Here is a 115343-nt window from a genome sequence, read left to right on the forward strand (position 1 = left end):
TCTTGACTGCAAGCTTTGCTCAATCACAAGAAATATCGGATGCAATGCGCTATTCTCAGGATAATTTAACTGGAACAGCTCGTTTTAGAGCGATGGGAGGCGCTTTTGGAGCACTTGGAGGCGATATGTCCTCCTTAAATGTAAACCCAGCGGGTTCTGCCGTTTTTTCTAATAACCAAATGGCCGTGACTCTAAGTAACTATGACACTAAAAATAATTCAAACTACTTTGGTTCGACGGCCTCAGAAAAGAATAATACTTTTGATTTAAATCAAGCCGGAGCAGTTTTTGTATTTAACAACAGAAGCACAAATAGTAATTGGAGAAAGATCTCGTTAGGTGTTAATTATGAAAACACTAATAATTTTGATAATGGACAATTTTCTGCAGGAACCAATCCAAACAATTCAATAGCGAATTATTTTTTGGATTATGCCAATGGAATTCCATTAAATGTATTGGAAAACTCAAATTATGAAAACTTAGACAATGGAGCACAACAAGCCTATCTGGGATACCAAGGATTCGTAATTAATCCAGTGAGCAATGACCCAAATAATACTCAATATACTTCTAATGTTCCTGCAGGTGGCAACTATTACCAAGAAAACGCAGTATACAGTACCGGATATAATGGAAAATTATCTTTTAATGCCGCCACCTCCTATAAAGAAACCCTATATATTGGATTAAATTTAAACTCTCATTTTACTGATTACCAAAGATCTTCTAGTTTTTATGAAGACAACAACAATCCATTAGACTCCAATTATAAAATAAATCGATTACAGTTTGATAATAATCTAAACACTTACGGAACCGGGTTCTCCTTTCAAGTGGGTGCAATAGCAAAGGTAACTAATGAAGTTAGACTGGGTCTCGCTTATGAATCTTCGACTTGGTACACTTTAAATGATGAGTTTTCTCAAAAATTAGTTACTGTTAGTAGTAATACTGGAGAGGAATTACCTTCGGATGTCGTTGACCCAAGAGTGACTAACATTTATGAACCTTATAAATTACAAACCCCAAGTAAACTAACAGGAAGCTTTGCTTATGTTTTTGGAAAATCAGGATTAATCAGTATTGATTATGCCGTAAAGGATTATAGTAATACTAAATTCAAACCCGAAAATGATTCTTATTTTAATGGTTTAAATAATGATATGAATTCTTTGCTTGATACGACTGGTGAATTAAGAATTGGCGCTGAATATAAAATTGAAGCTTTGAGTTTAAGAGCAGGATACCGTTACGAACAAAGCCCTTATAAAAATGGAATCACTGTAGGCGATTTAACTGGATATTCAGCAGGATTAGGGTATAGCTTTGGTTCTACAAAAGTAGATTTAGCCTATTCCTATGCCAAAAGAATTTCTCAACAGGGATTTTTCAACCAAGGATTTACAGATGGAGCAAGTATAAATGCCATTAACAACAATGTGTCATTAACGCTAGCATTTGAATTGTAATTTCACAAAAACAAAGTTTGGAATCCGTTTCACAATCCTGAAACGGATTTTTTTTTAGCCCTGATGGCAGTGAAAATCCTCCCGATTTTTTTTGGGAGATTGTAACGCACAGCAGGAATAGCTCCTAAAGAAGATTGATAGGAAGCCAAAACAATCCCAAAAAGTATCGGGACAGTTTGAATAAAAAATTGTAATTTTGCAAAATTCCCAAATTATCGGGATTATACTGTTATGAGAACTAAGTCTTTAAAGAAAAATAAAATTAACGTAATCACTCTCGGGTGTTCGAAAAATGTGTATGATAGTGAAGTACTTATGGGCCAGCTCCGTGCTAGTGGTAAAGACGTTACCCATGAAGCACCGGAGGCCGAAGAAGGAAACATTATTGTTATAAATACATGTGGGTTTATTGATAACGCAAAGGCGGAGTCCGTAAATATGATTTTGGAATATGCTGATAAAAAAGAAAGAGGACTGGTAGATAAGGTATTCGTTACCGGATGTTTATCTGAACGATACCGACCTGATTTAGAAAAAGAAATACCTAATGTGGATCAATTTTTTGGCACAACTGAATTACCACAATTATTAAAAGCCCTAGGAGCCGATTATAAACATGAATTATTGGGAGAACGACTCACTACTACCCCAAAAAATTATGCCTATTTAAAGATTTCAGAAGGCTGTGATAGACCCTGCAGTTTTTGTGCAATACCATTGATGCGAGGAAAAAATGTTTCACAAACCATTGAAAAATTGGTAAAAGAAGCTGAAGGTTTGGCTAAAAATGGGGTAAAAGAATTGATTTTGATTGCTCAGGATTTGACTTATTACGGACTGGATCTTTACAAAAAGAGAAATCTTGGTGAATTATTAGAAGCTTTAGTAAAAGTAGAAGGAATTGAATGGATTCGTTTGCATTACGCCTTCCCTACTGGTTTCCCGATGGAAGTGTTGGAAATCATGAAACGTGAACCTAAAATTTGTAATTATATAGATATTCCTTTGCAACACATCTCCGATTCTATTTTGAAATCAATGCGTCGCGGAACCACACAGCAGAAAACCACAAAATTATTAAAAGACTTTCGTGAAGCAGTTCCCGGAATGGCCATACGTACCACTCTTATTGTAGGATACCCAGGAGAAACTCAGGAAGATTTCAATATTTTAAAAGATTTTGTTCAGGAAATGAAATTTGACAGAATGGGATGCTTTGCTTATTCTCATGAAGAAAACACACACGCTTATTTATTAGAAGATGATGTTCCTGATGCAGTAAAACAAGAACGTGCAAATGAAATCATGGAATTACAATCTCAAATTTCCTGGGATTTAAACCAAGAAAAAGTTGGACAAACATTCAAATGTATCATCGATAGAAAAGAAGGAGCACATTTTGTAGGACGTACAGAATTTGACAGTCCTGATGTGGATAACGAAGTACTAATAGACGCATCTAAGCATTATGTAAAAACTGGTGAGTTTGTCCTGATAAAGATTATAGAAGCCACAGAATTTGACTTATACGGAGAACCAATATAATTTTCTTAAGACGATTTTAATTTCATTTTAAAACACTACACATGAGACTATTTCAATCTATGTTCTTTTTTGCATTTATATTATTATCCTCAAATACTATTTCTGCACAATACGGGAATGGAGGATATAACAATGGCTATGGCAATAATTACGGTAGCAATCGCCGGATGAATAGTGCAATGGACCAAACCAGAACACCGGAAAAACCGAAAGAAATCCCTGTAGAAGTTACTGTTTCAAAAATACTAGAGCGAATTAAACCTGAACTAATTCTAGATGAACTACAGGTAATTGCCATCTCTAATATCTTAGGTGAAAGTATAAGAACACAAGGGATGCTTATAAAAGCAGAAGTCAGCCAAGAAGATAAAATAGCAAATATTAAAGCTCTTTCAGAAGTCACTGATAGAAAAATAATGGAATTATTAAACAAAGAGCAAAAAGTAAAATTCATTGCTCTTAATGAAGAGGCAAAAAATCCAAAAAAATCCAAAAAAAAATCTAAATAATTGATTGCAGTACTTTATTAAATAAACCTTCATGAGAAAAATTTTTTATTCCTTCATTTTTACTTGTATCATCACTTCTTGTTCCACAAATCCTTACAAAAAGAGCGAGAAAATATATGATAGTAAACTAAAAACGCTAAAAGAAACTATTTCTAGCAAGGAATCACAACCTTTGCCGGTTGTACCTCATGTAACCTTAAACATTGACACATTATATACTATGCAACTGCATACTTATAAAGATACCATTTCCAGAATGGGTTCTACTTCCTTAGAAAATGGTATTAAAACAGAATGGATAGGAACAGTTAATTTTAATTTAAGAAAACCTAATTTCATTATTATTCATCATACTGCGCAAGATTCTTTACAACAAACTTTAAAAACATTTACAAGAACTGAAGCACAAGTGAGTTCTCATTATGTGATCTCTGAAAACGGGAAAGTAGTACAAATGTTAAATGACTATTTAAGAGCATGGCATGCTGGAAATGGTTCTTGGGGCAAAAACACTGATATCAATTCCACTTCAATAGGTATTGAACTGGATAACAATGGATCAGAACTGTTTTCTGAATTACAAATCAATAGTCTGCTGGCTCTTTTGACTAAGCTTAAAAAAGACTACAATATTCCTACGCAAAACATTATAGGTCACGCTGATATTGCACCTACACGAAAAAAAGACCCAAGTGCTTTATTTCCATGGAAAATATTAGCGGAGAAAGGTTTCGGAATTTGGCCTGATGAATTTTTAGAAACAGCTCCCACAGATTTCAATATAGAACAAGGATTGCGAATTATAGGATACGACACTACTAATTTATCCGCAGCAATTATTGCTTTCAAACTTCATTTTATTCAAACTGAAGTTAATGACCTTTTAGATGATAAAACAACAAATACTATTTATTCTATCTATAAAAAACAATAATTAATAACCATGCCCTTTTATGATAACTCTGTAAACTACACATCTGTAGATACTTACACAATACGCTACAAGAATCATGTAAAATCATAATAAAAAACTGCCAAAACACTTCACAGTATCTTGGCAGCAAAAAAAAAAATTATTAAAGAGTTAGAATGAATATGTTGTTGCTAGTAAAGCATAAGCTGTAACCCCTTTTGGCACTGCATCACTATTTGTAAAAATATCTTCAGATGCTGTATCTACACGAAATTCTGGAATAATTGTTAAATTCCCTACCTTATAATTTAAGGATAATGTATTGCCTATAACACTTGTTCCTGATAATACACCAAGTCCCGCTGTAGCTTTATTAGCATCTAAGTATTCCAATCTATAAGCTAAACTCAAAGATTCCTTCAATGCTAAATTTGCATATCCCACCAAAGAAAACCACTCTCCATCCATGGAAGGATCAAAATCGTTATTTGTCATTGCATACGTTCCATTAAAACCTAACGAAAAAGCATTACTAAGTTTTTTTGTGCCCACAAAGTCAAATTGTGTTTTATTTTCGTCCGAGGACGGGTTGCTGCTTCCGGAAGTTACATTAAAGTAAGCACTTCCTGTATCCCCTAGAAAGGCAACTTGTCCAATAAATGTTTTTTGGGAAGAACCAGCTTCAATAGTAGTTTTGAAATCGGTTGGGTTTGAAACTCCGGCCATAATACTAAACTTTCCTGAAGTATATTGTGCTTTTACCCCAGTATTAAAGAAAGGTCCATAAGTAAATGCATAAGACATACTGTAATTTTTGTTATCTACTGCATCTACTAACTCATATCCTATATGTGTTCCAAAACTACCTGCAATTACTTTAAATTTATCTGTAAATTCATAGGTAAAATTCAATTGTTTAATCATAAATGTTTCAGCACCATCATTGTATGTAAATTGAGCCGCTCTGTTTCCGAAACCTAAGTCAACAAAGACGGATGCTTTACCCATTTTGTGTGATGCTTCAATAGAAGCCATCCCCAATTCGAATGAGTTATGAGAATTTGTAAAACTCGTCAAACTATTATCAATTCCAGAAAAATCATATTTATAATAGGCATCTGCAGATCCCGCAAAAGTGGTGGCAGGTACCGTTTTTATTTCTTGTGCAAATGTCAATGTTGTAGTTAGCAATAGTGCAATAACAGCTAATTGGTTTTTCATTTTTAATTGTTTTTAATTAGTAATGTAGTTTGGTGATTCTTTGGTCTTGGTTAATAAATTTTAGAAAAAAGGCTTTATTAATCTATAAAAGATTATTTTTTCTATCTTTTATAGGAAGAAATTATCTTTCTAATAAAGCGAATTTATTAACTTTTATTTCACTTGAATTACTATTTACAACTTTTCTGCCTTGATTTGAGAAGAATTATCAATAACGAAAAAAGAACAAAAAAAAATGATTTTTCTGTATTTATGCAGAATTATTTTAGAAATTCAATAATTAAAAATAAAGAGAATACCCCTAATATTTAGCGACAAACATTTAAAAAAATATAAAAAAGACGTAAAAAATCTAAAAAAAATAAAAATTTAAAAAACAACCCCTTTTTTTTAAACCCAATTGACAAATAATTATAAATATGTTTTAATATTTTACTCCTGTATGTGTTAGAAAAATACAAATAAATTAATCTTCCTTTTACAGAACTCATGTTTTATTTATACGGGTTTAAACAAACACAAACCGTTTTTATTTTTCTTTTTATGAAAATTTTAATACTGTATAATTTCATTTTTATTATATTTAAAATATGATTCAATTATTAATTAAATTTTATTTTTCACTATTATTTTTCATTTTTTTCTGTGTTTGGATGAGTGAAAAAATTTAATTATTTTTAATAATCACAGGTGCATGCATTTTACACGAGCAAAACAATAAAAATTCTGAAGAAAATAATTTCGAGAGTAAATTAGAAACACTTTTTATAAATTCAATGGAAAGTATCACTTCTTTAGAGCACTACGCTTTAGGAAACAAAAAAAATTTCTTTTTATTCATTCAATGTTAAAGAGTTTGTACTAATATATCGTACGACGCCTCCAGAAATAGTTTAATTCCTAATTTTAAATAAAAATTATTAACATATTTATTTATGCCCTTATTAAAAAAACAAGGTCATACCTATTTACTACTATCTAAAAACATGAGAAATATATTCCTAACGTTGCTGATTTTATTTACCAATTCATTAATGGCGCAAACCCATCAAATTATTAAACATGATGGAGGAATAATCGATATAAACTTTATTAAAACAGAAGCTAGTTTAGTACATTATACTTTAGCCAAAAGCACTGAAGAAAAGACAATGAGTCAATATGCAGTGGCCCAATTAAAGGAAAGATCACAAAGTTATACTCAAATGATAACTGAAAAAATTCAGCTGAAAGGTAAACTAGATTATACAAAAATCATTATACTAAAAAAGAATCAGACAAATGGCTTGAAGGAATCTGGGATAATAACTAGTTTTTATGGAGGGACCAAAGGAGAAACTCCGCTATCGTTTTCTGAAAATGGTGAAAAAAGATTAAAACAAAAGGCCGCACTTAAAGGACATCCATTTATCGTAATTCTTTCTAATACTCCAAAAAATTTAAAAGCAATTACGTTCACCTATTAGTAAGATGTAAAACAATTAATTATTTCCAAAATTGACACCTTTATAAGCAGAGATAGATTAAATAAAAAATCGAGAACAGATTTGTTTCAAAAACAACTCCAATTCTCGATTTTTTTATTGAAATCCATATCAAATACAGTTATTCGATAACTAATGATTTCATGTTCATAAATTCTTTGATTCCTATGGTGCCGAGTTCTCTACCATATCCTGATTTTTTAATTCCACCAAAAGGAACTCTGGAATCAGAACGAACTAGTGAATTCACAAAAACGTTTCCTGCTTCAAGTTTTCTTGCGAGCTTATAGGCATGCTCGCGATCTTCTGTCCAAATTGCAGATGCCAATCCGTACCGGTGATTATTTGCTATCATAATGGCATCATTTTCATCTTTAGCTCTAATAATAGTTGCCAAAGGTCCAAAGGTTTCTTCCTGAAATGCAATATTGTCAGAATTCACAAAATCAATTAAAGTGGGTTCAAAATTACAATGCTCACGACCACCTCCTACTATTAGTTTTGCTCCTTGCTGTAATGATTTTTCCAACTGGCTGGCTAATTTATCTGCAAAATCCAAGCGAGCCAAAGGCCCCATTTGAATTTCTTTTTGCAAAGGATTTCCTTGTTGCAGCGATTGAATTTTTTGAGCAAAAAGCGCTGCAAATTCGTCAGCTACTTTTTCAGTAACGATAAAACGTTTGGCACAAATACATGCCTGTCCTGCGTTTAACATTCGAGATTGAGTGGCTATTGTAGTTGCTTTCTCAAGATTTGCATCATTTAAAACTATAAAAGCATCTGAGCCACCTAATTCCATTACTGACTTTTTAATATGTTTACCTGCTAATGCTGCAACAGAAGAACCTGCCATCTCACTTCCTGTTAGGGTAACGCCACAAACAATATTCGAAGCAATTACACTCTCGACTTGAGATATATTAATGCTTATTTGTTGAAAAACACCTTCCGGAAATCCTGCTTCTAGAAACACATTTTCAATGGCTTTAGCACAGCCAATAACATTTGATGCATGTTTTAAAAGTGTCACATTCCCCGCCATAATTGTTGGAACAGCATAACGAAGTACTTGCCAAAAAGGATAATTCCAAGGCATAATTGCAAAAACAGCACCCATCGGGTCGTAAACAGACATACTCTTGAAAGGAGTGTCATAATAAACTTCTTTAAGCATTTGCTCCGCATGCTCTGCATAAAAATCACAATTTTCTGCAGATTTTTCTACTTCAGCAAAGCTCTCAGATAAAATTTTGCCCATTTCACTTGTAATCAGAAGGGCTAATTTTTCCTTACTGGCTCTTAAAACAAAAGCTAGCTTTCTCATCTTATCGGCTCTTTCTTGAAAGGAAGTAACACTCCATTTTTTAAAAGCACCTTCAGATAATTCAATTTTTTTTTGGAGTCCTGCATTCGTTAGCACTTCATATTCCGCTATAATTTCTTTTGTGTATGGATTTATCGATTTAAACAACATTGCCTTTATAAGTTTATATTTTTGTAAATGTAGTTTCAAAAATCCAAGATTAATATTCAAATAATATAAAATTGAATTATTCAATATGAAAAAATCAAATAAAAAAGAATATTGATTTTGAACAACATACAAATTGAAAAATTAAACTTAATACCGTTCCTTGTCTGCTATCCCTTTATAAAAAAATTTAGCAGACAAGGAACGGTATTAAATTTACCTTTTTTTTTATGAATTGATTTCCATCAAAACAGCATCTAACAATTCGAATATTTTTTCTTTATCAATTGGTTTTGTAATGTAGTCAATAAAACCGAATTGCATAATTTTATCTCTGTCTTCTATGGAAGAATAAGCAGTCTGAGCAACAATTGGAAGTTCCGGTTTAACTAATTTTATTTGTTCAAACGCTTCGAATCCGTTTAAAACAGGCATTTTTATATCCATAAAAACCAAACTGATGTCCGGATTTTCAGTACAAATAGTTACCGCTTCCTGACCATTAAAAGCACGTAAAACAGTGTATTTTTTTGATTCAATAATTTTCTTTAAGAGCAAAAAATTTATAGTATCATCTTCCGCAATTAAAATAATTTCATTCTCATAATTTCCTGAAAAGGGGATCCTCTTCCTTGGGGTAATCTTTTCAACAGTTTGATCATACAATAATGGTAATCTAACTGTAAATACCGATCCAGATCCAATAGTTGATTTTACTTCAATTTCTCCGCCCAACAATTCTACATACGCTTTCGTAATTGACAAACCCAATCCTAACCCAGTACTATCAATAGCAGCACTTCCTTCAATTCTTCTGAAACGATCAAAAATAACTTTCAAATAATCGTCACTAATTCCTATTCCAGAGTCTGCTATGGTGAACTCTAAAATTCCTTTTTCTTTATTAATTATATAGCCAAAGGATACAAATCCTTTCTCGGTAAATTTTATTGAATTTGTAATTAGATTTACAATAATCTGTTTTAATTTGGTTTCATCTGTAATTATATTCTTTAGGTATTTATCGTTGTTTTCAACAATATAAAATTCAATATGTTTATCTTTTGGGATCGTAATCTTGATTGAATTGTACACGTCTTCAATACATTTATCTAAATCTATCTTCTTGTAATTGGGTGCTATTTGTTTCGCATCAATCTTAGACATCTCAATTAAATCCTCAATAATTAAAACTAAGTTATTCCCACTATTTTTAATGATGTTAAGATATTCCAGACGCTCTGTTTCTGTGCGATTATTATCCATGAGTAAATCACTAAATCCAACAATAGCATTCATGGGAGTTCTAATTTCATGTGATAAATTAGCTAAAAAAGAGGATTTTAAGGTATCGCTTTCTTCTGCTTTTTGTTTTGAAATTTCTAACTGCTTGCGCTGATTACTATTGTCTTCAAAAAGATTTCCAATGTAACCAAACTCACCTTTGAATTTTCTCAAATTAATTATTGAATGAGCATCACCATTTTCCAAAATATTTTTAACTAATCTCAAGGGATTACAAACCCATTTTTTTGTACAATAGATAAAAATTAAAATATTAATCAAGGAGGCAATTACAACTATCAAGAGGATTTCTTTCGTTTTGCTGTAATTTAAATTGAAAGGCCTTTTAAAAAGTACTTTTCCCACCACTTTATTTTTCCAATCTTTCAAATCAAGTCCAACAGTTATAAAATCTTCTTCAGTATTGACTGTATAATCAATTGAAGCCAAATTTACTTTTGAACTACTGATAATACCTAAAGAAGTAAAAAAAGATTCGTCTAAAAGTCTGGCCATAAAAAAATAGCCGGATGGTTTTGTTTTATTTTTTTTAGGATCATTTGACGGATGAATTGTTGCTCCAAAAACCTCAACAATCCCCTCGGGTAATTTAATATAAAACTTTTTTAATTTAGACTTATAAAGTGCTGACATCATCTCTTTTGAGATAAAATCAAAATTTTTAATCTTATTCGAATTGGTATTATTTATAATTTTCTGGTCTAAACTATAGATTCCAATGTAATCTACATCATAGGAATCAAATTCACTTAGTATATATTTCTCATACCATTTTTCATCTTTATGCCCCGTATAACTTACCAGATCGTCCCAAAACGTAACATCAATAAGTGTTGCGGTATGTGTTTTAGAGTTGAGTCTGAAGAGCGATTTTACCTCATTATTGTATTGATCATAGGTAGTTTTATAAAAGTGCTGTTCTTCCTGAACAGTATAAAGAAATAATGAAATATAGAGAATAAAAAAAAGAACAGTTGAAGAAACTATCAATAATAATAACTTTAAATATGTATTTAAATTAAATAATTTCTTCATAAAATAGGGCAAATAAAAATAGAAAAATAAAACATCTTACCTGTTGTTTTGTAAGAAATAAAACTGCTTTTTGTAGGCGAAGTTAGTTTTTTTTTACCGTAAAAAAAAATGCTCTCCTTTAAACAAATGAAATGTTTAGTTATAACATTTTATTAATCAACAATATACTTTTTAACAGGATGTGCTTTCTGAAACATAATTTTTCCTATTTTTCTACTTGTACTCTTACTCTAATATGAGCAAATTTTATAATGAAATACCTTTTACGAACCACTTAAATCATTTAATTCTCTATTTTATTTTCCCTAATGAGCAACTTCCGCTGGCGTTATATTATACGGACACATTCTCAATTTACTCTAATTCAGCACTATAAAAAATTAAATTCTGCAAACTGTCTATATTATTATTCAATTGGCTAACAGAATTGGCGGCAATTAAAACCGAAGTAATTCGGTTATCTTTTAACAGCCAAGCCAAAGCCATTTGAGCCAAAGGAAAAAAAGCAATACAGCCCACCTTTTTCATCCAGAACATCTAACAAACCTGCTTCTAACTCTCTAACAAACATCGAATATTTAGCCTGATGAATCAAGCAAGGCGATCCAAATCGTTTCAAGATTTCAGTAGCGTCCCAAGTTTGTTCCACATTATAATTCTAAATTCCCGCATATAATGCTTTCCCGCTTCGTACGGCATAATCCAAAGCCATCATGGTTTCTTCCAAAGAGGCTTCCGGATCAAAACGATGTGAATAAAAAATATCCACATAATCCAGATTCATACGTTTCAAACTCTGATGTAAACTTGTTAATAAATATTTTCGGGAACCCCAGTCGCCATAAGGGCCTTCCCACATCGTCTAACCGGCTTTAGTCGAAACTACAATCTAAGTTTTTTCAGTCAGTTGCGGAAGATACTAAAATTTGAAAAGGCACTAAAAAACATCTACTGGTTTTTTAACTTTAAATACAAAAACTTAAATTAACACAAAAAACCACCTTCATCAGGTGGTTTTTCAATTTCTATAAATTACTACAAAGGAATATTTCCATGTTTTCTATTAGGTGTTACGCTTACTTTATTTTCGAGCATACTAAAGGCTTTTATTAATTTGCGTCTAGTATCCTGAGGTAAGATAACCTCATCCACAAAACCACGTTGGGCTGCTGTATAGGGATTGGCAAACAAATCAGCATATTCGGCTTCTTTTTCCAAAAGTTTTGCCTCGTGGTCTTCGGCTTCATTGATTTCTTTCTTGAAGATAATTTCTGAGGCTCCCTTAGCTCCCATTACGGCAATTTCAGCAGTTGGCCAGGCAAAATTCATGTCGGCACCAATGTGTTTCGAGTTCATCACATCATATGCGCCACCATACGCTTTGCGGGTAATCACGGTTACTCTCGGTACGGTTGCTTCACTTAAAGCATACAGTAATTTAGCTCCATGAACAATTATTCCGCTCCACTCCTGATCCGTTCCCGGCAAAAACCCCGGGACATCTACCAATACCAATAACGGAATATTAAAACAATCGCAAAAACGGGTGAATCGCGCTGCTTTTTTCGAACTGTTCACATCCAGACAACCGGCTAAAATCATTGGTTGGTTGGCTATAATTCCAATGCTTTTTCCTCCCAATCGGGCAAAGCCTACCAGAATATTTTCGGCATAATTTTTATGAATTTCAAAAAATGATTCTTCGTCGATAATCCCACCAATCACCTCGTGCATATCGTACGGTTTGTTTGGATTGTCCGGAATAATAGTCGCTAATTTAGTACGGATCTCGTCATTCAGTACATAAGGTAAGTTTTGAGGTTTCTCTTTGTTACTTTGTGGCAAATAACTCAATAAGCGTTTGAGATCTTCTAGACATTCTACATCATTCGCCGATGTGCAGTGTGCGACACCAGATTTAGTAGAATGCGTGCTAGCGCCTCCCAATTCTTCCGAAGTTACCGTTTCATTGGTTACGGTTTTTACCACATTTGGCCCTGTGACAAACATATAACTGGTGTCTTCGACCATCATGGTAAAATCAGTCATTGCGGGAGAATATACCGCTCCACCGGCGCAGGGTCCCATGATAGCCGAAATTTGTGGAATCACACCACTGGCTTGTACGTTTCTGTAAAAAATATCGGCATATCCGCCTAAAGAACGAACACCTTCTTGAATACGCGCTCCACCGGAATCGTTGAGTCCAATCATAGGTGCTCCCATTTTAACAGCCATATCCATGACTTTACAAATTTTTTCGGCATGCGTTTCAGATAGAGATCCGCCAAAAACCGTGAAATCCTGAGCAAAAATATAAACCAATCTTCCATTTATAGTTCCGTATCCTGTAATGACTCCATCACCATAATACAGTTCTTTTTCCATTCCAAAATCAGATGTTCGGTGCGTGACCAACATCCCGATTTCTTCAAAAGAATCTTCGTCCATCAAATACTCGACGCGCTCTCTCGCCGTTAGTTTTTTATTTGAATGTTGTTTTTCAATGCGTTTTTTACCTCCACCCAAATGAGCTTCGGCAATTTTATCATTTAATATTTTTATTTTAGATTCCATACTTTATTGAATTGGTAAGCGAACGATTTTCTGATCTTCAAAATATTGTTTCAACGCCACCAAAGCAGCGATTTCAGCTTCTTGTGCCATTTTGTTTTTCAATACATCGGCGTTGTAATAGTTCTTTACGAAATGCGTGTCAAAGTTCCCGGAACGAAAGGCCTCGTGTTCAAAAACAAATTTCCCAAATGGTAACGTCGTTTGAACGCCCTCTATATGATAGTCTTCAATAGCTTTGAGCATAATTTGAATCGCTTCTTCTCGAGTTTCTCCATAAGTAATTAATTTGGCCAACATCGGATCGTAATAAATGGGAATATCCATCCCTTGTTCAAACCCGTTATCCACACGAACACCTTCGCCAACTGGTAATTGATATACATCTAAATGACCTACGCTTGGTAGAAAATCATTCATCGGATCTTCGGCATACACCCGCAATTCCATTGCGTGTCCTTTTATTTTTAAATCTTCCTGTTTGATTGCTAATGCTTCTCCTCTTGCCACTCTGATTTGCAGTTCTACTAAATCAGTTCCGGTAATCCATTCCGTAACAGGATGTTCCACCTGCAAACGCGTATTCATCTCCAGAAAATAGAAATTATTATTTTCGTCTAATAAAAATTCGACTGTTCCTGCTCCTAAATAATCACAGGATTTGGCAACTAAAACAGCCGCTTCCCCCATTTTTTTACGCAATTCCGGCGTTAAAACCGAAGAAGGCGCTTCTTCAATTACTTTTTGATGGCGACGTTGTATGCTGCATTCCCTTTCGAATAAATACAGAACATTCCCATGACTATCCGCCATAATTTGAATTTCAATATGTCTTGGCGAACCTACATATTTTTCTATAAAAACCGAACCATCGCCAAAAGCAGCAACTGCTTCACTAATGGCACGATCCATTTGGGATTCAAAATCAGCTTCACCTTCTACCACACGCATTCCTTTACCACCGCCACCTGCAGAGGCTTTAATCAAAATAGGAAAACCAATTTCCTTGGCTACTACTTTTGCTTTTTCAACATCCGTAATGGCTTGGTCAAAACCGGGAACCATTGGGATATTGTATTGCTTAACGGCTTCCTTAGCCGCTAATTTACTTCCCATAATTTTTATTGCTTTTGACTTAGGACCAATAAAAATGATATTATTTTTTTCGGCTTCTTCGGCAAAATCAGCATTTTCACTCAGAAATCCATAACCGGGATGAATGGCATCTACGCTTAAGGCTTTGGCAACCTCTATAATTTTACTTCCTAATAAATAGGATTGACTCGAAGGGGCTTCTCCAATCCAAACGGCTTCATCGGCAAATTTTACGTGAGGCGCATTCCTGTCAGCTGTTGAATAAACTGCTACGGTTTTAATGCCCATTTTTTGTGCGGTTTTCATCACTCTGATGGCAATTTCCCCTCTATTGGCAACTAATAATTTTTTCATATTTTAAATAGATAAAAGAAGTCAGACCGCTTCGCTGATAGAATCAAGATAAATTATCTCTAACTATTTTCTTGGTTCTTTCTTCTTGCTTCTTACTTTTTTCTCGTTACTCGAATTCAATTAACAACTGACCTTTATCTACAGCATCTCCCATCAGTACTGATATGGTTTTGATCACGCCATCACGTGGAGAAAGAAAACTGTTTTCCATTTTCATAGCACCCAAAATAATTAGGTTATCATTCTCTTTTACAGTCTGTCCAACCACAACACTGATTTCTAAGATTAATCCGGGCATTGGAGCTTTGATAAAATTGACTTGTTTAATAAGCCCCGTTTCAAACCCCATTTCTTTGATAAGAATATCCAAAGGATTTGAAATGGCAACGGTGTAGGTGTTGTTGTTAACCTTTACAGTATATTTTTTTTGAAGAAAATCAGAAGTAATAATTTCCGTTTGATAAGGAGTGTTTTCGTGTAAAACATGGAACTTATTCGTTTCCACACTCACTGCATCCAGTTGTGAAACACTTTCCTTTTCCAAATCAAAATGAAAAGTGTCGTTTACATTAACTTTATAACCAATACTCATTTGTTTCTATTTTAGAAACGTAAAAATAGGTAAAAGAAAACGTTTTCGTAAAGCAAAAAAGAAAGTTTTATGCTAATTTAATATAGTCTCGCAAAACAATAATTACAAAACTAACAACCCAAATCCTCTAAGGGTTTTAACTGGTTTTGAATACCAAAACAATTCAAAGTCTTCCAATTGTATTTCGAAATCAGTTTTAACTTCTTGAAACGTATGGATTTTAGCATTCGAAACCGAGATTTTTTGTAGTATTTCTACTAGCCAATCTCCTTCGTTTTTATTGGTTTGAATACTGAAACTTTCCTTTTTATCATGAAAAGTTAAGGTCATCAGTTCCCAAGAATTCCCTTTTTTGGATTTGGTAAAATGTTCTGTAAACGGCTTCCCGCCTAACCAAACGATTTTGGCTGTAGGTTTACTATTGAAATCCTCTTCTTCGTGTAAAGCGTCAAAAATAAAATCAGGTGAAATTTTAGTCTTTGGAATTTTAAAATCAAACCAATCCTGCAGTTCATAATCAAAACAGATTCCATGCATGAAATTGAACAAAGATTTCTTGAGTCCAAAACTAAATTTATCATGATCGATTCCTGTTGCATCTGTATAATTAATATCATTATTAGCAAAAGTTCCTACAATTTCGGTTTCTTTTACCACGCCAAATTTCTCCGGATATAAGCCCACGGGACTGTGCGCAGTCATCGCAAATTGATGCCAAAATCCAGATTGTAATACCCCAACTTCAAATAATTGCCGAACCATTTCGAGACTGTCTACGGTTTCCTGAATGGTTTGCGTCGGATAACCATACATTAAATAGGCATGCACCATTACGCCAGCTTCGGTGAAATTTCGGGTTACTTTCGCCACTTGTTCGACAGTTACGCCTTTGTCAATCAATTTCAATAATCGATCCGAAGCCACTTCAAGACCACCGGAAACAGCGATACAACCAGACGCCTTTAACAGCAAACACAAATCTTTAGTAAAACTTTTTTCGAATCGAATGTTGGTCCACCAGGTAACAGCTAATTTCCTGCGAAGGATTTCGAGCGCTAAAGACCGCATCAATGCCGGAGGTGCAGCTTCGTCTACAAAATGAAACCCATTCTCCCCGGTTTGCACAATCATTTCTTCCATTCGGTCGCACAACAAGTTGGCAGCAACAGGTTCATACACTTTGATATAGTCTAAAGAAATATCACAAAACGTACATTTCCCCCAATAACAACCGTGCGCCATGGTGAGTTTATTCCATCTCCCATCACTCCACATACGGTGCATGGGGTTCACAATTTCGATAACCGAAATGTATTTATCCAAAAGCAAATCCGAATAATCGGGAGTTCCCACTTGGGATTGTTTGTAATCGTGTTTTAGGGAATTATTTTTGTAAATGACTTTTCCGTCTTCCAACAGAAAGGTTCGTTTGTAGGAATTGTAATCCAGATTTTCAATATTAAAAATTAATTCTTCAATGGGTGTTTCACCATCATCCAACGTAATAAAATCAAAGAATTCAAACACACGAGCATCCGAAAGGGAACGCAATTCCGTATTTGGGAAACCGCCACCCATAGAAATCTTGATATTCGGATACTGCTTTTTGACCCATTGTGCCGAACGAAAAGCACTGTATAAATTCCCAGGAAAAGGAACCGAAATCAGGAATAATGTAGGTTGAATGGTTTCAATTCGTTCTTTTAAAATCGAAAGGAGTAGGTTGTCAATATATGTTGGCTTCTGTTGTAAAGCTTCGTACAATTCATCAAAAGAATTGGCGCTTCGCCCCAAACGTTCGGCATAGCGACTGAAACCAAAATTGGCATCGACACATTCTACAATAAAATCAGAAATATCTTCGAGATACAAAGTCGCCAAGTGTTTCGCTTTGTCCTGCGTTCCCATAGTCCCAAAAGCCCAATCCAGTTCTTCTAATTGTGCAAATCGCGAGGCTTCTGGCAAGAAATCTTCCTGACAGATTTGAAGTGCCAAGGTTGGATTTTTTCCTTGAAGGAAAGCAATTACGGGATCAATCGTTTTTAGATATTCATCTTGTAAAGCGAAAATACGTTTCAAATTGTCAGAGATCTCTCCATTTTTGAACTTTAAACTTCCAACAGTAAATAAATTTTCTAACCCAGCCTTCGAAAATAATTTCAAAATTACTTCGATACCCAAATCTGCTTGAACAGATTCAATATTTTTGGTATTCAGAAACCCTTTGATGTAAGCGGTTGCCGGATACGGTGTATTCAGTTGGGTAAACGGAGGCGTGATTAAGAATAATTTGGTTTTCAAAAGAAATAAGTTTTGTGCAAAAATAAAGGTTAAAAATGGATTCCTAGCAATTTAAAAATAGACATTTCCTAAACATATCTTAAACCAAAAAAACATAACTTTACTTTTTCTTACTTTAGCCTCAAATTTAGAAACTCATAATATGCCAACCGACTGTATCAGCTATCAGAATTCCGGATATTTTTCTTCTTTGATGAATGATTATTTAGACTCGAATAAAAATTTACAAACTTTATATAACAGATTTCCAACACTTGAGAACTTTGAAGGACAAATACTGGAAAAGCAAGCTAATTTTAATGATAGATCCAGAGCTACTTTGGTATCTGTTTTAGAAAAACAATACGCTACAATTGAAACTTTTGTTTTGACCAAACAAAACATTCAATCTCTAAACAGTCCAAATACATTTACGGTTACTACAGGCCACCAATTGAATTTATTCAGTGGTCCTTTATATTTCTTGTACAAAATCATTTCGACTATTAATTTAACAACTGAGTTAAAAGCGAAATATCCAACGTATAACTTTGTTCCCATCTATTGGATGGCAACCGAGGATCATGATTTTGAAGAAATCAATTATTTTAATTTTAAAGGTAAAAAATTCCGTTGGAACAAAGAAAGCACAGGTCCCGTTGGACGATTGTCCAGCGAAGGCTTAGCTGATTTTCTTAAAGTATATGCGCTCGAATTAGGTTCCAGCACCAATGCAAATACACTCAAAAAACTGTTTGAAGATTCCTATCTTAATCATGATAATTTAGCCGATGCCACGAGGTTTTTGGCAAATGCACTTTTTGGAGCGTATGGCTTAGTCATTTTGGACGCGGATAATGCCGATTTAAAACGCAACTTCATTCCTTATGTAAAAGAAGAATTACTTCACCAGTCCTCCCATAAATTGGTGTTGGAAACTGTTGAAAAATTAAAAGACTACACGGTTCAAGTGAATCCCCGTGAAATCAATTTGTTTTACATAGAAGATGATTTACGCGAACGCATCCTCTTTGAAAACGGGACCTACAAAGTAAATCATACAAAAATTGAGTTTTCTGAAAGTGAGATTTTATCACTTTTAGAAAATCATCCTGAAAAATTTAGTCCTAATGTGATAATGCGTCCGTTATATCAGGAAGTAATTTTGCCCAATCTATGCTACATTGGCGGAGGTGGAGAAATTGCCTATTGGCTAGAACTAAAATCTTTTTTTGCTGCAGCAAAAATAACTTTCCCTATACTTTTGCTAAGAAATTCTGTACTCCTTGCAACTGAAAAGCAAGCAAAAAAAGCCGATAAATTAGATTTGACCTGGGCAGCTTTATTTAGCAAACAAGTAGATCTAATCAATGACAAAGTAAAAGTGCTCTCAGAATTCCCTATTGATTTAACCATCCAAAAAGAACATTTAAAAAATCAATTTCATTATTTACACTCATTAGTGCATCAAACCGACAAATCCTTTACCGGAGCTGTAAAAGCACAGGAAGCGAAACAACTAAAAGGATTGGAAAATCTGGAAAGAAGGTTATTAAAAGCCCAAAAACGCAAATATACAGAACAATTACAACGCATTACCGACTTGCAAAACGAGTTATTCCCGAACCAAAGTTTACAGGAACGACAAACTAATTTTTCGGAATTTTATTTGGAATACGGCGAAAACCTAATTTCGACAGTCGTCAAACAACTCAAACCATTGGACAACAATTTTGATATTATTATAATTTAATCAGATAACCTTTATTTGAGTACCGAATTTGTAAAAATAATCAATAAAAAAATACTATTTTTGCACAAAATTTAAAAAACAAAAAGATGGCTACTAATAGAACATTTACAATGATTAAGCCTGATGCTGTTGCTAACGGACACATCGGAAACATACTTGCTATGATAACTACTGCAGGTTTCAAAATTATTTCTTTGAAATTAACGCAATTAACTGTAGCTGATGCGCAAGCATTTTATGAAGTGCATGCTGCAAGACCATTTTATGGTGAATTAGTAGAATTCATGTCAAGAGGACCAATTGTTGCTGCTATTTTAGAAAAAGAAAATGCTATTGAAGATTTCAGAACTTTAATTGGTGCTACAAATCCAGCTGAAGCTGCCGAAGGAACTATCCGTAAAGCATACGCTACTTCTATTGGAGAAAATGCAGTTCACGGATCTGATAGTGATGAAAATGCAGCTATCGAAGGTGTGTTCCATTTTGCTGGAAGAGAGCAGTTCTAGTATTCCGTTTTCAGTCACAGTTGACAATTACGAATTATAATAAAATAAAAATCCCGTTTCAAAACGGGATTTTTTTATGAACCGAAAAACCAAAACAGATCACTAAAAACTGAATAATGAGCACTTCTACACTATCTCAAAACCACATCCTTCACTACATCGCGCCTTAATTCCTCATTAATCATAGCCACAATTTTTGATTTTCCGTGACTCAATTCCTCTCTTAATACGGATGAAGTTAGCTCCACATACAACGTGCTTCCTTTTAAAACCACATTATTCGTATAACTGTTCACACCGTTCCCCATGAGATTTTTCCAAGCGTCTTTAACGTCAATCTGGTCCATTCCGGGTTGCAGTTTGTTTACTTGGATAATTTGTTTCAAAACATCCCCTACTGTACTTTGATTATTTAACCTTTTTGCCATCTCCCAGTAAATTTATTGGTCCCGTTTTCTTGTAATGATATGCTGTTTTTTCTGCATTTAGCAACACTAATTCATGATCTGTTAAAGTGATTAACTCCTCACTCCATTTCGTAAAAGGAGTCGAATAATCAATATAAATTTTGTCGTATCTGAATCGTACCGTCACGTTTTCATAAGCATCATTCACCAAAAAAGTTCCGTCTAATTGCGGCATTACCTTCTTCCGAATTCCTTTATTATTTATATCTATTTCAAAGTAATCATAGCTTTCATTGATACTATAATCCTTATCTTTTAAAGTATCAAAAGCAACCATTTCAATTTCCCAATACCCATTTAATTTCTCAACATCGGCTGGCTTTATCTTTTGCTGACATCCCACAAAAAAGAGTGCTATAAAAAGAAGGCTGAATGTGTTTTTCATATTTAATTTATTTTTTAGGAGCTATTTCCTGCTTTTTACTCCAATCTTTTTACCCGCTGCAAAAGCAGTTAAAAAGGATTTACGTTACAATCAGGGCTAAGGCATTCGAATTAAAAAGAAGCATAATTCTAAGGACAAAGTTAAACTTAATAAACTCAAACAAAAACAAAAAACTCAACACCCATTAAACTATTTTCTATATTTTTGATCTTACACTACAAATAGCCAGAACATGTCTAAAACAATCTACAGTCTGCTTTTCGCATTTTTGTGCATGAGTTGCAGCTCTGAATCTGCCGACACATCTCCCATTCCTACACCAACAGAAACACTCTACTTTCCACCGTTAACAGGTACAACTTGGGAAACAAAATCAATTACAAGTTTGGGTTGGAAACAAACAGCTGTTCTGCCACTTTTAGATTATTTAGAACTGAAACACTCTAAAAGTTTCATCATTCTAATCAATGGCCGAATTGTAATGGAAAATTATTTTAACGGACATGCAGCAACAACCAATTGGTATTGGGCAAGCGCTGGAAAAACATTGACAGCAACACTTACGGGTATAGCCCAACAGGAAGGATTTTTGAATATCAATACAAAAGTTTCACAATACATTGGAACAGACTGGACGAGCGAAACATTAGCGAAAGAAAATCTAATTACGTGCAAAAACTTACTCACCATGACTTCTGGTATCGATGACATCGCTAATGGTGATAATATTTCTCCTGTAAGTTTACTATATAAAGCCGATGCAGGAACGCGATGGGCCTATCATAATGTATATGTAAAATTACAAGATGTTATTGCGCAGGCTTCCGGTCAAACTTGGAGTAATTATTTCAATGCAAAATTAAGAAACAAAATAGGAATGGACGGTACTTGGTTCCAGTCTGGCAATAATTCTGTTTATGGAAGCACCACTAGAAGTATGGCGCGTTTTGGGCTATTGATGTATAACAAAGGAAAATGGGATAACACCGTAATTTTGGATGAAAACTACTTTATCGAAGCAACAACGACTTCTCAAAATATTAATTTAGGATATGGCTATTTATGGTGGCTGAATGGAAAAAGCAGTTACCATTTACCTCAATCCCAACTTACAATTCCTGGAAGTATTATACCATCTGCCCCAAACGATATGTTTATGGCATTAGGTAAAGATGATCAGAAAATCTATGTTATTCCAAGCAAGAAAATGGTAGTAATTAGAATGGGTGACGCTGCTGACAATGCCAATCTGGCCCTGTCTGATTTTGACGATGTTTTATGGCAAAAAATAAATGCTTTATATCAGTAATTTATTTCGTTTTCAATCGTTTGATAAAACCTAAAATAAAGAAAACCAAGCCGATTACCAACAAAAAATAATAGAAACCAATACTTTTATCTCGGATAAGATTTGCCACTATGAAGGAAATAATACTTACAAAGTAAAAATAAATAGGGTTAGTATTTTTGATAGATGAAAAATTCATTGCCACAATATTATTTAAAAAAACTGTCTACAAATTCATATTTATTAAAAACCTGAAGATCCTCGATTCCTTCTCCAACTCCTATGTATTTAACCGGGATCTGAAATTGATCTGAGATTCCTATTACAACACCACCTTTTGCAGTTCCGTCTAGCTTTGTAACCGCTAAACAAGTAACCTCTGTTGCAGCAGTAAATTGTTTAGCTTGCTCAAAAGCATTTTGTCCCGTAGAACCATCCAAAACTAATAACACATCGTGTGGTGCATCACCAACAACTTTTTGCATCACTCGTTTTACTTTGGTCAATTCGTTCATTAAATTAATTTTATTATGCAAACGTCCTGCTGTGTCAATAATAACAATATCGGCTTTTTGTGCTACCGCTGATTGCAAAGTATCAAAAGCTACCGAAGCCGGATCACTGCCCATATCTTGGCGAACAATTGGTACACCTACTCGATCCGCCCATATCTGCAATTGATCAATAGCTGCAGCACGAAACGTATCAGCAGCACCAAGAACAACATTATAGCCTTGTTTTTTAAATTGGTACGCTAGCTTCCCTATAGTAGTCGTTTTCCCAACTCCATTTACTCCAACCACCATTAGAACGTAAGGTTTAGTCTGTGTAGGAATTATAAATTCGGTTGCTTCACCAGAGTTAGTCTCTGATAACAATGCAGCAATTTCTTCTCTGAGGATTTGATTAAGTTCGTCTATGCCCAGATATTTATCTGAGGATACGCGACTTTCTATTCTGGTAATAATCTTTAAAGTTGTATTTACACCAACATCTGAGGCAACAAGGATTTCCTCTAAATTATCCAGAACTTCATCATCAACTTTTGACTTTCCAGCTACCGCTTTGGTTAATTTGGAAAAGAAATTCGTTTTTGACTTTTCAAGACCTTTGTCTAATGTTTCTTTTTTCTCTGACGAAAATATTCTTTTGAAAAAACTCATTGTATAAATAGTATTAAGAATGAAGTATTTAGATCAAAGGAACTAATACGCTTTTCTAAGGGTAAATATAGAAAATAAAAAAGCTACTTCCGAATGAAAGTAGCTTTTCTATATAATGCTAATTGAATATTATTTCTTTTTCAAGAACTCATCAACTGATTCTGGAGTCATAATAGATTCTACGAATGTATATGCACCTGTTTTCGGAGATTTCACCATTTTGATGGCTTTTGATAATCTCTTAGAAGCTGTCTGTAAGGTTGCTACTGTTTTCTTTGCCATGACTAATTATTATTTAATTTCTTTATGAACAGTTACACGTTTCAAGATTGGATTAAATTTTTTAATCTCTAATCTGTCTGGAGTATTTTTTTTGTTCTTTGTTGTTATGTATCTTGAAGTTCCTGCAACACCTGAAGTCTTGTGCTCAGTACATTCTAAAATTACCTGGATTCTATTACCTTTCTTTGCCATCTTGCTATTTTTTTATTTTGGAAGGGATTATTTAATAAATCCTTCTGACTGTGCTTTTTTCAAAACTGCAGCGATTCCATTTTTATTAATTGTTTTTATCGTAGATGCAGCTACTCTTAGAGTAATCCATCTATCTTCTTCTGGAAGATAAAAACGCTTTTTAACTAAGTTTACAGAAAATTTTCTCTTAGTTTTGTTCATAGCGTGAGAAACGTTATTTCCTACCATCGCTCTTTTACCTGTAAGGTCACAAACTCTTGACATTATACTTATCTTTTATCGTTATTCAAAATCAGGGTGCAAAGAAAAGAAAAATAAACCTATTAACCAACAATATTACCGTACATTTTTTAAAATTTCTTTCTGTAATAGTTCTAAACTTTTAATTACCGCTCTATCTATCACTTTTTCACGGGGTTGGCCAAAATTAAATTCTTCAACAATTATTTCATTTGGCGTAGCCAATGCAATAAAAACAGTTCCTAAATCCGCATTTGAGTCTCCTTTTGTCGGCCCTGAATTTCCTGTGGTCGCAATTGCATAATCTGTTTTCATCATCTTTTGCACACTCTGAGCCATCGCTGAAACAACCTCTCGACTCACTACTGAATGTTGGTTTATAAGATTTTCAGAAATCCCTAAAACATCAATTTTCACATCCGTTCCGTACGAAACTACACCGCCCTTAAAATAACTTGAAGCTCCGGAAACAGTCGTCAAAACCTGTGCTATTTTTCCTCCAGTACAACTTTCAGCGGTGGAAATGGTTTTATTTTGCTTTGTCAGCATTTTCCCTACGACGACCTCTAGGGTTTCATCATCATCAAAACCAACGATAATATCATGGATTATAGCATCCAGCGAGTTTACATTTTCCTCGAGAGCAGCTTCTAATTTTTCTTTATCTGTACCACGAGCAGAAAGACGCAAACGAACTCTTCCAGGTGCAGGCAAATAAGCTAATTTAATAAACACCGGCAGGTTATTTTCCCAATCTTCTATTCGTTCCGCCACCATACTTTCTCCTTGTCCGTACGTCAGAATTGTTTTATGAATAATATAAGGACGTTCATACTCCCGAACTACTTTTGGAATAATTTCATGCTCCATTAAATACTTCATTTCATAAGGAACTCCGGGAAGCGAAATAAAAACGGTATTTCCCTTTTTCATCCACATTCCTGGTGCAGTGCCTACCTGATTATGAAGCACTGTACATTTTGAAGGAACGAGCGCCTGATCTTTATTGATTTGGGTAATAGTACGCTTGTAAAAACCTTCTATAAGTTGCGTGACATGAGCCAGCACTTTTTGATCAATAACCAATTCATCTTCAAAATAATCACAAAATGTTTTCTTAGTAACATCATCTTTTGTTGGTCCTAAACCTCCGGTGATAATTACTAGATCAACTTTGTTTTGAAGTGCGACAAACGTATCTAAAATGTGCTTTTTATCATCACTAATCGAAATCATTTCGGTGATTTCAACACCAATTTTATCTAACGACTTAGCTATAAAACCAGAATTCGTATCGACAATCTGACCTATTAAAATTTCGTCACCTATGGTAACTATAGTTGCTTTCATTTTAAATTAGAATTTGAAATTTAATTTTTACCTAAAAAATTAACACTTAATACTTGCTAACTTTAGGATTTGTATAATCACATTCCGCAGGGATTTGTAAGAATTTTTTAATTTTTACAAATTGCAATAATTTATAAATAAACTCATAATGTTTTTCATCATAGGTTAAGGAGAAAATTTCTTTTGCAATCCCATTGGGTCTATTTTTACTGGTTACAGTAAAATCAAAAATACTTGAAAACATCAGTAAAGGCAGATGGAATTCTGTATTATTCTCTACTATATAATGTGAAGTTCCACGATTATACTTTCTCGCTTCTTTAATCTTATTATACTTCATCGCATAATTTTTATAAGAAACACCATCAATTAGAGTATCCTTTTCATTCACAAAATCATACCTAGTAGAATCATACTTATTTTTCTCATTTTGATAAGAAACACTTTCACAAGTCAACGATATAGTTTCTGCTTTAAAAAAATCACTTTTACCAATTCTCGAAATACTACGAATGCCTTTTTCATCTTTAAAATCCATTCTGAAATTTAAATTATCCTCTTCGTTAACATATACACTATAACTATCGTCTTGAGAATTAGTTAAAAGGTATCGCTTCTCAATTTTTGAGGTTTCATTTTTCTGGAAATTATATTCAATAATGTAATCAAAAGAATACGTTTTTTGAGCGTAGCTATTATAAAAACATAACAACAAAAGCAGTAGTATTATTTTGTATTTCATATTTGTCTTTTATACCAAAAACAATTCTATGGTAGTTTTTAAAATACGCAATAGTTAAATGATAGTGTTCATTTGTAGTTTGCGTGAGGGATAAAAGTGAAAATCCTCCCGTTTTTTAGGAAGATTATAACGGATAGCCCGACCCGTTTTTTCAGCGGGTCGGGCCCCAATATTACAAATCGAAATCTTTTTTTATTTCTTTGATAGCGTCATTAACTTGATTTTTTACGCTCTTAAAAGTCTCTTTAATATCTTTCTTTTTACCTTCGGCTTTGGTCCAGGCTTCAATTTGAAGAATCTCTTCAAAAGCCACGTTTAAACCCATTAAATCAAGCGTAGGCTTAATCTTGTGCGCATAAGCATAAGCATGCTTATGGTCTTTCTTTTTTATTCCTTCTTTGATTTGTAGTAAATCATCCGGCACTTCGGTAACGAATAAAGTTAGAATTTCATTTACAAATTCCGCATCGTTATCTGAAAGTGCGTACACTTTTGAGAGGTTGTAATTTATAGCCATTATTTCACTTGTATTCTAAATAGTTGTTGTCCTTCTAAAAATCCTTCTAAAACATCATCAGGTTTTACGGCAGCGACCCCTTCTGGAGTTCCTGTAAAAATAATATCCCCAATTTTTAACGTAAAAAACTGAGAAACATACGAAATGAGTTCATCAATTTTCCATAGCATAAAACTAGAATTACTTATTTGTACCGTTTTATTATTATTGGTTAATTCAAAAGTAATATTTTCTAACGAACTAAATTGAATTTTTGGTAAAAATTCTCCTATAACTGCCGATCCATCAAACGCTTTTGCTTTTTCCCAAGGCAATCCTTTTGCTTTTAATTTATCCTGTAAATCCCGAGCCGTAAAATCGATCCCAACACTAATTTCGTCATAATATTTATGAGCAAACTTAGGCTCAATGTATTTCCCCACTTTACTTATCTTAACAATGATCTCAATTTCATGGTGTACATCCTCTGAGAATTCCGGAATTACAAACGGATGCTGTTTTAACAAAATAGCCGAATCGGGTTTCATAAAGACTACAGGTTCTGTAGGTCTCTCGTTATGCAATTCAGCTATGTGATTGGTATAATTTCTACCGATACAGATTATTTTCATTTGGTTTTAATTAAAAATTTAATTATTGAAAAGTTCCAAATTAACTTAATTTATTGTTCAATTTTCTAAGTTTGATTGCGGTTAAAACTTTCTTAGTATACAAAGGAAAATCCGCGTTTTGAATCCAACTGAAATATCCGGGTTCTGTTTCTAGAATTTTATCGACTTTGACACCTTTATGTTTTCCAAAAGTAAAAATTTCCTCATTATCTTTATCAAAAGCAATCATACCTGCAAAGTCCGCTATTTTCTTTCGTGTAGTAAATTCCGATAACGATTTCATGTCGTTCTCTAATTCCGGATAACGATCCAATTGCGCCTTTAATATTTCATATGTAGCCATCGTATCCGCTTCTGCTGAATGCGCATTTTCTAACGTTTTTCCACAATAAAACTTGTGAGCCGCCCCCAATGTGCGTTCTTCCATTTTATGAAAAAGAGTTTGTACATCTACCGAAACCCTGTTTTTCATGTCAAAATCTACTCCGGCACGAAGCATTTCTTCTGCCAATAACGGAATATCAAAACGATCTGAATTAAACCCAGCCAAATCACTGTCTTTAATCATCGCGTAAACTTGCGATGCCAATTCATTAAAAGTAGGCTCATTAGCTACTTTTTCATCAGTTATTCCATGAACAGCTGTTGTTTGAGGTGGAATTGGAATCGTGGGATTGACTAACCATGTTTTACCCTCTTTATTTCCGTTAGGAAAAACTTTGAATATTGAAATTTCTACAATTCTGTCTTTACCGATATCTATCCCTGTGGTTTCAAGATCGAAAAAGCAAATTGGTTTATTGAGTTTAAGTTCCATTTTTAATTTTTGCTTGATTACAAATATAGAAATTTGGGTTTAATTTCATTTAAAGTTCAACGTTTAAAGTTCCTTAAACTATCAAAAAAAATAAAACCCGATTGATTTTTAAAAATCAATCGGGTTTTATTACAATTATACTTTTTTAAACATCTCTGTTTACATCAAAAGCTTCTAAATACTCAGCAACTCTTTTTACAAAACTACCTCCTAATGCTCCATCTACAACTCTGTGGTCATAACTGTGTGACAAGAACATTTTTTGGCGAATCCCAATGAAATCACCTTCTGGAGTTTCAATTACTGCAGGCATTTTTCGAATGGCTCCAAGCGCTAAAATCCCTACTTGTGGCTGATTCAATATTGGCGTACCAAAAACACTTCCAAAAGTTCCAACATTTGTAACCGTATAGGTTCCGCCTTGCGTATCGTCTGGTTTTAGTTTTCCAGCTTTGGCACGACCTCCTAAATCGTTTACCGCTTTTGCCATTCCAACTAAGTTCAATTGATCTGCATTTTTAATAACCGGAACAATTAAGTTGCCATTTGGCAATGAAGCTGCCATTCCAAGGTTTATATTTTTCTTTTTTATAATGTAATCCCCATCAACAGAAATATTCATTCCAGGAAAATCTTTGAGTGCTTTCGCCACTGCTTCCATAAAAATTGGCGTGTACGTCAATTTTTCGCCTTCTCTCTTTTCAAACGCATTTTTATTTTTCTCTCTCCATTTCACAATATTTGTCACATCAACTTCGATGAACGATTGTACGTGAGCTGACGTTTGTACCGAAGCGACCATATAACCCGCAATTAGCTTGCGCATTCTGTCCATTTCTATAATTTCATCACCACCACTTACAGATACCGGCGCTGCTTTTTGAGCCACTGGAACTACTTCTGGTTTTTGAACCGCAGCAACAGGAGCCAATACTATTGGTTGGTTTTTTCTATTTTTTACGTAGTCTAAAATATCATTTTTAGTTACTCTTCCTTCTTTTCCTGTTCCGGAAATTGAGGCTAATTCCGCAACCGAAACCCCTTCTTCTTTGGCTATATTTTTCACCAATGGCGATAAGAATTTTTCAGATTCTGAATAGTCAGCAGACACATCTGAAGAGATTGCAACCATTTCTTTCGCAGCTGTATCAGTTTTTGCTACTTCAGCAACAACCTCAGCGGCTGCAGCTTCTTTAACAATTGGCACGAGCTCTCCCCCTTCGGTTTCAATTATTGCTATAGTTTGACCTACTTGAACTAGATCATCTTTTCCAAACAATTGTTCTACCAAAATTCCCGAAACTTCGCTTGGCACTTCACTGTCTACTTTATCAGTAGCAATTTCCAGTACCGCTTCATCGGCTTCAATTTTGTCTCCAACTTCTTTCAACCAATTTGTAATGGTCGCTTCTGCAACGCTTTCTCCCATTTTAGGAAGTTTCAATTCAAATCTTGCCATATTATTAACCTAAAAGGTGATATTGATTTTCAGTTTGCGAAATTACTAAATATTTCAAATATAAATTACATTAAATGTAATTTTTTACTCTATTTTAATAATCTCACCTCTCTCATAACTATTATTACTTCCTATTAAAAAATTAGCATTTTTTGGTAATATTTTAAAAGTATACCCTCTATTTCTTAAAGATTCAAGAATTGAGATCGTATCTTTAAAAGAAACAAATTCGTTATCTATAATAATTTCAGTTGCTTTTTTAGTTTTAACAAAAGACGAAATTACCATTTTTTCTGTTTTTAAACCGTGAAACTGCACTTTATTTTGCAAAACTAGAACCAGTTTATCCATCAATTTTTCCTCTGATGAATACAATAAATAGGATTTAGAAAGATTTTTTACACCAAGGTTTCGGGAGGTTTTTCCTTGAAACCTTTTTATAAAAGAGAAAAAAACAATCCCCATTTGCATAAAAATCGAAAAGAATAAAGAAACTTTAAAATGCTTTTTATAAAAAAAATTCATAGCTTTTTGAAAACGTTTCATATATCTTTCATCCTTAAAGGTACTTTCTCCCTTGTAGTGAATTACGGTAGTTTCATGGAAATAAAAATTGGCTTTTTCTTTTTGCGAAACGCGATAAGACAAATCAATATCATCCGAATACATGAAACAATTTTCATCAAAACCTCCCATTTCAAGATACAAATCCCTTTTCATAAACATAAAGGCACCTACGAGAATATCAACTTTCCCTGTTTCATTTTCGTTTAAATGTTGTGCGTAATAATCCCCAAATGTTTTTGATTTAGGAAACAATTTGTACAAACCTGTAATTTTTGTAAAAGCAACCCAAGGAGTTGGGATACCACGTTTACTTTCGGGCAAAAAATTCCCCGAACCATCGATTAGTTTGCAGCCTATAATCCCTAAATTAGATTGTTTTTGGGCGAAAGCCAAGATTTTTATAAACGTATCTTCAGCGACAACAGTATCAGGATTAAGAATGCAAATATACTTTCCTTTAGCTTGAGCAACACCTATGTTGTTACCCTTTGGAAAACCTATATTTTCATAATTCATAATGAGTTTTACGCTTGGAAAACGCTGCTTTATCATTTCACAACTGTCATCAGGAGAATTATTATCAATTACAATAATTTCGCTATCAATGGTTTCTAACGCTTTTTGAACGCTCAAAACACATAATTCGAGAAAATAACGCACGTTGTAATTGAGAATAATGACGGATATCTGCATTTTTCAAAGATATCTTTTAAGATGTAAAAAGACAAAGGTTAAAAGTTTTTAAAAATAGCAAAATATGATTCGACACCAGTACTTCTATTTACTTTAAAATCTATAATGATCGAAAATACTTTTATTTATCTGCCAAAGTCATCCTGCAAACGAACAATATCATCTTCATCCGAAGGGTTTTCTGGATCTGTATGCTGCCAAATTTCGGCAACTATCCCCCAAGAATCAAGGCCTATCAAGCGATGGCGTTCCCCTTTGTCCATTTGAATAAAAGTACCTGGTGCTAACTTCTGAATGTCCCCCTCTTCATCGGTCAAACTCGTTTTTACCCCGACCTCTCCGGAGAGTATTTTCCATATTTCGGCTCTGCGATGGTGAAATTGCCATGACAATCTTTTATGCGGAGCAACAACCAAAATTTTCGGACTCAACTTATTTGTAATTTTAATCACATCCATTTCAAGATGTGGAAAAAATTGAGCTGCAAAAGCAGCTGCCTGACTTTCATCAATTACAAAAAAACCTCCCCAAGGTCGGGTTTCATCTTGCTTTATTATGGTGAAATTTTCTTTTTTTAATGCTGTTGCAATTTGTTCAAAAACAGCACTTTTTTCTAGTGTATCAAATATGTTAAGGTTCATTTTTTTGTTTTAAAAAAGTAAAAATATTCCATTAATAGTATTTAAGCAAATTCTAGTGGCTATAAATGATAAATTCATTCGATCTTAATTTTGAGTTTCCCATTAGAATTTGTGCTCCCTTTGGAACACTCACTTTCGTCTCTTTACCAAAATTTACAAGTACCGTGATTTGATCTCCTTCCAAAGAACGGGTAAACAAAATTTGATTGTTATGATGTTCTAGTCTTTCGTATTTCCCATATTGCAAAACTTTTTCATTATTTCGCAGCGTAATCAACTTTTTGTAGCCGTTAAGAATGGACTTTTTTTTGTTCATTAAACGCTGAACATTGGTTTTTTTGTAATCCGGATTAATTTTTATCCAGGTTTTCTGTGTTGAAAAACCTGCGAAAGGAGTCCCATTCCATTGCATAGGACTTCGGGATTTGTCCCGGTTGTGCTCATTTCCTTCAACAAGTGCGTCATTCGATTTTTTACCTTTGGCCAGAGCCAATTCATAATGAGTCCTTCCTTGAATATCGACCATTTCGCCTAAATTTTCTGCGATGATGTTATGCATCCCGATTTCTTCTCCATAATAAACAAAAGGAACCCCTTTGGCGGTAAGCATCAATGCCGCTAATGCCAACGCTTTATCAGGATTACCATTGGCTAATCGGTCTAGCATTCGAGGCATATCATGGCTTCCAAAAAACAAAGTTGGATAATTACTCATGTTTTTTTCCATACTTTGCATCTCGTCAAAAATACGTTGCGAAGAAAATGTTTTAATGCTTCCAAAGTTGAAATTAAAAACCACATCCAACAAATCCTGTGACTGGTATTGTTTTAAAACCTCAATTTTATCGCTTCCTATTTCTCCTACTATAAAACGATTATCATATTCGCTTACAGTCGATTTTATGATTCGCATGGCATTTTTCACACCTGCCTGATCAATGTCGTTGGTGTGCTGTTGTAGCCCGTCTTTTACCGGGTTATTCGCCGTAATTCCATCGGTGGTTAAGAAATTGATCACATCCAATCGAAATCCATCGACACCGCTATCCAGCCAAAAGCGTAGTACTTTTTGAACCTCAGCCACAACTTTAGGATTCGACCAGTTGAGATCTGCCATTTTTTTATCAAACTTATGATAGTAATATTGATGGGTTACCGTGTCTTTCTCCCAAGCGGTTCCACCAAAAAAAGATTCCCAATTGTTGGGTTTGTCTTTCCAAATGTAATAATCCCGATATGGATTGTCAACTGATTTTCGAGATTCCTGAAACCAATTGCACTCCGTTGAAGTATGATTCAGCACCATATCCATAATCACTTTAATTTCGCTTTTATGCGCTTCTTTCAAAAAAGTATCAAAATCTGCTTTGCTACCATAAGTAGGATCCACCTCATAATAATTAGCAATGTCATAACCGTTATCTACCTTTGGCGAAGTGAGAAATGGAGTCAGCCAAATACCTTTTATGCCCAACCCCTTCAAATAATCCAACTTTTTGGTCATCCCTTTAAAATCGCCATATCCATCGCCATTACTGTCCGCATAACTAGGCATATAGATTTGGTAAAATACCGATTCTTTCCACCATTTTTCTGAATTTTCATGCTGTTGTCCGGCAACGGAGCTACCAGCAAACAGCAACAAATAAAATAATGTGCTGATTGTATATTTCATATCAAAAAGTTTGTTTTTTCTGTTGAAAATTATAATCTACCACAACACCGTCTACTAACATTTTAGAACCTTCATACGTTACTTTGCCGCCAGAAGGAACAGAAATAAGTACCGCAGCACTTTCTGGAGCAATCTTTATTTTAACCGAAGAAGAAACGTTACGCGCAACAAAACGCCCCGAAACAGTATTGTACAAATCGACTTTTTTTCCTTGCTCTGTAGCTACTGAAACTTTTTTATTCGTAGTATAAGGGTTATAATATAAAAAAGAAGGATAGGCTTTATCACTATAAAAATCAGTAGCCAGTAGATTCAATTGTAGAATTCCAGTCACATTCGTTGGACGGATAATGCTTCCGAAGATCCCCACGTGTCCGCTGCCATAAACACTGAATTGCGATTCTTCGGGATTTTGACCCGGTACCCAAAGTGGCCCGTCACCTTGTGCCACAGGTCCTTTTAAGTTTTCATAGGCTTTATAACTGGACTGACGAATCATCCCTTCATACCCAATTACTCCTTTGCTAACCTCAGCTAGATGCGGAATCGTTTCGTGCTCATCCGGCATGTACTGCGGATAAAAAAAACGCGAAGCATTAGCGGCGTTCAACATCCATTTCCCAATTGCCGTAGCATACGATTGATTGTAGCGAACCATTGGAACCATTGGCCAAGCCATATCATAGGTATTCATCAAAAAGCCATAACCACCATGATCCACGGTACTACCAACGGTTCCTGAAATGTCAATTCCGTTCCAGTTGCCCACCAAAACACCCCAGCCTTCCCTACAAATTGCGGTTCCATCGAAGGTCCAGCCCAACATTTTATTCGTGTCGTATTGCGCTGCTCCTTCTTCTGCGTTTATTCTTGCCGCTAAATAAGCCCCAAAAGGCATTAGCAATTCATACGTTGGATTTATAGGTTGCGATTGTAGTGCAGCCAATGCACTTTTGGCTCCTTTTAAATACCTTGGATCTCCAAATTTTTTATACGCGGCATACAAAACCCACGCATGACCTGCTGCGGCATCAGGTTGCGCACAGATATTGTTTTTCATCGGTTTCATTTTGCCATAGTCAAAATAGGAATAATCATAATTCCCATTCAAAATAGAATCGGCCTTGAAGAATTTTTCGGCTATACTTTTAGCGATTACATCAAAACCCGGTTCATTAGGGTATTTGTCATAAACGGCATAAAACAAGAGATTCGGATATACATCATACCACCAATCCCGTCCATAACCACCACCCAATAAAGCCACTTCCGGAGCCGTATTGTTCATCATAATGTCCCAACCTGTTTCACTATTGAAATAATTTTTTAGCATACCAACATAATTTAAATTTGGTTGTTTGCTTTTGTCTATCCCCACTAAACTGGCGCCTAATGTGGCTCCCATTGTAGCGAGTGCTTCATGAAACATCCCTTTATTATTGGTTCCTTGCCTCACATCAGCCACTGCGGTATAGATACCAACAACGTTTTGAGAAAAATTCTTTTTGGTACTGTCTATCCATACCATCGGCCAAAACTTACCTTTGGCATTAAAATCATATACAATACTATCAAAACGCACCGCCATTTTTTTATAATCGATGATTTGAAATGGTTTGGGCAAGTTTGGCATTTGGTCCACACGTGCTATCCTTTGTTGTTTAACTTGGGCAGTTCCATTGAATCCGAAAAGGATAATAAACAAACCAGCGCAAGTAATTTTGAAAATAATATTCATTTCTTATTTTGATTTAATTATAATTCTATTTTAGAAATTGATCGGTATTACAGCATTTTTTCGGCCACTTCATTCCGTACTTTGCTATCAATTACTGGTTCATCCGGAGAAAGCAATTTCCCTTCTGCTATAATTTTCTTGGCGACAAAAATAGAACTCAACTGCAATATCGCAACGATAACAATAGCATAGCGCAACGCAATTTCAGTAGAGATAGCATAGGCCAAAACGAGAAAGGTTCCCGCTCCTAAAAATCTCCCTGCAAATAATCCCGCCTCGTGGTTCAAAATATAGGCAAATTCGCCTCTTTTTTCAATTTTAGAAACAATATCGATTACTTTAAATTGAATTGGGAAATACGCTAAATCCATCAGGGGTTTTGCTATCAACAACAATAAAATAAACATAATCACACCCGTTTGATTAAATAACAACCCATTGACTATTGCTCCTAAAGCAAATAAAACAAGTCCCGCAGTAAAAATTTTTATTCGATCCGAAGGTTTTGAGATCCTTCCTAAAACATACATAATTACTGCAGCAATTATGGCTCCTATGGATTGTGCAGTTCCTAATGCCCCTTCTTTCCCTATCAATAACATGATTAGCATGGCTGGTGCTGTTACCAGAAAACCCTGTACCAAGCCTTTCAATACTGACAATGACAACAACTTATACCATAATTGGTGAAATTTAAAAAAAACGTATTTTTTTTGTTCCGGGTTTTTGAATGTCCCCCTGAAACAAACTATAGAGGCTGCTACAGTCACTAAAAATACGATTCCGGTAATAATTAGATAGGCCGTGTGAATTTGTGCTTCGTCTCCGCTTGATTCGATAAACCAACCGATAGTAATCGGAATGACTACGGCTATAATCGTGTAGAAAAAGGTTTCCAAACCATAATAATAATTTCGATTCGTATCATTGGTAATGGCTAATGCCAAATAATCTCTGTTGGACCAATAAAAGCCAAAAGACAATCCCATCGTAATACCTGCAAATCCTATTCCCACTAAATCTAATGTCTTTAATGACATCATAATCATCATGGAAACACCGCTAAGCATCATTCCTGCCGAATATAATTTCCTGATATTAAAATGTTTCAGCAAAAAGCCATTCAATAAAAAAGTAAGCGGAATTCCGGTATAAATAGTAAGCTGATAAATCACAACTTTTACCGGATCATTGGAACTTCGCATCACATAAGCAGCTACAAAAATATCGATCACCGGCAAAACGATGGCATAGACCAGATTAGTAAGTACTAATATTTGAAAATTGTGGGTCTGGCTTTTAAAATGGCTAATTTCGGTTTGTAGTTTCTTGAACATTAGTTAAATTTTAAAAGTGAATAAATCGCTTTGATAGAAAACTCCGCGCCACAAACAAACTCATCCGAAGCACCGTAATAGATGGTAACCGTATCGCCATCAGGCTGAACAACATGTCCGTTAGTAAATACTACATTCCCAAAAAAACCAGTCAACTCATAGGTTGCGGTAGGAACCATTATAGGTTCTTCAGTACGTGCAATTACTTTTGTAGGATCTTCTAAATCCATTAAAAAAGCCCCTAAACAATATTGATGTGCCGCATTGGCTCCATGATAAATAGCTAGCCATCCTTTTTCAGTTTTTATGGGAGCAGCTCCGGCACCCACTCTTTTGCTATCCCATAGTCCAGCCCTTGTTTTTATAATACAATGGTGATTTCCCCAATGTAGCCCATCCGGAGAGGAAGTGATCCAAATATAATTTCCTCCAATATCAACGCTGCTTGGGCGGTGTAAAGCATAAAACATCCCATTTATTTTTTCATCAAAGATGGCGCAATCCTTATTGTGTGGTGGCAACATCATTCCATGGGATTGAAAATTTTTCCAATCGGTTGTGGTGCGTAAACCTACTCCTACTCCATTATCAGAAACTGCTGTATAGGTCAGGTAATATTTATTTTCGAGCAAAGTAACCCGGCAATCTTCTATACCAAATGTTTCCAACAATCCCTCACCAACTAAAGGTGGATAATTCTCTGGCTCATAAAAATGATGTCCATCGGTACTGCATAATAATCTCAAATGTGATAAAGTAGTCAAATAATCTACTCCTTTATAATTGATCACTCTGGCATCGCTGGCGTCTAATTCCGGATCGTCTGTAGGAATTTCTATAATTTTAATTGCTCCAGTTTCCGTTAAAATAGGAAACGAAATACTATTCTCTTTTTGTTCCGGTCTTTCGGCAACACGAACAATCAACCATGTTTTCCCTTCAAATTGAAATACCCCTGGATTAAGAAGACAGGTAATTTGCAAGCCTTCTCTACTGGCTGGTAAATCTGCTGGGGATAATAATGGGTTTTGTGTAAAACGTTTTGCAATATCTTTCATGCTATTCTATTTTAGTTTTTTTAGTTTTATTTTTCTGTCTTAATTGTTTTGCGAAATACGCAATTGGTATTTTTGAAAAAGCTGTTTAATGGTAAATTTATTCATTTTACCATTACAACTTTCATCAGAATTAGTTTATGTACTGATCTCACCAATAAGTCCAAAATATAAATAATTTACAGCAGAGCAAAATCCCTTCTTAAACGCAACTAAGGCTATTTTTAAATGTTCTTTTCAGGAAGCAATTCCAACAAAGCACTCGATTCCTAAATCATTTTCAGCACAAAATACTGTTTTTGACATAATAAGTTGAATTTTAATTCTGACAAAGGAGATTAATTCGCTCATAAAAACACTACCGTTGAAAAGTCACTGGATTTTATACTCCAAAATGCGACCGTCTTTGTTGCCTACCCAAAGCAAATCATCAGAGTCTTAAAAATAGCATTAAGAAAACTGTTTAAAAGTCTTAATGTATTGTCTAACAATTTTGATATTATTTTAATTCTAAAGCTCTTGAAGAATCAAAAAAACCTTAGATTAAATCATTTAAAAAAATACTATTTATATAAACTGAACTTTATGAATGTTTATTCAACTTCAAATATATAAAAAGTAATCAAAAAACAGGTGAGGTTGTTACACATTGCAATCTGTAGTTCAAATTCTTACCTTAATTCTATAACTTTCAAGAGGTCTGTTATGCTTAAATTATATTGAAAAATAGTCTTCATTATTATTTAACCCAAAATAGTTCTCCAAAAAAAAGAACAATCTGAAATAATAATTGTTAATGAAAACTTAGATTCAACTAAACAATTGGCAAATCGATATTTAATAGCTTACTTTTGCAAAAAATTTAGCCTTGTGAATTATCTATCAGTTGAAAATATCTCGAAATCTTTTGGAGAAAGAACTCTTTTTGAAAACATTTCCTTTGGAATTAATAAAGACCAAAAAATTGCCTTCATAGCCAAAAATGGCTCTGGAAAAACGACGATCATGAGTATTATTAATGGCTTAGAAGAGTCAGATACGGGACAAGTCGTTTTAAGAAAAGGCATAAAAATGGCTTTTCTTTCACAAAATAACAATTTGCAAGACGAATTGACCATTGAGGAAAGCATTTTTGCTTCGGATAATGAGACTTTAAAAGTGATTGAAGCGTATGAAAAAGCATTAGAAAATCCTGAGGATGAGGAAGCGTACCAAAAAGCTTTTGACGGAATGGATCAGCACAATGCCTGGGATTTTGAAACGCAGTACAAGCAAATTTTGTTCAAACTGAAGTTGGAAGATTTCAAACTGAAAGTAAAAAATCTTTCGGGTGGCCAGAAAAAAAGGTTATCACTGGCTATTATTTTGATCAATCGTCCTGATTTATTGATTTTGGATGAACCTACGAATCACTTGGATTTAGAGATGATTGAATGGCTAGAAAGCTATTTTGCCAAAGAAAATATCACACTGTTTATGGTAACGCACGACCGTTTCTTTTTGGAACGTGTTTGTAATGAAATCATCGAATTAGACAACGGAAAATTATACCAATACAAAGGAAATTACTCCTATTATTTAGAGAAAAAAGAAGAACGCATCGCATCTGAGAATTCTAGTGTGGATAAAGCGCAAAATCTTTTTGTAAAAGAACTGGAATGGATGCGCCGTCAACCAAAAGCGAGAACGACAAAATCGAAATCGCGTCAGGATGATTTTTATGACATTAAGGAAAAAGCGCAAAGTCGCCGTCGTGAAAATAAAGTAGAACTCGAAATCAACATGGAACGCATGGGAAGCAAGATTATCGAGCTTCACAAAATCTCCAAGAAATTCAAGGATCATGTGATTTTGAATAATTTCAGTTTTGATTTTCAACGTGGCGAACGTATTGGAATTATTGGGAAAAACGGAACCGGAAAATCGACTTTCTTGAATCTTTTAACCGGAACTTTGCCGCTTGATGGTGGAAAAGTGGTGGTTGGCGAAACGATAAAAATAGGATATTATACCCAAAGCGGAATCAATCCAAAACCGGGACAGCGCGTTATTGATGTGATTAAGGAATACGGAGAATTTATTCCGTTGATGAAAGGAAAATTGATTTCGGCTTCACAATTATTGGAGCGTTTCCTTTTTGATGCTAAAAAACAATACGATTTTGTAGATCGATTGAGTGGGGGCGAATTAAAACGATTGTACTTGTGTACAGTTTTGATTCAGAATCCAAACTTCTTGATTCTGGATGAGCCTACCAATGATTTGGATATTGTGACGCTAAATGTCTTGGAAAGTTTCCTTTTGGATTATCCTGGATGTTTAGTTGTAGTTTCTCACGACAGGTATTTCATGGATAAAATTGTGGATCACTTATTCATTTTTAGAGGTGATGGTGTTGTGGAAGATTTTCCTGGAAACTATTCTGATTTTAGAGCCTATGAAGACAGTGCCGATGTGGCCCAAAAAGAGGAAAACAAAGCCGACAAAAAAGACTGGAAACAAAACAATCCGACTGGAAACCTTACGTTCAACGAGCAGAAAGAGTTTCAGAAAACGGAACGAGAAATCAAAGATTTAGAGATTCAGAAAATAACTATGGAGCAATTGTTCTCAGATGGAAAAATTGCCGAAGCTGACATTGAAAAGAAAGCAAATGAATTGAAAAACATCATCAATAAAATTGAGGAGAAAGAGGAACGCTGGTTTGAGCTGAGTGCTAAGATAGAAGGATAATACTTTATTTATACTATTTACAACCCCAACACTTTTAGCGGTAACGCTGGGAATGTTGGGGTTTGTTTTTTAGGAAAAGAAAAGGCGGTTGCAAATGAGTAATAAAAATTCCATTTGACAATTTATAGTTTTTTTTATATATTTTTGAGATAATTAAAGCTTTACGTTTGTCAGACCATGCTAACTAATTTTAGGTAGATTGCAATTATTTTTTCCGCCTATAAACAAGTTAACAGTAATTTAAAAAAACTCAGTTTATGAATAAAGTTCTTTTTTACATATTACCCCTTTTTATTTTTTTTATAGGTTGTAAAAATGATTCTAATCTAGAAATAAAAGAAAACAAAAAACTAATAATACATGCGGGGTTTAGTGATAAAGAATCGGAAGATTTTAAATATTATTCAGATTCCACATATACTTTTTATTTGAAAGAAATTAAACATAGATATGAAAAGGTTGAAAAATTTAGTGCTTCTTGTTATCTTAAAAATGACACTTTATATTTCACTCCAAATGAATTTAAACCTACAAAAAGTGAAAAAGCGATTCTTAAAAATAATTTTATAGAATTTATCGGAAAATATTCTTCTTACCGTTTAGAAATAAAGAAAAACAACACCCGAATAAAAAGTAAACTTAACTTTAAAAATCTAAAAGATTTTGCTGTTTTTACTTATTATCCTGAATCCGAAAAATTAAATTATAAACCATATGATTTAAATCAATCAGAATTGGAAAAAGCTAATACAATTTTAGAAAAATGTTTTAATGAAAATAAATCAAAACTTAGAAATTCAAAGGAATATGTAAAGCAATGTATTGCCGTTAAGAATTCAAATAATGAAATTGAAGTTTGGATAAGATGCTATTGTAGAAATTCTTTTAACAAAAATGGATTTAAATTTTATCTAATAGAAATGAATGATGGGGGAAAGTGCAATTTTTCAATTAAAATCAATATTACAAAAGAATCATATTTAGATCTTGAAATCGCAGGATTAGCTTAAATTAAACTACTGCCAACATCGCTACAAATAAAAACATAAAACAAATGAATCTAAAAATCACTCTATCTAAATATTCTGAGAAGCCTAACTCTTTATTTAAGAAAATCTTCGTGACGTTTTCATTTGCTTATTTACCTTTTATATTACTTTTTGTAATCTTAGTTAATTTTGGTCTTATACCTGTAAATTTTAACGGCGAAGATATTTATGGTTTTAAAGGAGTAGTCGTTTTAGTTTGCTTTGCCCCTATTTTTGTTTTCATGTTCAGTGCTTTTGCTTACTTATGGTTTCGATTTGGAAATTTTGTTTTACGATTATTTGTTGCACTTTTACCTGACAACAAACAATAACTACAACATTAACAAACTAGTTTAAGACTTAAAATAAAAAACATAATTATGAGATGGACAATTATATTATCAACACTACTACTATTTGCATGCAATAAGAAGGAAACTCAAAGCAACTCTGTTTTGAATGACACTTTAATGAACATTCCGGAAACGACTAAAATAGTGAAGGCTGTAAAGCCAGAAAATCTACTGCCAAAACAATTTTCTAATGAACGTTTCAAAGAAGTAATTGTGGAACGAATAGGCGAAAATAAATTCAGAGTGCGCGGAAAAGGGCAAATCTTTGAGGCAAACTTTAACTGGATTGTTGAAGACGGACACGAAGAGTTAAATACTGGCTTTCAGACGACTGATGCGGGGGCTCCAGAGTGGGGTAACTTTGACTTTACAATTACCGTTCAAAAAAAACGAGTGAATTCTAAATTGACCCTCGTTTTATTTGAATCAAGCGCTAAAGATGGCAGCCGTCAACATGAACTGCCAATTGTTCTATTTTAATTGCTAAGTATTAAAAAACTAAGCTAATGGTTGTTTTGCTTTAACACAAGTAATACTCCCAAAAAACTCGCTATTCAAAGTTTATAATAGTTCTTGGTTTCACTACGCAAATGTCTCTGACTTCGCGCCCCAATAGTTAACCACACAATAGAGCAAACAGGAATTCGAATAGTCAAAATTCCATTAAATGAATTATTTTGCGTATTTTTGAATTATACTATTTAAAACATGAATGCAATACAAAGCTATAGCGAGGATATAACAACATTATGCAAAACACACAATGTTAAGACATTGTATGCATTTGGCTCCGTTTTAACTGAAAAATTTAATAGCGAAAGTGACATTGACCTAATCGTTGAATTTCAACCATTAGATGTTTTAGATTATGCTGATAATTATTATGATTTAAAATTCTCATTAGAAACCATATTAAAAAGACAAATTGATTTGCTTGAAGAAAAAGCTATTAAAAATCCTTATTTCAGAAAAACTATAAATCAAAACAAACAACTGATTTATGGACAATAATATTAAAACTTGGCTATATGATATTTTAAGTTCAATTAATGAAATCGAAAGTTATTTTATTGATCTACCAAAAGAATTTAAAGTTTATGAAAATGATTTAAGAACGAAAAGAGCCGTCGAAAGGAATATTGAAATCATTGGTGAAGCAATGAACCGAATTTTAAAAGAAGATAGTGAAATAATTATTTCAAACTCCAGAAAAATAGTTGATGTTAGAAATAGAATAATTCACGGTTATGATTCCGTTTCTGACGACGTAGTTTGGGGAATTGTAATTCGACATTTACCCATTTTACAAAAAGAAGTCGAAAAAATGCTGGAAGAATAGTAAACAATATTGACATTAATACATAAAAAAACCACAACATAATCTAATTCTGTTGTGGTTTTTCACTTTATAAACATACTATTTCTACCACGGAATCGGATTGTAATCTTTCAAGAATTTTCCGCACCAGTGTTTTCCTGTATTAATTCCGTCAAATAGTGGATCCATCACTCGGGCTGCACCATCAACAATGTCTAATGGTGGTTGAAAATCTTCTTCTTCCTGTTTTCTTTTGGCTAATTCGGCAGGATCTTCGTCGGTTACCCAACCCGTATCCACCGCGTTCATAAAAATCCCGTCTTTTGCCAACGTTCCTGAGGAGGTGTGCGTCAGCATATTCAATGCGGCTTTGGCCATATTAGTATGTGGATGGCGGTCCTCCTTAAAAAAGCGATGAAACTTTCCTTCCATTGCCGAAACATTGATGATGTGCTTTTTTCCGGTGTTGTCTTTCTTCATGACTTCCGAAAGACGGTTGCACAATACAAAAGGCGCTACGGAATTTACCAGCTGTACTTCAATCATCTCCGTTGTTTCTATTTGTCCCAATCGCAAGCGCCAGCTGTTGGTTTTTCTCAAATCTACTTGCTGCAAATCGGCATCGAGTTCTCCTTCCGGAAAAACTTCATTTGCCACGAGCGAATTATCAAACGAATACGGAATCTGAGATAATTTGGCGGAAGCCCGTAACCCAATTCCAGGTTCTGGTCCGTGCCAAGTTACCGGCATGTTTTGATTTGGAGAAATTCCTGATGTCAATACTTTTAATTCATCCAAACAATTGGTATGATCCAATAATAAAGTTTGTACTTGTTTTGGCAATGAAGCTATAGAAAGGGCTTCATTTTCCATTAGATGTGTATAAAATCCGGCAGGGCGCCGCACCGTTTGCGCCGCATTATTAATTAAAATGTCCAATCGCTCGTATTTTTGTTCTATAAAATTGCAAAAAATCTCCACACTGGGAATGTGTCGCAAATCCAGTCCGTGAATTTTCAAGCGATGTTCCCAATCCATGAAATCAAGTTCTTTAGAAAAGCGTAAGGCCGAATCCACCGGAAAACGAGTCGTTGCAATTACTGTGGCTCCACCACGCAACAACATCAACGTAATGTGATACCCAATTTTTAGACGAGAACCTGTAATAACGGCAACTTGTCCGTTTACGTCAGCGGTTTGAAACCGTTTAGCATAATTAAAATCGCCACAATCAGTACACATCGTATCATAAAAGTGGTGCATTTTAGTAAATTCCGTTTTACAAACGTAGCAATTTCTGGGAGTTTCCAGTTCCAATTGTTCTTTGAGTGCAAGATCATTGTAAGCCAATAGTTTTGGTGCCACAAAAACACTTGCTTCACGGGCGTGACGGATTCCGGTTTCCTTTCGGGCAGTTCGGTCCCGTTTTTCCATTTTGCGCTTCGCAGCCACTTTACCATCTTTTTTTCGTCGGGAAAGCTCATCACGATCTGGTCTGGAGAACATTCCTGCTGCTTTAATTAAAGCTGTTCGTTGTTCTTTTGGGATCTCAAATATTTGATCTGTATCCGTATTCAATTGTGCCAAAATAGCGATGCATCGGTCAATTTCTTCCGAGCTTATGGCAGTCTTATTTTCTATTGCTGATGTTGTCATTATATAAAACAGGCATTTTTATTAGCAAAATACCAAGGGTGCAAATATAGTCTTTATAGTCTTAAAGTTAGTCCAGAACTTAGTGCGTCATTTCTTCTCTCTCGCTTCTTGTATCTTGCCTCTCTCTTCCCTCCTTTTTTGTATCTTCGCCCCTACTTTGCAAACGCCTTTATGCTATTCCAAATAAAATCGTACTTACAATTCCTTTGGCACTCAAAAAATGAGCATGCGGTACATTCGCCTTTTGTGTTTACTTTATTGACAAAATGTTTGTATGATAAAAGACCCAAATCTGAGTATGCCATTTTAAGGAAGTACCGAAAATCACTTTTACATAACGACAATACAATTAAAGTTACTGATTTTGGTGCAGGTTCCAAAGTTTTTAAATCCAATAATAGAGCCATTGCTAAAATTGCTGCAACGGCTGGAATCTCTCCCAAGCGAGCCCAATTATTATTTAGAATAACAAATTATTTTCAACCCAATAGTATTTTAGAAATTGGAACTTCATTGGGATTGGCGACTTCGGCCCTAGCTTTAGGAAATTTAAAAGCCAAAATAACCACTTTAGAAGGTTGCCCTGAAACCGCGAAACAAGCTCAAAACCAATTTAAACAATTTGGTTTAACCAATGTAAATACCGAAATAACTGAATTCAATACTTATTTGAATAAACTTCAAGCTTTAAACTTTAAACTCATTTATTTTGACGGGAACCACTCCAAGAAAGCAACTTTGGATTATTTTGAAGTATTATTGCCAACCATTACTAACGAAACTGTTTGGATATTTGATGACATTCATTGGTCACAGGAAATGGGAGAAGCTTGGGAAATTATAAAAAAACATCCAAAAGTTACCGTAACGATAGATACTTTTCAATGGGGATTGGTGTTTTTTAGAAGAGAACAGTCCAAAGAACATTTTGTGATACGGGTATAAAAAAATGACAGTCATTACTGACTGTCATCTCAACATGAATTAAGTAATCCTTATTCTTTTGCTCTTTTCATTTCTCCTGATTTAGCTCCCATTCGGTTCAAGGTATACATTGGACCAAATTTCGCTTTTAAACCCGCAATTTTTCTGTTATCTTCAGAGGTAAGTCCTTCTTTCTCCACAGTATTTTTTCTACTGTCAAGCGCTTCGTACATTACTTTAATTTCATCCCAGTCTTCACGAGAATATTTATCTTTGTTGTCTTCAACTGTATGCACAAATTGTTGGTAAACATTATGAATATTCGATGCATTTACCCAATTAAAATTCATATCCTCACCCATTTTTCCTTCACCAAATAAGGCGTTTCTCATTTGTTGTTTACTGTTCGGTGCTGCCGCTGCTACAGCTACTTCTGCCTCCGCTTTTTGAGCTTCATATTTGGCTCTCAAAGCTTCATACTTGGCTCTGCTTGCATCAAGACGTGCTTGCGCCTCCACATTATCCTTCATGTTTGCGATAGCTGCTTCAGCTTCTCCGCTTCTTATTAGGTAAGCCGCTTCTATTCCTTCCCAGTTACTTTTAGCGTCTTCAGCAGTAACATTACCTAATGAATCTACATACATTACATAGGTGTCAACTTTTTTCTCTGCTTGTTCCGCTTTTTCATCTTTGCAAGATGTAAATCCAATAGCGATTACCGCTAATCCTAGTGCTAGTTTAGTATTTTTCATAATTTTTGATTTGATTAATTATTCTTAAACAAATGTAAATAACTTTGTACTATATTCAATAAATAACAAAAAATTATGTAACTAATTAAAATAATTGTGAAATAAAAAACACATACGTGTGAATTATATAAATTAAGCGTTAAATTATATAAAATGTTAAACTCCTATTTTATGTATCAAAAAATTAAAAATTAGTACGTGATGATTTATAAAAACATTAGGTTTGAAATTCAATGCTGATAAATTGTAACAAATTAAAAAATTCACTACTTATTAATAACACAAAAGTTTTTGTACTTTTAAAATCTAATTTAATAGCATCCTGAGCACAGTCGAAGGTCAAAAATCAAACATTCTAATGGCAAACCCGCTAATAAAAATAACCAACATCAAAAGAAATTTTGTACTGGGAAATGAAATTGTTTATGTGCTCAAAGGCATTGATTTAGAAATAAACAAAGGAGAATATGTAGCATTAATGGGTCCTTCTGGATCTGGAAAATCTACATTAATGAATTTATTGGGATGCTTAGACACACCAACTTCCGGAACTTATATTTTGAATGGTAAAGATGTAAGCCAAATGAAAGATGATGAATTAGCCGAAATTCGAAACAAAGAAATAGGATTTGTTTTCCAGACTTTCAACCTTTTGCCCAGAACAACCGCACTAGACAATGTGGCACTACCCATGATTTATGCCGGCTTTTCAAAATCAGATCGAAGAGCAAGAGCCACTGAAGTATTAGAACAAGTAAACCTTGCTGACAGAATGGATCACCAACCCAACCAACTTTCAGGAGGCCAACGCCAGCGTGTAGCAATTGCACGTGCCTTGGTCAACAAACCATCCATCATTTTGGCTGATGAACCTACAGGAAATTTAGACAGTAAAACCTCCCTTGAAATCATGAAACTTTTTGGAGACATCCACAATAACGGTAATACCGTAATCCTTGTAACACATGAAGAAGAAATTGCTGCGTATGCGCATCGAATCATCCGTTTGCGTGACGGACTTATTGAAAGCGACACAACCAAATAATCTTTTTTAGGAGCTTTTTCCGGCTATTTGCTTGTATCTCTTTCTTTTCAAAAAGAAACAGGATACCGCTTCTATCCGGGCTAAAAATTTCACAAACAAATGCTTTTTAACACCTAATAACACCCACTGCCTAAGATGAATATCGCCCTACTAACCTGCGAAAAACTTCCTGATTTAAATCCTGAAGATCAAAAAATAATCCCTGCACTAGCCAAACATAATATTAAAGCCAAAGCGGTGATTTGGAGCGATACAACTATCAATTGGACTGATTTTGACTACCTTATTTTTCGGAATACTTGGGATTATTTCGAAAAAGAAACCGAATTTAATATTTGGCTCCGCCAAATAGAAATGTTAGGCGTCAAAACACTCAACCCGATTAAAATAATCAAACAAAACATACACAAGTTTTATTTGCGTGAGATGGAAAAACAAGGAATCACAATCCTTCCAACCGTATTCATTGACAAAACAAACACTCTAAATCTAGCGGAACATTTACCTTCCCATTGGGATAAAGCAGTTATAAAACCCGCATTTTCCGCAGGATCATATCTCACTGAAGTTTTTGAAGCATCAAATATTCAAGAAATAAATAAAAAATACGCAACTATCGCCTCAGATAAAGACTTGCTTTTACAAGAATTCATGCCAGAGATTCAAACTTTAGGCGAAACTTCATTTATCTTTTTCAATAAAAAATTCTCTCATGCGGTCAATAAAAAACCGGTAGATGGAGATTTTAGAGTACAATCCCTTTTTGGTGGCATATACAATTTAGTGCATCCAAGCACCGAATTGATTGAAAAAGCACAAAAAGTTGTAGGGACTTTTAAAGAGGACTTATTGTACGCCAGAGTAGATGGAATACTGATTGAAAATAAACTTTATTTGATGGAAATTGAATGTATTGAACCCGATTTGTATTTCAATTTAAGTGAAGGTTCACTGGAACGATTTGTTACTGCAATAGTGGAATTAATACAGTAAATTTGTTTTTTTTCAAAGCAACAAATAGCAAATTAACATAAACATTGAATGAAAGTATATACTAAGACTGGTGATAAAGGAACCACGGCACTTTTTGGCGGAACCAGAGTCCCAAAAGATCACGCACGAATAGAAAGTTATGGTACGGTAGACGAATTGAATTCTCACATTGGACTAATCCGCGATCAGGAAATGAATTCCCATTACAAAGAAATCCTAATCGAGATTCAGGATCGTTTGTTTACAGTAGGTGCTATATTGGCCACCCCTCCAGAAAAAGAAGTGCTTAAAAACGGTGAACTTCGGTTAAAAAAACTTGGAATAATTGAATCTGACATTGAACTGTTGGAAAATGAAATTGATGGCATGGAAGAAGCCTTACCACCCATGACTCATTTTGTGCTTCCTGGCGGACATACTACTGTGTCATATTGTCATATAGCACGTTGCGTATGCCGCAGAGCGGAGCGTTTAGCAGTTCATTTAAGCCATAATGAACCCGTTGCTGAAATTGCAATTAAGTACCTGAACCGACTTTCTGACTACCTTTTTGTGTTGGCACGAAAGTTGTCTCATGATTTGAAAGCTGCGGAAGTTCAATGGATTCCTAGAAAATAATTTTTAGCATTTTAGTTCCTTTTCAGTTGCATTTATGGTAAAAAAAGGCACCCTTTTTAACCACAAAATTTAGATCAAAAAAAACGTTCTTAACTTTTTATTAAAATAAATGATTTTTTACTTGTCTTTTTCAGTAAAAAATTTATTTTTGCACAAAACTAAACAGACAACAAGATGTATTGGACATTAGAATTAGCATCCTATCTAAGTGATGCACCGTGGCCTGCTAACAAAGACGAACTTATTGACTACGCTATTAGAGCAGGAGCTCCATTAGAAGTAGTAGAAAACCTTCAATCTATAGAAGACGAAGGCGAGATATATGAATCAATGGAAGAAATTTGGCCAGATTATCCTACAGACGAAGATTATCTTTGGAATGAGGATGAATATTAAAAAGTAAACCAAGAAAAAGTCTCTAAAGAGGCTTTTTTTTTGTTTAAATTTACAGAATTACACAAACAGAAATAAAAACATATTATGAGTTTTATAAATAGTATTATTAAAGTCTTTGTTGGGGATAAATCTCAAAAAGATGTGAAAGCTTTACAGCCGTATCTTAACAAAATCAAAACTTTTGAAACTCCTCTAATGGCATTATCTAATGATGAGCTTAGAGCGCGTACTGCATTTTTCAAAGAAAAAATAAAACAAGACCGCTCTGAAAAAGATGCTAAAATTAGCGCTCTGAAACTAGAAGTTGAAAGTATTGAAGATATCGACAAAAGAGAAGACATTTACGTCGCTATTGATGCGCTGGAAAAAGAGGCTTACGACATATCCGAAAAAACATTGTTAGAAATTCTTCCGGAAGCTTTTGCTGTAGTCAAAGAAACGGCTAGACGTTTCAAAGACAGTACGCAGGTAGTTGTTACTGCTACCGCAAAAGACCGTGAACTTTCGGCAACAAAAAGCTATATTACTTTAGATGGTGACAAAGCCGTTTGGGCAAATTCATGGAGTGCTGCAGGTAAAGAAATTACTTGGGACATGATTCACTATGACGTACAATTAATTGGCGGAATGGTTTTACATGAAGGAAAAGTAGCTGAAATGCAAACAGGAGAAGGAAAAACATTGGTAGCAACATTACCGCTTTACTTAAATGCCTTAACTGGAAACGGTGTACATCTAGTAACTGTGAATGATTATTTGGCAAAAAGAGATAGTACTTGGAAAGCGCCATTATTCGAATTCCACGGGATGACGGTAGAATGTATCGACAATTACCAACCAAGCTCAGAGGGAAGAAAAAAGGCCTATGACGCAGATATCACGTACGGAACCAATAATGAATTTGGTTTTGACTACTTGAGAGATAATATGGCGCATTCGCCAGAAGATCTGGTTCAAAGAAAACACAATTATGCGATTGTCGATGAGGTCGATTCTGTTTTGATTGATGATGCCAGAACACCATTGATTATCTCAGGTCCAGTACCTCAAGGAGACCGTCATGAGTTTAATGAATTGAAACCAAAAATTGAAAACTTAGTTAGTTTACAACGCCAATTAGCTAACGGTTTCTTATCTGAAGCTAAAAAATTAATAAAAGAAGGAAATACTAAAGAAGGTGGATTCCAATTGTTAAGAGCCTACAGAGCGTTACCAAAAAACAAAGCATTGATCAAGTTTTTAAGTGAAGAAGGAATCAAACAGTTGCTTCAAAAAACTGAGAATCAATACATGCAGGATAACAAACGAGAAATGCACAAGATTGATGAGGCATTATATTTTGTTATTGAAGAAAAAAACAATCAAGTTGAATTGAGCGATAACGGAATTAAATACCTCTCAGGAGATACTGATTCTGACTTTTTCGTACTTCCAGACATTGGAACAGAAATTGCCGCTATCGAAAAAAGAAAACTGGATAAAGATGCAGAAGCGGAAGAGAAGGAAAAATTATTTCAAGATTTTGGAATTAAAAGTGAGCGCATCCACACCCTGACACAACTTTTGAAAGCGTACGCTTTATTCGAAAAAGATGTTGAATATGTAATCATGGATAATAAAATCATGATTGTTGATGAGCAAACAGGACGTATCATGGACGGCCGTCGTTATTCTGACGGTTTACACCAAGCCATTGAAGCGAAAGAAAACGTGAAAATTGAAGCAGCAACACAAACATTTGCAACAGTAACGTTACAGAATTACTTCAGAATGTATAACAAACTGGGAGGAATGACTGGAACTGCAGTAACAGAAGCGGGTGAGTTGTGGCAAATATACAAGCTGGACGTTGTAGAAATTCCTACAAACAGAGGAATGGCCCGAAAAGATAAAGAAGATTTTATTTATAAAACCACTCGTGAGAAATTCAATGCCGTTATCGAAGACGTAACTGAATTATCTAAAGCAGGAAGACCAGTTCTTATTGGTACGACTTCTGTAGAAATTTCGGAATTATTAAGTCGAATGTTGAAAATGAGAGGCGTTGCACACAATGTCTTGAATGCAAAAATGCACAAACAAGAAGCTCAAATTGTTGAAGAAGCCGGAAAACCTGGTGTGGTAACTATAGCTACTAACATGGCTGGTCGTGGTACCGATATTAAATTATCTGCCGAAGTAAAAGCCGCAGGTGGATTAGCGATTGTAGGAACAGAACGTCATGACTCTCGTCGTGTTGACCGTCAGTTACGTGGTCGTGCAGGACGTCAAGGTGATCCGGGAAGTTCTCAGTTTTATGTTTCTCTTGAAGACAACCTGATGCGTTTGTTTGGTTCTGAAAGAGTGGCTAAAGTGATGGACAGAATGGGATTAGAAGAAGGCGAAGTGATTCAGCATTCTATGATGACTAAATCTATCGAACGTGCCCAGAAAAAAGTGGAAGAAAACAACTTTGGTGTTCGTAAACGTTTATTGGAATATGATGATGTGATGAATGCGCAACGTGAAGTAGTGTACAAACGTCGTCGTCATGCTTTGTTTGGAGAGCGATTGAAATTAGATATTGCAAACATGCTTTACGATACTTGTGAATTGATCGTTGACCAAAACAAAGTATCTAATAATTTCAAAAACTTTGAATTCGAATTAATTCGTTATTTCTCTATCACATCACCAGTTACCGAAAGTGAATTCAGCAAATTGACGGAGATGGAACTTACCGGTAAAATATACAAAGCAACGCTAGAATATTATACAGAGAAAACAGAAAGAAGTGCTAGAGAAGCATTCCCAATCATAAAAAGTGTTTACGAAGACAAGAACAATCAATTTGAACGTATTGTTGTTCCTTTTACGGATGGAATAAAATCGTTGAATGTGGTTACTGATTTGAAAAAAGCCTACGAAACTGAGGGTGCTCAACTTGTTGCTGATTTCGAAAAAAATATTACTTTGTCAATTGTAGATGAAGCTTGGAAGAAACACTTACGTAAAATGGATGAGTTGAAACAATCGGTTCAACTTGCGGTTCACGAACAAAAAGATCCGTTGCTTATTTACAAACTGGAAGCGTTCAATTTGTTTAGAGCAATGATTGACAATGTCAATAAAGAAGTGATTTCATTCTTGTTCAAAGGTGATTTACCGGCTCAAGAAAACCAACAAATTCAAGAAGCAAAAGAAGTTCGTCAACAAGAAGAGTATCAATTAAGTAAAGACGAAATTCCAAATAGTGAAAGTGCCAATCGTGAAGCGGGAGAAACGCAACAACGTCAAGTAACGGAAACGATCGTGAGAGATATGCCAAAGATTAATCGAAATGACAACGTTACAATTCAAAACGTGGCAAACGGTCAAACACAAGAAATGAAATACAAAAAAGCTGAAAGCTTAATCGCTTCAGGACAATGGGTTATCGTTAGCTAATAATCGTTTTGATTCCTTACAATTAAATTCCCCAATTACGAAAGTAGTTGGGGAATTTTTTTTATCCTGAATTCATTTCAGGATCTTTTTTTAAACTTTTCTAGGATTTATCCTGAATTTATTTCAGGAGCAGTTCCCGCCCTGCGCTCTAAGCTATTTGGTTTCAAACCCTTTTTCTAGCCGCTGTCAGGAGCTTCCTTTGGTCGCTCTGCCACCACCAGAAAAAAGTAATTTTCAACCGGCATAGGCTTTCCGCTGCTGTCGGGGCTAAGGATTTTGCAATAAACAATTCTGTTTACGGTTTTCCGTAATTATCCTATAATCAAAGAATATATCTTTGAGAATAAATAATTACTAATTCCTATTTATAAGATTTTTCAGTGATTTATTTATATATTTGAAAATAAATAAAGCCTGACGTTTATCAGACCTATATACTAGTTAGCAGTAATGTTGCTTCAGACGACTCGAAATTAACACAGTATTTTTAATGACCAATTTGTTATAAATGATACTTGAACACTCTTCATTTCTTAAACCTACAAATCAAAATCAACAAATCTGGCGATATGTAGATTTTACAAAATTTATTGATTTACTCAATTCGGAATCTATTTATTTTACAAGAACCGACAAATTTGAAGATGTTTTTGAAGGTTCAATCTCACTTAAAACTGCTGAATTTAGAAAAAGTAGAACAAGCCTTGAAATCGGCGGAATTAAAATGTGTGACTACGAATCTTTTTCAGAGTCTTCAAAAAAAAGCAGAGAAAATTTCGGTGTTAATTGTTGGCATATGAATGACTATGAATCTGCAGCAATGTGGAAACTCTACTTAAAATCTAACGAGGGAATAGCAATTCAATCTAGTTATAAACGCCTAAATAAAGTGTTGAAAAAATCCAAAAACCAATTCTTTATTGGAACAGTTAATTATATAGATTATGAGAAAGATAATGTAAAATTTGAGAACTCATTTCTACCATTTGTTCATAAACGAAAAAGTTTCTCTCATGAAAATGAACTTCGAGCAATAATCCCGATAGAAGCACCAAGAAATGAAAAAATAAATTTGCAAAATGGAGGTTGTAAAATCAAAGTAGATTTAAATGAATTAATAGAGAATATATTTGTATCCCCCGACTCACCTATATGGTTTTTAGAATTAGTTAGTGATACATGTATAAAATTTGGTTTTAACTTCAATGTCATAAATTCGAATTTGAATAATAGACCAATATACTAATTAAAAAACAATACTGCTAACACACGCTACAAGCAATTTGGGTATTATGCTTAAATTGAAATTGGTTTTGTATTTGGGATGATTTGGCAAATCCTAATAATGGGCTTAATTTAATCCCAAAACCCGTTGTAATAGCGAGACGTTAGCGATCATTTTTAGGATTGTCGGAAAGTCAAAATTTATTTTTATATTTGTCAATGCTAAATGATTTAAAAAATGAACTACACAATATCGTTTCAGGAAAGAGCCAAATTAGGACTGGAACAATTATCCAAACAATTGCCTGTTACCTTAACGATGGCGAGAAAACAAGCACAACTTCTTCAGACGAAAAGCATTTCAAAAAACAAGAAGCAAAGAAGTTAGAAGAATATATTACAGAGAAAAATCTTTGGATTAACAACATAGATTTTTCACAATATGTCAGTGAAGGGGCTGAACAAAAAGTCTATCTCAAAGACAGCGAACATGTTTTAAAGCTAAATGACGCTATTTATTATAACTCTTGGAAAGATTATTTATACAATTTATTACTTCATAATTATTTCTTTTCCGACACAGCATATGATTTGTTGGGTTTTACTAAAAACGATGAAATTTTATATGCAGTAGTTCAGCAAAATTACGTTTCAATTACTTCTAACACAGATTTGAAACAAGTCAAAAAATTTTTAACATTGAACGGTTTTGAAAACAATCGTAACAATGATTATCATAACCTGGAATTAGGAATTATTTTAGAAGATTTACATGACGAAAATGTCTTGACAAGAAATGAAATCTTATACTTCATTGATACCGTTTTTTATCTGACCGAAAACTTTTGGAAAAACAGAAACGAACATTAACAGCTAGTCTTTAGTTACTTGCTTAGCATGAACAATGAAAACCCGATAGCGCAGATTTGCAATCCTTGCCCACAACGATAAGCACTTAATCAAAAGAAAATACTAAATGTGATTGCTTCGTTCCTCGCAATGAATCAACAAATCGTTAAAATCTAATTTAAGAGTTTGTCTAAACTATCTTAGATTTTCCTCAAAATACCGTTCTTCAATTCTTTTAATGTCTTTTATGGAATTTTTGGCCCAAGCCAAACGTTTTTCCAAAATTTCATTTTCAGATAAATGCCAGTCAATATTTGAATTGCGCAATCGATTCGTCAAGTTTTGAATGATGATGGCCGCCGAAACCGAGATATTCAAACTTTCCGTAAAACCTACCATCGGAATTTTTAGAAAACCATCGGCTCGTTGCAAAATTTCTTCGGATAATCCGTCTCTTTCAGTTCCAAAAAATAAGGCAGTGGGTTTCGAAATGTCAAAATCTTCCAGCAAACAATCATTCTCATGTGGGGTTGTAGCAATGATTTGGTATCCTTTACTTTTTAGCGTATCGACACAATTCGTAATGCTGTCGAAGGTATTGATGTCAACCCATTTTTGGGCGCCCATAGCTATTTCCTTATCGATACTTTTTCCGTACCGTTGCTCAATCACATTCAATTCCTGAATTCCAAAAATCTCACAACTGCGCATGACGGCACTCGTATTGTGCATTTGAAAAATATCTTCTACGGCAATGGTAAAATGATTAGTTCTGTTTTCCAATACTTTCAAGAATTTTTCTTTGCGGTTATCCGTTAAGATATTTTCAAGAAAATTAAGGTAATCGATATCAATCATTGCAGATTATTTTTTTGGCAAAAATACTAAAAAAGACTAGCTTTATCTCCTAATGCATTTTACAAATGAAAAAGAAATTAGTGGTTCTTACTGGCGCTGGAATTAGTGCCGAAAGTGGCATCAAAACGTTTCGTGACAGTGACGGACTTTGGGAAGGTCATAACGTTATGGATGTTGCCACTCCAGAAGGTTGGCATAAAAACCCGGCTTTGGTGCTGGATTTTTACAATCAAAGGCGAAAACAACTCAAGGAAGTACAACCGAATTTGGGCCATCAAATTCTGGCTGAATTAGAAAAGAATTTTGAGGTGTACATTATTACCCAAAATGTAGATGATTTACATGAACGCGCCGGAAGCACTTCTGTGTTGCATTTGCACGGCGAATTATTAAAAGTGAGAAGTACCAAAAACCCAAATTACATTCTGGATTGGCAGGAGGATTTAAATTTTGGCGATTTAGATGAAAACAAAAATCAATTACGCCCGCATATCGTTTGGTTTGGCGAGGAAGTTCCTGCACTTGATGAAGCAATTGGGCTAACCCAACAAGCAGATTATTTTGCTGTTATTGGGACTTCATTGCAAGTCTATCCTGCTGCAGGATTAATCGATTTTACAGCGCGAGAAACACCTATTTTTTATATTGATCCAAAACCCATAAAAATTCCGAATCTCCGAAATCCATTAGATGTGATTCCTGAAGTGGCATCAGAAGGAATGAAAACACTAAAAAAGAAGCTAATCGGCTTTATTTAAAAACCATTCGTTTTCTATTTTGTCACGAAAGGGTTATATTTGCGCCTTTCGAACAAACAACAAAACAATGACTACTTTAAACGAATTGAATGCTATTTCTCCTATTGATGGAAGATATAGAAGTAAAACCCTTTCTTTAGCTCCATTTTTCTCTGAGGAAGCTTTAATCAAATACCGTGTATTGGTTGAAATTGAATACTTTATTGCTTTGTGCGAAGTACCTTTGCCACAATTAAAAAATGTAAACCCGGATTTATTCGAAAGCTTACGCAACATCTATAAAAATTTCTCTACTGAAGATGCTCTTTGGATCAAAGAAACGGAGAAAGTAACCAACCACGATGTAAAAGCGGTGGAATACTTCATCAAAGATGCTTTTGAAAAACTAGGCTTATCTGAATATAAAGAGTTTATCCACTTTGGATTGACTTCCCAAGATATAAATAATACAGCAATTCCATTATCTACAAAAGAAGCTTTCGAGAAAGTGTATATGCCTTCCTTGATTACTTTGACATCAAAATTGAAAGATTTAAGTGTGGAATGGAAAGACATTCCAATGCTTGCCCGTACGCACGGACAACCGGCTTCTCCAACTCGTTTGGGTAAAGAAATTGGTGTTTTTGTAGAACGCTTAGAAGAGCAAATGCGTTTGTTGTTCAACATTCCTTTTGCAGCTAAATTTGGTGGTGCTACCGGAAATTATAACGCACATCATGTGGCGTATCCACAAATTGACTGGAGAAAATTCGGTGGGAAATTTGTGGAGGAAAATCTTGGTTTACACCACTCCTTCCCTACTACACAAATTGAGCATTACGACCATTTCGCAGCATTTTTTGATGCGTTGAAAAGAATAAACACGATCATCATTGATTTAGACAGAGATATTTGGACGTATGTTTCCATGGAATATTTCAAACAAAAAATCAAAGTAGGAGAAATAGGTTCTTCGGCGATGCCACACAAAGTAAACCCAATTGATTTTGAAAACTCAGAAGGAAATTTAGGGATTGCCAATGCTATTTTTGAACATTTATCGGCCAAATTGCCCTTATCCAGATTACAACGCGATTTAACCGACAGTACGGTTTTAAGAAATATTGGTGTACCAATAGGACATACTTTAATTGCTTTTGAAGCTACTTTGAAAGGATTAAATAAGTTGTTATTGAACGAACCAAAATTCCACGAAGACTTAGAGAAAAACTGGGCCGTAGTTGCCGAAGCTATTCAAACAATATTACGCCGTGAAGCGTATCCTAATCCGTATGAAGCATTAAAAGGATTGACCAGAACCAATGAAGCGATAGATAAAAAAGCAATTCACGGTTTCATTGCAACGTTAGAGGTTTCGGAAGAAATTAAAGCCGAATTGATGCAAATCACTCCTAGTAATTTTTTAGGAATATAAATTTTAGAAAGTAATAAAATTTTAAGACCCCGTTGAAAAGATAAAAAACAATCTTATCAACGGGATTTTTATTGTTTGAAACATTTCATAAAGAGCTATTTTAACTTTAAAAACATCTTTAAAAATTAAAATTTTTATATCTTACCAAGCAACATAAATCCTTAAAATAGTAACAAAATCAAATGGATACAGTAGAAACAGTCGCAAATGCCTCTCATCATTTACAGCCTTTAATTAGTGACTTAGGTTTAATTCTGATGACTGCAGCCGTTGCAGTTTTGTTATTTAAAAAAATAAAACAGCCGTTAGTACTGGGTTATTTAATTGCTGGATTTTTAGCCGGAAATCATTTTGATTTTTTCCCTTCTGTAAAAGATATTAAAAGCGTCGAGGTTTGGGCAGAGATTGGGGTAATTTTTTTATTATTTAGCTTAGGATTGGAATTTAGTTTTAAGAAACTGATGAAAGTAGGCGGTACCGCATCAATTACTGCTGTCACACAAATCATTGCGATGGTTTCCATTGGCTATTTGGTAGGGCAATGGATTGGATGGAAGCCAATGGACAGTATCTTTTTAGGCGTTATCCTTTCCATTTCATCCACTACCATTATCCTGAAAACATTTGATGAATTGGGCGTAAAAACACAAAAATTTGCGGGCATAGTCATCGGCTCTCTTATCGTTCAAGATATCGTTGCCATTTTAATGATGGTGTTACTTTCAACAATTGCTGTTAGTCAACAGTTTTCAGGTAGCGAACTGCTTTTGTCCGTTTTTAAACTGATCTTTTTCTTGACTATTTGGTTTGTTGGCGGTATCTTTTTTATCCCGACTTTACTTAAAAAAGCCAAAAATATATTAACGGACGAAATGTTGTTAATCATTTCACTAGCATTATGCTTAATGATGGTTATTCTAGCGGCTAATGTTGGTTTCTCTCCTGCATTAGGCGCTTTTATAATGGGTTCCATCATTGCCGAAACTACTCAGGCAGAGCACATCGAACATTTAGTAAAGCCCGTAAAAGATCTTTTTGGTGCCGTTTTCTTTGTATCGGTAGGCATGTTAATAAATCCCGAAACGTTGTACGACTATGCTTTTCCAGTGGCTATTTTAACATTCGTAGTGATTTTAGGACAGTCTATAAGTTCCACAATTGGCGCTTTACTTTCCGGTCAGCCCTTAAAGCAATCGGTACAAACAGGGATGAGTTTATCCCAAATTGGGGAGTTCTCCTTTATTATTGCAACATTAGGAATGACGCTTAATGTTACTAGTGAATTTCTATATCCAATTGTAGTTGCCGTTTCGGCAGTGACAGCATTTACAACCCCTTTTATGGTTAAATTCGCCACACCGTTTTCTGAATATCTTGAAAAAAAATTACCTCGAAAGTGGACTAAAAAAATTGAACGATACAGTGCCAATGCACAATCTATAAAGTTAGTCACAAATTGGCAAATAGTAGTACGCGCATTTCTAACCCAAGTAGTTATCCATTCCGTAATTATTGTTGCGGTCATTTTGCTTTCCGCAAAATTTATTCTTCCATTAGTTGAAGGATCCCAATTCAGAAATATTTTTGGTGCGTTGATTACTTTAGTGATATTATCTCCTTTCTTATGGGCGCTATCCTTACGTCGAGTAGCCGTAAAAGAAGTCGCTATTTTAAGAGAAGAACGCAAATACCGTGGGCCTATTCTGATGATGATTTTATTACGAATGGTATTAACCCTTTTTTACATCGGTTTCTTGTTGAATATCTTTTTCTCCCCTGTAATTGCTTTTATAGCTTTGATTGGGGCCGTTGTAGTATATTTTGTTTTTCCTAAGAAATTAAATGCACAATATCATAAAATTGAAGATCATTTTCTCAAAAATTTAAATGCTAGAGAAATCAAAAAAGCCATTAGAAGCCGCAGTGATTTAACTCCTTGGGATGGCCACATGACTACTTTTGATATTGCGGCAACTTCAAATATTGCAGGAAAAACATTAGAAGAGTTGAGAATTAGAGAACTGTTAGGGATCAATATCGCCTTTATCAAACGTGGAGAAATTATGATTAATATCCCCAATAAAAATGAACGTTTATTTCCTGGTGATGAAATTTGTGTGATTGGGACAGATAACCAAGTCCAAGAATTTAAATCCTATTTGCATCAGAATGAAATAGAAATTCCGGAAAAACTTATTGAAACCGATATTATCTTAAAACAACTAGAGCTCAAGGGAGAGGATTTCATTGGTAAAAGCATTAGAGAATCGCTATTGCGCGAAAAAACTAATGCCTTAATTGTTGGGATAGAAAGAAACGGAAAAAGAATTTTAAACCCCGAATCTAATATGATATTAGCAAAAAATGATATCCTTTGGGTAGTCGGTAGTAAAAAACTTTTAACTACTTTTTTTAAATATTAAACTTCAAGCAAAAATAGTACAATTGTTATTTCTATTCCTGGTCTATTTGGGTTCCATTAGTGCGAATTATATATCTTGACTTAAATCCTAACGCAATAAAACGTTATATCCTGTTTTAAAGAGATTTTATGTTTATTAAATATTATAAGGGAAAATTTGTTTTGAAGTGTTTTAAATTATAAAAATTAAGCAATATTTTATATCTTTCAATAAATTTAAAATACACAATACCCCTGTAAATCAGTTGAATAACTAATTTTAAAGTTCTAAAAAAACTGTAAACTAAATTTTTATGTCAAAAAATAAAATCTTAATCCTGTTTTTTCACCCATTATTCGAAAAATCTAATGCGAATAAAGCTTTGGTGCAAAATATTCCGGATTCAGAAAACATTACTTTCCATGATTTGTATGAGGAATATCCAGATTTTGACATTGATGTAAAACACGAGCAAGTATTATTAAGTCAGCATGACATAATAATTTGGCACCATCCTTTGTATTGGTACAGTTGCCCTCCACTTATGAAACAATGGATTGATATGGTGCTAGAACATAACTGGGCTTATGGAAAAAAAGGGATAGCTTTACAAGACAAAATAATTTTTCAGGTAATTACAACCGGTGGCGATAAGAAAAACTATTGCGAAACGGGAAGTGATCGCTATAGTATTCCTGAATTATTGGAACCATTTAATCAAACGGCAAAAGTATGTAATATGATTTATTTACCTCCATTTGTAATACATGGGACCCATAATATGACTCAAGAAGATTACGAAAAAAATGGCTTGGTCTATGGCTATTTTCTTGACTTTTTAGAGAAAAATGGTTTGGATACAGAAGTAATCTTGCAATACCATTATTTGAATGAATGGTTTGCTACAATAAAAATATGATATGGATACTAATTTTCTACTTCAGGCAATAATTTATCTAACAGCTGCGATCATTTGTGTCCCAATTGCAAAAAAATTAGGATTAAGCTCTATTTTAGGCTACTTATTAGCGGGAATTGTAATTGGCCCTTTTGTACTTGGCTTTATTGGGCAAGAAGGAGAAAATATTATGCATTTTGCAGAGTTTGGTGTAGTCATGATGTTATTCCTGATTGGCTTAGAACTGGAACCTAATAAATTTTGGAAAATGCGAAAATTTATTCTTGGAATGGGTTCCGCACAATTAATAGGAACCACTTTAATTTTATTTGTAGGCTGCCTCGTATTCATGGATTGGAAATGGGAAACCACATTAGCGATTTCTTTAGCCTTAGCCTTATCCTCAACTGCTATTGTATTACAAACTTTAAAAGAAAAAGGATTGTCTAATACGTCCGTAGGGCGCTCCTCATTTGCTGTATTGCTTTTTCAGGATATTGCAGTTATTCCAATTTTAGCTTTCTTGCCCTTACTATCTACTGTAAATTTAAAGACAACTAACGATGTACCACAATCATTAATTACAGGATATCCCAGTTGGTTACAAACTTTAATTGTTCTCGGTATTATTTCGACGATTTATTTTGCCGGTCGCTATGTTTTTGTTCCGTTACTGCATATTATTGCAAAAACTCGTTTACAAGAATTGTTTACCGCCACAGCATTACTACTGGTAGTTGGCGTTTCGTTTTTAATGCAATTAGTTGGTTTAAGCCCTGCTCTTGGTGCTTTTATGGCTGGAGTTGTATTGGCTAATTCTGAATTTCGTCATGAATTAGAAGGCGATATTGCTCCTTTTAAAGGATTACTTTTAGGATTATTTTTTCTAGGAGTTGGCGCATCGATAAATTTCAAGTTAATTGTTGACAATCCTTTTTTCATTTTTATTTTTGGAGCCATCCTAACGCTTGTAAAATTCGTAGTTTTATTTACCATCAGTCGATTTCATAAAAAAAATATAGATCAAAATCTATTTTTTGCTTTTGGATTGAGCCAAGCTGGCGAGTTTGGTTTTGTGATTATGAGTTTTTGCATGCAACTGAATTTAATTCCTAGCATTTTAGCCAATCAAGTAATGGCTGTAATCGCCATGAGTATGGTAGCAACTCCTTTTCTTTTACTTATTAATGAACGTTTGATTTACCCTAATTCTAACTCCAAAGAAAAACCAGTAGAGATTAAAAAAGACAATGATTTTATTGATGAAGACAATCCTGTAATCATTGCTGGTTTTGGTCATTTTGGCAGTACAGTAGGACGTTTGTTGAGAGCCAATAATGTAAAGTCTACTATTCTTGATTACGATTCAGATAGAATTGATTTACTGCGAAAAATGGGATTTAAAGTGTATTATGGAGATGCAACCCGATTAGAATTATTGAAAGCAGCAGGTTGCGAAACTGCAAAACTTTTTATCGCTGCTATAGATAATCCGACCGTAAATTTACAAGTAATTGAAACCTTAAAAAAACATTTTCCTAATTTAAAAATATTAACTCGTGCTCGTAATCGAAATGATGCTTACGAGTTAATTGATCATAAAGTAGAACACATTTATCGAGAAACCTTATATAGTGCTGTAAACATGGGTGTTGATGCGTTAGTCGAGTTAGGTCATCGAAAATATTCGGCTAGACGACAAGGACAGCAATTTATTAAATATGATGAAATCACTACGCGAAAGTTAGCTGAAAAACGCCACGACAAAATGGCCTATATGATTACTATTAAACAAGAAATTGAATTGCAGGAACAATTACTCAAGACTGATATTTATTCTCAAGTTGCGGCTACGAATCACAGCTGGGACAGTGAGCATTTAAAAAATAATTTATCAGAATCATCCGATTAAAAAAACGTTTCATCTCATAAAAAAAGGCATAATTTAAATCCTAAACAGAATTAATTATGCCTTTTATTGATTTAAATCCTACAATTATCTTGAATAATTTGGAGCTTCTTTTGTAATCGTTACATTATGTGGGTGACTTTCATTGATTCCGCTAGCGGTAATACGAACAAAACGCCCCGTTTCTTGTAAGGTTGGAATGTCTTTTGAACCACAATATCCCATTCCAGCGCGAAGTCCGCCAATAAATTGTTGCATACTTTCATTTAATTCTCCTTTGTAAGGAACACGCCCTACAATTCCTTCTGGAACCAGTTTTTTTACATCATCCTCTACATCTTGAAAATAACGATCTTTTGACCCTTCTTGCATTGCTTCAACAGAACCCATTCCGCGGTATGACTTGAATTTTCTTCCTTCGAAAATAATGGTTTCACCAGGAGATTCCATGGTACCTGCCAAAAGAGACCCGAGCATCACACAATCAGCACCAGCAGCAATTGCTTTTGGGATGTCACCTGTGTACCGAATTCCTCCATCAGCAATTACAGGAACTCCAGTTCCTTTTATCGCTGCAGCCACTTCAAGTACCGCTGAAAACTGAGGAAAACCTACACCTGCTACAATCCGTGTAGTGCAAATAGAGCCTGGTCCAATCCCTACTTTTACACCGTCGGCACCATTTTCGACTAAAAACTTAGCGGCTTCCGGCGTTGCAATATTACCTACGATAACATCTATTTGAGGAAATTTACTTTTTACTTCTTTCAATACATTAACAACACCTTGTGTATGTCCATGAGCGGTATCAATAATAATGGCATCAACACCCGCGTTTACCAATGCTTCAGCTCTTTGAACAGCGTCACCAGTTACACCAATTGCTGCTGCAACTCGTAAACGGCCGTATATATCTTTGTTAGCAATGGGCTTTTGAGTCAATTTAGTAATATCTCTAAAGGTAATCAAGCCCACTAATTTGTAGTCTTTATTTACAACTGGTAGTTTTTCTATTTTATGCCCTTGTAAAACTACTTCTGCCTGTTCTAGAGAAGTCCCTTCGGCAACTGTTACTAAGTTTTCGCTGGTCATTACCTCAACAATAGGCCTTGCATTATTTTTTTCAAAACGTAAATCTCTGTTGGTAACTATTCCTTTTAGAATTTGGTTTTCGTCTACAATTGGAATTCCACCAATACCAAATTCCTTCATGGCATTCTTAGCGTCAGCAACTGTAGAAGTCATCGGTAAAGTAACTGGATCGATAATCATTCCGGATTCGGCCCGTTTGACTTTTCTAACTTTTGCAGCTTGCTGTTCGATAGTCATATTTTTATGCAAAACACCAATCCCTCCTTCTTGAGCCATAGCTATTGCCATTGCACTTTCGGTAACGGTATCCATCGCTGCGGATACAATTGGAACATTGAGTGTAATATTTCTTGAAAATTTTGATTGAATACTTACTTCGCGAGGAAGTACATTCGAGTAGTTTGGAATTAGTAGAACATCATCGTAAGTTAATCCTTCTCCGATAATCTTAGAGTTGTGTGCGATCATTGCAATTGTAGTTGGAGTTTAATTGCGTGCAAATATAGATAATTTTAAGGAAAAAATCGTTATTATTTCCAATAAAAAATATATCAGCCAATTATCTAAAATTAAAAAATTACGTTAATGTCATAATATTTTAACTGTAAATCTTTGGATCTTTAAAGAGCGTGATCAGGCTGGCATGAAAAATTATTTAAGTTTTAAATAATTTTGAAAAAATCCTCGTCGAATATTGAAAACTAAATAAATCAGATTCTAAAATATCATTTTTTTTTATTCTTAAAAACAACATTAAATCCTAGTTGAAATGAAAGGCTATTTGCCTTAGTAAGATCGCTATATTCTAAAAGATTATCAGCAAGTACATAAAAATTCAAAGGGCCAAAAGTACTCGATAATCCCAAACCAATATTCTTACAGGAATACGAATCTATGGTATATGTAGCTTTTACATGCAATGCCTTAACTATTTTTCTTCTGTAATACGTTGTAAAGGCCACTAGCGGTGTCCGAGGTGTAGACATTACAAATAATTGGGCACCAACTGCACTTTTATAAATTGTTTCTGGATTATAATCCAGACAGTTGCAGTCCTCAGCTCTTTCCTCATCAAATGAAAACTGAACAGAGGTATTGAACTTAGCAGGACGCCAAGTAGTATAATTAGCATATAGGGTATCTAAAGGGATGGCCTCCTTGAACGCTTGATAACTATTTTCTGCTGAATCGCCCGAGCTGAATTTCGGAATAATTCCTTCGTATTTATATGTTCCTTTGTAAGTTAAACTTTCTACTTCTTTAGTATGCTTAATAAAGCCTATATCTATAACACTACCCGTTAACTGTATGTTTTTTTTTGGATAGTAGGTAAAACCTAGATCAAATCCCAAACCTAAATTGCCTCCTAAAAGCGCTCTTTTGGTAATGTCTTTTACCACATTTGGCTCGTAATCCTTATCGTCATACTTAGCTATACCGGAAGTATTGAGTTGTAAATTCGAATAAATCATCTGTTCATATACACCCACATTCGAAGGAATAGTATAAATATAACCCGAGTTATTAGTAGAACTAGCATTGAATATACTGGAATAAATTTTCCCACGAAACCCTAAAATAAATTTATCATTAATATTTTTATGAAATCCTATGTGAAATACCGACAGCATTTCTGCCTTCATATTCAAATCCCCCAAATCAAATACTTTTCCCAAATAGTCTCTGTTTCCGTCCAAAGCTAATACCGCAATATCTTTTGGCACATAGGTCAACATATCAAATTCCTGATACATCCCAAACGAAACATAAGAATCATTTAGTCCTCCTTTTATTTTAAAACCACCGTTAAAAATTTCTAGTTGTTCGTTTACAGCAACCCTATCTTTTCTTGTTGTGGAGAATACCACATCTCGCAATTTCACATTAAAATCGACTCCATTGTCAGCAAACAAATCATAAGCTGAAAATCCACTTGAACCTACATTTGCCGAAATCCCTGATAACAAAGGAATTCCGAAATAAAAGTTATATTTAAAATCGGTACCTGGATTAGTCAACAAAGACTGAGGAATTGAAGTGAAATTATATAAAAGTTGTTTGTTTTGTGAAAAACTACTTATTCCTATACATAAAATAAAAATTAATATTATTTTTCTCATTCTACTATTAAATAAGCGGTTACACTTGAACGTAATTTTAAACTTCCTTTACTACTTTCAGTTAACGGAGCACCTGGAAACATCGTCAAGGTAAATGCAATTTTTGTAGTTCTTTTTAATAAATCAAGTTGAGCTCCTTCAAATATTTCGGTTTTAGTTACTTTATTTTCTGCATCTGAATATGCCGGAACTATAAAATCTAAAGAATGAACTCGTTGATTATTTCTATCCAAAAAAACTAAATCTACTGAATAGGCTCTAGCTATTGTATTATTCATTTCATAGGAAAGTTCGATTTTTTTTAATCGTTGTGTAAAAAAAGAATCATTAAAAACATCAACAGTTGGCGCATCAAAAATCACGGATTGCTCCCCTCCTCCACTTCTAACAAATTGATTGGCTAAAATATCAAAATAAGCCAAATTACCAACAAATACCGGTTCGATCTTAACATCATTAACTTGGTTAAAATCTAAATCACTTGTACATGAAAAAGAAAATAACAGTAGAATTAGCATTCCTAAAACTCTATTTAATCCCAGTAGTTTCATGATATTGTACGTTTAAGAATAATTTATAAATATAATAATCAACGCACCAATACTATACTTATTATTTTGTAAGTGCGTTAAATCGTGAAGTAATGACAGTATAATTTTCAATGAAACTCTCCAAACAACTTAGAAGCCTCATTATAAGCACTTTCAAAACTCATTGGACTCACATTCGTGAATTCCTTTTGCGCGGTAAAATAGGATAATAATTTCTCTGTAGGCATATTACCTGTTAAATTATCGGTTGCCATTGGACAACCTCCAAAACCCTGAATAGCTCCATCAAAACGACGACAGCCTCCTTTATAAGCCGCATCAATTTTTTCAAACCATTTGTCTGGTGTGGTATGAAGATGGGCTCCAAATTCAATGTGTGGATATTTCGGAATTAAATTCGAAAACAAATAGGAGATTACTTCAGGTGAGGAACTACCCACAGTATCCGAAAGCGAAAGAATCTTCACCCCCATCTTGGCTAACTTTTGAGTCCATTCTCCCACAATTTCCATATTCCATGGATCGCCATACGGATTTCCAAAACCCATTGATAAATAAGCTACCACTTCTTTATTGCTCTTATCTGCAATTTCCAAAATTTCTTGTAAAGTGATTAATGATTCAGCTATAGTTTTATGAGTATTTCGCATTTGAAAATTTTCCGAAATCGAAAATGGAAAACCTAAATACTGTATTTCAGGATATCCTGAGGCAGATTTGGCGCCCTGGGTATTAGCGATAATTGCCAATAGTTTGCTTTGGGTTTGCGATAAATCAAGCCGTGCTAAAACTTCGGCAGTGTCCTGCATTTGCGGAATAGCTTTTGGCGAAACAAAACTTCCAAAATCTATACTATCAAAACCTACCCGCAATAAAGATTGAATATAAGCCACCTTCTTTTCCGTAGGAATAAATGGTTTTATACCTTGCATCGCATCACGAGGACATTCTATAATTTTTATTGGTTCCATAGACAGCCAAAGATAGAAAAACAATTCTGAATTTTAAATTCTGAATTTTAAATTTCAGAAAATGTACATTACTTTGTATTAAGCTAACAAAGAGGTATTTAAAAACTACATCTTACTCAAGATTTTCTTATTTATAGCTTTTACCAGAGCCGGACCTTCGTAAATAAAACCGGTATACAACTGTATCAAACTCGCTCCTGCATTTAGTTTTTCTATGGCATCATCGGCAGAATGAATGCCTCCCACTCCTATTATTGGAAAAGCTTTATTGCTCTTATCTGCTAAAAACCGGATCACTTCCGTAGAACGTTTTGCCAACGGTTTACCAGATAACCCACCCATTTCTATTTTGCTTTCAGATTGTAAACCTTCGCGAGAAATAGTAGTATTGGTGGCAATTACGCCTGCAATTTTAGTTTCCTGAACTATCGCTATAATATCCAACAATTGCTCATCAGTAAGATCCGGCGCAATTTTTAGTAGTACTGGTTTTTGTTTAGGCATTGCTAAATTCTTATTTTGAAGCGTTTGTAACAATTGTGTTAAGGGTTCTTTATCTTGCAAAGCACGGAGATTTGGCGTGTTTGGCGAACTCACATTCACTACAAAATAATCGACGTAATCATATAATGCGTCAAAACATATTTCATAATCTGATGTGGCTGCTTCGTTTGGTGTCAACTTGTTTTTCCCAATATTTCCACCTATCAAAACACCTTTATTTTCTTTTAATCGTAGTACAGCCTCATTAACACCGCCGTTATTGAACCCCATTCTATTTATAATTGCTGCATCTTCTTTAAGGCGAAACAAGCGTTTTTTGGGATTCCCTTCTTGCCCTTTTGGAGTAAGTGTGCCTATCTCGATAAATCCAAAACCAAAGTGAGACAATTCTTTAAACAGCTTGGCATCTTTATCAAAGCCTGCAGCTAATCCTATGGGATTTTTAAATTTCAATCCAAAAACTTCCGTTTCTAATCTTGGATCATTAACTTGATAAAGGGATTTAAAAAGAAATGGAATACCTGGTATTTGAGATAAAAACCGAATCAGTGAAAAAGTAAAATAATGAACTTTTTCAGGATCAAACCAGAAAAGCATTGGACGTATCAGCAGTTTATACATGTGTAAGTATTGTTGTGTATTGCAAAAATAGAATTATCTACTCGAAAAATAAATATTTAAAAAATAATTTATAAAATCATTTTAATTTTTCAAAAACTACTCCTTATCTAAACCCCATTAATTCATATAAAAGCGAAAAATTTAATAGCTATTTATTGAAAAATAAATTATAAATACTTAATTTTAAGTAAGATATCTAATTACAACCGATTCACATAACCTGTTTTTAACTAATTTAAAAAAAAAGCTATGAAGAAAAATTTAACAATCCCAAACGTATTTTCTGTTTTTATTACTTTTGCCCTGTTTTTTGCAACAAGTTGTGAAGCACCAAAAAAAGTGGATGCGTCAACATTTGATTTGGCTCTAGCAAAAAAAGAGATCGCCATACAAAATAACGTGTTTATGAATGCCTTAAAAAATGGTGATTCGGTGGGTATTGCAAATTGTTATGCAGCAAATTCTAAATTTATGATGCCAAATAGTAAATCCATAACAGGCCGAGAAAACTTAATTCCTGTATTTAGCAGTTTAATAAAGTCCGGCATGACTAACATTGACATAAAAATTGTGGAAGCATGGGGAAATGAAGAAATGTTAACTGTTGAACAGGAATGGGTATTTACCGATAAAAGTGGTAAAGATATTGATAGAGGAAAGTCATTGGAACTTTGGACTAAAGAAAATGGAAAATGGAAGCTTTTTCGTGATTGCTTTAACTCTGATTTACCAATACCTAATTAAAACATATTTTTATATTACTCTCAACTAAAAAACCGAAACTAAATAAAATAGGTTTCGGTTTTAATGCGTTAAAATTGAATATGAATTTCAATTTATCATTTTCAAAAACTGTTTTTAATTTTCCATTTTTGCTTTCATTTTCATATTTTTCATCATCATTCCCTTCATACTCATTTTATCACCGTTTTTTAACATCATGGTTTTACCATTTTTCATTTTGACCATCCCATTGGGATACACTATATATCCATTAGACAATATTATTTCTTTTTCCATCGTCATTATTTTACCATCTCTAATTACCATCATTTTCCCGTCTTTCATCTTTACATAATCTTTCATTTTATCCATCATCATTACTCCATTCATATACATCATGTCTCCGTTTTTCATCATCATGGTTTTACCATTTTTCATTTTGATCATCCCATTTGGATACACAATATAACCGTTAGCCATGGACATTTCTTTTACCATTACCATCATTTTACCATTCTTCATCACCATTATTTTACCATTTTTCATCATTACATGATCCTTCATCTGTATTAGTGCAGAATCATACATTTTTGAATCATGTTTTTTAGAATCTTTTGCTTCCATTCCTAATGAGAATGTGGCAATTACTACTAGAGCTAATAATTTTTTCATAATGTTTTGATTTTTAAATATTTAAAAAAATAATAATTAAAATTACGAAAAATATAATGGCAATTACGATTTTTAATTAATTACTTTTCCTTACATTTTTAAATATAATTTACTCCCAAAACGCAAAATATTTCTTAAATAAAAATGCTTTATTTAATCCAAAAAATAAATTATTTCATAAACGCTACAGTATACTTTATAGAAGAATTTAGAGTAGAAACACTAAAAACAGTTTGCTTTTTAATGATTACTAAAATCAATGTTTTTCTCATAAATCAAGTATTCAGTTCCATAAAATGCTTCTGAAAAAATGATTATATTTGCATAAAACAAAGAAATATGCAACATATTATAGATCGTTTCATCAGTTACGTAATTATAGATACTGAATCTGATCCCAACTCAGATACTACACCAAGCACACCAAAACAATGGAATTTAGCCAACAAACTGGTTGAAGAATTAAAAGCTATTGGTATGCATGACGTAACAATAGATGACAAAGCTTATATCATGGCTACTTTGCCTAGTAATGTAACACATCAAGTCCCAATTATTGGATTCATTTCTCACTTTGATACTTCTCCGGATTTTAGCGGTAAAAATGTAAAGCCGCAAATTATCCCCAATTACGATGGAAAAGACATCATACTAAATGCCGAAAAAAATATAGTTTTGTCTCCGGGCTATTTTAAAGATTTATTACAATACAAAGGACAAACTTTGATTACCACTGACGGAACAACGTTACTGGGCGCTGATGATAAAGCCGGAATTACTGAAATTGTTACCGCAATGGAATTCCTAATCAAAAATCCAACTATCCAACACGGAAAAATCAGAGTTGGCTTCACGCCCGATGAGGAAATTGGTAGGGGTGCGCATCATTTTGACGTAGAAAAATTTGGGGCAGACTGGGCCTACACAATGGATGGCAGCCAAGTAGGAGAACTCGAATATGAAAATTTTAACGCTGCTGGAGCCAAAATTATTTTTAAAGGCAAGAGCGTACATCCCGGTTATGCAAAAGGAAAAATGATAAATTCTATGTTAATTGCTAATGCCTTTATAAATGAATTGCCTAAAGACGAAACACCGGAACAAACTAGAGGATATGAAGGTTTTTTTCACGTACATCATTTAACCGGAAATATTGAAGAAACAGTTCTGGAACTTATTATACGGGATCACAATAAGAAAAAATTTGAAAAACGTAAAGATTTAATCGAGAAAATTATTCGCAAAATCAATAAAAAATTTGCAAAACAGTTTGGCGAAGATATTGTTATTGCTGAAATAAAAGATCAATATTACAACATGAAGGAAAAGGTCTTGCCTGTTAAACATATTGTTGATATTGCCGAAAAAGCCATGAAAGAAATTGGAATCAAACCACTTATTAAGCCTATTCGTGGAGGTACAGATGGTTCTCAATTATCGTATAAAGGGTTACCATGTCCAAATATTTTTGCTGGAGGACATAATTTCCATGGAAAATATGAATATGTTCCTGCTGAAAGCATGCAAAAAGCTGTTGATGTAATTGTAAAAATTGCTGAATTAACAGCATTAAGAGATTCAATTATTAAATAAGACTAATTTGGAATCTTCAAAAACCAATAGCCATTCTTGGGATAAAAACAATAATTGGTATGCCGAATTAGAATTACTCAAATCAATTATTGCCACAACAGAACTAGTACAAACCACTAAATGGGGAGGTATTGTCTATGTCTTGAATGGTAAAAATGTAATTGGAATAGGAGGATTTAAAAATTATTTTACTATTTGGTTTTTTAATGGTGTTCAGTTGCTAGATCAAAAACAAGTGTTGGTCAATGCGCAAGAAGGCGTAACTAAATCGTTGCGCCAATGGCGTTTTTCATCCCAGCAGGAAGTTGATGGAGAAGAAGTGTTACACTATATTCGTGAGGCCATAGAAAATGAAAAACAAGGAAAAAATTGCAAACCTCAAAAGAAGGCACAAATTTTCTCTGAGCTTTTTCAAAAAGAATTAGATCTTAATCCGGAATTAGCGACAGCTTTTCAAAAATTCTCTCCTTACAAACAATATGAATTTTTAGAATATATTGAAACTGCCAAACGAGAAGCAACCAAACATTCTCGAATCGATAAAATAAGACCCCTAATTATTCAGAATATTGGCCTTAATGATAAATACCGATAATATCAAGTCCCATTTCTAAAAATTCAGAATGGGACTTTTTAATTTAAAAAATATTCAATAAAGAACATTCACTACAAATCATTCGGAGTAAATACCCCTAAAATCTTACTTCTTGTATTTCATCTACTATTGTCTCTCAATCCTTTTTCTGACATACTTAAATCTTACAACTTATAATATCGAAAAGCTTAACATTGGAAAGGCAATTAAATCACTATATTTGCTAACTATTACTTAACTATTTATTAACATTGAATTGCCTTGCAGTTTTAATAAAATCAAAAACGACACTAATAATTCTCACTATGATACAAAAAGAAGAAAATCCTATAGTACCTACTCCAGTAAAATCAGAAATTGACAAAGCCGTAAGAGCACCAAAAAACAAAGTTATCAAATCTACTGAAGAAGCTGAAGAAACTACAGCACCACTCAATGAAGATATAGTAACTGAAATTATAGAAGAAACCGTGGAAATTTCAGTAGAAGACCAAGACGATAATACTGTGGAAGTTCTAAATAAAAAGGACGGGAAAAAAGATAATAAAAAGAAGTTAAAAATGAAAGTAAAAGACATGAAAGAAAAAGACAAGAAAAAGGCTAAAAAAGCCGATGCAAAAGAAAAAGCAAAAGCAAAAGCGAAAAAAGCGAAAAAAGCGAAAAAAGATAAAGCGAAAAAAGCGAAAGCAAAAACTAAAATAAAAGCGAAAAAAGCGAAAGCAAAATCGAAAAAAGCAAAGAAAGCAAAAAAGAGTAAAAAATAATTAAATTATTTTAACTAAAAAAGTCCCAATCCGAATAAACGGTTGGGACTTTTTTAATTCAGTAAGATGTTATTATTTTTTATTCAAAACGGTACTCATTTCCATCGAAATAGCAGAACGTTCCATTTTCAATTTTCCTGACATTGTTTCAACAACTACAGTTGTGTCTGCTAACTCAGAAACTTTTCCGTGAAGACCACTTTTGGTGATAATTTTATCCCCCACTTTCAAGCTGCTCTCAAATTCTTTTTCGTTTTTCGCTCTTTTTTGTTGTGGTCTGATCATAAAGAAATAGATTACCACAAACATTAATATAAACGGTGCAAATTGAGTTAATTGTTCCATAATTTTAATTCTCTTTTTATTTGTTAATTATTACATTAAACCACGACCAGCTTTTACAATTCTTTTGCTAGTTTGAAGCTCTTTTACTAAACTGTCTAAAATTCCATTGATAAAAATACTACTTTTTGGTGTAGAATATTCTTTAGCAACCTCTAAATATTCATTAAGAGTTACTTTTACGGGAATGGACGGGAATTTTAAGAACTCACAAATTGCCATTTTAAGAATAATGGTATCTATTTCCGCAATTCTATCACTATCCCAATTTGGTGTTTTATCAACATACTCTTTGGCTAATTCCGTTTCATTTAAGACTGTTTTTCGAAACAAATCTTTAACAAAATCCTTATCCTCATTGTCTTTATACAATTTTGGTACTCTAAAATTATCATCTTCTCCCGCCTTAATAACCTTCAACTGCTTGATAATATGGGTGTTTACCAAAGGGATATCATCAACCCAAGTCAACTTATCATCTTCTAAATACTCATATAATTTTTCGTTAGGAACAATTACATCCATGAACAAATCAACAATAAACTGTCGGTCTTCCTCAAAAGTATTTACTGGATTACTCATGTATTCCACATACAATTTACTGGCTTTTATATCATTAAGCAGCAATAAAATATAATCGTCATTAAGAGTCCAATTATTAATTTTACGGTTTTCTAGCGCGATACTTAATGAATTATTTTCGGAAAGAATTTGAAAAATCCTGTTTTTGACAAATTTTTCGTTGGGTTTACGTTCCTCAGGAGTCGCAAGATGTTTCAAACTTGATTTGTGTAAAAACACAGTTTCTGTTTTACAAATCTCAATTAGCGAGGAAAGCATTATCAGGTATAAATCTTGAATATTGTCGATACTGTAAAAAAGGAATTTTTCTTCTTTTTCCAGATTATCTGAACCGCTTTGATGCATCGCATAAATGGATTGCATAACTTTAACGCGAATGTGTCTTCTGTTTACCACCTTGTAAGAACTTTTATTAATTAGCCTGCAAAAATAAGTATTTCATTTTTTAAAATAAAATATATAAACGCTTATTTTTAAACTATTCAGTCAACCGTATTCAGTGAACGGTAATAGTTAAACACTGAATACGGATAATTGAACTTGGAAAACTATTTTCTACTATTCTCTAGCTTTCTTTGATTGATGCGATTTTGAGCAATAGTCAAAGCCGCATGATGCGTTGTCATGTTGTTTGCAATAGCAAAATCAAATATTTCTAAAGTCGTATTGTAAATGTTTTCTGTTTTACGCATGATTTCGGCTTTATCATAATGTGCTAATTCAGCATAAACATTGATAATACCACCAGCATTAATCAAAAAATCCGGAGCATAAAGAATACCTCTTTCCTGAAGAATTGCACCATGTATATTCTCATCAGCTAATTGATTATTAGCAGCACCAGCAATAACTTTTGCTTTTATCTTATAAACAGTATCGTCATTTAAGGTTGCTCCCATCGCACAAGGCGCATAAATATCAACATCTGCACTGTACAAATCCTCACCTCTAAAAATTTGTGCGTTGTACTTAGTTCCTACTTCATGCAATTTTTCTTCGTTAATGTCGGCAATTGTTACTATTGCACCTTCTTTTGTCAAATACTCAACTAAAGTCTCGCCAACGTGTCCAATTCCTTGTACTAAAACTTTTTTACCGCTCAAAACATCCGAACCAAATTGTTGCTTTGCTGCCGCTTTCATTCCTAAATACACACCATAAGCCGTGACAGGTGATGGATTTCCAGAACCTCCTCTTTCTTCAGAAATTCCTGTAACATAAGGCGTAACATCTCTTACAATATCCATGTCTTTAGTTTCCATTCCCACATCCTCAGCAGTGATATATCTTCCGCTTAGAGAATGAACAAATTCACCAAATTTACGCATTAACTCTGGTGTCTTTTGTGTTTTGGCATCACCAATAATTACCGCTTTTCCCCCTCCAATATTCAATCCAGTAATAGCTGCTTTAAAAGTCATTCCTCGAGAAAGACGCAAAACATCGTTTAGTGCTTCCCACTCATTTGCGTAATTATACATTCTTGTACCGCCCAAAGCTGGACCCATTACCGAATTATGAATACCAATAATTGCTTTTAAACCCGTATCTTTGTCGTTGCAAAATACAATTTGTTCGTGATCATCAAATGATAATTGACCAAAAACGGGATCCATTTTTTGAAGTTCCTTTCCTGTTGTGAAAGCTGCATTCATAGTATAAATTTTTATAGTGATAAAATTACGAATTTGCCAAAAAGACAATCCAAATTTACACAAAATATAAATATGTACTAGCTTTTTATAAAAAAATCATTGATTCAATAATTTAAACGATTACTGTTTTGCATTAAAAATTATTAAAAATAAAATTTTATTCTAAAAATAAAATCATTTCAACACAGAATACTTTAAAAAATGAAAGAATTACTTTATTTAAATAAATACTTCGTCAAATACAAATACAGTTTTTTACTGGGAATTCTTTTTACTATAATTGCACAAATCTTTATGCTTTTTACACCCAAACTGATTAGTAAATCATTTAAGGTCATTGAAGCTTTCTCCAAAGACAAAACCATAGAAAAAACAGTTATTTATCAAGAATTAATTTCAAATATTTTACTAATTATAGCCACAACAATAATCGCTGGTTTCCTAACTTTTTTGATGAGACAGACCTTAATTGTAATGTCACGACACATAGAATTTGATTTAAAAAATGAAGTATTTCGTCAATATGAAAATCTATCTCAAAATTTCTACAAACAAAATCGTACCGGTGATTTAATGAATCGCATTAGCGAGGATGTTTCTAAAGTGAGAATGTATGTAGGTCCAGCCGTGATGTATACGATAAATACTGTGATTCGTTTTGCTATTGTTATTGTATACATGTATAATGTATCCCCTACACTAACTCTATACACGCTTTTACCTCTTCCACTTTTGTCATATGCCATATTTAAACTTAGTTCCGAAATCAATATAAGAAGTACCATTTTTCAGCAATACTTATCCAAAGTGTCTAGTTTTTCTCAAGAAATATTCTCTGGAATTCGAGTGATAAAAGCTTATTCACTCGAGGATCAGCATCAAAAAAACATGGTGAATTTAGCCAATGAAAGTAAAAGCAAAAGCTTAAATCTGGCGAAAGTACAATCCTTATTTGGTCCTTTAATGTTGGCTTTAATAGGAATAAGCAACTTGGTCGTAATTTATTTTGGAGGTTTGATGTACATTAATGGTACAATAAAAAGCATTGGAACTATCGCTGAATTTATCTTATATGTCAACATGCTTACATGGCCCGTAGCCTCTTTAGGCTGGGTTTCCTCGATGGTTCAAGAAGCAGAGGCTTCTCAAAAAAGATTGAACGAATTTCTAAAAATTGAACCGGAAATAAAAAATAAAAACGAAAACAAATCAGTCATTGAGGGGACTATTTCCTTTGAAAACGTGAGCTACACTTATGAAGACACGAACATAAAAGCCATACAGAATATTTCTTTTACAGTAAAAAAAGGAGAAACTTTGGCCATTCTAGGAAAAACCGGTTCTGGTAAATCTACTATTTTATCATTGATTTCCCGTATGTATGACGTTACAGAAGGAAAAATAAATATTGACAGAAATGAAATAAGCACCATCAATTTGTTTGACTTACGCAATAGTATTGGGATTGTGCCACAGGATGCTTTTTTGTTTTCAGACAGCATAAAAAACAACATCATGTTTGGCAAAGAAAATGCAACGGAGGATGAAGTAAAATCCGCAGCCAAAAGCGCTGTTGTACACGACAACATTATGGGTTTCAACAAACAATACGAAACAATTTTAGGCGAAAGAGGAATTACACTTTCTGGAGGCCAAAAACAAAGAGTTTCTATTGCAAGAGCAATTATCAAGAACCCACCCATTTTACTTTTTGACGATTGCTTATCCGCAGTTGATACAGAAACTGAAGAAGCAATTTTAAACAACTTACAAGAAATTTGCAAGGATAAAACTACAATTATTGTAAGCCACCGTGTTTCTTCTGCAAAAAATGCGGACAGAATTATCATTTTAGAATACGGAAAAATCATTCAACAAGGTTCTCATAATCAATTGATAAATCAAGAAGGTTATTATTCTTCATTGTATCTAAAACAACTTTCAGAAAAAGAAATGCTATAATTGTTGTGTAATACATATATTTTTTAGATTTTTGAATACTAGTTAACAACCATAAATTGATTGAGAGGATTATGAGAGAACATGACATGTTAGAAAAAGAAGAGATTTTTTCTAAAGTTTTAAGAGCTGGGAGAAGAACTTATTTCTTTGATGTGAGAGCGACAAAAGCAGATGATTATTACATTACCATTACCGAAAGTAAAAAATTTACTGAAGAAGATGGTTCCTTTCATTTCAAAAAACATAAAATCTATTTGTATAAAGAAGATTTCGCAGCTTTTGCAGAAATTTTAGGAGAAATGACCTCTTATGTTTTGAACCATAAAGGCGAAGAAGTAATTTCAGAAAGACACCAAAAAGATTTCAAAAAAGAATATGCATCTGATAAATCAGATGATGAAATCATACCTCAAACATCAACTTTTACCGATATAGAATTTGATGATATTTAATTTTTACTTACTTACAATTAAAAAAGTCCAAAAGTCATTTGATTTTTGGACTTTTTTTAATCCGTTTACATAAATAGTAGGCACAACCGCAATGAGACAACCTATCGTAAGTACCGCTTGGCTTCACAGCAATCTTGAAGATTCAAAATTAATAATTCTTGATGCCAGTTTCAAAGAGAATCAATCCAATATAAAAACGGATCTGGAAAATATTCAAATTAAAGGTGCTCGCTTTTTTGATATAAAAAATACCTTTAGCGATACCACAAATCCTTTACCAAACACCATCCCAAGTCCTGAACAGTTTGAACTTCAAGCCAGAAAACTAGACATAAACAAAAATAGTATTCTTATAATTTATGATAACCTGGGTATCTATTCTAGTCCAAGAGCGTGGTGGCTTTTTAAATTAATGGGACATCAAAATGTTGCTATACTCAATGGCGGACTACCTGAATGGGTTAATCAAAAGTATCCGGTTGAAGCAATACAGGAAAATCCAAACTATTCCATTGGAAATTTTGAATCCAAGTTTATCCCAGAATTAGTCAAAAGCAAAGAACAAATTTTAAAAAACATACAAACCAAAGAAGCAGTTCTGATTGACGCCCGTGCAGAAAACCGTTTCAAAGGAATTGGAGATGAGCCCAGACCTGGACTAGAAAGCGGTCATATTCCCGGTTCCATGAACATGCCATATACACAACTTTTGCAAAACGGTAAATTTTTACCAAAAGCAAAATTAGCTAAAGTCCTGAAAACTGACAGTAAACCTCTTATATTTACTTGTGGTTCAGGAGTTACTGCCTGTATTAATTTAATAGCATACGAATTGATCGGTAAAAATCATAAATCCGTGTACGATGGTTCTTGGACAGAATGGGGACAACTGGAAAACTTTCCAATAGAAAAGTAAAATGTGTTTTTTAATATATATACAAACTATTTAACCAATTCGCAATCCATTTTCAATTTTAAAATCGGGTGCCAGTAAAATCACATCTCCTTCGGCTCCAACGGCTCCTAAAACGAGACATTCACTCATAAATTTCCCAATTTGTTTTTTCGGAAAATTCACTACTGCCACAATCTGCCGGTTCAATAATTCCTCTTTTTGATATCGCTTGGTGATTTGTGCCGATGTTTTTCTGATTCCGATAGAAATCCCAAAATCTACGGTAAGCTGATAAGCCGGTTTTCGGGCTTCGGGAAAATCATTGACTTCTAGAATAGTCCCCACGCGCATTTCTACTCTTTCAAATTCAGTCCAAGTAAGGTTCTCCATAGTTTGTTTTATTAAATAAAGTATTGAACAACAAACCTATAAATTTTACAAGTATTTATCCTAATTGTGTAATACTATTTTTAAACCATACTGCTAATTTTACAATTGATGAATACTAAATTCAACTCGTAAATAGGAAATATTATGGACATAAATGAAAACAGCAATACCGAATCGTATAAAGAAGACAACCACTATGGTGTAAGAAATGATGTCGATATGTATATAGAAACAGCTCCAAATGTAAAATTATATGTAAAAGATTATGGTCAGGGAAAACCAGTAATTCTAATACATGGTTGGCCGTTATCAAATGAGATGTGGGAGTACCAAATTGAGACTTTAGTACAAAATAATTTTAGAGTAATTGCTTATGACCGTCGTGGTTTTGGTAAATCTTCACAACCTTGGAATGGATATGATTACGACACGTTATCAGATGATTTAAAAGCTATTATTGATCAATTGGATCTCAAAGACGTTACGCTTGTAGGATTTTCAATGGGCGGTGGAGAAGTAGTCCGCTATTTCAGTCGTCATGCTGGTAAAGGGGTTTCTAAAGCAGTTCTTATAGCTTCGATTACCCCGTTTCAATTACAAACTGATTCTAATCCAAATGGTGTTCCTCAAGAAAAATACGATGCCATGGCAGAGCAAATCAAAGAGGATCGAATAGGCTTTCTAGATAGTTTTGGAAAAACATTTTTCGGTGTGAGCTTTATCAGTAAACCCTTAAGCACCCCTTTGTTGGATTATTACAAAATGCTGGGTTCTTTAGCCTCTCCAAGGGCTACTTTAGAATGCGCGAAGTCGTTTTCATCAACTGATTTCCGACGAGAAATGGCCTCTGTAAACGTTCCAACCTTAATAATTCATGGTGATGAAGACAAGACTGTGCCTATCGAAATTACTGCTGAGGTAGCGACAAAATTAATACCTGACAATAAATTTATAGTATATGAAGGCGCACCACATGGTCTATTTTATATTGAAAAAAACAAATTAAACAAGGATTTAATTGCTTTTTTAAATACATAAAATAATACTAAATTCTATTTACATATAACTCTTTCCCTATTTTAATGCATAAAAAAATCCCAAAACTTAATAGTTTTGGGATTTTTTAATTTTATAGGAATAAATAGTTCAAACTATTTCACTTCCATTAATTCTACGTCAAAAATCAGCGTAGCGTTAGGTGGAATTGCACCTCCTGCACCACGTGATCCGTATCCTAAATCTGATGGAATTACGAAACGTGCTTTGTCACCTACTCGCAACAATGCAATTCCTTCATCCCAACCCTCGATAACCTGACCTTCACCCAATCTAAATTCAATTGGTTTTTTTCTTGGATAAGACGAATCAAAAACTTTTCCGTTTTCTAATGAACCTTCATAATGTACTGCAACCGTTTTTCCACTTTCTGCTTTTTTACCTTCACCTCTTTGGATGAATTGGTAACGCAATCCGCTTTCTGTTTTTTCAAAACCGGCAGCAAGTTTTTCCATAGCTGCTTCAACATCCGCTTTTAAAGCCGCATCACGCTTGTTACGAGATCCTTTGAAGGTAATAAAGGCTTCAATTGCATTCCAATTTTTAGCTTCTTCCCCTTCTCTGATAATTTCTAAAGACTCTAGAACATCTCCTTGCTCTACAGCATCTACAATATCCTGACCTTCTACCACATGACCAAAAACGGTGTGTTTGTTATCCAACCAATCTGTTGGGATGTGTGTTATGTAGAATTGTGATCCGTTTGTTCCAGGTCCTGAATTGGCCATTGCCAAAACTCCCGGGCGATCGTGTTTTAAACTTGGATGAAATTCATCATCAAATTTATACCCCGGGTCACCAGTTCCTGTTCCTTGAGGACAACCACCTTGAATCATGAAGTTAGGAATTACTCTGTGAAATTTTAATCCGTCATAAAATTTAACCCCTTGTGGTTTTACTTTATTTTCTAAGTTACCTTCCGCTAATCCTACGAAATTCCCCACTGTCCCTGGAGTTAAATCGTGTGCTAGTTTTACTACAATAGTACCTTTAGTGGTGTTGAATTTAGCATATATTCCGTTTTCCATTTTTGTTTAATTTTTATTGAAAGACAAATTTACGAAATTAATTTTAAAAAAGGGAACTGCGAGATTCGTTGATTCTTATCATAATCCTATAATTATATGTGTATATACTTGACTAATTAGTATTGCTATCCCAAAACTCAATAAGGTTCCTATTAAAACATATTCTGTAAGGCTACGGTCTTTCGCATTATTTAAATCCCCAAAACGGAATATCGATTTTGCCGCCAACAAAAAGCCAATCCCTTCCCAATAATTCATTAAAACAAAAGAAAAAATAAAAACTCTCTCTATCATACCAATGTATTTACCCGCTTTGTTTGGCTCACTATCCGCCATTTTAAAGCTGGACAAAAGCACTTTTAGTACTACAGCCGTGACTTGAGTAACTAATAGCAAGGCTACCAATAGCAACACTACTTTTGGGCTTGTTACTATTGCTGCGTCAATCCTATACGGTTCATAATAATATAGTGCTGCAGCAATAGCAACTAGGTGTAGTAACTGGTATGCAAAAAATAATGGAATCGCATTTTTTTTGTTTTGAAAGTGCATTTTTCCTACATCAAAAATAAAATGGGAAATAAGAATCCACAGCATGCCAAACCAATATTTGAATTCAAATTGCATCACTAGCAGTAGCACTATAGCATTTATACCAAAATGATAATAAAAGTATTTTGATATTCTTTGACCTTCATACTTTGCTTTTACCCAACTGTCTGGTTGGAGCAAAAAATCACCAATTAGGTGCGCTAATAAAAATTTAGATGCCAGTACTAACATAGTTGCTTTATTTTTTTCTGATAATACTCTAATACTTTATTTATCTCCTCGTAACCACCTCTTTTTAATCCTTCACTTATATTTCCTTGTCCTTTTTTGTTGAGATGTGTTGCTATTTCTTTTTGATTTAATTCTGGGCTTTGTAATTTTAGCAGCATTATTTCAGCTGTTTTTTCGGACCATTTATCCATGGTAAATGTGGCTAAATCAAGCATCACATTTATGGTTTCATCAAAATCTCTCCAAGGTGTTTTGATTGCTACTGTTTGTTTTTTCAAGCTATCAAAACATGTTCCTGAGTTTATAAAAGCTGTGCCGTTGGATTCCGTTACTTTTTCAGCGCGGTATTCCAGTTCTCCTATACCAAGTCCCATACGAACATCTATATTATTAATTTTTTTCATCCCGGCTTTGATAATGACACTCAAAAAAAGTACGTTTTGTGGAGTTGTGATTATTTGAAAACTATCGCCTCTGTACAATTCCCAATCCAATGGTGTAGTACCATAATTTCCTAATATTTCTTTTAATGCCGTAATCCATACCTCAACTTCTGTTTTTCGAGACTGAATAATATCTCCCGTAATAATTGCTTCCATATTTTTTTGTTTACAACCATACAAATATATCTGTTTTAAAGCAGATAATTATGAAAATCTGCTTTAAAACAGATAATTATACATATCTATCATGTAACAGATTATAATGGTTGTAAAAACGCTAGCCCAGATTGAAGCGGCATCCTTTTCTTGCTTTCTTTAAGCGAGAAAAGATATAGTGTAAAGCTGGACTAGCTCCTAAAAAAAAATGACATCCCTATGAATGTCATTTTTTTATTTATATCAAAATTTTATTATTTCACTAATAAACCTGCGTTTCTCAAATACGGTTCAATTTCCATATCATGTCCGATGAAATCTCTGAAGGCTTTGTTTAAATCGACACTATTACCCACTGATAAAATGTATTTTCTAAAACGCTCACAATTAGCTCTTGTCATACCACCATTGGCCTGCATCCAGTCAAAAGCATTATAATCTAATGTTTTTGACCACGTGTACGCATAATATCCTGCTGAATAGCCTCCGCCCCAAATGTGAGCAAAATAAGGCGTGTGGTACCTCGTTGGCACCTCATTGACCAACAATCCGTATTTTTGCAATGCCTCTTTTTCGAAAACTAAAGTCGGTTTGAAATCAGATTCCTTTTCTACACTATGCCAAGCCATATCTAGCGTTGCCGCTGCTAAAAGCTCCGTTACTACGTATCCTTTATTAAAGGTATCGGCTTTTTTAATTTTATCAATTAACTCTTGAGGAATAGCTTGTTTGGTTTGATAATGTATTGCATAGTTCTTTAAAACCAAAGGATCCAATGCCGCATGCTCATTGATTTGGGAAGGAAACTCCACATAATCACGCGGTACAGAGGTCCCTGAAAGCGTTACATACTGCTGGTTTGCAAACAATCCGTGTAAAGTATGTCCAAACTCATGAAACAGTGTGGTTACATCATCAAAACTAATTAAGGATGGATTCCCTCCGGCTGGTTTTGAGAAATTATATACATTGACAATAACTGGTTTTTGTTTTAGGTAATGGGACTGATTCACAAAATTACTCATCCAAGCACCACCGTTTTTATTGTCTCGGGTGTAAAAATCTAAATAATATATCGCAATTGATTTTCCGTCATTATCATATACTTCATACACTTTTACATCTGGATGATAGACCGGCAAATCATTCCTTTCTTTAAACGTGATACCATACATTTGTTGTGCTGCGAAAAATACTCCTTTTTCTAAAACAGTACCAATTTCGAAATACGGTTTTATTTGACTTTCGTCTAAATCATACTTTGCTTTACGCACTTGTTCAGAATAAAAATCCCAATCCCAAGGTTCTACTTTAAATCCTCCGTTTTGCGAATCAATCAAATCTTGAATTTCTTTGGCCTCTACTTTTGCTTTTGCAACAGCAGGCCTTGCAATTTTTGCTAATAAGGCCATCGCTGGCGCAGGTGACTGTGCCATTTGGTCTTGCAATTTCCATTCTGCAAAACTTTTCTTCCCCATTAAATTTGCTTTTTGCAAACGCAATCTTGCCATTCGTTCTATTACTTCACGAGTATCACCATCATCATTTTTTTCGGCACGATTCCAAGATGCTTTGAATATTTTTTCTCTTGAAGCTCTATTTGTAAGACTTTGCAATACGGGCTGCTGTGTCGTATTCAACAATCCTATTAAATACTTTCCATCTTGGCCTGCTTCAGTAGCTTTTACTTTTGCAGCGGAAATTTCATTTGTACTCAACCCGGCTAAATCATTTACATTGTCAAATAAAATGGCTCCATTTTTTCGGGCTATCAATAATTTATTTCCAAAGAGTGTACTCAAACTTGCCAATTCCTCATTGATTTTTTTCATTTTATCTTTATCCCCAGCAGACAAATTTGCACCGGCCAATTCAAATTGTTGCAAATAATATTGTGTCAATTTTTTGTCTTCTCCCTTTAAAGCAGCAATTTTTAATGCTTTGAAGCGATTGTATAACTTACTATTCAGATAAATTTTATCGTTGTGTGCTGAAAAAAGTGGCGCATACTGCTCCTCAATATTTTGCAATGTCGGATTCGTATTTGACCCTGTTAGATTATAAAAAACGCCCGTTGCTCTGTTTAAATCCACTCCACTGGTTTCTAAAGCTAGCACTGTGTTTTGAAAAGTTGGCTTTCCAGGGTTGTTTGCAATTTTTTCAATTTCTTGATCGTGAATTTTTAAACCATATTCAAAAGCAGGTTTAAAATGTTCGTCTTTAATTAAATTAAAAGGTGGCGCTTGATACTGCAACGTACTTTTTTGTAAAAGAGGATTCGTCATCTTAACGGATTTGTTTTGTGCACAGAGTGTTTCAGTTTGTAAAGAAGCAACTAAAAACAAGGAACTGGCAACGATTATTTTAGAAAAAATTTGCATAAATTGAATGGTTTATTTTGAAACATAAAAGTAGTTCAAAAAAGCATACTATGAAATACGACGCAATGAATAAATTTCTACAACCAATACCCGCAATTAGGTCAATAGGCCAAATTTGTTCCTAAAAAGAGTTTAATCCTCAATTTGGTTATTTGAAAAACGCGGCAACTTTGTACCTTTGCTACCAAATCCCCGGGATTAAAACTTAGAAAAGAAATTATGCGTATTGATATTGTTACTGTTCTACCAGAATTATTGCGAAGTCCTTTTGAGGCCTCGATTATGAAACGTGCCATCGACAAAGGTTTAGTAGAAGTTCATTTTCACAATCTACGGGATTACACGACCAACAGGCAGAAAAGCGTTGATGATTATCCGTATGGTGGTGGCGCTGGAATGGTCATGACGGTGCAACCTATTGACGCCTGTATTACCCATTTGAAAAGTGAAAGAACTTACGACGAAATCATATATATGTCGCCAGACGGGGAAACACTAAACCAGAAAATGGCGAATACCATGTCAATGTATGAAAATATTATTATCCTTTGCGGCCATTATAAAGGTGTAGACCAACGCGTGCGCGATCACTTTATCACTAAAGAAATATCGATTGGCGATTATGTATTGAGTGGTGGTGAATTAGGAGCTTTGGTATTATCCGACGCATTGATTAGATTGATCCCAGGAGTATTAAGTGATGAAACCTCCGCATTGACAGATAGTTTCCAAGATGGATTACTTTCAGGCCCCATATACACACGCCCCGCAGATTATAACGGATGGAAAGTTCCTGAGGTACTGACCAGTGGAAATTTTGCCAAAATTGACAAATGGAGGGAAGATATGGCGTATGAACATACGAAGAATAGAAGACCGGATTTGCTGGAGGAGTAAAATCTAGTTTACTATTGTATTTATCTTAACCACCTCAGTGTAAGGATTCAAATAATTCAAAATTTATAATTTATAATTCAAAATATTTATTTACTTTTGCACCCACATTAGATTAACCTCTGGCGAAATCCGCGAATGTTGCTTTAATACAACCCATAATTAAAAAATATCATGGCAGATTTAATGAAATTCGTTCAAGACGAATTCGTAACAAGAAAAGAATTCCCAGTTTTTGCAGCTGGAGACACTATCACTGTTTACTACGAAATTAGAGAGGGTGAAAAAACTAGAACACAGTTTTTTAAAGGAGTAGTTATTCAAAGAAGAGGTTCTGCTAACACAGAAACTTTTACTATTCGTAAAATGTCAGGAGCAGTTGGAGTTGAGCGTATCTTCCCAGTTAATCTTCCAGCATTACAAAAAATTGAAATCAATAAGAAAGGTGCTGTACGTAGAGCTAGAATTTTCTACTTCAGAGAACTTACTGGTAAAAAAGCTAAAATTAAAGACAAAAGAAGATAGTATACTGTTTCTTAACTATAAAAGTTCCAACTCTGTTGGGACTTTTTTTTTGGTTACTATTTTCCTTATAAATTCCTAATTTAGGATTAATGGATCTATAAAACTGACAATATAAGAATAACAAGTTGGTAATCATAAAAATCGTGTTTTTCTACATGAAATCCACCTTCTATTACATCTGATTTTCATATATTTGTCCGCCTTATTTTAAGTGAAATCCCTTATATAAGCTACATTTAACGTGATTCGATTATAAAAATAAAAAAATGACACAGAAATCAAAAATTTTTTACACCCTTACTGATGAAGCGCCTTTATTGGCAACGTATTCATTTTTACCTATTGTACAAGCATTTACAGCAACTTCTGACATTGAAATTGAAACTAGAGACATTTCTTTAGCCGGAAGAATTTTAGCAAACTTTTCGGAGTTTTTGACAGAAGATCAAAAGACAGGAGATGCTTTATTAGAACTTGGGCAATTAGCGACAACTCCAGAAGCTAACATCATAAAATTACCAAATGTTTCGGCATCTGTTCCTCAATTAAAAGCAGCTATTGCTGAATTACAATCTCATGGATATAGTATACCAAACTTCCCCGAGGAACCAAAAAACGAAGCAGAGATAACCATCAAAGCTAAATACTCTAAAATATTAGGCTCAGCGGTGAATCCTGTTTTACGCGAAGGAAACTCGGATCGTAGAGCTCCAAAAGCAGTAAAAAATTACGCTAAAGCTAACCCACACGCTATGGGTGCATGGTCTGCTGACTCAAAAACACATGTAGCTTCTATGGAAAGTGGTGATTTTTACGGAAGTGAAAAATCACTTACTCTTGCCGATGCCACTGATGTAAAAATCGAATTCGTTGCTAAAGATGGTTCCGCTACTGTCCTAAAAGCAAGTACTCCATTAAAAGTAGGTGAAATAATCGACAGTTCAGTACTGAACCTAAACGCTTTAAAAACCTTCGTAGCCAAAACAATTACAGAGGCAAAAAAATTAAACGTTTTACTTTCGGTTCACCTGAAAGCTACAATGATGAAAGTTTCGGATCCAATTATTTTTGGAGCTATCGTAGAAGTTTATTTCGCAGCTGTTTTCGAAAAATACGCTGCCTTATTTGATGAATTGAATATTGATACCAGAAACGGTTTAGGTGATGTGTATGCAAAAATCGCAGGAAAACCAATGCAGGCTGAAGTGGAAGCGGCATTAAACCAAGCAATTACAAACGGGCCAGCATTAGCTATGGTAAATTCTGAAAAAGGAATTACCAATCTTCATGTTCCATCAGATGTGATTGTGGATGCTTCTATGCCGGCCATGATTCGTACTTCAGGACAGATGTTCAATAAAGACGGACAACAACAAGATACCGTAGCCATGATACCAGACAGATGTTATGCCGGTGTTTATACAGCGACAATTGATTTTTGTAAAAAACATGGCGCTTTTGACCCAACTACAATGGGAAGTGTGCCTAACGTAGGTTTGATGGCACAAAAAGCAGAAGAGTACGGCTCACATGACAAAACATTCCAAATGACTGCTGACGGAGTGGTACGTGTTGTTGACACTAATGGAAACGTTTTGATGGAACAAGCCGTTGAAGCTAAAGACATTTTCAGAATGTGTCAGGCAAAAGATGCTCCGATTCAAGACTGGGTTAAATTAGCGGTAAACAGAGCCCGTTTATCTAACACTCCAGCTATTTTTTGGTTGGATAATAACAGAGCGCACGATAGAGAACTAATCACAAAAGTTACAAAATATTTAAAAGATCACGATACTACAGGTTTAGACATTCAAATACTGAATCCTATAGATGCAACAAACTTTACCTTAGAAAGAATCATCAAAGGATTAGATACTATTTCAGTAACAGGAAACGTATTACGTGATTATTTAACGGATTTATTCCCCATTTTAGAAGTGGGAACATCCGCAAAAATGCTCTCTATTGTTCCATTAATGAATGGTGGCGGTTTGTTTGAGACTGGTGCCGGTGGATCAGCTCCAAAACACGTAGAGCAGTTTACGGCAGAAGGATACTTGCGTTGGGATTCCCTTGGTGAGTTCTTGGCTTTAGGTGCTTCATTAGAGCATTTAGGACAAACTTTAAACAATTCTAAAGCAATTGTTTTAGCGGAAACTCTTGATGTCGCTACGGAGAAATTCTTGGCAACTGATAAATCACCAGCACGTAAACTAGGCGGAATTGACAATCGCGGTTCTCATTTTTACTTGGCCATGTATTGGGCAGAAGCCTTAGCAGCGCAAGATAAAGAAGCCGCGTTGAAAACTATCTTTACTCCTATTGCAGCAGAATTTGCAGCAAACGAGGCCAAAATCAATACGGAGTTAATTGCAGCACAAGGAAAACCACAAGATATTGGTGGTCATTACCAACCGAATCCTGAAGTAACAAGTAAAGCAATGCGTCCAAGCGAAACTTTCAATACTATATTAGCAAAAATCGCTTAATTAACTGCATTATAATTTTAGTAATACTATTGAAAAGACAACTGGAAACAGTTGTCTTTTTTTTATATTAGCAATACCTTAACATCTGTTATACACCAATTGAAATTCTATTTAATGTAATTTGCAGTTCTTCATTTCGATAAAATTTAAACAATGACTCCAAAGAAAATTACTACCTTTTTAGTTGTATTATTAGCTACTATTTCGTCTTTCGCTCAAGAAAAATTTACCTTAAGTGGGATTATTATTGATGCTAATAGTAATGAAACTTTAATAGGAGTCAACGTTATTATACCCCAATTAAAAACGGGCGTAACAACCAATGAATACGGATTTTATTCCATTACATTACCTAAGGGAAATTATACGGTTCAGATAACTTCACTAGGATATCAAAACATTTCAGAGTCGATTATTTTAAACCAAAATATAAAAAATAATTTCAAGTTATCCAGTAATGAAACGGTCCTAAAAGAAGTTATTATTAGTGATAATAAAACCAGAATAGACATTAGAAAACCAGAAATGAGTGTCAACAAACTCTCTATTTCAGCCATCAAAAAAATGCCTGTTGTACTGGGTGAAGTCGATATTTTAAAATCTATTTTATTGCTTCCCGGGGTAACTAATGCTGGCGAAGGCGCATCAGGCTTTAATGTTCGTGGTGGAGGCGCGGATCAAAATTTAATTTTATTAGACGAAGCTACTATTTTTAACTCTTCCCATGTTTTTGGGTTTTTCTCCGTTTTCAATCCGGATGCAATCAAAGATTTGAAATTATACAAAGGCGGAATCCCCGCTCGTTTTGGCGGGAGAGCTTCTTCGGTTTTAGACATTTATCAAAAAGACGGTAATAGTAAAGAATTTCATGTCAATGGAGGAATTGGATTGATTTCCAGCCGTATTTTGGCCGAAGGACCGTTGGTAGAAGACAAAGGTTCCTTCCTTATTGGCGGGAGAAGTTCCTACGCTCATTTATTTTTAAAGCTATCCCCAGAACAAAAAAATAATTCCGCTTATTTTTATGACTTAAATACTAAATTGAGTTATAAATTGGATTCGAACAATAGTCTTTACTTGTCTGGCTATTTTGGTCGAGACGTTTTCAGTCTCAACAAAAGCTTTACTAACATTTATGGAAATGCTACGGTAAACCTGCGTTGGAATCACTTATTTTCCGAAAAATTGTTTTCGAATTTATCGTTGATTTACAGTGATTTTTATTATGGTCTGGATTTGGATTTTATAGGATTCAAATGGGATTCTGGCATTAAAAACTACAATATCAAGTACGATTTTAAGAAATACATTTCTGATAAATTCAAATTGAATTACGGGGTAAACGGAATTTATTACGAGTTCAACCCAGGAACCATAAAACCATCTGATGCGGATTCTGGAATCAATTTTGATCAATTAGATAAAAAATATGCTCTTGAATCTGCCCTTTATATCAATGCAGATCACGAAATCTCCAAGAAAATAGCGCTATCCTACGGACTTAGGTACAGCATGTTTTACCGCTTAGGACAATCTACTGTAAACATTTATCAAGATAACAATCCTGTAACGTTCAATTCGGACTTACAGATTTATGAAAAAGCAACTCCAATTGGCACCCAGTTTTACGACAGAAACCAAGTAATGAAAAGCTATAATTATTTAGAACCGCGGTTTTCATTGGCGTATCAAATCAACGATGACCAATCTATAAAAGCGAGTTACAACAGAATGGTGCAGTATTTACAACTCATTTCAAACACCTCATCGCCTACTCCGCTAGATGTCTGGACGCCAAGCGATAGTTTTATCAAACCACAAATTGCCGATCAAGTGGCATTGGGTTATTTTAAAAACTTTAAAGAAGGTGTATACTCCCTTGAAGTAGAAACCTATTATAAAGAAGTGCAAAACCGATTGGATTATATTGATGGCGCTGATTTGATTGCCAATAAAGCCATTGAACAAATAATCCTGAACGGTCAATTAAGATCCTATGGTTTAGAAATCATGTTCCGAAAAAATGAAGGTAAATTTAACGGATGGATATCGTATACACTATCAAAATCAGAGCAAAAAACTCCTGGAAGAACACCAATAGAAACTGGAATCAACAACAGCCAATGGTACAATTCAGTATATGACAAACTGCATAATATTGCCATAACCACTTCCTACAATTTGAATGAAAAATGGTCTTTTGGAGCTAATTTTGCACTGCAAACTGGTCAACCGGTAACGTATCCTGTTGGACAATATGAATACTTAGGAATCAATGTACCGAGTTATGGATTGAGAAACGAAAATCGTCTTCCAGTTTACCATCACCTTGATATTGCCGCAACATTGACTCCCAAAAGCAACAAAGACAGACAATGGAAAGGCGAATGGGTATTTAGTATCTATAATCTTTACAATCGAAAAAATGCCGCTTCTATCAATTTCAGACAGAATATAGAAACAGGAAGTAATGAAGCTGTAAAAACTTCGATATTTGGTGTTGTTCCAGCGGTAAGTTATAATTTCAAATTTTAAAAATAAGAATTTATTAAGACCCCGAAATAAAAGCAAAATCATGAAGAAAATAACACTTTACCTAATAATTATTATTGCTATACTAAACAGTGCTTGCGAAGATGTAATTGAAGTAGATCTGGATAATGCTCCGCCTAAACTAGTTATTCAAGCAGCTATCAACTGGAAAAAAGGAACTTCAGGAAATCAACAAAAAATAAAACTGACCACTACTACCGGTTTTTACAGTACTGAAATTCCAAAAGTTTCTAATGCAACTATTTATATTAAGAACAGTACTAATACGGTCTTTAATTTTACAGAAGTTGCCAATACAGGGGAGTATGTATGCAATGCATTTATTCCGATAATAAATGAAGTATACACTTTACATGTTATTAGCAACGGCAGTACCTACATCGCTTCAGAAGTGTTGAAACCCGTTGCACCAATAACAAAAATTGTACAAAATAACCAAGGTGGTTTTATAGGGAAAAACATAGAGATTAAAACGTTTTATCAAGATCCAGCAAGTGAAGCTAATTTTTACCTCTACAAATATGTGTATTCGAACCAAGTGAAATCAAACTATTATGTAGACCAAGATGAGTTTTTTAACGGGAACGAATTCTTTAGTATCTCGCAAAATGATGACTTAAAAAAAGACGATAAAATTGAAGTAAGCCACTTTGGGATTTCTAAAGCATACTACAACTATATGAGCGTTTTAGTAAGTATTGCTGGAAATAATGGAGGTGGACCGTTTCAATCTCCGCCTGCAACCGTAAGAGGAAACATCATCAATACTACTGACTCGGCTAATTATCCATTGGGCTATTTCTCCCTTAGTCAAGTCGATATTAGAAATTACACTATTGAATAACTACATTTGTATTCGAAACAAATAAGTAACTATGTCATCACATCATATCGTTCGGGACGACCAAGAGCCTGCATTAATCATTGCCAACGGCGCTTCCTGTCATCCAGAACTATTGGGCCAATTATTAGAATGGTCCCCGCTTGTTGTTGTATTAGATTCGGCTATGGTTCGCGTCATGGAACTAGACATCAAAGTCGATGTGATTCTTGGAGATTTCGACAGAGGATTTGATCCTGAAATCTATAAAATAGCTCAATATCCAATTGAAATCATTCATACGCCGGACCAAAATAAAACCGATTTAGAAAAAGCTTTTGACTATTTAATCGAAAGAAAGATTCCCGCCGTAAATGTCGTTTGGGCTACTGGACGAAGAGCCGATCATACGATTACCAATCTTACCAATATCACACGGTATAGAAATCTACTTAAAATTGTAATTCTGGACGATCATTCAAAAGTTTTTTTATTACCCAAGAAATTTGAAAAATGGTACCCCGCAAACACTCCTATTTCATTAATACCTATTGGTCACGTTACAGGAATTCATTCCGATAATTTATTCTATCCGTTAAAAGATGATAATCTTACTATGGGGTACAGAACTGGAAGTAGCAATCACGTTATCAAAGATGGTATTGTAACTATAGCACACGAAGAAGGAGATTTATTAATGATGGAATGCGTGGATTAGTATTATTTTAAATTCAACAATGCATTTCTCACAATTTCATAATGACTCCAAGGGATAAAATGATTCGCTTTTTTGATAGTTATCGTATCCATTGATTTTGCATTAACAAACTTTTTTTTCATAAATGCTACATTGCTATACGGTACCAAAGCATCTTTGGTCCCATGAATTATAGTCACATCACAAGTAATTTTTTTGAGGTCCGACTCCAAATTGATTAAATCGTGTTTCAACCACCATAATTCATCATTAGATGGACGTAAAGCACCGGGAATCAAATACCGCAATGGCGGGACTTTAATAACAGTTCTCCATTTCTCTGGTTTTTCTGCTTTTGGATCTAATGCTCCCGCGAGTATAACCAGTCTTGAATACCATGACGGGTGATCCACAGCTAACTTAGCTACAACTGGACCTCCAATGGAATGTCCCACTAAAATTACAGGTTTGTTATTTGCCATTTTCAATATAAATTCTGATATCCTTTCGGATTGCACCTTCAAATTTTGAGCATTACCAAAATCACTGTACCCAAAACCTGGTCGGTCAATCGCAATCATTCGGTATTTTTGCAACAATAAAGTGTCTTTAAGATATTCTTTGAAGGCATTCCAGCTTCCAGGTGAACCGTGTACAAAAAACAATGTTGGATTTTGAATATTACCCGTTTCGACATAATGTATTTTATAGCCGTCAAAACTTATTGTTTTGTCCTGAAATGCTGTCCGAGAGGCAGCAAAAAATTGTGTTGTTTCCGCATTAGAAAATCGCATGGTCATACAAGATTGACACAAGAGAATATAGAAAGCGACAAAAGTATAAACAATATATCTTTTTTTAAATTTAAATCTGGTGAGTATAAAAGCCATTCAATTCATTTTTTTATAAATATAACCGATTTTATGTTACAATAAATCTACACTATTCCCCTTTTATGATTTTTTTTCATTCCATTATTGTATGAAATTCCCCTTTACGCCCTAAGTAAATAGTTATACCTATATTTGCATCGAAATATAGAAAATGAAACCGAAAACGATTCCCGAAAAGACTAATTTACATCCGAGAAATCTTGACCGATTTGGATATAATTTTGAGCAATTAATAGAAAAATCTCCTGAATTGAAGCCTTTTGTTTCTATTAATGAGCATGAAATCGAAACAATTGAATTTAACAATCCTGATGCTGTAAAAGCGCTTAACAAAGCTTTATTGCTGTTGCATTATGACATTCAAAACTGGGACATTCCCAAAAATTATCTTTGTCCACCAATTCCCGGAAGAGCTGATTATATTCATTATCTAGCTGATTTACTAGCTTCCAGTAACAACGGAATTATTCCGAAAGGCGAAACGGTTCAAGGCTTAGATATTGGTGTGGGTGCCAATTGTATTTATCCTATAATTGGTAATTCAGCCTACGGATGGAGTTTTGTAGGTACAGACATCGATTTAAAAGCAATCGAAAATTGCAGCACAATCATTGAAAAAAATCCAAAACTGATTGATGCTATCAGTTTACAGCAACAAACAGAATCCCGTTTTATTTTTAAAAATATAATTACTCCTGAAGATAAATTTACGTTCACCATTTGCAATCCCCCTTTTCATGCTTCACAGGATGAAGCCACAAAAAGTACTGTTAGAAAAATAAACAATTTAGAGAATACGAAAACCACAAAACCTGTTTTAAATTTTGGAGGTCACAATGCTGAATTATGGTGCGAAGGCGGCGAACTGGGTTTTGTCACTCAAATGATTTATGAAAGTGCTAAATATCCGATGCAATGTTTATGGTTTACTACTTTGATTTCTAAAAAAGAAAATCTTTCTAGTCTATACAAAACCCTAAATAAAGTGAGTGCTGTAGAAATTAAAACCATTGATATGGCTCAAGGTCAAAAAATAAGCCGAATAGTCGCTTGGACTTTTTTGAGCGAAGCACAACAACTGAAATGGGAATTTTAAACGTATGAGTATTTTAAATTTCAACACTATTTAAACACTATTCCATTTTAAAAAAAATCATATTAATTATCATTATTGTAAAAAAAAGCAGAAATATAAACAATTCATTAAATTCGAATTATTCGTATTAATAAAATTAAAATTAACGTTGTTTTAGTAGTAATTTAGCATCCATAATCTTAAATAACCAAAATGAAAAAAATTTTACTTATTCTAACCCTAATTTTAACTGCAGGCCTATCCGCTCAGGAAATTAAAGTATCAGGGGTTGTAACTGACGAATCAAAAGCTACTTTACCCGGTACCACAATCCTCGTTAAAGGAACTACAAAAGGAACTACAACCGATAGCGATGGAAAGTATACGATCAGTGCAAAAATCGGAGCTGTTTTGCAATTTTCGTATGTGGGTCTAGAAACCAAAAACGTTTCTGTTACAACAAGTGTACTAAATATTACTTTAATTGGCAGTGGTGAAACGTTACAAGACGTTGTTATTATTGGTTCTCGTAATCCTACTAGAACTGTAACAGAATCAGCAGTACCTATAGATGTGATAAGTATGAAAGAAATTGCTTCTCAAGGTGCACAAGTCAACTTAAATCAAATCTTAAACATGGTTGCGCCTTCGTTTACATCAAACACGCAAACTGTTGCTGACGGAACAGATCATATTGATCCCGCACAATTAAGAGGTTTAGGACCCGATCAAGTATTGGTTTTAATAAATGGAAAAAGAAGACATACTTCTTCATTAGTCAACATTAATGGATCTCCAGGTAGGGGGTCTGTAGGAACCGATTTGAATGCAATTCCTGCATTTGCCATTGAAAAAATTGAAGTATTGCGAGATGGCGCTTCTGCACAATATGGTTCAGATGCCATTGCTGGAGTAATCAATATTAATGTTAAAAAAAATACTAACAAATTAGAAGTAAACCTCTTTGGAGGAGGTAACCTTTCTAAAGGAGCTAATGACCACGATGGTGGAATTGATGGCGGAAATTACCAATTAGACTTAAATTACGGAACGAGTCTTGGAAAAGAGAAAAGCTTTATCAATGCAACGGCTAGTTTTCAACTTAGAGATGCTACAAGCCGAGCAAAAGATGTGACAGGAAACTTATTCAATGCGTACAATGCTATAGAACAAAGAGCTGCCGAAGCTGGAACAAATATCAATGCCTTGTTTGGAAACATAAATAATACTCCAAATACAACTCAAATACTTACCACAATAAAACAGTATGCTCCACAAGTAGGTTATTTTACAACGGCGCAACAAACTGCTATAACTGGTGCTGCAAACATCTCACAAATGCAAACTGCATTGAACTTCGATGCTACAGCAGGAGAATTAGCGTATAGAAGTCTTGAAAGAAAAGACTTTAATATGAGAGTGGGACAATCTTCCTTGAAAAGTGCCCAATTCTTTTTGAATGCTGCTTATCCAATAAATGATAAATTAGAAGCGTATGCTTTTGGTGGGACTAGTTATAGAAATGGAGAAGCTGCAGGTTTTTATAGAAGACCTAATCAAGCCAGATCATACACCGGTTTGTATCCAAATGGTTTTTTACCGGAAATACACTCTACAATCAATGACGTCTCTGTTGCCGCAGGTATTAGAGGTCTTATATTCGAAAATTGGAATTTTGACTTAAGCAACACTTTTGGAAGAAATGCTTTTGATTACGGTGTTGAAAATACAGTAAATGCCTCTTTAAGAGAAAATTCTCCTACAGAATTTGATGCGGGTGGTTTGGCTTTCGCCCAAAACACAACTAATTTTGACATGAATAGAAAATTTGATGTGCTAAAAGGACTGAATGTCGCTTTTGGTGCGGAATACCGTCATGAAAACTTTTCAATAAATGCAGGTGAGTCTAATTCGTACAATCAATATGATATAAATGGTGGTGTAGTAACAGGAACTACAGCTGCAAATATAAGAGTAACTGACTTTTTTGGAGCTGCAAGACCAGGTGGTTCTCAGGTATTTCCAGGTTTCAGACCTGCAAATGCAATCGATAAAGACCGAAACAGCGTAGCCGTATATACTGATTTAGAATTAGATCTTACTGACAAATGGTTAGTTAATGGAGCAATTCGTTTTGAGAACTATTCCGATTTTGGAAACACAACAAATTTTAAAGTAGCAACTCGTTATAAATTAACAGATAATGTCAATTTACGTGGTGCTATTTCTACAGGATTTAGAGCCCCATCTTTACACCAAATCTACTTTAATTCAACTGCTACACAATTTGTAGGTGGTGTGCCCTTTGAAGTAGGAACGTTCAGTAATGATTCGCAAGCAGCACAATTACTAGGAATTCCAAAATTGAAACAAGAAGAATCTCAAAGTGCCAGTATTGGCTTTACAGCCAAAATCCCTGAAGCTAATTTAACCTTAACAGCGGATGCTTATGTTGTAAAAATAGACGACAGAGTAGTGCTTACGGATCAATTTTCAAGACCTGGTGGCACTCCCGCAGCAGGATCACCAAATGCAATTTTGAATGCCTTATTTGATACTGCCGGAGCAACTGCTGCAACTTTCTTTGCAAATGCTATTGACACAGAATCCAAAGGAATTGATGTTGTAATAAGCCATAAAACAAGTTTTGGAAATAACATATCGCTAAAAACCGATTTATCAGGAACATTTTCTAAAACCTATAGAGTTGGAGAAATTCACGCCTCTCCAGTATTACAAGCTGCAGGCCAAATTAACAGATATTATTCTGAAGCAAGTAGAGTGTACTTACAAGAAGCAATTCCTAGAGTAAAAGCTAATTTAACCAATTCCATTACCTACAAAAAATTCGATTTCTTCTTGAGAAATGTTTATTTTGGCAAAGTTACTGATCCGAACACTGCAGACGTAAATGGAGACGGAAGAGTTGAAGGGGTTATAATAAACGGTCAAGCAGTAGAAATTGAGCACCCGATTTGGGGAGCAAAAATCATCACTGATTTATCCGTCGGTTTCAAAATTACCAATGCAGCAAAAATTGTTATTGGTGCTAATAATATTTTTGATATTTATCCAGATTTAAATCTTGGAACACAAACGGCAATCAGACCTCGATTAGTATCTGGAGCTATCGATTATACTGCTGCTCCAGCAACAATCGATTTATCAAATGCTAACCAATTCGTTTATTCAAGAAACGTATCTCAATTTGGTCAAAACGGTCGTTTTGTCTTTGCCCGATTGAATTTAAGCTTCTAAAAATAATTTAGATAATCAAAACCATCCTGCTACAACAGGATGGTTTTTTTTTGGCTTACTCTTTGGTAAAAAAGAATCCAAACTTTGTACCTTTGTGACTCTAAAATCTTGCCTCTTAAAACCAATGAATTTCCAAGTAGTATCCGATTACCAGCCTAAGGGCGACCAACCCCTTGCAATTGAAAAATTAACGCAAGGGATTATTGACGGTGAAAAATTCCAAACTTTACTGGGAGTTACGGGATCCGGAAAGACATTTACCGTGGCCAATGTAATTCAAGAAGTCCAAAGACCAACTCTAGTTTTGGCACACAATAAAACGTTGGCGGCACAATTATACTCTGAATTTAAACAATTCTTCCCGAATAATGCCGTGGAATATTTTGTCTCTTATTACGATTATTACCAACCCGAAGCGTTTATGCCCGTAACTGGCGTTTTTATTGAGAAGGACTTATCAATCAATGAAGAACTCGAAAAAATGCGAATGTCAACCACTGCCTCGTTGCTTTCCGGAAGAAGAGATATTTTGGTTGTAGCATCGGTTTCCTGTTTGTACGGTATTGGAAATCCAATTGAATTTCAGAAAAACTTAATACCTATTGAGAAAGGACAAATTATTTCCAGAACCAAATTATTACATCAACTGGTGCAAAGTTTATATTCCAGAACCGAAGCCGATTTTAATCCCGGAAGTTTTAGAATAAAAGGCGACACCGTAGATATTTACCCCAGTTATGCCGATGAAGCGTATCGAGTTCATTTTTTTGGAGATGAAATAGAAGAAATTGAAAGTTTCGATACAAAGAATTCTCAAGTAATTGAAAAATTTGAAAAACTGACGATTTATCCCGCCAATATGTTTGTGACGTCTCCAGATGTTTTACAAAATGCCATTTGGGAAATTCAACAAGATTTGGTAAAACAAGTCGATTATTTCAAAGAAATAGGAAAACATTTGGAAGCAAAACGATTGGAAGAACGTACCAATTTTGACTTGGAAATGATTCGAGAACTTGGCTATTGTTCCGGAATTGAAAATTACTCCCGTTACCTCGATGGGCGTTTACCAGGCACAAGACCTTTTTGCTTATTGGATTATTTCCCAAAAGACTATTTAATGGTAGTAGACGAAAGCCATGTGACACTATCACAGGTAAGCGCTATGTATGGTGGAGACAGAAGCCGAAAAGAAAATTTAGTAGAATATGGTTTCCGTCTTCCTGCTGCTATGGATAACCGCCCATTGAAGTTTGACGAATTTGAGGCCATGCAAAACCAGGTCATTTATGTTTCAGCAACACCAGCGGACTATGAATTACAAAAAACGGAGGGTGTAGTTGTGGAGCAAGTAATTCGCCCTACAGGATTATTAGATCCTATTATTGAAATTAGACCTAGTTTAAACCAAATTGATGATCTGATTGAAGAAATTCAGGTTCGGGCTGAAATTGACGAACGTGTTTTGGTCACCACTTTAACCAAAAGAATGGCAGAAGAGCTAGCCAAATATTTAACAAAAGTCAATATTCGGTGCCGTTATATTCACTCTGAAGTAGATACACTGGAACGTATCGAAATCATGCAAGATTTACGAAAAGGAATTTTTGATGTGTTGATTGGTGTAAATTTACTCCGTGAAGGTTTGGATTTACCCGAAGTTTCTTTAGTGGCAATTCTGGATGCAGACAAAGAAGGTTTTTTACGAAGTCATCGTTCGCTTACACAAACAATTGGTCGCGCTGCGAGAAACCTGAATGGAAAAGCGATCATGTATGCTGATAAAATTACCAATAGCATGCAAAAAACCATTGATGAAACCAATTATCGAAGAACCAAACAAATCAATCACAATACTTTAAATAATTTAGTACCTCAAGCTTTAAATAAAAAAATTGAGAGCGCCTTTACTAAAAACCCTTTGGCTGATTATGAGTTAGGGTATCCTTTAAATACTGCAGCCGAAACTGAAAATTTATATTTGTCAAAACCTGAGATTGAAAAAATAATCCGAGAAAAACGTAAGTCAATGGAAAAAGCCGCCAAAGATTTAGACTTCATGCAAGCAGCAAAATTAAGGGATGACATCAAAAGATTACAAGAACAATTGACCTAATTATGTTGTTCTTGAAAAACATGCAATAAAACTTCCGGATCAATAATTGCATTGGGTGCCTCGTTCATCAACTTAAGGATTCGTTTCGTGGCACTAGGATTAAGTCCCATTCCTATGGCAATTTGTTGGATAGCAAGCGCTTCTTTTTTATGTAAAACTCCATCACTATACATCAATAAAGCCAATCTATAAAATTGCTGTACGCGTTGAAATTCAGATTTAATAGGTAGAGATGGTAATTCCTGATGAAAAAAGTCGTTAAAAACATCAATTTCGAAATTTAGCGCATTGGCTATAATTGCTAAAAACTCATATTCTTTCTTATGCAAATGCCCATCTACAGTAGAAAAAGCAATCATCTCTAAAAGTAAGCTCCTCTTTTCTTCAAATGTATTCATCAAATTATTATTTTTAGCTAAAATATTGTTTTTAAATCAAAACACAAAAACTAATAATGATTCGATCACAGCTCCTACTGCTCGTCTGCTGTTTTATACTTACAAAAACAACTGCTCAAGACTCTAAACAGCCAAGAGAAAGCACTGCTTCAAAACAAGTTTCCACATTTACTATTGAAGCGCCACAACTACAAACCGTCAAGAAAATCTGGATTTATTTACCGGAAAATTATTTAACCTCCAAAAAGAAATTTTCAGTAATTTACATGCATGATGCTCAAAATTTATTTGATGCTAAAACATCCTATTCGGGTGAATGGAATGTGGATGAAAAATTGGACAGCCTCAAAGCACAAGTTATTGTCGTAGGAATCGAACATGGTAATGATAAGCGAATTGAGGAGTTAACACCCTACAAAAATCAAAAATACGGAGGAGGCAATGCGGATAATTATTTAGAATTTATCGTGAAAACTCTTAAACCTCAAATTGATAAAAGCTACAGAACCAAAAGCAAAAAGAAAAACACTATTATCATGGGAAGTTCTCTGGGCGGACTTACATCTTACTATGCAGTCTTAAAATACCCAGAAATATTTGGAAAAGCAGGTGTGTTTTCACCTTCGTTCTGGTACACTAAAGACATTTACAATCTGACTGAAAAATCCAAAAAGATAAAGTCTAAAATCTATTTCCTTTGTGGAGATAATGAAAGTGATGATATGGTTTCGGATTTGAACAAAATGGAATATTTATTAAATTCAAATAGATGTTACTGCCTTCATTTGAATGAAAAAAAAATTATAAAAGGCGGACAACACAATGAAAAATTATGGCGTGATAATTTTACAAAAGCGATTTTATGGCTTGGTTATTAAATCGCCCTTTTAAAAAAACTCATTAATTTTAAGTGCAAAATCAAATTCAAATGAAACTAATCTTAAGAGAATACAACCTCAAATTAAAACACACCTTCACGATTTCGAGAGAATCGATAGACTTTCAACCTTCGTTGATTGTGGAATTGCAGTGTGATGGGTTCTCCGGTTTTGGAGAAGCTACCTCAAATCCGTATTACAAGACAACTGTTCCTATGATGATGCAGGATTTAGAAAAAATTCGCACTATAATTGAAAACACTACAGATGAAGCACCTGAAGAATTTTGGGCAAAAATACATCCTTTTTTAAAAGACGATATGTTTGCATTGTGCGCTTTGGACATGGCATACAATGATTTCTACGCGCGTAAAAAAGGAAAGAGATTATATGAATTGTGGAATTATACCCTCGATAAAAATCCCTTGACCGATTATACCATTGGAATTGCTTCCATTGAAAAAATGATTGAAAAAATGAAAGAATTACCTTGGCCTATTTATAAAATAAAATTAGGAACCAAAGAAGATATTGCCATTGTAACTGAACTTCGAAAACACACGAATGCTATTTTTAGAATCGACGCTAATTGTGGTTGGGGCGTGGAAGAAACTATAAATAATGCTGTTGAACTAAAAAAACTGGGGGTAGAATTCCTGGAACAACCCATGAAAGCAGACCATTGGGAAGGACACAAAGAAGTTTTCAAACATTCAGTTTTACCAATAATTGCGGACGAAAGTTGTATCATAGAAGAAGATGTCACTAAATGCCACGAGCATTTTCATGGTGTAAATATAAAATTAGTAAAATGTGGCGGATTAACTCCTGGAAGACGAATGATTCAGGAAGCTAAAAAATTAGGTTTAAAAACCATGGTGGGCTGTATGACTGAATCGACAGTAGGAATATCTGCAATTGCCCATTTATTGCCCCAATTGGACTATGTAGATATGGATGGCGCATTACTTTTGGCAGAAGATATTGCAACTGGCGTAACAATCGATTTTGGAAAAATAAACTATTCTAAAATCAATGGAACTGGTGTAACTCTAATGTAATTTTAAATGAAAGTCAACCAATTTCCAGATCGAATAATTGAAATCGAAAATGAAGAATATCTTTATTTTGGAGGAACAGCTTATTTGGGTTTACCAACACATCCAGAATTTCAAAAACTGCTTATCAAAAATATTTTGCAATGGGGAACGGCTTACGGAAGTTCTAGAAATGCAAACATTCAGCTAACCGCTTATGAAAACGGAGAACGCTTTTTAGCCAATTTTATCAGAGCAGAGGTTGCACTTACACTTTCTTCAGGAATGTTAGCGGGTAAATTAGTAATTGAAGCAGTAACACCTGAAACGGATTGCTTTTTTCATTTTCCAAATACACATACTGCGATAAAAGTACCTAAAAGTCTTCCTGTTTATATTGGAAACCAATTAAATCCGCGTTTGTTGGATGCTGCAACTGAAAAAATCACTATTCTAACTGATTCGGTTCCCTCTTTTCATGTAAAACCAATCGATCTTACAATTCTGAATTCGATACCGTCTAATAAAGAAATTACAGTGATCATTGACGAATCACATTCGCTTGGAATTTTGGGCACAAATGGATCTGGGACTTATTCGACAATCAATTTTCCTACTATTAAAAGAAAAATCATGGTGGCGTCTTTAGGGAAAGCTTTCGGATTGACTGGTGGTCTAATTGCCAGCGATTCCGAATTTATTAATCAAATAATGACTTCTGATACATTTGCGTCCAGTGCCGGCATGAACCCTGCATTTGTTCAAACTATGGCTGATGCATCAGCGCTCTATTTACAACAGCATCAAAAATTAAAAGACAATTTGAACTACATTGATACTCATTTAATTAAAAATACATCCATTCATTTTGATCCTAATTATCCACTAATCTACATAGGAATTGAAGGGATTAATGCTGTTTTCATTGCTAATAAAATCATTGTAACTAATTTTAAATATCCAAACAGAGACGCTAAGGATTTAAATAGAATTGTAATTACAGCTAATCACGAAAAAGAAGATTTGGATAAAATAATTCGTCTTCTAAACCAAAACCAATTCTAAATCTAAAATTGTGGTCCAATTACTTTTTAACCGTACCTTTGTATAAAATTAGAATATGATGACAAATAACGATATCTTTAAAAAACTTCGCGTGGCATTAATGTTGCGAGACGATCAAATAGTTGAAATATTAGAATTAGTAGATTTTAGAATCACTAAATCCGAATTGGGCGCTTTTTTTCGTGATGAAAAACATGAAAATTATATGGAATGTGGTGACCAAGTGTTGCGTAATTTCCTAAATGCATTAGTAATTCACTTGCGTGGAACGAAAGAAAATCCAAAAAACCCGAACGATGTTTTAGCCAAACACAAAGCTCAAATTCCTGTTAAAGAAGGAACTTCTGAAAGAGCAGAATTCAAAGCAAAGCCAAGAGATGAGGAAAAATCAAGAGGTGACGAAAGTCCTTCAAAATCGAAACCTGCTGCTAAGAAACCATTCAAAAAACAATTTACAAAAGGAACTCCAAAAGTTCAAATAGTGGAGAAAGTGAAATTTAATTTCGGTAAGAATAAAAAATAGCAATATGTGCAGATCTGTACGTCTTTAGAAAATTAAACAAAAAATCCTGAGCTTTCACTCAGGATTTTCTGTATATTTATTCATCATTACTAATTTATCCTTTCAAAAATGAAATGTATTCTAACCTTCGCTATATTATTTGTTACTACCCTATTTTTTGGACAAAACAATAAAGCTGAAGAACCAGCCATGTTTATTGATTCAAAATTAGTTTCGACAAATTCAATGGAATACATCGACCCAAATGAAATTGAATCTGTAAATGTTATAAAAAAAGACACCACAATAAATGATACTGTATACCATGGTCAAATTTACATTACTTCCAAAAATCCTAAGAAATATAATTTTATAAGTTTGGAACAAATTAAATCTGGATTTACCAAAATAAAAAGCAACGATGTCATTTATATGGTAAATGGTGTATTAATAAAAAACAATATTGAGACTTTCAAATTGGACCGAAACTATATTTTAGAAGTTGAAGTCACCAATTCAGAAACATTTTATAATTTAAGAAAAAGCGATATTAAATTTGACATCATTAACATTTTGGGGAAAACCAAAGAGAATTTAGACACTAAAAATAACATTATTTTAAGAGGCCAAGAAAAAATCGGTGTTAAATAGATTTTATTTTCAATGTAATTTAATATTGCTCAAATCCAATTTAAGAACTACAGCTTAACATCGAACATCCTACTTTGTCTCTGGCCCAATCGGGTCTTTTGGCAAACCATTTTTGTAAATTTGGTTGTTCGTCATAAGGATTTTTAAGCATTTCAAACAACTCATTTAACAACGAATAATCTCCCTTATCTGCGTCATCAATACACAATTGCGCCATGTAATTTCGTAAAACATATTTAGGATTAACTGCATTCATTTGCTCTTTTCTTGCAGAATCTGAAAGTGTTTCTTCATTGATTCGAATACTGTACTTCTCAAACCAATTGTGCCAATCTTTCAAGATAGTTTCATTCAAATCCTTTTCATTATAAAAAGCGTCTTTTATGGTATTGAAAGCTGTTATTGCCGTATCAGCTTTGGCAACATTACTTAAATTTCTAAAAAAAATGGTCATATCAGTTTCTACCTTTTCAAGTAGCGCTGTCAAACTCTGAATTAAAACAGCATCATCTTCTTTTTTGATTTGTAAACCGAGTTTATTTTGCATCATATTCAAATACTCCTTTTCGAAATCTGTACTAAAAGCATCCAAAATAGCTTCAAGAGGTTTCGCATCCTGAATTAAAGGGTACAAAGCATTCGCCAACTGATACAAGTTCCAGAGCGCAATTTCAGGTTGATTGCCAAAACGGTATCTCTTATGCTGTCTATCGGTTGTATTTGGAGTCCAACTGGAATTATAATCTTCCAACCAACCGTAAGGTCCATAATCAATGGTAATGCCGTGAATAGACATATTATCGGTATTCATAACTCCATGAACAAAACCTACACATTGCCAGTGCACAATCATGTTTAGGGTAGTTTGGGTAACTTCATGAAAAAATTCCAGATATTTTCCGACACCATCCCCTTGAATATGAGGGAAATGATGTTTGATGGTATAATCCGTCAATAATTTTAGATTAACATGATCTTCGCGGGAAGCAAACAATTCAAAGCTACCAAAACGGATAAAAGAAGGAGCCACTCTACAAACGATTGCACCTTTTTCGTAGGCAGGATTTCCATTATACAATACATCACGCAGTACTTGATCGCCAGAAAGCATTAGTGAAAGCGACCGTGTTGTTGGAACACCCAAATAATGCATCGCTTCGGCACACAAATGCTCTCGTATAGAAGAACGCAAAACTGCAAAACCATCGGCTGTACGGGAATATGGTGTAGGCCCTGCTCCTTTTAGTTGTAAAGTGTAGGTATTATTTTCATGAACGACTTCAGTAAGATTGATTGCACGACCGTCTCCTAATTGTCCAGCCCAATTACCAAATTGATGTCCGGCATAACTCAAAGCATACGGTTTCGTGCCAGGATAAACGGTATTCCCTGAAAAGGTATTTAAAAAACCCTCTGAAAGTATATCTTCTTGAGATAATCCTAAAAAATTAGCCACTTCTACTGAAGCGTGAATTAGGGAAGGATTCGAAGGCTGTTTTGGTACTACATAAGAAAAACAAGCTTGCTCAACCTGTCTCGGAGTATTGATCTCACTTGGGTCGGCAGGTAATTCTGCGGTAAAATTATTTTGTATATGAAGTTTCATTTCGTAACAGATTACTTTAAACTAAAAAAATTAATAGTAGCACACAGTAAAGGTATTCGATATGGCACACATAATTGAATTCTTATGATAACTTTAATTTATTACCAAAATCCTTTTACTTATAAAAATCTAAAAACTTCAAGCACAGTATCATCAACAGTGTACGTATATGGCACAAAAAAATCCTGAGCTTTCACTCAGGATTTTAATATATAACTATTTTCTAATTAAGAAAGTGCAGCTTTTACTTGATCAGCTGCTTCTTGAAATTCAACTGCAGATAAAATTGGCATTCCAGAATTATCAATTAATTCTTTTGCAATAGCAGCATTTGTACCTTGTAAACGAACAATGATTGGTACTTTAATTGCATCACCCATATTTTTGTAAGCATCAACAACTCCTTGCGCCACACGGTCACAACGAACGATCCCTCCAAAAATATTAATCAAAATTGCTTTTACGTTTGGATCTTTTAAGATAATACGGAAAGCCGTTTCAACACGTTTTGCATCAGCAGTTCCCCCTACGTCAAGGAAATTAGCAGGTTCAAAACCAGCATATTTGATTAAATCCATAGTTGCCATAGCTAAACCAGCCCCATTCACCATACATCCTACTGTACCGTCAAGATCAACATAGTTTAAACCAACTTCTTTTGCTTCAACTTCGATTGGATTTTCCTCACGAATATCACGCATATCAGCATATTTCTTTTGTCTGTATAAAGCATTATCATCGATATTTACTTTAGCATCTACAGCCATAATCTTATTGTCAGATGTTTTTAAAACCGGGTTGATTTCAAACATCGAAGCATCAGAACCTATATAAGCATTGTATAAAGAATCGATAAATTTTACCATTTCTTTGAAAGCGTTTCCAGAAAGACCTAAGTTAAAAGCAATTCTTCTTGCTTGAAAGCCTTGTAATCCAACAGAAGGGTCAATTTCTTCGGTAAAAATTAAATGTGGTGTATGCTCAGCAACTTCTTCAATATCCATTCCACCTTCTGTAGAATACATAATCATATTACGACCAGTAGCTCTATTTAATAAAACAGAAACATAAAACTCAGAAGTTTCACTTTCACCAGGATAATAGACATCTTCAGCAATTAAAACTTTGTGCACTTTTTTACCTTCAGCAGAAGTTTGAGGTGTTACCAATTGCATTCCGATGATTTGTGTTGCAATTTCTTCTACTTGTTGTAAATTTTTAGCAAGTTTCACTCCACCGCCTTTTCCACGTCCACCTGCATGAACTTGGGCTTTTACAACATACCAACTTGTACCTGTTTCGGTAGTTAATTGTTTTGCAGCAGCAACCGCTTCTACTGGGCTGTTAGCAACGATTCCGCGTTGAATGCGAACTCCATAGCTAGCTAAAATTTCTTTTCCTTGATATTCGTGTATGTTCATAATATAGAATTTGTCTGGTTTCTGAATTTATTTCAGAATAAAAGTGGGACAAAAATAGCAAAATTCATCTTAATAGAGAAATCTTTTTATATTTAAAAACAAGATAATGATACCTAGTATACAATTAAAAATTGCCTTTCTGTTTTAAATTCAGTTCATGAAATGATAATAAGGACAGTTTTAGAATTAAAAAACCACTATAACGATTGAATTAATCTTGCTCAGCACACTAATTTCAAAGGATTAGTGCTATTTCTTACATTAAAAAAAAGGTGAATTATCGATTTATCAATTCCAATAAGCTTAAATTACTTAATTATCATTTACCAAACGTTTTTATAATTTTACTACAAAAATACAATCGTTAACACCAAAACAATGAATTATATTCAATGAAATCTTTATTTTTGTATAAAAAAAACATTGAGCATGAAAGTTAAAGCACAAGGCCTTTATTTGCCAGAATTTGAACATGACAATTGCGGAGCTGGTTTTATTTGCAATTTGAATGGAATAAAATCAAACGATATTATACACAAAGCATTAGATATTTTAATCAAATTAGAACATCGAGGTGCTGTAAGTTCCGATGGTAGAACTGGAGATGGAGCAGGAATATTATTTGATATCCCCCATACTTTTTTTAAAAAAGTGTGCGATTTTGAAATCCCAGAAACAAAACAATACGCCGTAGGAATGGTTTTTATGCCAAGAAGCAAAAACCAAGTTGTTTTTTGTAAAACTACTTTTGAAACTTGCATCCGCAATCAAAATTTAGAAATACTAGGATGGAGAGACGTCCCGGTCGATGCTACAAATTTAGGACGAATTGCTGGCGAGAAAGAACCCACAGTCAAACAAGTATTTGTAGGCAAAAATGGACTAGAACTTACGGAACAACAATTTAATGCAAAAATGTTTGCTGCAAGAAAAATTGCAGAACATACCATCCGAAATTCAAGAATATCGGAGAGTCACATGTTCTATTTTTCAAGTTTCTCTACAACAACCATAATTTACAAAGGTTTATTAATGCCCGAAGACATCAGCAGATACTATACTGATTTGTTAGATGATGATTTAGTAACCAGATTAGCCTTAGTTCACCAACGTTTTTCTACTAACACCTTCCCTTCTTGGGAATTAGCACAGCCATTTCGTTACATGTGTCACAACGGAGAAATTAACACACTCCGTGGTAACATTAGCCGTATGCGTGCCCGCGAAGAATTAATGAAAAGTGATGTTTTTGGTGATGATATCAAAAAATTATTTCCAATTATTTTAGAAGGGAAATCAGATTCTGCTTCTATGGATATGGTAATCGAACTGTTATTGATGACGGGGCGTTCTCTACCGGAAGCCATGATGATGGTTGTTCCCGAAGCGTGGGAAAAACACCAAACCATGTCAGCCGACAAAAAAGCATTTTATGAATACAATGCTTGTATCATGGAACCGTGGGATGGCCCAGCTTCTATTCCTTTTACAGATGGTAACGTTATTGGTGCATTATTGGACCGAAATGGATTGCGTCCATCCCGATATACATTAACAAAAAGTGGTTTTGTAATTATGTCCTCAGAGATTGGTGTTCTTGATATTAAACCTGAAGATGTGATTCAACACGGTCGATTGGAACCTGGAAAAATGTTTCTTGTGGATATGAATGAAGGTCGAATTATTGAAGATGACGAAATAAAAAATGCTATTGTTACCAAACGTCCATATAAACAATGGCTAGATGAAAATCTAGTGCAATTAGCTCAAATACCCTATACTGACAACCTGATTCCTGTAGAAAATATTGATTTTGAAACCCGACAAAGACTCTTTGGATATACGCTAGAAGACTTAAAGACAATCATTAACCCAATGGGATCCCAAGGTGCAGAAGCGTTAAGCTCGATGGGAAATGATACTCCGTTAGCGGTTTTATCGGATCAACCCCAACTTTTATATAACTATTTCAAACAATTATTTGCTCAGGTTACCAATCCACCATTGGATGGTATTCGTGAAGAAATTATTACTGATATCAGTTTAGCCATAGGTGGCGATTATAACATCTTTGATATTGTTCCAAAACATTGCAAAAAATTAAAAATACAAAATCCCGTTATTTCAAATGAGGATTTAGATAAAATACGAAATATTGATCATGCGGATTTCAAATCGGTAACTATCTCTACATTATATGCTATTGAAAAAGGAGTAAATGGATTAGAACGCGCTCTGGAAAAAGCGGTTCAAGCGACTTTTAAAGCTGTTTCAGAAGGATGCAATATTGTAATCATATCTGATAGAGGAGTTAGCGAAAAAATGGCTCCAATACCCATGCTATTGGCTTGTTCCTATATTCATCATTCCCTAAATATTCTCAAAGTTCGTTCTAAATTTGGCATCATAATAGAGTCTGCAGAACCTCGCGAACCGCATCATTTTGCCTTATTATTTGGTTATGGTGCAAGTGCAATAAATCCTTACATGGTCAATGAAATTATTCATGACCAAGTTAATCAAGGTTTTATTACTGGTATAAAAGCGGATTATGCTATTAAAAATTATAATAAAGCCATTGCAAAAGGGATACTTAAAATCATGAATAAGATTGGCATCTCTACGCTACATTCGTACCGAGCGGCTCAGATTTTTGAAATTTTAGGATTAAATAAAACATTCACTTCTAAATATTTTCCGTATACCCCTTCCAGAATTGAAGGAATTGGTCTCATGGAAGTCGAAAAAGAAATCAAGAAAAGATACCAAAAAGCATTTCCAAATTCAAAAGTAAGCAATTTATTACCTTTGGAAATTGGAGGCATTTACAGGTGGAGAAGATCGGGAGAAAAACACATGTTTAACCCAACAACGATTGCTAAACTCCAACAAGCAGTACGTTTGAACAGTCCTGAAAGTTACAAGGAATACGCTACTATGGTCAATGATCAAAGCGAAAACCTAATGACAATTAGAGGCTTATTTGAATTTAACAACTTAGATCCTATCCCAATTGACGAAGTGGAACCTTGGACTGAGATTGTAAAAAAATTCAAAACTGGCGCCATGTCCTATGGATCTATCAGTCAGGAAGCCCACGAAAATCTAGCGATTGCGATGAATCGAATTGGCGGTAAAAGTAATTCTGGAGAAGGTGGAGAAGATTCTAACCGTTTCCAAAAAGACATAAATGGTGATTCTAGAAACAGTGCTATTAAACAAGTCGCTTCAGGACGATTTGGTGTATCTATCAATTATTTGACAAATGCCAAAGAGATTCAAATAAAAATGGCTCAAGGAGCAAAACCTGGAGAAGGAGGTCAATTACCCGGGGAAAAAGTCGTGCCTTGGATAGCTGCGGTGAGAAACTCAACACCTTATGTTGGACTAATTTCGCCTCCGCCACATCACGATATTTACTCCATTGAAGATTTATCACAATTGATTTTTGATTTAAAAAATGCCAATCGTGAAGCACGTATTAATGTTAAATTAGTCTCTGAAGTTGGTGTTGGAACAATCGCTGCCGGTGTTGCTAAAGCAAAAGCCGATGTGATTTTGATTTCAGGATACGACGGAGGAACCGGTGCTGCACCATTAACATCACTACAACATACCGGTATTCCTTGGGAACTTGGACTTGCCGAAGCACAACAAACATTAATTCTAAATGATTTAAGAAGTCGTGTCGTTTTGGAATGTGACGGACAATTAAAAACAGGACGTGATGTAGCCATTGCTGCTTTACTTGGTGCGGAAGAATTTGGTTTTGCGACAGCACCTTTAGTAGCGTCTGGTTGTATTATGATGAGAGCATGCCACTTGAATACGTGTCCCGTAGGTATTGCAACGCAAGATCCTGAATTGAGAAAGAATTTCAAAGGAACGCCGGAACACATCATCAATTTTATGTATTTCATTGCAGAAGAGTTGAGAGAAATCATGGCACAACTAGGGTTTAGAACATTAAAAGAAATGGTGGGACAATCACAAAAATTGAATGTCAACAAAGCGATTAAACATTATAAAGCAAGCGGATTGGATTTATCTTCTATCCTTTATAAACCAGAAAAAGCAAAAACAGTTCCAAACCATAATACGACTACACAAGACCATGCTTTAGACCATGTACTTGATTTTGAAATTATAAAAGCGGCTATTCCTTCTATTTATAGGAAAGAAAGAACCAGAGTTACTTTTAAAATTAAAAATACGGATCGTTCTGTTGGGGCGATATTAAGTAATGAGATTTCAAAAATATACGGCGCACAAGGTTTACCCGATGATACTATATTAGTTGATTTTGAAGGCTCTGCCGGACAAAGTTTTGGTGCTTTTGCTACAAATGGTCTATCATTCAAAATACATGGAAACTGTAATGATTATTTAGGAAAAGGACTTTCCGGAGCAAAATTAATTATCAAAGTCCCTCCTACTGCCACTTTCAAGCCAGAAGAAAATATTATTATTGGTAATGTTGCCCTTTATGGTGCAATCACCGGTGAAGCCTATATCAATGGAATGGCTGGTGAACGTTTTTGCGTTAGAAATTCTGGAGCAACAGCAGTAGTGGAAGGAATTGGAGATCATGGATGCGAATATATGACTGGAGGAACTGTAGTAGTTCTTGGAAAAACAGGAAGAAATTTTGCCGCAGGAATGAGTGGTGGGATTGCTTATATCTTTGATCCAAATAAAAAATTCGATGCTACCTTATGTAATATGGAAATGGTCGCTTTTGAACCATTGGAAAAGGATGATTTCACTAAACTCAAACATCTGATAAAAAATCATTCTATGTATACCAATAGTCCTTTGGCAAAAAGGATTTTAGAAGATTGGGAAAATCAAAGCTCCCATTTCGTTAAAGTGATGCCTACAGATTACAAGAAAGCATTACAAAGATTAGCCGAAGAAAAACAAATTGAAGAACTACTAGCACTATAGTTATGGGAAAGATAGGAGGATTTAAAGAATACACGAGAACTGACGAAAGTAATGTTGCAGTTCTAGAAAGAGTATCGAATTATAATGAATTTACAATTCTGTTACCCAAAGATAAAATTAAAGAACAGGGTTCCAGATGTATGGATTGTGGAATTCCTTTTTGTCACAGTGCCTGCCCTTTGGGAAATCTAATCCCTGATTTTAACGATATGGTACATCAGGAAGAATGGGAAGGTGCCTTAAAAATCTTGCAATCGACCAATAACTTTCCTGAATTCACAGGTCGGTTGTGCCCTGCTCCATGTGAAAAATCATGTGTGTTGGGAATTATAAGTGAACCAGTAGCTATTGAAAATATTGAGAAAAACATTATCGAAAGAGGTTTTGCTGAAGGCTGGATTAAACCACAACCACCTGAAGTTAGAACAGGAAAAACGGTTGCAGTTATAGGCTCTGGCCCTGCTGGTTTAGCCGCTGCACAACAATTGAATCGTGCCGGACATACCGTTACCGTTTTTGAACGTGACAATGCCATTGGCGGATTATTACGTTATGGAATTCCAAATTTCAAATTAGAAAAAGGGATTATTGATAGACGAGTGACTGTTTTAGAAGCAGAAGGAATTATTTTTAAAACAAATGTAAACGTTGGCGTAAATTACAGTGTCGAAGAATTGAACACTTTCAATTCTATCGTATTATGTGGTGGTGCAACCGACAGACGAAGTTTACCAACCAAAGGAATCGAAAGTAAAGGAGTTGTTCAAGCAATGACTTTCTTGACTCAACAAACTAAATCACTTTATGGGGAGATAATTCCCAATCAAATAATGGCAACAGGTAAAAATGTAATCGTAATTGGCGGTGGAGATACTGGTTCCGACTGTGTGGGTACCTCCAACAGGCACGGTGCAAAATCAGTTACTAATTTTGAGATTTTACCCAAACCACCCGGTGGAAGAAGTGACACTACTCCTTGGCCTTTTTGGCCATTGCAACTCAAAACATCTTCTTCACATGAAGAAGGTTGCGATAGAAACTGGTTAATCAATACTAAAGAATTTATTTCAAATGAAAGCGGCCAATTAACTGGATTGAAAACCGTTGAAGTGGCTTGGAAAACAATACCAGGACAAAGACCCGAATTGATAGAAAAAGAAGGTTCAGAGAAAATATGGCCTTGTGATTTAGCTTTATTAGCTCTAGGATTCACAGGTCCTGAAAAAACACTAAGTGACCTGTTAGGATTAGAAATTGACGCGAGAAGCAATTATAACGCGACTAATTATCAAACGAATGTACCCCATATATTTACTGCTGGTGACATGCGTAGGGGCCAATCATTAATTGTTTGGGCAATATCCGAAGGTCGTGAAGCTGCCAGAGAAGTCGATAAATACTTAATGGGTTATACCAATTTACCAACCAAAGGAAATGGCGATTTACCCAACTTATAATTTTCAATAACATTTCATAACCCTTGACAGAAAAATTTGTCGAGGGTTATTTTTTTTGTAAAAAAAGTTAATGTTTAATTTATAACTTTTTGTTAGAATTTGTTAGAATTCACTCATACACTTGTGGAACTAAATAAAGAATAATAAATTTGCACAAAATTAATAATCATGCAATCAAAAGACTTAGTACAATTAGCAGAACAATTTGGTAGTCCATTATACGTTTATGATGCCGAAAAGATCCAATCTCAATACAACAGATTAACTAAAGCTTTTGCTAAAGTAGATAAGTTACGAATCAACTATGCAATGAAAGCGTTGTCTAATGTTGCAATACTTCAGTTATTAAAAGAAATGGGGGCTGGTTTAGATACTGTTTCTATTCAAGAAGTATTGTTAGGACTTCATGCCGGCTATGAACCCGAAAAAATATTTTACACTCCAAATGGTGTTTCTCTGGAGGAAATTGAGGAAGTAAATGCAATGGGAGTTCAAATTAATATCGATAATTTATCCATTTTAGAACAGTTTGGTACTAAGCACCCTACTGTACCTGTTTGTATTCGTATTAACCCTCACGTTATGGCTGGTGGAAATGCAAATATATCTGTTGGTCATATCGATAGTAAATTTGGTATTTCCGTTCACCAATTACCTCATTTAGTCCGAATTGTTGAAAATACAAAAATGAACATCGTTGGAATCCATATGCATACAGGATCTGATATTTTGGACATAGAAGTATTTCTATATGCTGCTGAAATATTATTTGATGCAGCAAAAAACTTTAAAAATCTTGAATTCCTAGACTTCGGAAGTGGATTTAAAGTACCTTATAAAAAAGACGA

At 34.4% G+C, this 115343-nt stretch carries 98 protein-coding genes and 1 pseudogene (2 of these 99 running past the window's edge); 52 read left to right on the forward strand and 47 right to left on the reverse strand.

What is annotated here, in order from left to right:
• From AC0608_RS12960 to AC0608_RS12975, 4 genes are all read left to right on the forward strand, one after another.
• Nucleotides 1–1472, forward strand: the 3' portion of a protein-coding gene (locus AC0608_RS12960; RefSeq protein WP_478289351.1) for an OmpP1/FadL family transporter. The gene continues 31 nt to the left of window position 1, outside the view; only the last 1472 of its 1503 coding nucleotides appear in the window; the start codon falls outside the window, past its left edge; it ends in the stop codon at nucleotides 1470–1472.
• Between the two features lie 231 nt (nucleotides 1473–1703).
• Nucleotides 1704–3017: a 30S ribosomal protein S12 methylthiotransferase RimO gene (gene rimO / locus AC0608_RS12965; protein WP_417990184.1), complete on the forward strand. Its 1314-nt coding sequence runs from the start codon at nucleotides 1704–1706 to the stop codon at nucleotides 3015–3017.
• 41 nt (nucleotides 3018–3058) lie between these two features.
• Nucleotides 3059–3526 carry a hypothetical protein gene (locus AC0608_RS12970; protein WP_478289352.1) on the forward strand — a complete coding sequence of 156 codons (468 nt, stop codon included), beginning with the start codon at nucleotides 3059–3061 and terminating at the stop codon, nucleotides 3524–3526.
• A 31-nt stretch (nucleotides 3527–3557) separates the two neighbouring features.
• On the forward strand, nucleotides 3558–4460 hold the full coding sequence (locus AC0608_RS12975; RefSeq protein ID WP_478289353.1) for an N-acetylmuramoyl-L-alanine amidase: 903 nt from the start codon (nucleotides 3558–3560) through the stop codon (nucleotides 4458–4460).
• A 150-nt stretch (nucleotides 4461–4610) separates the two neighbouring features.
• Here the strand turns inward: AC0608_RS12975 and AC0608_RS12980 are convergent, their stop codons facing one another.
• Nucleotides 4611–5660, reverse strand: coding sequence for an outer membrane beta-barrel protein (locus tag AC0608_RS12980; RefSeq protein WP_478289354.1), 1050 nt, complete (start codon nucleotides 5658–5660; stop codon nucleotides 4611–4613).
• 986 nt (nucleotides 5661–6646) lie between these two features.
• Here AC0608_RS12980 and AC0608_RS12985 point away from each other — a divergent pair.
• Nucleotides 6647–7126 carry a hypothetical protein gene (locus tag AC0608_RS12985; RefSeq protein WP_478289355.1) on the forward strand — a complete coding sequence of 160 codons (480 nt, stop codon included), beginning with the start codon at nucleotides 6647–6649 and terminating at the stop codon, nucleotides 7124–7126.
• Nucleotides 7127–7265: 139 nt separating this feature from the next.
• Here AC0608_RS12985 and AC0608_RS12990 read toward each other — a convergent pair whose 3' ends face one another.
• The 7 genes and pseudogenes from AC0608_RS12990 to AC0608_RS13020 all read right to left on the reverse strand — a co-directional run bounded on the left by AC0608_RS12990 (nucleotide 7266) and on the right by AC0608_RS13020 (nucleotide 17871).
• On the reverse strand, nucleotides 7266–8657 hold the full coding sequence (locus AC0608_RS12990; protein ID WP_478289356.1) for an NAD-dependent succinate-semialdehyde dehydrogenase: 1392 nt from the start codon (nucleotides 8655–8657) through the stop codon (nucleotides 7266–7268).
• A gap of 186 nt (nucleotides 8658–8843) precedes the next feature.
• A complete protein-coding gene (locus AC0608_RS12995; RefSeq protein ID WP_478289357.1) occupies nucleotides 8844–10910 on the reverse strand; it encodes an ATP-binding protein in 2067 nt (688 codons plus the stop codon).
• A 399-nt stretch (nucleotides 10911–11309) separates the two neighbouring features.
• A pseudogene (locus AC0608_RS13000) lies at nucleotides 11310–11844 on the reverse strand (aldo/keto reductase); the annotation flags it as partial.
• 146 nt (nucleotides 11845–11990) lie between these two features.
• Nucleotides 11991–13532 (reverse strand): acyl-CoA carboxylase subunit beta, encoded by a 1542-nt coding sequence (locus AC0608_RS13005; RefSeq protein WP_478289358.1) that lies wholly within the window; start codon nucleotides 13530–13532, stop codon nucleotides 11991–11993.
• 3 nt (nucleotides 13533–13535) lie between these two features.
• Complete coding sequence (accC, locus tag AC0608_RS13010) at nucleotides 13536–14978, reverse strand: acetyl-CoA carboxylase biotin carboxylase subunit (protein ID WP_478289359.1); 1443 nt, start codon at nucleotides 14976–14978, stop codon at nucleotides 13536–13538.
• Between the two features lie 106 nt (nucleotides 14979–15084).
• Complete coding sequence (locus tag AC0608_RS13015) at nucleotides 15085–15570, reverse strand: acyl-CoA carboxylase biotin carboxyl carrier protein subunit (protein WP_478289360.1); 486 nt, start codon at nucleotides 15568–15570, stop codon at nucleotides 15085–15087.
• Between the two features lie 102 nt (nucleotides 15571–15672).
• On the reverse strand, nucleotides 15673–17871 hold the full coding sequence (locus AC0608_RS13020) for a B12-binding domain-containing radical SAM protein (RefSeq protein ID WP_478289361.1): 2199 nt from the start codon (nucleotides 17869–17871) through the stop codon (nucleotides 15673–15675).
• 142 nt (nucleotides 17872–18013) lie between these two features.
• Between AC0608_RS13020 and bshC the strand changes: the two genes are divergently transcribed.
• Complete coding sequence (gene bshC / locus AC0608_RS13025) at nucleotides 18014–19603, forward strand: bacillithiol biosynthesis cysteine-adding enzyme BshC (protein WP_478289362.1); 1590 nt, start codon at nucleotides 18014–18016, stop codon at nucleotides 19601–19603.
• Between the two features lie 86 nt (nucleotides 19604–19689).
• On the forward strand, nucleotides 19690–20109 hold the full coding sequence (locus AC0608_RS13030) for a nucleoside-diphosphate kinase (RefSeq protein WP_478289363.1): 420 nt from the start codon (nucleotides 19690–19692) through the stop codon (nucleotides 20107–20109).
• A 131-nt stretch (nucleotides 20110–20240) separates the two neighbouring features.
• Here the strand turns inward: AC0608_RS13030 and AC0608_RS13035 are convergent, their stop codons facing one another.
• Together AC0608_RS13035 and AC0608_RS13040 are read right to left on the reverse strand one after the other, a co-directional pair.
• A complete protein-coding gene (locus AC0608_RS13035) occupies nucleotides 20241–20537 on the reverse strand; it encodes a DciA family protein (protein WP_417959492.1) in 297 nt (98 codons plus the stop codon).
• Nucleotides 20518–20961 (reverse strand): lipocalin family protein, encoded by a 444-nt coding sequence (locus tag AC0608_RS13040; RefSeq protein WP_478289364.1) that lies wholly within the window; start codon nucleotides 20959–20961, stop codon nucleotides 20518–20520. The genes AC0608_RS13035 and AC0608_RS13040 overlap by 20 nt, the downstream gene beginning before the upstream one ends.
• A gap of 232 nt (nucleotides 20962–21193) precedes the next feature.
• On the opposite strand from AC0608_RS13040, the gene AC0608_RS13045 reads away from it, so the two are divergent.
• A complete protein-coding gene (locus AC0608_RS13045; RefSeq protein WP_478289365.1) occupies nucleotides 21194–22270 on the forward strand; it encodes a serine hydrolase domain-containing protein in 1077 nt (358 codons plus the stop codon).
• A gap of 188 nt (nucleotides 22271–22458) precedes the next feature.
• Here the strand turns inward: AC0608_RS13045 and ftsY are convergent, their stop codons facing one another.
• The 16 genes from ftsY to AC0608_RS13125 form a co-directional block, all read right to left on the reverse strand.
• Entirely contained in the window at nucleotides 22459–23412 is a 954-nt protein-coding gene (gene ftsY / locus AC0608_RS13050) for a signal recognition particle-docking protein FtsY (RefSeq protein ID WP_478289366.1), read from the reverse strand.
• A gap of 129 nt (nucleotides 23413–23541) precedes the next feature.
• Nucleotides 23542–23694, reverse strand: coding sequence for a DUF4295 domain-containing protein (locus tag AC0608_RS13055; protein WP_072675716.1), 153 nt, complete (start codon nucleotides 23692–23694; stop codon nucleotides 23542–23544).
• Nucleotides 23695–23703: 9 nt separating this feature from the next.
• Nucleotides 23704–23886, reverse strand: coding sequence for a 50S ribosomal protein L33 (gene rpmG / locus AC0608_RS13060; RefSeq protein ID WP_017495179.1), 183 nt, complete (start codon nucleotides 23884–23886; stop codon nucleotides 23704–23706).
• A 27-nt stretch (nucleotides 23887–23913) separates the two neighbouring features.
• On the reverse strand, nucleotides 23914–24150 hold the full coding sequence (rpmB, locus tag AC0608_RS13065; RefSeq protein ID WP_024980263.1) for a 50S ribosomal protein L28: 237 nt from the start codon (nucleotides 24148–24150) through the stop codon (nucleotides 23914–23916).
• 72 nt (nucleotides 24151–24222) lie between these two features.
• Nucleotides 24223–25476 (reverse strand): CinA family nicotinamide mononucleotide deamidase-related protein, encoded by a 1254-nt coding sequence (locus tag AC0608_RS13070; RefSeq protein WP_478289367.1) that lies wholly within the window; start codon nucleotides 25474–25476, stop codon nucleotides 24223–24225.
• Nucleotides 25477–25522: 46 nt separating this feature from the next.
• Entirely contained in the window at nucleotides 25523–26218 is a 696-nt protein-coding gene (locus AC0608_RS13075; RefSeq protein WP_478289368.1) for a hypothetical protein, read from the reverse strand.
• A gap of 172 nt (nucleotides 26219–26390) precedes the next feature.
• Nucleotides 26391–26735 (reverse strand): Hpt domain-containing protein, encoded by a 345-nt coding sequence (locus AC0608_RS13080; RefSeq protein ID WP_143386771.1) that lies wholly within the window; start codon nucleotides 26733–26735, stop codon nucleotides 26391–26393.
• Nucleotides 26735–27346: a fumarylacetoacetate hydrolase family protein gene (locus tag AC0608_RS13085; RefSeq protein WP_478289369.1), complete on the reverse strand. Its 612-nt coding sequence runs from the start codon at nucleotides 27344–27346 to the stop codon at nucleotides 26735–26737. Before AC0608_RS13085 ends, AC0608_RS13080 begins: the two co-directional genes overlap by 1 nt.
• Before the next feature lie 40 nt (nucleotides 27347–27386).
• On the reverse strand, nucleotides 27387–28163 hold the full coding sequence (locus AC0608_RS13090; protein WP_478289370.1) for an exonuclease domain-containing protein: 777 nt from the start codon (nucleotides 28161–28163) through the stop codon (nucleotides 27387–27389).
• 145 nt (nucleotides 28164–28308) lie between these two features.
• Nucleotides 28309–29622 carry a dihydrolipoamide acetyltransferase family protein gene (locus tag AC0608_RS13095; protein WP_478289371.1) on the reverse strand — a complete coding sequence of 438 codons (1314 nt, stop codon included), beginning with the start codon at nucleotides 29620–29622 and terminating at the stop codon, nucleotides 28309–28311.
• An 84-nt stretch (nucleotides 29623–29706) separates the two neighbouring features.
• Nucleotides 29707–30882 (reverse strand): glycosyltransferase family 2 protein, encoded by a 1176-nt coding sequence (locus AC0608_RS13100; protein ID WP_478289372.1) that lies wholly within the window; start codon nucleotides 30880–30882, stop codon nucleotides 29707–29709.
• Between the two features lie 125 nt (nucleotides 30883–31007).
• Nucleotides 31008–31523 (reverse strand): cupin domain-containing protein, encoded by a 516-nt coding sequence (locus AC0608_RS13105; RefSeq protein WP_417959481.1) that lies wholly within the window; start codon nucleotides 31521–31523, stop codon nucleotides 31008–31010.
• Nucleotides 31524–31575: 52 nt separating this feature from the next.
• Nucleotides 31576–33198, reverse strand: coding sequence for an alpha-amylase family glycosyl hydrolase (locus tag AC0608_RS13110; RefSeq protein ID WP_478289373.1), 1623 nt, complete (start codon nucleotides 33196–33198; stop codon nucleotides 31576–31578).
• 1 nt (nucleotide 33199) lies between these two features.
• On the reverse strand, nucleotides 33200–34936 hold the full coding sequence (locus AC0608_RS13115) for a glycoside hydrolase family protein (protein WP_478289374.1): 1737 nt from the start codon (nucleotides 34934–34936) through the stop codon (nucleotides 33200–33202).
• A gap of 47 nt (nucleotides 34937–34983) precedes the next feature.
• Nucleotides 34984–36273 (reverse strand): MFS transporter, encoded by a 1290-nt coding sequence (locus tag AC0608_RS13120; protein WP_478289375.1) that lies wholly within the window; start codon nucleotides 36271–36273, stop codon nucleotides 34984–34986.
• Nucleotides 36273–37331: a glycoside hydrolase family 130 protein gene (locus AC0608_RS13125; RefSeq protein WP_417959477.1), complete on the reverse strand. Its 1059-nt coding sequence runs from the start codon at nucleotides 37329–37331 to the stop codon at nucleotides 36273–36275. The genes AC0608_RS13120 and AC0608_RS13125 overlap by 1 nt, the downstream gene beginning before the upstream one ends.
• A gap of 867 nt (nucleotides 37332–38198) precedes the next feature.
• On the opposite strand from AC0608_RS13125, the gene AC0608_RS13130 reads away from it, so the two are divergent.
• The 6 genes from AC0608_RS13130 (at nucleotide 38199) to AC0608_RS13155 (ending at nucleotide 42781) form a co-directional block, all read left to right on the forward strand.
• The gene (locus AC0608_RS13130; RefSeq protein ID WP_478289376.1) at nucleotides 38199–40061 is read left to right on the forward strand and encodes an ABC-F family ATP-binding cassette domain-containing protein; all 1863 of its coding nucleotides are present in this window, start codon (nucleotides 38199–38201) and stop codon (nucleotides 40059–40061) included.
• Nucleotides 40062–40318: 257 nt separating this feature from the next.
• Nucleotides 40319–41071, forward strand: a complete 753-nt coding sequence (locus tag AC0608_RS13135) for a hypothetical protein (protein ID WP_478289377.1) — start codon at nucleotides 40319–40321, stop codon at nucleotides 41069–41071.
• Nucleotides 41072–41115: 44 nt separating this feature from the next.
• On the forward strand, nucleotides 41116–41421 hold the full coding sequence (locus AC0608_RS13140) for a hypothetical protein (RefSeq protein ID WP_478289378.1): 306 nt from the start codon (nucleotides 41116–41118) through the stop codon (nucleotides 41419–41421).
• Between the two features lie 48 nt (nucleotides 41422–41469).
• On the forward strand, nucleotides 41470–41922 hold the full coding sequence (locus AC0608_RS13145; protein ID WP_478289379.1) for a Gmad2 immunoglobulin-like domain-containing protein: 453 nt from the start codon (nucleotides 41470–41472) through the stop codon (nucleotides 41920–41922).
• Between the two features lie 228 nt (nucleotides 41923–42150).
• Complete coding sequence (locus tag AC0608_RS13150) at nucleotides 42151–42453, forward strand: nucleotidyltransferase family protein (RefSeq protein WP_417959470.1); 303 nt, start codon at nucleotides 42151–42153, stop codon at nucleotides 42451–42453.
• Nucleotides 42443–42781 carry a HepT-like ribonuclease domain-containing protein gene (locus AC0608_RS13155; RefSeq protein WP_417959469.1) on the forward strand — a complete coding sequence of 113 codons (339 nt, stop codon included), beginning with the start codon at nucleotides 42443–42445 and terminating at the stop codon, nucleotides 42779–42781. The genes AC0608_RS13150 and AC0608_RS13155 overlap by 11 nt, the downstream gene beginning before the upstream one ends.
• 84 nt (nucleotides 42782–42865) lie before the next feature.
• On the opposite strand, the gene AC0608_RS13160 is transcribed toward AC0608_RS13155, so the two are convergent.
• On the reverse strand, nucleotides 42866–44416 hold the full coding sequence (locus AC0608_RS13160) for an SDR family NAD(P)-dependent oxidoreductase (protein WP_478289380.1): 1551 nt from the start codon (nucleotides 44414–44416) through the stop codon (nucleotides 42866–42868).
• Nucleotides 44417–44587: 171 nt separating this feature from the next.
• Between AC0608_RS13160 and AC0608_RS13165 the strand changes: the two genes are divergently transcribed.
• On the forward strand, nucleotides 44588–45361 hold the full coding sequence (locus tag AC0608_RS13165; RefSeq protein WP_478289381.1) for an O-methyltransferase: 774 nt from the start codon (nucleotides 44588–44590) through the stop codon (nucleotides 45359–45361).
• A 50-nt stretch (nucleotides 45362–45411) separates the two neighbouring features.
• Here AC0608_RS13165 and AC0608_RS13170 read toward each other — a convergent pair whose 3' ends face one another.
• Nucleotides 45412–46092 (reverse strand): DUF6565 domain-containing protein, encoded by a 681-nt coding sequence (locus AC0608_RS13170; RefSeq protein ID WP_417959466.1) that lies wholly within the window; start codon nucleotides 46090–46092, stop codon nucleotides 45412–45414.
• Between the two features lie 358 nt (nucleotides 46093–46450).
• Between AC0608_RS13170 and AC0608_RS13175 the strand changes: the two genes are divergently transcribed.
• The 7 genes from AC0608_RS13175 (at nucleotide 46451) to AC0608_RS13205 (ending at nucleotide 54664) form a co-directional block, all read left to right on the forward strand.
• Nucleotides 46451–47137, forward strand: coding sequence for an ABC transporter ATP-binding protein (locus AC0608_RS13175; protein WP_417959465.1), 687 nt, complete (start codon nucleotides 46451–46453; stop codon nucleotides 47135–47137).
• Nucleotides 47138–47272: 135 nt separating this feature from the next.
• Complete coding sequence (locus tag AC0608_RS13180) at nucleotides 47273–48130, forward strand: ATP-grasp domain-containing protein (protein ID WP_478289382.1); 858 nt, start codon at nucleotides 47273–47275, stop codon at nucleotides 48128–48130.
• 48 nt (nucleotides 48131–48178) lie between these two features.
• Entirely contained in the window at nucleotides 48179–48748 is a 570-nt protein-coding gene (locus AC0608_RS13185) for a cob(I)yrinic acid a,c-diamide adenosyltransferase (protein ID WP_417959463.1), read from the forward strand.
• Between the two features lie 174 nt (nucleotides 48749–48922).
• On the forward strand, nucleotides 48923–49144 hold the full coding sequence (locus tag AC0608_RS13190) for a DUF2795 domain-containing protein (RefSeq protein WP_007138072.1): 222 nt from the start codon (nucleotides 48923–48925) through the stop codon (nucleotides 49142–49144).
• Nucleotides 49145–49228: 84 nt separating this feature from the next.
• Nucleotides 49229–52570 (forward strand): preprotein translocase subunit SecA, encoded by a 3342-nt coding sequence (gene secA, locus AC0608_RS13195; protein WP_478289383.1) that lies wholly within the window; start codon nucleotides 49229–49231, stop codon nucleotides 52568–52570.
• 508 nt (nucleotides 52571–53078) lie between these two features.
• A complete protein-coding gene (locus AC0608_RS13200) occupies nucleotides 53079–53816 on the forward strand; it encodes a hypothetical protein (RefSeq protein WP_478289384.1) in 738 nt (245 codons plus the stop codon).
• A 197-nt stretch (nucleotides 53817–54013) separates the two neighbouring features.
• Entirely contained in the window at nucleotides 54014–54664 is a 651-nt protein-coding gene (locus AC0608_RS13205; protein WP_478289385.1) for a putative polyvalent protein kinase domain-containing protein, read from the forward strand.
• Between the two features lie 174 nt (nucleotides 54665–54838).
• Here the strand turns inward: AC0608_RS13205 and AC0608_RS13210 are convergent, their stop codons facing one another.
• Nucleotides 54839–55501, reverse strand: a complete 663-nt coding sequence (locus AC0608_RS13210; protein ID WP_478289386.1) for a TrmH family RNA methyltransferase — start codon at nucleotides 55499–55501, stop codon at nucleotides 54839–54841.
• Nucleotides 55502–55566: 65 nt separating this feature from the next.
• Here AC0608_RS13210 and AC0608_RS13215 point away from each other — a divergent pair, with 65 nt between their 5' ends.
• The 5 genes from AC0608_RS13215 to AC0608_RS13235 all read left to right on the forward strand — a co-directional run bounded on the left by AC0608_RS13215 (nucleotide 55567) and on the right by AC0608_RS13235 (nucleotide 62885).
• Entirely contained in the window at nucleotides 55567–56259 is a 693-nt protein-coding gene (locus AC0608_RS13215; RefSeq protein ID WP_417990198.1) for an SIR2 family NAD-dependent protein deacylase, read from the forward strand.
• A 67-nt stretch (nucleotides 56260–56326) separates the two neighbouring features.
• Nucleotides 56327–57673, forward strand: a complete 1347-nt coding sequence (purB, locus tag AC0608_RS13220) for an adenylosuccinate lyase (RefSeq protein ID WP_478289387.1) — start codon at nucleotides 56327–56329, stop codon at nucleotides 57671–57673.
• A 182-nt stretch (nucleotides 57674–57855) separates the two neighbouring features.
• Nucleotides 57856–60096, forward strand: coding sequence for a cation:proton antiporter domain-containing protein (locus tag AC0608_RS13225; protein ID WP_478289388.1), 2241 nt, complete (start codon nucleotides 57856–57858; stop codon nucleotides 60094–60096).
• A gap of 292 nt (nucleotides 60097–60388) precedes the next feature.
• On the forward strand, nucleotides 60389–60994 hold the full coding sequence (locus AC0608_RS13230; RefSeq protein ID WP_417959453.1) for an NAD(P)H-dependent oxidoreductase: 606 nt from the start codon (nucleotides 60389–60391) through the stop codon (nucleotides 60992–60994).
• Between the two features lies 1 nt (nucleotide 60995).
• Entirely contained in the window at nucleotides 60996–62885 is a 1890-nt protein-coding gene (locus AC0608_RS13235; protein WP_478289389.1) for a monovalent cation:proton antiporter-2 (CPA2) family protein, read from the forward strand.
• A gap of 84 nt (nucleotides 62886–62969) precedes the next feature.
• Here the strand turns inward: AC0608_RS13235 and guaB are convergent, their stop codons facing one another.
• The 5 genes from guaB to AC0608_RS13260 all read right to left on the reverse strand — a co-directional run bounded on the left by guaB (nucleotide 62970) and on the right by AC0608_RS13260 (nucleotide 68741).
• Entirely contained in the window at nucleotides 62970–64442 is a 1473-nt protein-coding gene (guaB, locus tag AC0608_RS13240) for an IMP dehydrogenase (protein WP_478289390.1), read from the reverse strand.
• Between the two features lie 257 nt (nucleotides 64443–64699).
• Nucleotides 64700–66094: a DUF5723 family protein gene (locus AC0608_RS13245; protein WP_478289391.1), complete on the reverse strand. Its 1395-nt coding sequence runs from the start codon at nucleotides 66092–66094 to the stop codon at nucleotides 64700–64702.
• Nucleotides 66091–66645 (reverse strand): hypothetical protein, encoded by a 555-nt coding sequence (locus AC0608_RS13250; protein ID WP_478289392.1) that lies wholly within the window; start codon nucleotides 66643–66645, stop codon nucleotides 66091–66093. Before AC0608_RS13250 ends, AC0608_RS13245 begins: the two co-directional genes overlap by 4 nt.
• A 107-nt stretch (nucleotides 66646–66752) precedes the next feature.
• On the reverse strand, nucleotides 66753–67616 hold the full coding sequence (locus AC0608_RS13255) for a hydroxymethylglutaryl-CoA lyase (protein WP_478289393.1): 864 nt from the start codon (nucleotides 67614–67616) through the stop codon (nucleotides 66753–66755).
• A gap of 105 nt (nucleotides 67617–67721) precedes the next feature.
• A complete protein-coding gene (locus AC0608_RS13260) occupies nucleotides 67722–68741 on the reverse strand; it encodes a quinone-dependent dihydroorotate dehydrogenase (RefSeq protein ID WP_478289394.1) in 1020 nt (339 codons plus the stop codon).
• Nucleotides 68742–68990: 249 nt separating this feature from the next.
• Between AC0608_RS13260 and AC0608_RS13265 the strand changes: the two genes are divergently transcribed.
• Complete coding sequence (locus AC0608_RS13265; protein ID WP_478289395.1) at nucleotides 68991–69485, forward strand: YybH family protein; 495 nt, start codon at nucleotides 68991–68993, stop codon at nucleotides 69483–69485.
• Between the two features lie 114 nt (nucleotides 69486–69599).
• On the opposite strand, the gene AC0608_RS13270 is transcribed toward AC0608_RS13265, so the two are convergent.
• Nucleotides 69600–70136 (reverse strand): DUF6799 domain-containing protein, encoded by a 537-nt coding sequence (locus AC0608_RS13270; protein WP_478289396.1) that lies wholly within the window; start codon nucleotides 70134–70136, stop codon nucleotides 69600–69602.
• 339 nt (nucleotides 70137–70475) lie between these two features.
• Between AC0608_RS13270 and pepT the strand changes: the two genes are divergently transcribed.
• From pepT to AC0608_RS13285, 3 genes are all read left to right on the forward strand, one after another.
• Nucleotides 70476–71729, forward strand: coding sequence for a peptidase T (gene pepT / locus AC0608_RS13275; protein ID WP_478289397.1), 1254 nt, complete (start codon nucleotides 70476–70478; stop codon nucleotides 71727–71729).
• A gap of 7 nt (nucleotides 71730–71736) precedes the next feature.
• A complete protein-coding gene (locus tag AC0608_RS13280) occupies nucleotides 71737–72324 on the forward strand; it encodes a YdeI/OmpD-associated family protein (RefSeq protein WP_478289398.1) in 588 nt (195 codons plus the stop codon).
• 305 nt (nucleotides 72325–72629) lie between these two features.
• Entirely contained in the window at nucleotides 72630–73088 is a 459-nt protein-coding gene (locus AC0608_RS13285) for a hypothetical protein (RefSeq protein ID WP_478289399.1), read from the forward strand.
• 72 nt (nucleotides 73089–73160) lie between these two features.
• On the opposite strand, the gene yajC is transcribed toward AC0608_RS13285, so the two are convergent.
• The 3 genes from yajC to AC0608_RS13300 all read right to left on the reverse strand — a co-directional run bounded on the left by yajC (nucleotide 73161) and on the right by AC0608_RS13300 (nucleotide 75667).
• Nucleotides 73161–73433 carry a preprotein translocase subunit YajC gene (gene yajC / locus AC0608_RS13290; protein ID WP_478289400.1) on the reverse strand — a complete coding sequence of 91 codons (273 nt, stop codon included), beginning with the start codon at nucleotides 73431–73433 and terminating at the stop codon, nucleotides 73161–73163.
• Nucleotides 73434–73463: 30 nt separating this feature from the next.
• Entirely contained in the window at nucleotides 73464–74375 is a 912-nt protein-coding gene (nusB, locus tag AC0608_RS13295) for a transcription antitermination factor NusB (RefSeq protein ID WP_417960384.1), read from the reverse strand.
• A 185-nt stretch (nucleotides 74376–74560) separates the two neighbouring features.
• Nucleotides 74561–75667 (reverse strand): Glu/Leu/Phe/Val family dehydrogenase, encoded by a 1107-nt coding sequence (locus AC0608_RS13300; RefSeq protein ID WP_417959440.1) that lies wholly within the window; start codon nucleotides 75665–75667, stop codon nucleotides 74561–74563.
• A 201-nt stretch (nucleotides 75668–75868) separates the two neighbouring features.
• Between AC0608_RS13300 and AC0608_RS13305 the strand changes: the two genes are divergently transcribed.
• The 3 genes from AC0608_RS13305 to AC0608_RS13315 all read left to right on the forward strand — a co-directional run bounded on the left by AC0608_RS13305 (nucleotide 75869) and on the right by AC0608_RS13315 (nucleotide 78997).
• Nucleotides 75869–77629: an ABC transporter ATP-binding protein gene (locus AC0608_RS13305; RefSeq protein WP_478289401.1), complete on the forward strand. Its 1761-nt coding sequence runs from the start codon at nucleotides 75869–75871 to the stop codon at nucleotides 77627–77629.
• 71 nt (nucleotides 77630–77700) lie between these two features.
• Nucleotides 77701–78081: a PUR family DNA/RNA-binding protein gene (locus tag AC0608_RS13310; protein ID WP_417959438.1), complete on the forward strand. Its 381-nt coding sequence runs from the start codon at nucleotides 77701–77703 to the stop codon at nucleotides 78079–78081.
• Nucleotides 78082–78172: 91 nt separating this feature from the next.
• Nucleotides 78173–78997, forward strand: coding sequence for a sulfurtransferase (locus tag AC0608_RS13315; protein ID WP_478289402.1), 825 nt, complete (start codon nucleotides 78173–78175; stop codon nucleotides 78995–78997).
• A 30-nt stretch (nucleotides 78998–79027) separates the two neighbouring features.
• On the opposite strand, the gene AC0608_RS13320 is transcribed toward AC0608_RS13315, so the two are convergent.
• On the reverse strand, nucleotides 79028–79366 hold the full coding sequence (locus AC0608_RS13320; RefSeq protein ID WP_478289403.1) for a tRNA-binding protein: 339 nt from the start codon (nucleotides 79364–79366) through the stop codon (nucleotides 79028–79030).
• 144 nt (nucleotides 79367–79510) lie between these two features.
• On the opposite strand from AC0608_RS13320, the gene AC0608_RS13325 reads away from it, so the two are divergent.
• Nucleotides 79511–80404 carry an alpha/beta fold hydrolase gene (locus AC0608_RS13325; RefSeq protein WP_478289404.1) on the forward strand — a complete coding sequence of 298 codons (894 nt, stop codon included), beginning with the start codon at nucleotides 79511–79513 and terminating at the stop codon, nucleotides 80402–80404.
• A gap of 113 nt (nucleotides 80405–80517) precedes the next feature.
• Here AC0608_RS13325 and AC0608_RS13330 read toward each other — a convergent pair whose 3' ends face one another.
• From AC0608_RS13330 to AC0608_RS13345, 4 genes are all read right to left on the reverse strand, one after another.
• Nucleotides 80518–81450 (reverse strand): peptidylprolyl isomerase, encoded by a 933-nt coding sequence (locus tag AC0608_RS13330; RefSeq protein WP_478289405.1) that lies wholly within the window; start codon nucleotides 81448–81450, stop codon nucleotides 80518–80520.
• A gap of 78 nt (nucleotides 81451–81528) precedes the next feature.
• Complete coding sequence (locus tag AC0608_RS13335) at nucleotides 81529–82233, reverse strand: DUF3307 domain-containing protein (protein ID WP_478289406.1); 705 nt, start codon at nucleotides 82231–82233, stop codon at nucleotides 81529–81531.
• Nucleotides 82227–82832 (reverse strand): SatD family protein, encoded by a 606-nt coding sequence (locus tag AC0608_RS13340; RefSeq protein WP_417959431.1) that lies wholly within the window; start codon nucleotides 82830–82832, stop codon nucleotides 82227–82229. Before AC0608_RS13340 ends, AC0608_RS13335 begins: the two co-directional genes overlap by 7 nt.
• A 254-nt stretch (nucleotides 82833–83086) precedes the next feature.
• Nucleotides 83087–85213 carry a M3 family metallopeptidase gene (locus AC0608_RS13345; RefSeq protein ID WP_478289407.1) on the reverse strand — a complete coding sequence of 709 codons (2127 nt, stop codon included), beginning with the start codon at nucleotides 85211–85213 and terminating at the stop codon, nucleotides 83087–83089.
• Between the two features lie 219 nt (nucleotides 85214–85432).
• Between AC0608_RS13345 and trmD the strand changes: the two genes are divergently transcribed.
• From trmD to AC0608_RS13375, 6 genes are all read left to right on the forward strand, one after another.
• Complete coding sequence (gene trmD, locus AC0608_RS13350; protein WP_074723946.1) at nucleotides 85433–86110, forward strand: tRNA (guanosine(37)-N1)-methyltransferase TrmD; 678 nt, start codon at nucleotides 85433–85435, stop codon at nucleotides 86108–86110.
• A 171-nt stretch (nucleotides 86111–86281) separates the two neighbouring features.
• On the forward strand, nucleotides 86282–86632 hold the full coding sequence (gene rplS, locus AC0608_RS13355; RefSeq protein WP_073207643.1) for a 50S ribosomal protein L19: 351 nt from the start codon (nucleotides 86282–86284) through the stop codon (nucleotides 86630–86632).
• A 266-nt stretch (nucleotides 86633–86898) separates the two neighbouring features.
• Nucleotides 86899–89121 carry an NADP-dependent isocitrate dehydrogenase gene (locus tag AC0608_RS13360; RefSeq protein WP_478289408.1) on the forward strand — a complete coding sequence of 741 codons (2223 nt, stop codon included), beginning with the start codon at nucleotides 86899–86901 and terminating at the stop codon, nucleotides 89119–89121.
• Nucleotides 89122–89274: 153 nt separating this feature from the next.
• Nucleotides 89275–91656, forward strand: coding sequence for a TonB-dependent receptor (locus AC0608_RS13365; protein ID WP_478289409.1), 2382 nt, complete (start codon nucleotides 89275–89277; stop codon nucleotides 91654–91656).
• Between the two features lie 40 nt (nucleotides 91657–91696).
• The gene (locus AC0608_RS13370; protein ID WP_478289410.1) at nucleotides 91697–92518 is read left to right on the forward strand and encodes a DUF4249 domain-containing protein; all 822 of its coding nucleotides are present in this window, start codon (nucleotides 91697–91699) and stop codon (nucleotides 92516–92518) included.
• A gap of 31 nt (nucleotides 92519–92549) precedes the next feature.
• On the forward strand, nucleotides 92550–93212 hold the full coding sequence (locus AC0608_RS13375) for a thiamine diphosphokinase (RefSeq protein ID WP_478289411.1): 663 nt from the start codon (nucleotides 92550–92552) through the stop codon (nucleotides 93210–93212).
• Between the two features lie 2 nt (nucleotides 93213–93214).
• Here AC0608_RS13375 and AC0608_RS13380 read toward each other — a convergent pair whose 3' ends face one another.
• The gene (locus AC0608_RS13380) at nucleotides 93215–94081 is read right to left on the reverse strand and encodes an alpha/beta fold hydrolase (RefSeq protein ID WP_417959425.1); all 867 of its coding nucleotides are present in this window, start codon (nucleotides 94079–94081) and stop codon (nucleotides 93215–93217) included.
• A gap of 154 nt (nucleotides 94082–94235) precedes the next feature.
• Here AC0608_RS13380 and rlmF point away from each other — a divergent pair, with 154 nt between their 5' ends.
• The 3 genes from rlmF (at nucleotide 94236) to uvrB (ending at nucleotide 100533) form a co-directional block, all read left to right on the forward strand.
• Complete coding sequence (gene rlmF, locus AC0608_RS13385) at nucleotides 94236–95180, forward strand: 23S rRNA (adenine(1618)-N(6))-methyltransferase RlmF (RefSeq protein ID WP_478289412.1); 945 nt, start codon at nucleotides 94236–94238, stop codon at nucleotides 95178–95180.
• Between the two features lie 192 nt (nucleotides 95181–95372).
• Entirely contained in the window at nucleotides 95373–98417 is a 3045-nt protein-coding gene (locus AC0608_RS13390) for a TonB-dependent receptor (protein ID WP_478289413.1), read from the forward strand.
• 124 nt (nucleotides 98418–98541) lie between these two features.
• Entirely contained in the window at nucleotides 98542–100533 is a 1992-nt protein-coding gene (uvrB, locus tag AC0608_RS13395; RefSeq protein ID WP_478289414.1) for an excinuclease ABC subunit UvrB, read from the forward strand.
• Here the strand turns inward: uvrB and AC0608_RS13400 are convergent.
• The gene (locus AC0608_RS13400) at nucleotides 100530–100931 is read right to left on the reverse strand and encodes an excinuclease ABC subunit B (protein WP_478289415.1); all 402 of its coding nucleotides are present in this window, start codon (nucleotides 100929–100931) and stop codon (nucleotides 100530–100532) included. The two genes, uvrB and AC0608_RS13400, sit on opposite strands and share 4 nt — an antisense overlap.
• A 56-nt stretch (nucleotides 100932–100987) precedes the next feature.
• Between AC0608_RS13400 and AC0608_RS13405 the strand changes: the two genes are divergently transcribed.
• The 5 genes from AC0608_RS13405 (at nucleotide 100988) to AC0608_RS13425 (ending at nucleotide 105064) form a co-directional block, all read left to right on the forward strand.
• Nucleotides 100988–101809 (forward strand): alpha/beta hydrolase, encoded by an 822-nt coding sequence (locus AC0608_RS13405; protein WP_478289416.1) that lies wholly within the window; start codon nucleotides 100988–100990, stop codon nucleotides 101807–101809.
• Between the two features lie 50 nt (nucleotides 101810–101859).
• Nucleotides 101860–102870, forward strand: a complete 1011-nt coding sequence (locus tag AC0608_RS13410; protein WP_417959419.1) for a dipeptide epimerase — start codon at nucleotides 101860–101862, stop codon at nucleotides 102868–102870.
• Nucleotides 102871–102876: 6 nt separating this feature from the next.
• Entirely contained in the window at nucleotides 102877–103911 is a 1035-nt protein-coding gene (locus tag AC0608_RS13415; protein ID WP_478289417.1) for an aminotransferase class I/II-fold pyridoxal phosphate-dependent enzyme, read from the forward strand.
• A 58-nt stretch (nucleotides 103912–103969) separates the two neighbouring features.
• Complete coding sequence (locus AC0608_RS13420; protein ID WP_417974677.1) at nucleotides 103970–104434, forward strand: DUF1456 family protein; 465 nt, start codon at nucleotides 103970–103972, stop codon at nucleotides 104432–104434.
• A 108-nt stretch (nucleotides 104435–104542) separates the two neighbouring features.
• Entirely contained in the window at nucleotides 104543–105064 is a 522-nt protein-coding gene (locus tag AC0608_RS13425; protein ID WP_478289418.1) for a hypothetical protein, read from the forward strand.
• 40 nt (nucleotides 105065–105104) lie between these two features.
• Here the strand turns inward: AC0608_RS13425 and AC0608_RS13430 are convergent, their stop codons facing one another.
• Together AC0608_RS13430 and sucC are read right to left on the reverse strand one after the other, a co-directional pair.
• Nucleotides 105105–106670: a protein adenylyltransferase SelO gene (locus AC0608_RS13430; RefSeq protein WP_478289419.1), complete on the reverse strand. Its 1566-nt coding sequence runs from the start codon at nucleotides 106668–106670 to the stop codon at nucleotides 105105–105107.
• Nucleotides 106671–106897: 227 nt separating this feature from the next.
• A complete protein-coding gene (gene sucC / locus AC0608_RS13435; protein ID WP_417959415.1) occupies nucleotides 106898–108091 on the reverse strand; it encodes an ADP-forming succinate--CoA ligase subunit beta in 1194 nt (397 codons plus the stop codon).
• Nucleotides 108092–108520: 429 nt separating this feature from the next.
• Between sucC and gltB the strand changes: the two genes are divergently transcribed.
• The 3 genes from gltB to lysA all read left to right on the forward strand — a co-directional run.
• Nucleotides 108521–113038 carry a glutamate synthase large subunit gene (gltB, locus tag AC0608_RS13440; RefSeq protein WP_478289420.1) on the forward strand — a complete coding sequence of 1506 codons (4518 nt, stop codon included), beginning with the start codon at nucleotides 108521–108523 and terminating at the stop codon, nucleotides 113036–113038.
• A 2-nt stretch (nucleotides 113039–113040) separates the two neighbouring features.
• Nucleotides 113041–114495: a glutamate synthase subunit beta gene (locus AC0608_RS13445; protein WP_417959413.1), complete on the forward strand. Its 1455-nt coding sequence runs from the start codon at nucleotides 113041–113043 to the stop codon at nucleotides 114493–114495.
• Nucleotides 114496–114663: 168 nt separating this feature from the next.
• Nucleotides 114664–115343, forward strand: the 5' portion of a protein-coding gene (lysA, locus tag AC0608_RS13450; protein WP_417959412.1) for a diaminopimelate decarboxylase. The gene runs 541 nt beyond the window's last position; only the first 680 of its 1221 coding nucleotides appear in the window; it begins with the start codon at nucleotides 114664–114666; its stop codon lies off the right edge, out of view.

The organism is Flavobacterium sp. GNP008, from assembly GCF_056428965.1.

What these genes read in the sequence shown, in the direction of transcription:
- rimO (WP_417990184.1), top strand. Translation starts at nt 1,704, where the DNA reads ATGAGAACTAAGTCTTTAAAGAAAAATAAAATTAACGTAATCACTCTC.
- AC0608_RS12970 (WP_478289352.1), top strand. Translation starts at nt 3,059, where the DNA reads ATGAGACTATTTCAATCTATGTTCTTTTTTGCATTTATATTATTATCC.
- AC0608_RS12975 (WP_478289353.1), top strand. Translation starts at nt 3,558, where the DNA reads ATGAGAAAAATTTTTTATTCCTTCATTTTTACTTGTATCATCACTTCT.
- AC0608_RS12980 (WP_478289354.1), bottom strand. Translation starts at nt 5,660, where the DNA reads ATGAAAAACCAATTAGCTGTTATTGCACTATTGCTAACTACAACATTG.
- AC0608_RS12985 (WP_478289355.1), top strand. Translation starts at nt 6,647, where the DNA reads ATGAGAAATATATTCCTAACGTTGCTGATTTTATTTACCAATTCATTA.
- AC0608_RS13005 (WP_478289358.1), bottom strand. Translation starts at nt 13,532, where the DNA reads ATGGAATCTAAAATAAAAATATTAAATGATAAAATTGCCGAAGCTCAT.
- accC (WP_478289359.1), bottom strand. Translation starts at nt 14,978, where the DNA reads ATGAAAAAATTATTAGTTGCCAATAGAGGGGAAATTGCCATCAGAGTG.
- AC0608_RS13015 (WP_478289360.1), bottom strand. Translation starts at nt 15,570, where the DNA reads ATGAGTATTGGTTATAAAGTTAATGTAAACGACACTTTTCATTTTGAT.
- bshC (WP_478289362.1), top strand. Translation starts at nt 18,014, where the DNA reads ATGCCAACCGACTGTATCAGCTATCAGAATTCCGGATATTTTTCTTCT.
- AC0608_RS13030 (WP_478289363.1), top strand. Translation starts at nt 19,690, where the DNA reads ATGGCTACTAATAGAACATTTACAATGATTAAGCCTGATGCTGTTGCT.
- AC0608_RS13035 (WP_417959492.1), bottom strand. Translation starts at nt 20,537, where the DNA reads ATGGCAAAAAGGTTAAATAATCAAAGTACAGTAGGGGATGTTTTGAAA.
- AC0608_RS13040 (WP_478289364.1), bottom strand. Translation starts at nt 20,961, where the DNA reads ATGAAAAACACATTCAGCCTTCTTTTTATAGCACTCTTTTTTGTGGGA.
- AC0608_RS13045 (WP_478289365.1), top strand. Translation starts at nt 21,194, where the DNA reads ATGTCTAAAACAATCTACAGTCTGCTTTTCGCATTTTTGTGCATGAGT.
- ftsY (WP_478289366.1), bottom strand. Translation starts at nt 23,412, where the DNA reads ATGAGTTTTTTCAAAAGAATATTTTCGTCAGAGAAAAAAGAAACATTA.
- AC0608_RS13055 (WP_072675716.1), bottom strand. Translation starts at nt 23,694, where the DNA reads ATGGCAAAGAAAACAGTAGCAACCTTACAGACAGCTTCTAAGAGATTA.
- rpmG (WP_017495179.1), bottom strand. Translation starts at nt 23,886, where the DNA reads ATGGCAAAGAAAGGTAATAGAATCCAGGTAATTTTAGAATGTACTGAG.
- rpmB (WP_024980263.1), bottom strand. Translation starts at nt 24,150, where the DNA reads ATGTCAAGAGTTTGTGACCTTACAGGTAAAAGAGCGATGGTAGGAAAT.
- AC0608_RS13070 (WP_478289367.1), bottom strand. Translation starts at nt 25,476, where the DNA reads ATGAAAGCAACTATAGTTACCATAGGTGACGAAATTTTAATAGGTCAG.
- AC0608_RS13075 (WP_478289368.1), bottom strand. Translation starts at nt 26,218, where the DNA reads ATGAAATACAAAATAATACTACTGCTTTTGTTGTTATGTTTTTATAAT.
- AC0608_RS13080 (WP_143386771.1), bottom strand. Translation starts at nt 26,735, where the DNA reads ATGGCTATAAATTACAACCTCTCAAAAGTGTACGCACTTTCAGATAAC.
- AC0608_RS13085 (WP_478289369.1), bottom strand. Translation starts at nt 27,346, where the DNA reads ATGAAAATAATCTGTATCGGTAGAAATTATACCAATCACATAGCTGAA.
- AC0608_RS13090 (WP_478289370.1), bottom strand. Translation starts at nt 28,163, where the DNA reads ATGGAACTTAAACTCAATAAACCAATTTGCTTTTTCGATCTTGAAACC.
- AC0608_RS13095 (WP_478289371.1), bottom strand. Translation starts at nt 29,622, where the DNA reads ATGGCAAGATTTGAATTGAAACTTCCTAAAATGGGAGAAAGCGTTGCA.
- AC0608_RS13100 (WP_478289372.1), bottom strand. Translation starts at nt 30,882, where the DNA reads ATGCAGATATCCGTCATTATTCTCAATTACAACGTGCGTTATTTTCTC.
- AC0608_RS13105 (WP_417959481.1), bottom strand. Translation starts at nt 31,523, where the DNA reads ATGAACCTTAACATATTTGATACACTAGAAAAAAGTGCTGTTTTTGAA.
- AC0608_RS13110 (WP_478289373.1), bottom strand. Translation starts at nt 33,198, where the DNA reads ATGAAATATACAATCAGCACATTATTTTATTTGTTGCTGTTTGCTGGT.
- AC0608_RS13115 (WP_478289374.1), bottom strand. Translation starts at nt 34,936, where the DNA reads ATGAATATTATTTTCAAAATTACTTGCGCTGGTTTGTTTATTATCCTT.
- AC0608_RS13120 (WP_478289375.1), bottom strand. Translation starts at nt 36,273, where the DNA reads ATGTTCAAGAAACTACAAACCGAAATTAGCCATTTTAAAAGCCAGACC.
- AC0608_RS13125 (WP_417959477.1), bottom strand. Translation starts at nt 37,331, where the DNA reads ATGAAAGATATTGCAAAACGTTTTACACAAAACCCATTATTATCCCCA.
- AC0608_RS13135 (WP_478289377.1), top strand. Translation starts at nt 40,319, where the DNA reads ATGAATAAAGTTCTTTTTTACATATTACCCCTTTTTATTTTTTTTATA.
- AC0608_RS13140 (WP_478289378.1), top strand. Translation starts at nt 41,116, where the DNA reads ATGAATCTAAAAATCACTCTATCTAAATATTCTGAGAAGCCTAACTCT.
- AC0608_RS13145 (WP_478289379.1), top strand. Translation starts at nt 41,470, where the DNA reads ATGAGATGGACAATTATATTATCAACACTACTACTATTTGCATGCAAT.
- AC0608_RS13150 (WP_417959470.1), top strand. Translation starts at nt 42,151, where the DNA reads ATGAATGCAATACAAAGCTATAGCGAGGATATAACAACATTATGCAAA.
- AC0608_RS13155 (WP_417959469.1), top strand. Translation starts at nt 42,443, where the DNA reads ATGGACAATAATATTAAAACTTGGCTATATGATATTTTAAGTTCAATT.
- AC0608_RS13160 (WP_478289380.1), bottom strand. Translation starts at nt 44,416, where the DNA reads ATGACAACATCAGCAATAGAAAATAAGACTGCCATAAGCTCGGAAGAA.
- AC0608_RS13165 (WP_478289381.1), top strand. Translation starts at nt 44,588, where the DNA reads ATGCTATTCCAAATAAAATCGTACTTACAATTCCTTTGGCACTCAAAA.
- AC0608_RS13170 (WP_417959466.1), bottom strand. Translation starts at nt 46,092, where the DNA reads ATGAAAAATACTAAACTAGCACTAGGATTAGCGGTAATCGCTATTGGA.
- AC0608_RS13175 (WP_417959465.1), top strand. Translation starts at nt 46,451, where the DNA reads ATGGCAAACCCGCTAATAAAAATAACCAACATCAAAAGAAATTTTGTA.
- AC0608_RS13180 (WP_478289382.1), top strand. Translation starts at nt 47,273, where the DNA reads ATGAATATCGCCCTACTAACCTGCGAAAAACTTCCTGATTTAAATCCT.
- AC0608_RS13185 (WP_417959463.1), top strand. Translation starts at nt 48,179, where the DNA reads ATGAAAGTATATACTAAGACTGGTGATAAAGGAACCACGGCACTTTTT.
- AC0608_RS13190 (WP_007138072.1), top strand. Translation starts at nt 48,923, where the DNA reads ATGTATTGGACATTAGAATTAGCATCCTATCTAAGTGATGCACCGTGG.
- secA (WP_478289383.1), top strand. Translation starts at nt 49,229, where the DNA reads ATGAGTTTTATAAATAGTATTATTAAAGTCTTTGTTGGGGATAAATCT.
- AC0608_RS13200 (WP_478289384.1), top strand. Translation starts at nt 53,079, where the DNA reads ATGATACTTGAACACTCTTCATTTCTTAAACCTACAAATCAAAATCAA.
- AC0608_RS13205 (WP_478289385.1), top strand. Translation starts at nt 54,014, where the DNA reads ATGCTAAATGATTTAAAAAATGAACTACACAATATCGTTTCAGGAAAG.
- AC0608_RS13210 (WP_478289386.1), bottom strand. Translation starts at nt 55,501, where the DNA reads ATGATTGATATCGATTACCTTAATTTTCTTGAAAATATCTTAACGGAT.
- AC0608_RS13215 (WP_417990198.1), top strand. Translation starts at nt 55,567, where the DNA reads ATGAAAAAGAAATTAGTGGTTCTTACTGGCGCTGGAATTAGTGCCGAA.
- purB (WP_478289387.1), top strand. Translation starts at nt 56,327, where the DNA reads ATGACTACTTTAAACGAATTGAATGCTATTTCTCCTATTGATGGAAGA.
- AC0608_RS13225 (WP_478289388.1), top strand. Translation starts at nt 57,856, where the DNA reads ATGGATACAGTAGAAACAGTCGCAAATGCCTCTCATCATTTACAGCCT.
- AC0608_RS13230 (WP_417959453.1), top strand. Translation starts at nt 60,389, where the DNA reads ATGTCAAAAAATAAAATCTTAATCCTGTTTTTTCACCCATTATTCGAA.
- AC0608_RS13235 (WP_478289389.1), top strand. Translation starts at nt 60,996, where the DNA reads ATGGATACTAATTTTCTACTTCAGGCAATAATTTATCTAACAGCTGCG.
- guaB (WP_478289390.1), bottom strand. Translation starts at nt 64,442, where the DNA reads ATGATCGCACACAACTCTAAGATTATCGGAGAAGGATTAACTTACGAT.
- AC0608_RS13245 (WP_478289391.1), bottom strand. Translation starts at nt 66,094, where the DNA reads ATGAGAAAAATAATATTAATTTTTATTTTATGTATAGGAATAAGTAGT.
- AC0608_RS13250 (WP_478289392.1), bottom strand. Translation starts at nt 66,645, where the DNA reads ATGAAACTACTGGGATTAAATAGAGTTTTAGGAATGCTAATTCTACTG.
- AC0608_RS13255 (WP_478289393.1), bottom strand. Translation starts at nt 67,616, where the DNA reads ATGGAACCAATAAAAATTATAGAATGTCCTCGTGATGCGATGCAAGGT.
- AC0608_RS13260 (WP_478289394.1), bottom strand. Translation starts at nt 68,741, where the DNA reads ATGTATAAACTGCTGATACGTCCAATGCTTTTCTGGTTTGATCCTGAA.
- AC0608_RS13265 (WP_478289395.1), top strand. Translation starts at nt 68,991, where the DNA reads ATGAAGAAAAATTTAACAATCCCAAACGTATTTTCTGTTTTTATTACT.
- AC0608_RS13270 (WP_478289396.1), bottom strand. Translation starts at nt 70,136, where the DNA reads ATGAAAAAATTATTAGCTCTAGTAGTAATTGCCACATTCTCATTAGGA.
- pepT (WP_478289397.1), top strand. Translation starts at nt 70,476, where the DNA reads ATGCAACATATTATAGATCGTTTCATCAGTTACGTAATTATAGATACT.
- AC0608_RS13285 (WP_478289399.1), top strand. Translation starts at nt 72,630, where the DNA reads ATGATACAAAAAGAAGAAAATCCTATAGTACCTACTCCAGTAAAATCA.
- yajC (WP_478289400.1), bottom strand. Translation starts at nt 73,433, where the DNA reads ATGGAACAATTAACTCAATTTGCACCGTTTATATTAATGTTTGTGGTA.
- nusB (WP_417960384.1), bottom strand. Translation starts at nt 74,375, where the DNA reads ATGCAATCCATTTATGCGATGCATCAAAGCGGTTCAGATAATCTGGAA.
- AC0608_RS13300 (WP_417959440.1), bottom strand. Translation starts at nt 75,667, where the DNA reads ATGAATGCAGCTTTCACAACAGGAAAGGAACTTCAAAAAATGGATCCC.
- AC0608_RS13305 (WP_478289401.1), top strand. Translation starts at nt 75,869, where the DNA reads ATGAAAGAATTACTTTATTTAAATAAATACTTCGTCAAATACAAATAC.
- AC0608_RS13310 (WP_417959438.1), top strand. Translation starts at nt 77,701, where the DNA reads ATGAGAGAACATGACATGTTAGAAAAAGAAGAGATTTTTTCTAAAGTT.
- AC0608_RS13315 (WP_478289402.1), top strand. Translation starts at nt 78,173, where the DNA reads ATGAGACAACCTATCGTAAGTACCGCTTGGCTTCACAGCAATCTTGAA.
- AC0608_RS13320 (WP_478289403.1), bottom strand. Translation starts at nt 79,366, where the DNA reads ATGGAGAACCTTACTTGGACTGAATTTGAAAGAGTAGAAATGCGCGTG.
- AC0608_RS13325 (WP_478289404.1), top strand. Translation starts at nt 79,511, where the DNA reads ATGGACATAAATGAAAACAGCAATACCGAATCGTATAAAGAAGACAAC.
- AC0608_RS13330 (WP_478289405.1), bottom strand. Translation starts at nt 81,450, where the DNA reads ATGGAAAACGGAATATATGCTAAATTCAACACCACTAAAGGTACTATT.
- AC0608_RS13335 (WP_478289406.1), bottom strand. Translation starts at nt 82,233, where the DNA reads ATGTTAGTACTGGCATCTAAATTTTTATTAGCGCACCTAATTGGTGAT.
- AC0608_RS13340 (WP_417959431.1), bottom strand. Translation starts at nt 82,832, where the DNA reads ATGGAAGCAATTATTACGGGAGATATTATTCAGTCTCGAAAAACAGAA.
- AC0608_RS13345 (WP_478289407.1), bottom strand. Translation starts at nt 85,213, where the DNA reads ATGCAAATTTTTTCTAAAATAATCGTTGCCAGTTCCTTGTTTTTAGTT.
- trmD (WP_074723946.1), top strand. Translation starts at nt 85,433, where the DNA reads ATGCGTATTGATATTGTTACTGTTCTACCAGAATTATTGCGAAGTCCT.
- rplS (WP_073207643.1), top strand. Translation starts at nt 86,282, where the DNA reads ATGGCAGATTTAATGAAATTCGTTCAAGACGAATTCGTAACAAGAAAA.
- AC0608_RS13360 (WP_478289408.1), top strand. Translation starts at nt 86,899, where the DNA reads ATGACACAGAAATCAAAAATTTTTTACACCCTTACTGATGAAGCGCCT.
- AC0608_RS13365 (WP_478289409.1), top strand. Translation starts at nt 89,275, where the DNA reads ATGACTCCAAAGAAAATTACTACCTTTTTAGTTGTATTATTAGCTACT.
- AC0608_RS13370 (WP_478289410.1), top strand. Translation starts at nt 91,697, where the DNA reads ATGAAGAAAATAACACTTTACCTAATAATTATTATTGCTATACTAAAC.
- AC0608_RS13375 (WP_478289411.1), top strand. Translation starts at nt 92,550, where the DNA reads ATGTCATCACATCATATCGTTCGGGACGACCAAGAGCCTGCATTAATC.
- AC0608_RS13380 (WP_417959425.1), bottom strand. Translation starts at nt 94,081, where the DNA reads ATGGCTTTTATACTCACCAGATTTAAATTTAAAAAAAGATATATTGTT.
- rlmF (WP_478289412.1), top strand. Translation starts at nt 94,236, where the DNA reads ATGAAACCGAAAACGATTCCCGAAAAGACTAATTTACATCCGAGAAAT.
- AC0608_RS13390 (WP_478289413.1), top strand. Translation starts at nt 95,373, where the DNA reads ATGAAAAAAATTTTACTTATTCTAACCCTAATTTTAACTGCAGGCCTA.
- uvrB (WP_478289414.1), top strand. Translation starts at nt 98,542, where the DNA reads ATGAATTTCCAAGTAGTATCCGATTACCAGCCTAAGGGCGACCAACCC.
- AC0608_RS13400 (WP_478289415.1), bottom strand. Translation starts at nt 100,931, where the DNA reads ATGAATACATTTGAAGAAAAGAGGAGCTTACTTTTAGAGATGATTGCT.
- AC0608_RS13405 (WP_478289416.1), top strand. Translation starts at nt 100,988, where the DNA reads ATGATTCGATCACAGCTCCTACTGCTCGTCTGCTGTTTTATACTTACA.
- AC0608_RS13410 (WP_417959419.1), top strand. Translation starts at nt 101,860, where the DNA reads ATGAAACTAATCTTAAGAGAATACAACCTCAAATTAAAACACACCTTC.
- AC0608_RS13415 (WP_478289417.1), top strand. Translation starts at nt 102,877, where the DNA reads ATGAAAGTCAACCAATTTCCAGATCGAATAATTGAAATCGAAAATGAA.
- AC0608_RS13420 (WP_417974677.1), top strand. Translation starts at nt 103,970, where the DNA reads ATGACAAATAACGATATCTTTAAAAAACTTCGCGTGGCATTAATGTTG.
- AC0608_RS13425 (WP_478289418.1), top strand. Translation starts at nt 104,543, where the DNA reads ATGAAATGTATTCTAACCTTCGCTATATTATTTGTTACTACCCTATTT.
- AC0608_RS13430 (WP_478289419.1), bottom strand. Translation starts at nt 106,670, where the DNA reads ATGAAACTTCATATACAAAATAATTTTACCGCAGAATTACCTGCCGAC.
- sucC (WP_417959415.1), bottom strand. Translation starts at nt 108,091, where the DNA reads ATGAACATACACGAATATCAAGGAAAAGAAATTTTAGCTAGCTATGGA.
- gltB (WP_478289420.1), top strand. Translation starts at nt 108,521, where the DNA reads ATGAAAGTTAAAGCACAAGGCCTTTATTTGCCAGAATTTGAACATGAC.
- AC0608_RS13445 (WP_417959413.1), top strand. Translation starts at nt 113,041, where the DNA reads ATGGGAAAGATAGGAGGATTTAAAGAATACACGAGAACTGACGAAAGT.